Annotated in this window: 114 protein-coding genes and 1 tRNA gene (2 of these 115 cut by a window edge); 57 read left to right on the top strand and 58 right to left on the bottom strand. The window is 68.8% G+C overall.

The window, feature by feature from the left end; translation table 11 throughout:
- The 3 genes in view from BLQ77_RS08760 to cobU are tightly spaced (at most 2 nt apart) and all read right to left on the bottom strand, a layout consistent with a single transcriptional unit that may run on beyond the window.
- A protein-coding gene (locus tag BLQ77_RS08760; RefSeq protein ID WP_089957993.1) for an adenosylcobinamide-GDP ribazoletransferase crosses the window boundary here: on the bottom strand, window positions 1-74 show its beginning. Its footprint begins 697 nt before the window's first position; 74 of the gene's 771 nt are visible here — the first part of the coding sequence; the start codon lies at window positions 72-74; its stop codon lies off the left edge, out of view.
- Entirely contained in the window at window positions 71-1081 is a 1011-nt protein-coding gene (cobT, locus tag BLQ77_RS08765; protein ID WP_089957997.1) for a nicotinate-nucleotide--dimethylbenzimidazole phosphoribosyltransferase, read from the bottom strand. Before cobT ends, BLQ77_RS08760 begins: the two co-directional genes overlap by 4 nt.
- 2 nt (window positions 1082-1083) lie before the next feature.
- A complete protein-coding gene (gene cobU / locus BLQ77_RS08770) occupies window positions 1084-1590 on the bottom strand; it encodes a bifunctional adenosylcobinamide kinase/adenosylcobinamide-phosphate guanylyltransferase (protein ID WP_089958000.1) in 507 nt (168 codons plus the stop codon).
- Window positions 1591-1633: 43 nt separating this feature from the next.
- Here cobU and BLQ77_RS08775 point away from each other — a divergent pair, with 43 nt between their 5' ends.
- Window positions 1634-2221 (top strand): histidine phosphatase family protein, encoded by a 588-nt coding sequence (locus tag BLQ77_RS08775; protein ID WP_089958002.1) that lies wholly within the window; start codon window positions 1634-1636, stop codon window positions 2219-2221.
- On the top strand, window positions 2218-3153 hold the full coding sequence (gene cbiB, locus BLQ77_RS08780) for an adenosylcobinamide-phosphate synthase CbiB (RefSeq protein ID WP_165617062.1): 936 nt from the start codon (window positions 2218-2220) through the stop codon (window positions 3151-3153). The genes BLQ77_RS08775 and cbiB overlap by 4 nt, the downstream gene beginning before the upstream one ends.
- Window positions 3154-3162: 9 nt before the next feature.
- Here the strand turns inward: cbiB and BLQ77_RS08785 are convergent, their stop codons facing one another.
- Window positions 3163-3879: a response regulator gene (locus BLQ77_RS08785; protein ID WP_089958008.1), complete on the bottom strand. Its 717-nt coding sequence runs from the start codon at window positions 3877-3879 to the stop codon at window positions 3163-3165.
- Window positions 3880-4011: 132 nt separating this feature from the next.
- Here BLQ77_RS08785 and mce point away from each other — a divergent pair, with 132 nt between their 5' ends.
- Both mce and BLQ77_RS08795 read left to right on the top strand, forming a co-directional pair.
- The gene (gene mce / locus BLQ77_RS08790) at window positions 4012-4416 is read left to right on the top strand and encodes a methylmalonyl-CoA epimerase (RefSeq protein ID WP_008886919.1); all 405 of its coding nucleotides are present in this window, start codon (window positions 4012-4014) and stop codon (window positions 4414-4416) included.
- 9 nt (window positions 4417-4425) lie between these two features.
- Window positions 4426-4713: a DUF1467 family protein gene (locus BLQ77_RS08795; protein WP_008887111.1), complete on the top strand. Its 288-nt coding sequence runs from the start codon at window positions 4426-4428 to the stop codon at window positions 4711-4713.
- A gap of 32 nt (window positions 4714-4745) precedes the next feature.
- On the opposite strand, the gene BLQ77_RS08800 is transcribed toward BLQ77_RS08795, so the two are convergent.
- Both BLQ77_RS08800 and BLQ77_RS08805 read right to left on the bottom strand, forming a co-directional pair.
- On the bottom strand, window positions 4746-5447 hold the full coding sequence (locus BLQ77_RS08800) for an EI24 domain-containing protein (RefSeq protein WP_089958011.1): 702 nt from the start codon (window positions 5445-5447) through the stop codon (window positions 4746-4748).
- Window positions 5444-6022, bottom strand: coding sequence for a nitroreductase family protein (locus BLQ77_RS08805; RefSeq protein ID WP_089958440.1), 579 nt, complete (start codon window positions 6020-6022; stop codon window positions 5444-5446). Before BLQ77_RS08805 ends, BLQ77_RS08800 begins: the two co-directional genes overlap by 4 nt.
- Before the next feature lie 125 nt (window positions 6023-6147).
- On the opposite strand from BLQ77_RS08805, the gene BLQ77_RS08810 reads away from it, so the two are divergent.
- Window positions 6148-6405, top strand: a complete 258-nt coding sequence (locus BLQ77_RS08810) for a DUF167 domain-containing protein (RefSeq protein WP_089958015.1) — start codon at window positions 6148-6150, stop codon at window positions 6403-6405.
- 18 nt (window positions 6406-6423) lie between these two features.
- Here BLQ77_RS08810 and BLQ77_RS08815 read toward each other — a convergent pair whose 3' ends face one another.
- Window positions 6424-6657, bottom strand: a complete 234-nt coding sequence (locus BLQ77_RS08815; protein WP_008886483.1) for a DUF8831 family protein — start codon at window positions 6655-6657, stop codon at window positions 6424-6426.
- A gap of 150 nt (window positions 6658-6807) precedes the next feature.
- On the opposite strand from BLQ77_RS08815, the gene BLQ77_RS08820 reads away from it, so the two are divergent.
- From BLQ77_RS08820 to BLQ77_RS08840, 5 genes are all read left to right on the top strand, one after another.
- Entirely contained in the window at window positions 6808-7518 is a 711-nt protein-coding gene (locus BLQ77_RS08820; protein ID WP_008887282.1) for a M48 family metallopeptidase, read from the top strand.
- 96 nt (window positions 7519-7614) lie between these two features.
- Window positions 7615-7872, top strand: a complete 258-nt coding sequence (locus tag BLQ77_RS08825) for a DUF6455 family protein (RefSeq protein WP_089958017.1) — start codon at window positions 7615-7617, stop codon at window positions 7870-7872.
- A 24-nt stretch (window positions 7873-7896) separates the two neighbouring features.
- Window positions 7897-8181 carry a DUF6455 family protein gene (locus tag BLQ77_RS08830; RefSeq protein ID WP_242661665.1) on the top strand — a complete coding sequence of 95 codons (285 nt, stop codon included), beginning with the start codon at window positions 7897-7899 and terminating at the stop codon, window positions 8179-8181.
- A 5-nt stretch (window positions 8182-8186) separates the two neighbouring features.
- The gene (locus tag BLQ77_RS08835) at window positions 8187-8450 is read left to right on the top strand and encodes a DUF6455 family protein (protein WP_089958021.1); all 264 of its coding nucleotides are present in this window, start codon (window positions 8187-8189) and stop codon (window positions 8448-8450) included.
- Between the two features lie 368 nt (window positions 8451-8818).
- Window positions 8819-9187: a phosphotransferase gene (locus BLQ77_RS08840; RefSeq protein ID WP_089958024.1), complete on the top strand. Its 369-nt coding sequence runs from the start codon at window positions 8819-8821 to the stop codon at window positions 9185-9187.
- On the opposite strand, the gene BLQ77_RS08845 is transcribed toward BLQ77_RS08840, so the two are convergent.
- Window positions 9153-10136, bottom strand: coding sequence for a complex I NDUFA9 subunit family protein (locus tag BLQ77_RS08845; protein WP_089958027.1), 984 nt, complete (start codon window positions 10134-10136; stop codon window positions 9153-9155). The two genes, BLQ77_RS08840 and BLQ77_RS08845, sit on opposite strands and share 35 nt — an antisense overlap.
- A 151-nt stretch (window positions 10137-10287) precedes the next feature.
- Between BLQ77_RS08845 and BLQ77_RS08850 the strand changes: the two genes are divergently transcribed.
- Window positions 10288-10374, top strand: a tRNA-Leu gene (locus tag BLQ77_RS08850).
- Between the two features lie 201 nt (window positions 10375-10575).
- On the opposite strand, the gene BLQ77_RS08855 is transcribed toward BLQ77_RS08850, so the two are convergent.
- The 9 genes from BLQ77_RS08855 to glpD form a co-directional block, all read right to left on the bottom strand.
- The gene (locus BLQ77_RS08855; protein ID WP_131822002.1) at window positions 10576-12861 is read right to left on the bottom strand and encodes an Ig-like domain-containing protein; all 2286 of its coding nucleotides are present in this window, start codon (window positions 12859-12861) and stop codon (window positions 10576-10578) included.
- 429 nt (window positions 12862-13290) lie between these two features.
- Entirely contained in the window at window positions 13291-14577 is a 1287-nt protein-coding gene (locus tag BLQ77_RS08860) for an NAD(P)/FAD-dependent oxidoreductase (RefSeq protein WP_089958033.1), read from the bottom strand.
- Window positions 14578-15067: 490 nt separating this feature from the next.
- Window positions 15068-16768 (bottom strand): ABC transporter substrate-binding protein, encoded by a 1701-nt coding sequence (locus tag BLQ77_RS08865; protein WP_207545828.1) that lies wholly within the window; start codon window positions 16766-16768, stop codon window positions 15068-15070.
- A 67-nt stretch (window positions 16769-16835) separates the two neighbouring features.
- Window positions 16836-17108 carry a DUF2160 domain-containing protein gene (locus BLQ77_RS08870; protein WP_089958036.1) on the bottom strand — a complete coding sequence of 91 codons (273 nt, stop codon included), beginning with the start codon at window positions 17106-17108 and terminating at the stop codon, window positions 16836-16838.
- Window positions 17109-17120: 12 nt separating this feature from the next.
- Window positions 17121-17975, bottom strand: coding sequence for a carbohydrate ABC transporter permease (locus BLQ77_RS08875; RefSeq protein WP_008887270.1), 855 nt, complete (start codon window positions 17973-17975; stop codon window positions 17121-17123).
- Window position 17976: 1 nt separating this feature from the next.
- Complete coding sequence (locus tag BLQ77_RS08880; protein WP_089958039.1) at window positions 17977-18846, bottom strand: carbohydrate ABC transporter permease; 870 nt, start codon at window positions 18844-18846, stop codon at window positions 17977-17979.
- Window positions 18847-18889: 43 nt separating this feature from the next.
- On the bottom strand, window positions 18890-19966 hold the full coding sequence (locus BLQ77_RS08885) for an ABC transporter ATP-binding protein (protein ID WP_089958042.1): 1077 nt from the start codon (window positions 19964-19966) through the stop codon (window positions 18890-18892).
- A gap of 13 nt (window positions 19967-19979) precedes the next feature.
- Complete coding sequence (locus tag BLQ77_RS08890) at window positions 19980-21068, bottom strand: ABC transporter ATP-binding protein (protein WP_089958044.1); 1089 nt, start codon at window positions 21066-21068, stop codon at window positions 19980-19982.
- Window positions 21069-21103: 35 nt separating this feature from the next.
- On the bottom strand, window positions 21104-22699 hold the full coding sequence (glpD, locus tag BLQ77_RS08895) for a glycerol-3-phosphate dehydrogenase (RefSeq protein WP_089958047.1): 1596 nt from the start codon (window positions 22697-22699) through the stop codon (window positions 21104-21106).
- Window positions 22700-22935: 236 nt separating this feature from the next.
- Here glpD and BLQ77_RS08900 point away from each other — a divergent pair, with 236 nt between their 5' ends.
- Window positions 22936-23718: a DeoR/GlpR family DNA-binding transcription regulator gene (locus BLQ77_RS08900; RefSeq protein WP_089958049.1), complete on the top strand. Its 783-nt coding sequence runs from the start codon at window positions 22936-22938 to the stop codon at window positions 23716-23718.
- A gap of 10 nt (window positions 23719-23728) precedes the next feature.
- Here BLQ77_RS08900 and BLQ77_RS08905 read toward each other — a convergent pair whose 3' ends face one another.
- From BLQ77_RS08905 to BLQ77_RS08930, 6 genes are all read right to left on the bottom strand, one after another.
- Window positions 23729-25516, bottom strand: coding sequence for an SLC13 family permease (locus BLQ77_RS08905; protein ID WP_089958052.1), 1788 nt, complete (start codon window positions 25514-25516; stop codon window positions 23729-23731).
- Between the two features lie 201 nt (window positions 25517-25717).
- Window positions 25718-26386: a class I SAM-dependent methyltransferase gene (locus BLQ77_RS08910; protein ID WP_089958055.1), complete on the bottom strand. Its 669-nt coding sequence runs from the start codon at window positions 26384-26386 to the stop codon at window positions 25718-25720.
- A gap of 143 nt (window positions 26387-26529) precedes the next feature.
- Window positions 26530-27348: a metal ABC transporter permease gene (locus BLQ77_RS08915; protein ID WP_089958057.1), complete on the bottom strand. Its 819-nt coding sequence runs from the start codon at window positions 27346-27348 to the stop codon at window positions 26530-26532.
- Window positions 27348-28205 (bottom strand): metal ABC transporter permease, encoded by an 858-nt coding sequence (locus tag BLQ77_RS08920; protein ID WP_089958060.1) that lies wholly within the window; start codon window positions 28203-28205, stop codon window positions 27348-27350. Before BLQ77_RS08920 ends, BLQ77_RS08915 begins: the two co-directional genes overlap by 1 nt.
- On the bottom strand, window positions 28202-29023 hold the full coding sequence (locus BLQ77_RS08925; protein WP_089958062.1) for a manganese/iron ABC transporter ATP-binding protein: 822 nt from the start codon (window positions 29021-29023) through the stop codon (window positions 28202-28204). The genes BLQ77_RS08920 and BLQ77_RS08925 overlap by 4 nt, the downstream gene beginning before the upstream one ends.
- Entirely contained in the window at window positions 29020-29913 is an 894-nt protein-coding gene (locus BLQ77_RS08930) for a metal ABC transporter substrate-binding protein (RefSeq protein WP_089958065.1), read from the bottom strand. The genes BLQ77_RS08925 and BLQ77_RS08930 overlap by 4 nt, the downstream gene beginning before the upstream one ends.
- Window positions 29914-30035: 122 nt before the next feature.
- Here BLQ77_RS08930 and BLQ77_RS08935 point away from each other — a divergent pair, with 122 nt between their 5' ends.
- Window positions 30036-30467: a Fur family transcriptional regulator gene (locus BLQ77_RS08935; protein WP_050782375.1), complete on the top strand. Its 432-nt coding sequence runs from the start codon at window positions 30036-30038 to the stop codon at window positions 30465-30467.
- 26 nt (window positions 30468-30493) lie between these two features.
- Here the strand turns inward: BLQ77_RS08935 and BLQ77_RS08940 are convergent, their stop codons facing one another.
- The 3 genes from BLQ77_RS08940 to BLQ77_RS28720 all read right to left on the bottom strand — a co-directional run bounded on the left by BLQ77_RS08940 (window position 30494) and on the right by BLQ77_RS28720 (window position 32271).
- Complete coding sequence (locus BLQ77_RS08940) at window positions 30494-30934, bottom strand: hypothetical protein (RefSeq protein ID WP_131822003.1); 441 nt, start codon at window positions 30932-30934, stop codon at window positions 30494-30496.
- A gap of 96 nt (window positions 30935-31030) precedes the next feature.
- Window positions 31031-31834, bottom strand: a complete 804-nt coding sequence (locus BLQ77_RS08945) for an MFS transporter (RefSeq protein ID WP_207545829.1) — start codon at window positions 31832-31834, stop codon at window positions 31031-31033.
- A 266-nt stretch (window positions 31835-32100) separates the two neighbouring features.
- Window positions 32101-32271: a hypothetical protein gene (locus BLQ77_RS28720; protein WP_008886806.1), complete on the bottom strand. Its 171-nt coding sequence runs from the start codon at window positions 32269-32271 to the stop codon at window positions 32101-32103.
- Between the two features lie 453 nt (window positions 32272-32724).
- Here BLQ77_RS28720 and BLQ77_RS08950 point away from each other — a divergent pair, with 453 nt between their 5' ends.
- The 3 genes from BLQ77_RS08950 (at window position 32725) to BLQ77_RS08955 (ending at window position 34165) form a co-directional block, all read left to right on the top strand.
- Window positions 32725-33312 carry a TetR/AcrR family transcriptional regulator gene (locus BLQ77_RS08950; protein ID WP_089958070.1) on the top strand — a complete coding sequence of 196 codons (588 nt, stop codon included), beginning with the start codon at window positions 32725-32727 and terminating at the stop codon, window positions 33310-33312.
- A gap of 91 nt (window positions 33313-33403) precedes the next feature.
- Window positions 33404-33565: a hypothetical protein gene (locus tag BLQ77_RS29295; protein ID WP_242661667.1), complete on the top strand. Its 162-nt coding sequence runs from the start codon at window positions 33404-33406 to the stop codon at window positions 33563-33565.
- A 12-nt stretch (window positions 33566-33577) separates the two neighbouring features.
- Complete coding sequence (locus BLQ77_RS08955) at window positions 33578-34165, top strand: siderophore-interacting protein (protein WP_242661668.1); 588 nt, start codon at window positions 33578-33580, stop codon at window positions 34163-34165.
- 367 nt (window positions 34166-34532) lie between these two features.
- Here BLQ77_RS08955 and BLQ77_RS08960 read toward each other — a convergent pair whose 3' ends face one another.
- The 5 genes from BLQ77_RS08960 to BLQ77_RS08980 form a co-directional block, all read right to left on the bottom strand.
- Window positions 34533-35441, bottom strand: coding sequence for a PrpF domain-containing protein (locus tag BLQ77_RS08960; RefSeq protein ID WP_089958073.1), 909 nt, complete (start codon window positions 35439-35441; stop codon window positions 34533-34535).
- 23 nt (window positions 35442-35464) lie between these two features.
- On the bottom strand, window positions 35465-35887 hold the full coding sequence (locus tag BLQ77_RS08965) for a PIG-L deacetylase family protein (protein ID WP_242661669.1): 423 nt from the start codon (window positions 35885-35887) through the stop codon (window positions 35465-35467).
- Window positions 35888-36078: 191 nt separating this feature from the next.
- The gene (locus BLQ77_RS08970; RefSeq protein WP_089958075.1) at window positions 36079-37125 is read right to left on the bottom strand and encodes an ABC transporter substrate-binding protein; all 1047 of its coding nucleotides are present in this window, start codon (window positions 37123-37125) and stop codon (window positions 36079-36081) included.
- Window positions 37122-38525 (bottom strand): sensor histidine kinase, encoded by a 1404-nt coding sequence (locus BLQ77_RS08975; RefSeq protein WP_089958078.1) that lies wholly within the window; start codon window positions 38523-38525, stop codon window positions 37122-37124. The genes BLQ77_RS08970 and BLQ77_RS08975 overlap by 4 nt, the downstream gene beginning before the upstream one ends.
- Entirely contained in the window at window positions 38518-39189 is a 672-nt protein-coding gene (locus BLQ77_RS08980; protein ID WP_089958080.1) for a response regulator transcription factor, read from the bottom strand. Before BLQ77_RS08980 ends, BLQ77_RS08975 begins: the two co-directional genes overlap by 8 nt.
- Before the next feature lie 184 nt (window positions 39190-39373).
- Here BLQ77_RS08980 and BLQ77_RS08985 point away from each other — a divergent pair, with 184 nt between their 5' ends.
- The 8 genes from BLQ77_RS08985 (at window position 39374) to BLQ77_RS09015 (ending at window position 50234) form a co-directional block, all read left to right on the top strand.
- The gene (locus BLQ77_RS08985) at window positions 39374-40363 is read left to right on the top strand and encodes a Bug family tripartite tricarboxylate transporter substrate binding protein (RefSeq protein WP_008886814.1); all 990 of its coding nucleotides are present in this window, start codon (window positions 39374-39376) and stop codon (window positions 40361-40363) included.
- A gap of 93 nt (window positions 40364-40456) precedes the next feature.
- A complete protein-coding gene (locus tag BLQ77_RS08990; protein ID WP_008886436.1) occupies window positions 40457-40888 on the top strand; it encodes a tripartite tricarboxylate transporter TctB family protein in 432 nt (143 codons plus the stop codon).
- A 10-nt stretch (window positions 40889-40898) separates the two neighbouring features.
- Window positions 40899-42437, top strand: a complete 1539-nt coding sequence (locus tag BLQ77_RS08995) for a tripartite tricarboxylate transporter permease (protein WP_008886479.1) — start codon at window positions 40899-40901, stop codon at window positions 42435-42437.
- Between the two features lie 517 nt (window positions 42438-42954).
- Window positions 42955-44562 carry an OpgD/OpgG family glucan biosynthesis protein gene (locus tag BLQ77_RS09000; protein WP_089958082.1) on the top strand — a complete coding sequence of 536 codons (1608 nt, stop codon included), beginning with the start codon at window positions 42955-42957 and terminating at the stop codon, window positions 44560-44562.
- Window positions 44562-44753 (top strand): hypothetical protein, encoded by a 192-nt coding sequence (locus BLQ77_RS28420; protein ID WP_165617063.1) that lies wholly within the window; start codon window positions 44562-44564, stop codon window positions 44751-44753. The genes BLQ77_RS09000 and BLQ77_RS28420 overlap by 1 nt, the downstream gene beginning before the upstream one ends.
- Window positions 44754-44769: 16 nt before the next feature.
- A complete protein-coding gene (gene mdoH / locus BLQ77_RS09005) occupies window positions 44770-46563 on the top strand; it encodes a glucans biosynthesis glucosyltransferase MdoH (RefSeq protein WP_089958085.1) in 1794 nt (597 codons plus the stop codon).
- Complete coding sequence (locus tag BLQ77_RS09010) at window positions 46550-47803, top strand: OpgC family protein (protein ID WP_089958088.1); 1254 nt, start codon at window positions 46550-46552, stop codon at window positions 47801-47803. Before mdoH ends, BLQ77_RS09010 begins: the two co-directional genes overlap by 14 nt.
- A gap of 127 nt (window positions 47804-47930) precedes the next feature.
- Window positions 47931-50234 (top strand): molybdopterin-dependent oxidoreductase, encoded by a 2304-nt coding sequence (locus BLQ77_RS09015; protein ID WP_089958092.1) that lies wholly within the window; start codon window positions 47931-47933, stop codon window positions 50232-50234.
- Between the two features lie 189 nt (window positions 50235-50423).
- Here BLQ77_RS09015 and hutU read toward each other — a convergent pair whose 3' ends face one another.
- The 4 genes from hutU to hutI are packed head-to-tail and all read right to left on the bottom strand — an operon-like array spanning window position 50424 to window position 55630.
- Window positions 50424-52106: a urocanate hydratase gene (gene hutU / locus BLQ77_RS09020; RefSeq protein WP_089958095.1), complete on the bottom strand. Its 1683-nt coding sequence runs from the start codon at window positions 52104-52106 to the stop codon at window positions 50424-50426.
- A gap of 28 nt (window positions 52107-52134) precedes the next feature.
- Window positions 52135-52929 carry an N-formylglutamate deformylase gene (gene hutG / locus BLQ77_RS09025; RefSeq protein ID WP_089958098.1) on the bottom strand — a complete coding sequence of 265 codons (795 nt, stop codon included), beginning with the start codon at window positions 52927-52929 and terminating at the stop codon, window positions 52135-52137.
- Entirely contained in the window at window positions 52926-54449 is a 1524-nt protein-coding gene (gene hutH, locus BLQ77_RS09030; protein ID WP_089958101.1) for a histidine ammonia-lyase, read from the bottom strand. The genes hutG and hutH overlap by 4 nt, the downstream gene beginning before the upstream one ends.
- Window positions 54446-55630: an imidazolonepropionase gene (gene hutI, locus BLQ77_RS09035; RefSeq protein ID WP_089958103.1), complete on the bottom strand. Its 1185-nt coding sequence runs from the start codon at window positions 55628-55630 to the stop codon at window positions 54446-54448. The genes hutH and hutI overlap by 4 nt, the downstream gene beginning before the upstream one ends.
- A gap of 99 nt (window positions 55631-55729) precedes the next feature.
- Between hutI and BLQ77_RS09040 the strand changes: the two genes are divergently transcribed.
- The 21 genes from BLQ77_RS09040 (at window position 55730) to hypE (ending at window position 76883) form a co-directional block, all read left to right on the top strand.
- Window positions 55730-57067, top strand: coding sequence for a formimidoylglutamate deiminase (locus BLQ77_RS09040; protein ID WP_089958106.1), 1338 nt, complete (start codon window positions 55730-55732; stop codon window positions 57065-57067).
- A 156-nt stretch (window positions 57068-57223) separates the two neighbouring features.
- Window positions 57224-58558, top strand: coding sequence for a sensor histidine kinase (locus BLQ77_RS09045; protein ID WP_089958108.1), 1335 nt, complete (start codon window positions 57224-57226; stop codon window positions 58556-58558).
- On the top strand, window positions 58559-59548 hold the full coding sequence (locus tag BLQ77_RS09050) for an NADH-quinone oxidoreductase subunit B family protein (protein WP_089958110.1): 990 nt from the start codon (window positions 58559-58561) through the stop codon (window positions 59546-59548).
- Complete coding sequence (locus BLQ77_RS09055) at window positions 59545-60975, top strand: nickel-dependent hydrogenase large subunit (protein WP_089958112.1); 1431 nt, start codon at window positions 59545-59547, stop codon at window positions 60973-60975. Before BLQ77_RS09050 ends, BLQ77_RS09055 begins: the two co-directional genes overlap by 4 nt.
- Before the next feature lie 178 nt (window positions 60976-61153).
- Window positions 61154-63394 carry a carbamoyltransferase HypF gene (hypF, locus tag BLQ77_RS09060; RefSeq protein WP_089958115.1) on the top strand — a complete coding sequence of 747 codons (2241 nt, stop codon included), beginning with the start codon at window positions 61154-61156 and terminating at the stop codon, window positions 63392-63394.
- 205 nt (window positions 63395-63599) lie between these two features.
- Entirely contained in the window at window positions 63600-64688 is a 1089-nt protein-coding gene (locus BLQ77_RS09065; protein ID WP_089958118.1) for a hydrogenase small subunit, read from the top strand.
- Between the two features lie 3 nt (window positions 64689-64691).
- Window positions 64692-66485: a nickel-dependent hydrogenase large subunit gene (locus tag BLQ77_RS09070; protein WP_089958120.1), complete on the top strand. Its 1794-nt coding sequence runs from the start codon at window positions 64692-64694 to the stop codon at window positions 66483-66485.
- Window positions 66486-66499: 14 nt separating this feature from the next.
- Window positions 66500-66682: a hypothetical protein gene (locus BLQ77_RS09075; RefSeq protein WP_008886831.1), complete on the top strand. Its 183-nt coding sequence runs from the start codon at window positions 66500-66502 to the stop codon at window positions 66680-66682.
- Window positions 66683-66686: 4 nt separating this feature from the next.
- Window positions 66687-67463: a Ni/Fe-hydrogenase, b-type cytochrome subunit gene (gene cybH / locus BLQ77_RS09080; protein ID WP_089958123.1), complete on the top strand. Its 777-nt coding sequence runs from the start codon at window positions 66687-66689 to the stop codon at window positions 67461-67463.
- 279 nt (window positions 67464-67742) lie between these two features.
- A complete protein-coding gene (locus tag BLQ77_RS09085; protein ID WP_008887285.1) occupies window positions 67743-68351 on the top strand; it encodes a hydrogenase maturation protease HybD family protein in 609 nt (202 codons plus the stop codon).
- The gene (locus BLQ77_RS09090) at window positions 68351-68671 is read left to right on the top strand and encodes a HypC/HybG/HupF family hydrogenase formation chaperone (protein ID WP_008886932.1); all 321 of its coding nucleotides are present in this window, start codon (window positions 68351-68353) and stop codon (window positions 68669-68671) included. Before BLQ77_RS09085 ends, BLQ77_RS09090 begins: the two co-directional genes overlap by 1 nt.
- A 10-nt stretch (window positions 68672-68681) precedes the next feature.
- Window positions 68682-69068, top strand: a complete 387-nt coding sequence (locus tag BLQ77_RS09095; protein WP_089958125.1) for a thioredoxin domain-containing protein — start codon at window positions 68682-68684, stop codon at window positions 69066-69068.
- 11 nt (window positions 69069-69079) lie between these two features.
- Window positions 69080-69904 (top strand): hydrogenase expression/formation protein, encoded by an 825-nt coding sequence (locus BLQ77_RS09100; protein WP_089958128.1) that lies wholly within the window; start codon window positions 69080-69082, stop codon window positions 69902-69904.
- The gene (hybE, locus tag BLQ77_RS09105) at window positions 69901-70710 is read left to right on the top strand and encodes a [NiFe]-hydrogenase assembly chaperone HybE (RefSeq protein WP_089958131.1); all 810 of its coding nucleotides are present in this window, start codon (window positions 69901-69903) and stop codon (window positions 70708-70710) included. Before BLQ77_RS09100 ends, hybE begins: the two co-directional genes overlap by 4 nt.
- The gene (locus BLQ77_RS09110; RefSeq protein WP_089958133.1) at window positions 70710-71600 is read left to right on the top strand and encodes a hydrogenase expression/formation protein HupK; all 891 of its coding nucleotides are present in this window, start codon (window positions 70710-70712) and stop codon (window positions 71598-71600) included. The genes hybE and BLQ77_RS09110 overlap by 1 nt, the downstream gene beginning before the upstream one ends.
- The gene (hypA, locus tag BLQ77_RS09115) at window positions 71593-71934 is read left to right on the top strand and encodes a hydrogenase maturation nickel metallochaperone HypA (RefSeq protein WP_089958136.1); all 342 of its coding nucleotides are present in this window, start codon (window positions 71593-71595) and stop codon (window positions 71932-71934) included. Before BLQ77_RS09110 ends, hypA begins: the two co-directional genes overlap by 8 nt.
- On the top strand, window positions 71934-72899 hold the full coding sequence (gene hypB, locus BLQ77_RS09120) for a hydrogenase nickel incorporation protein HypB (protein WP_089958138.1): 966 nt from the start codon (window positions 71934-71936) through the stop codon (window positions 72897-72899). The genes hypA and hypB overlap by 1 nt, the downstream gene beginning before the upstream one ends.
- On the top strand, window positions 72899-74386 hold the full coding sequence (locus BLQ77_RS09125) for a sigma-54-dependent transcriptional regulator (RefSeq protein WP_089958141.1): 1488 nt from the start codon (window positions 72899-72901) through the stop codon (window positions 74384-74386). Before hypB ends, BLQ77_RS09125 begins: the two co-directional genes overlap by 1 nt.
- Before the next feature lie 3 nt (window positions 74387-74389).
- Window positions 74390-74695 (top strand): HypC/HybG/HupF family hydrogenase formation chaperone, encoded by a 306-nt coding sequence (locus BLQ77_RS09130; protein ID WP_089958144.1) that lies wholly within the window; start codon window positions 74390-74392, stop codon window positions 74693-74695.
- Window positions 74692-75843, top strand: coding sequence for a hydrogenase formation protein HypD (gene hypD / locus BLQ77_RS09135; protein WP_089958146.1), 1152 nt, complete (start codon window positions 74692-74694; stop codon window positions 75841-75843). Before BLQ77_RS09130 ends, hypD begins: the two co-directional genes overlap by 4 nt.
- The gene (gene hypE, locus BLQ77_RS09140; RefSeq protein WP_089958150.1) at window positions 75840-76883 is read left to right on the top strand and encodes a hydrogenase expression/formation protein HypE; all 1044 of its coding nucleotides are present in this window, start codon (window positions 75840-75842) and stop codon (window positions 76881-76883) included. Before hypD ends, hypE begins: the two co-directional genes overlap by 4 nt.
- Before the next feature lie 92 nt (window positions 76884-76975).
- On the opposite strand, the gene BLQ77_RS09145 is transcribed toward hypE, so the two are convergent.
- Genes BLQ77_RS09145 through BLQ77_RS09160 form a run of 4 tightly spaced genes read right to left on the bottom strand, consistent with a single transcriptional unit; the run spans window position 76976 to window position 80515 of the window.
- On the bottom strand, window positions 76976-77731 hold the full coding sequence (locus tag BLQ77_RS09145) for an iron ABC transporter ATP-binding protein (RefSeq protein ID WP_089958152.1): 756 nt from the start codon (window positions 77729-77731) through the stop codon (window positions 76976-76978).
- Window positions 77728-78672, bottom strand: a complete 945-nt coding sequence (locus tag BLQ77_RS09150) for an iron chelate uptake ABC transporter family permease subunit (protein WP_089958155.1) — start codon at window positions 78670-78672, stop codon at window positions 77728-77730. The genes BLQ77_RS09145 and BLQ77_RS09150 overlap by 4 nt, the downstream gene beginning before the upstream one ends.
- Entirely contained in the window at window positions 78665-79600 is a 936-nt protein-coding gene (locus BLQ77_RS09155) for an iron chelate uptake ABC transporter family permease subunit (protein WP_089958445.1), read from the bottom strand. Before BLQ77_RS09155 ends, BLQ77_RS09150 begins: the two co-directional genes overlap by 8 nt.
- A 9-nt stretch (window positions 79601-79609) precedes the next feature.
- Window positions 79610-80515, bottom strand: coding sequence for a siderophore ABC transporter substrate-binding protein (locus BLQ77_RS09160; RefSeq protein WP_089958157.1), 906 nt, complete (start codon window positions 80513-80515; stop codon window positions 79610-79612).
- Window positions 80516-80652: 137 nt separating this feature from the next.
- Here BLQ77_RS09160 and BLQ77_RS09165 point away from each other — a divergent pair, with 137 nt between their 5' ends.
- Window positions 80653-80943 (top strand): DUF2218 domain-containing protein, encoded by a 291-nt coding sequence (locus BLQ77_RS09165; RefSeq protein ID WP_165617064.1) that lies wholly within the window; start codon window positions 80653-80655, stop codon window positions 80941-80943.
- A 93-nt stretch (window positions 80944-81036) separates the two neighbouring features.
- On the opposite strand, the gene BLQ77_RS29635 is transcribed toward BLQ77_RS09165, so the two are convergent.
- Window positions 81037-81162 (bottom strand): hypothetical protein, encoded by a 126-nt coding sequence (locus tag BLQ77_RS29635; protein WP_278184693.1) that lies wholly within the window; start codon window positions 81160-81162, stop codon window positions 81037-81039.
- 56 nt (window positions 81163-81218) lie between these two features.
- Window positions 81219-82661, bottom strand: coding sequence for a cobyric acid synthase (locus BLQ77_RS09170; protein ID WP_089958160.1), 1443 nt, complete (start codon window positions 82659-82661; stop codon window positions 81219-81221).
- A gap of 222 nt (window positions 82662-82883) precedes the next feature.
- Here BLQ77_RS09170 and BLQ77_RS09175 point away from each other — a divergent pair, with 222 nt between their 5' ends.
- Together BLQ77_RS09175 and ggt are read left to right on the top strand one after the other, a co-directional pair.
- Window positions 82884-83624, top strand: coding sequence for an IclR family transcriptional regulator (locus BLQ77_RS09175; protein ID WP_165617065.1), 741 nt, complete (start codon window positions 82884-82886; stop codon window positions 83622-83624).
- A gap of 14 nt (window positions 83625-83638) precedes the next feature.
- A complete protein-coding gene (ggt, locus tag BLQ77_RS09180) occupies window positions 83639-85258 on the top strand; it encodes a gamma-glutamyltransferase (protein WP_089958166.1) in 1620 nt (539 codons plus the stop codon).
- Here the strand turns inward: ggt and BLQ77_RS09185 are convergent.
- A complete protein-coding gene (locus BLQ77_RS09185) occupies window positions 85255-85872 on the bottom strand; it encodes a cupin domain-containing protein (protein ID WP_089958168.1) in 618 nt (205 codons plus the stop codon). The genes ggt and BLQ77_RS09185 overlap by 4 nt on opposite strands.
- Before the next feature lie 121 nt (window positions 85873-85993).
- Here BLQ77_RS09185 and BLQ77_RS09190 point away from each other — a divergent pair, with 121 nt between their 5' ends.
- From BLQ77_RS09190 to BLQ77_RS09230, 9 genes are all read left to right on the top strand, one after another.
- Window positions 85994-88015 (top strand): hydantoinase/oxoprolinase family protein, encoded by a 2022-nt coding sequence (locus tag BLQ77_RS09190; RefSeq protein ID WP_089958171.1) that lies wholly within the window; start codon window positions 85994-85996, stop codon window positions 88013-88015.
- The gene (locus BLQ77_RS09195; protein WP_008887277.1) at window positions 88012-89685 is read left to right on the top strand and encodes a hydantoinase B/oxoprolinase family protein; all 1674 of its coding nucleotides are present in this window, start codon (window positions 88012-88014) and stop codon (window positions 89683-89685) included. The genes BLQ77_RS09190 and BLQ77_RS09195 overlap by 4 nt, the downstream gene beginning before the upstream one ends.
- On the top strand, window positions 89682-90965 hold the full coding sequence (locus BLQ77_RS09200; protein ID WP_089958174.1) for an NAD(P)/FAD-dependent oxidoreductase: 1284 nt from the start codon (window positions 89682-89684) through the stop codon (window positions 90963-90965). The genes BLQ77_RS09195 and BLQ77_RS09200 overlap by 4 nt, the downstream gene beginning before the upstream one ends.
- A gap of 136 nt (window positions 90966-91101) precedes the next feature.
- The gene (locus tag BLQ77_RS09205) at window positions 91102-92220 is read left to right on the top strand and encodes a C4-dicarboxylate TRAP transporter substrate-binding protein (protein WP_089958177.1); all 1119 of its coding nucleotides are present in this window, start codon (window positions 91102-91104) and stop codon (window positions 92218-92220) included.
- A 22-nt stretch (window positions 92221-92242) separates the two neighbouring features.
- Window positions 92243-92773 carry a TRAP transporter small permease gene (locus tag BLQ77_RS09210; protein WP_008886501.1) on the top strand — a complete coding sequence of 177 codons (531 nt, stop codon included), beginning with the start codon at window positions 92243-92245 and terminating at the stop codon, window positions 92771-92773.
- Window positions 92774-92789: 16 nt separating this feature from the next.
- Entirely contained in the window at window positions 92790-94097 is a 1308-nt protein-coding gene (locus BLQ77_RS09215; RefSeq protein WP_089958180.1) for a TRAP transporter large permease, read from the top strand.
- Between the two features lie 370 nt (window positions 94098-94467).
- Window positions 94468-95622, top strand: a complete 1155-nt coding sequence (locus BLQ77_RS09220; protein ID WP_089958182.1) for a phosphoserine transaminase — start codon at window positions 94468-94470, stop codon at window positions 95620-95622.
- A gap of 121 nt (window positions 95623-95743) precedes the next feature.
- On the top strand, window positions 95744-97339 hold the full coding sequence (gene serA, locus BLQ77_RS09225) for a phosphoglycerate dehydrogenase (protein ID WP_089958185.1): 1596 nt from the start codon (window positions 95744-95746) through the stop codon (window positions 97337-97339).
- A gap of 183 nt (window positions 97340-97522) precedes the next feature.
- Window positions 97523-98242: a metallophosphoesterase family protein gene (locus tag BLQ77_RS09230; RefSeq protein WP_089958187.1), complete on the top strand. Its 720-nt coding sequence runs from the start codon at window positions 97523-97525 to the stop codon at window positions 98240-98242.
- On the opposite strand, the gene BLQ77_RS09235 is transcribed toward BLQ77_RS09230, so the two are convergent.
- From BLQ77_RS09235 to BLQ77_RS09310, 16 genes are all read right to left on the bottom strand, one after another.
- Complete coding sequence (locus BLQ77_RS09235; RefSeq protein WP_089958190.1) at window positions 98189-99961, bottom strand: SulP family inorganic anion transporter; 1773 nt, start codon at window positions 99959-99961, stop codon at window positions 98189-98191. The genes BLQ77_RS09230 and BLQ77_RS09235 overlap by 54 nt on opposite strands.
- 233 nt (window positions 99962-100194) lie before the next feature.
- Window positions 100195-101868: a bifunctional protein tyrosine phosphatase family protein/NAD(P)/FAD-dependent oxidoreductase gene (locus BLQ77_RS09240; RefSeq protein WP_089958192.1), complete on the bottom strand. Its 1674-nt coding sequence runs from the start codon at window positions 101866-101868 to the stop codon at window positions 100195-100197.
- A 387-nt stretch (window positions 101869-102255) separates the two neighbouring features.
- The gene (rpmE, locus tag BLQ77_RS09245; RefSeq protein WP_008886707.1) at window positions 102256-102477 is read right to left on the bottom strand and encodes a 50S ribosomal protein L31; all 222 of its coding nucleotides are present in this window, start codon (window positions 102475-102477) and stop codon (window positions 102256-102258) included.
- Window positions 102478-102488: 11 nt separating this feature from the next.
- Window positions 102489-102872 carry a 50S ribosomal protein L19 gene (rplS, locus tag BLQ77_RS09250; protein WP_008886612.1) on the bottom strand — a complete coding sequence of 128 codons (384 nt, stop codon included), beginning with the start codon at window positions 102870-102872 and terminating at the stop codon, window positions 102489-102491.
- Window positions 102873-103150: 278 nt separating this feature from the next.
- Complete coding sequence (locus BLQ77_RS09255; protein WP_089958195.1) at window positions 103151-103609, bottom strand: GNAT family N-acetyltransferase; 459 nt, start codon at window positions 103607-103609, stop codon at window positions 103151-103153.
- Window positions 103606-104409: a tRNA (guanosine(37)-N1)-methyltransferase TrmD gene (gene trmD, locus BLQ77_RS09260; RefSeq protein ID WP_008886891.1), complete on the bottom strand. Its 804-nt coding sequence runs from the start codon at window positions 104407-104409 to the stop codon at window positions 103606-103608. Before trmD ends, BLQ77_RS09255 begins: the two co-directional genes overlap by 4 nt.
- Window positions 104410-104441: 32 nt before the next feature.
- Window positions 104442-104882 carry a hypothetical protein gene (locus BLQ77_RS09265; RefSeq protein ID WP_089958198.1) on the bottom strand — a complete coding sequence of 147 codons (441 nt, stop codon included), beginning with the start codon at window positions 104880-104882 and terminating at the stop codon, window positions 104442-104444.
- A 186-nt stretch (window positions 104883-105068) separates the two neighbouring features.
- Window positions 105069-105872, bottom strand: a complete 804-nt coding sequence (locus BLQ77_RS09270) for a hypothetical protein (RefSeq protein ID WP_089958200.1) — start codon at window positions 105870-105872, stop codon at window positions 105069-105071.
- Window positions 105869-106375: a ribosome maturation factor RimM gene (gene rimM / locus BLQ77_RS09275; RefSeq protein ID WP_008886603.1), complete on the bottom strand. Its 507-nt coding sequence runs from the start codon at window positions 106373-106375 to the stop codon at window positions 105869-105871. The genes BLQ77_RS09270 and rimM overlap by 4 nt, the downstream gene beginning before the upstream one ends.
- Before the next feature lie 86 nt (window positions 106376-106461).
- Complete coding sequence (locus tag BLQ77_RS09280; RefSeq protein ID WP_089958201.1) at window positions 106462-107304, bottom strand: MipA/OmpV family protein; 843 nt, start codon at window positions 107302-107304, stop codon at window positions 106462-106464.
- A 144-nt stretch (window positions 107305-107448) separates the two neighbouring features.
- The gene (rpsP, locus tag BLQ77_RS09285; protein WP_008887281.1) at window positions 107449-107811 is read right to left on the bottom strand and encodes a 30S ribosomal protein S16; all 363 of its coding nucleotides are present in this window, start codon (window positions 107809-107811) and stop codon (window positions 107449-107451) included.
- Window positions 107812-107876: 65 nt separating this feature from the next.
- Complete coding sequence (locus BLQ77_RS09290) at window positions 107877-108182, bottom strand: chorismate mutase (RefSeq protein ID WP_008887147.1); 306 nt, start codon at window positions 108180-108182, stop codon at window positions 107877-107879.
- On the bottom strand, window positions 108175-108780 hold the full coding sequence (locus BLQ77_RS09295; protein WP_089958204.1) for a GNAT family N-acetyltransferase: 606 nt from the start codon (window positions 108778-108780) through the stop codon (window positions 108175-108177). The genes BLQ77_RS09290 and BLQ77_RS09295 overlap by 8 nt, the downstream gene beginning before the upstream one ends.
- Window positions 108780-109349, bottom strand: coding sequence for a GNAT family N-acetyltransferase (locus BLQ77_RS09300; protein WP_089958206.1), 570 nt, complete (start codon window positions 109347-109349; stop codon window positions 108780-108782). The genes BLQ77_RS09295 and BLQ77_RS09300 overlap by 1 nt, the downstream gene beginning before the upstream one ends.
- Complete coding sequence (locus tag BLQ77_RS09305; protein WP_089958209.1) at window positions 109346-109864, bottom strand: GNAT family N-acetyltransferase; 519 nt, start codon at window positions 109862-109864, stop codon at window positions 109346-109348. The genes BLQ77_RS09300 and BLQ77_RS09305 overlap by 4 nt, the downstream gene beginning before the upstream one ends.
- A protein-coding gene (locus BLQ77_RS09310) for a GNAT family N-acetyltransferase (RefSeq protein ID WP_008886948.1) crosses the window boundary here: on the bottom strand, window positions 109861-110155 show its 3' portion. Its footprint extends 236 nt past the window's final position; only the last 295 of its 531 coding nucleotides appear in the window; the start codon falls outside the window, past its right edge; it ends in the stop codon at window positions 109861-109863. Before BLQ77_RS09310 ends, BLQ77_RS09305 begins: the two co-directional genes overlap by 4 nt.

The following is a 110155-nucleotide window of genomic DNA, read 5'->3' on the forward strand; positions in this document are numbered from 1 at the left end:
CGGGTCAGCATCATCAGCGCCAGTCGTGTCTCGCGGATGCGTTCGCCGAGGCGTACGCTCAGGCTGTCGCTCACGCTCCCGCGACCCCGGCCTCGGCGAAGGTGGCCATGCCGTTGTGGCAGGCCAGCGCTCCGCGCAGGACGCCAAGCGCCAGCGCCGCGCCCGAGCCCTCGCCAAGCGCCATGCCGAGATCGAGGATCGGGCGCTTGCCCATGGCCGAGGTCATGCCGCGATGCCCGGGCTCTGCGCTGGCGTGACCGATCAGGCAGTGGTCCAGCAGCTCGGGCCGGGCCGCGTGCAGGGGGGCGACCGCGGCGGTGCAAATGAAGCCGTCGAGCAGCACCGGGATCCGCGCCAGCCGCGCCGCCAGCACCGCGCCGCAGATCGCCGCCTGTTCGCGCCCGCCGAGCGCCGCCAGCAGGCCGATGCCGCTGACGCCGGAATGCTGCGCTACTGCGCGCGAGACCACCTCGGCCTTGTGCGCGATGGCCGCCGTGTCCGAGCCGGTGCCGCGCCCGACCCAGTCGCGGGCCGCGCCGCCGAACACTGCATGCGCCAGCGCCGCCGCCACCGTCGAGTTGCCGATGCCCATCTCGCCGAGGATCAGCACATCCGCCTGCGGGTCTACCGCGTCGGCACCACGTTGCAGGGCGTCGAGCGTCTCGGCCTCGTCCATGGCGGGGGCGGCGGTGAAGTCGCGGGTCGGGCGGTCGAGCTCGAGCGCCACCACCGAGAGCGCGGCGCCGTTCAGCTTGCAGAGCTGGTTGATGGCCGCACCGCCGCGTTCGAAATTCGCCACCATCTGGGCGGTGACCTCCTGCGGGAAGGGGTTCACCCCCTGCGCACAGACGCCGTGGTTGCCCGCGAAGACCAGAGCCTGCGCGCGCTCGATCACCGGGCGCGCCTGACCGCGCCAGCCGGCGAGGAACTCGGCCAGCTCCTCGAGCCGCCCGAGCGAGCCCGGCGGTTTGGTGAGCTCGAGCTGTCGGGCGCGCGCCGCCTCGGCCGCCTCGGTGTCGAAGGCGGGGAGGGGCAGGGTCTCGACATCGCGCAGCGCGGCAAGGAGGGGGCGGTCGGTCATGGTCACTTCACTTTCATCGGGTGGCCCGCGACGCAGAACCAGAGCTCGTCGCAGGCGGCGGCGATCTGCTGGTTCACCAGCCCGGCCGCGTCGCGGAAGTCGCGGGCGAGCTTGTTCTCCGGGACGATCCCGGCGCCAACCTCGTTGGTGACAAAGACGACCGGCGCCCGCAGTTCCGGCAGCAGCGCCGTGAGGCGCCGGGTCTCGGCCTCCCAGTCGCGGCCCGAAAGCATCAGGTTGGTGAGCCAGAGCGTCAGGCAGTCGACCAGGCGGGGGGCGGTGCCGTCGCTGTCGCGCAGGGCGCCCGCGAGGTCCAGCGGCGCGCCGATGGTGTGCCATTCGGGGCCCCGGCGGGCCTGGTGACGGGCGATGCGGTCGGCCATCTCGTCGTCGTGGGCCTCGGCTGTGGCGATGTAGATCGCCGGCTGACCCAGCGCGAGCGTCATGCGCTCGGCCTCGCGGCTCTTGCCCGAACGGACGCCGCCGGTGATGAGGATCGACTTTCCCATGGAGCCGTGACAAAGCAGGTTCCGCGCGATTTGGAAAGCCTCGATGACGCCGCCTGACAGCAACGAGATGCTCTTGATCCGGCACGCCCCGGCCGACCACGGCGGGCGGCTTTGCGGGCGTACCGACGTGCCCGCCATCCTGCCGTCCGAGGCCGGTCTGGCGCCCCTGCGCGGCTGGCTGTCCGGCTGCACCCGGGTGGTCACGAGCCCCGCTCTGCGCTGCGTGCAGACCGCCGGGGCGCTGCTCCCCGATCATGCGCGTCCCACCGACAACCGCCTGTGGGAACAGGATTTCGGCGCCCATGACGGGCTGCCCTTCAGCGATCTGCCCGACCTCGGCCCGCTTCCGCGCGCGGCGCTCGCCGCACACAGCGCGCCGGAGGGCGAGAGCTTTGCCGACGTGGCAGAGCGCCTGCGGCCCCTGTTCGACGAGCTGACGGCCGCCGCGTCTGACGGGCCGCTCGCGGTGGTGGCCCACGCCGGGATCGTGCGCGCGGCGCTGGGGCTGGTGGCGGGAGACGTCGCCACGGGGCTGCTCTTCGAGGTGGCGCCGCTCTCGGTCACGCGGCTGCGTTGTCACCCGGGCGGGATCTCGGTCGTGGCGGTGAACTGGGCGGGGCCGGGCGCATGAGTTTCGCCGCGATGATGGCGCTCGCCTTCGCGATCGACGCGCTGGTCGGCTGGCCCGATGCACTGTTCCGGCGCATCGGGCATCCGGTGGTCTGGATCGGCAGGCTGATCACGGCGCTCGACCTGCGGCTCAACGGCGGCAGCGTCGCGCAACAGCGTGCCGCCGGGGCGCTGACCGTGGCGGTGGTGCTGACCGCGGCACTGGTCCCGGCGCTGCTGGTGCAGGTGCTGCTGCCGGACGGGGCCCTTGGTATCGTGATCGGCGGCATCCTTGCCTGGCCCTTCCTCGCGGTGCGCTCGATGCATGACCATGTCGCCGCGGTGGCGCGTCCGCTCGCCGCCGGAGATCTCGCCGGGGCGCGGCAGGCGGTGTCGATGATCGTCGGGCGCGATCCGCAGCGGCTGGATGCCTCGGGCGTGGCGCGGGCGGCGCTCGAGAGCCTCGCCGAGAACAGCTCCGACGGCATCGTGGCGCCGCTGTTCTGGGGCGTGATCGGAGGCCTGCCGGGTATCGTCGCCTACAAGGCGGTGAACACGATGGATTCCATGATCGGCCACCGCAACACCCGCTACGAGGATTTCGGCAAGGTGGCGGCGCGGCTCGACGATCTGGTGAATCTGATACCGGCGCGGCTGACGGGGCTGTTCTTCGCGCTGGCCTCGGGGCGCCCGGCGACGGCGCTGCGGGTGATGGCGGCGGATGCGGCGCAGCACCGCTCGCCCAATGCCGGCTGGCCCGAGGCGGCGCTGGCGGGCGCGCTGCCGGTGCGGCTTTCGGGGCCGAGGGTCTATGGCAATACCATCGCCGACGAGCCTTGGGTCAACGCGGCAGGGCCCGACGCGGATGCGCCGTCCCTGAGCCGGGGGCTCGGGCTCTATCGCCGGACCATGGTGCTTTGCGGGCTGCTGCTGGTGGTGCTTGCGCTGCTGTGAGCAGTGCGCTCAGATCGCCACGCGGTCGGCGAGGCGGTCCTGCACCAGCCCCGCGACGCGGACGATGTCGGCCTTGGTCGGCCGCCCGTCGGCGCGGGCCTCGGCCAGCCCCTGGGCCGCGGCCTCGAGGACGTGGTCGCCGGCGCTGTACGCCACACCGCGCAGGAACTGCGTCACGTAGTCGAGCATCCGCTCGTCGCCACCGTCGCCCAGCACGTCGGCAGCATGCGCCATGTCGTCGCGGTAGGCCAGCGGATCGGGGCGGATCGGCTCGTCCACGACCATCCGCAGGCCGCGCGGCTGACGCTCGGGCGGGAGGTTCGAGATGATCTCGCTCTGGAAGGTGGTGACGCTGGCGATGGGCTTGGGCAGGAAGCCATCGGCGCCCGCGGCCAGCGCCACATCCTCGGCAAAGCTGTCGCCGCTGGTCCCGAGAATGACCGCGACCCGGGGCAGGGCCGAGGCCAGCTCCGAGATCAGCTCGGCGCCGGAGCCGTCGGGCAGCCCAAGATCCACGATCACGACGGTCGGCCGATACACCATGAGGTGCCGCCGCGCCGATTGCAGGCAGTCCGCGCGGCGAATGCGCGCGCCGCTGCGCAGGCACAGCAACCGCATGGCGTCGCAGGCGTAACGGCTGTCCTCGACCGCCAGCACCGTCATGCCGAGAAGCGGCCGGGTCGCGGTGGGGCGCGGAAGCGGGGTGTATCCATCCGAGTCGGTCATCACGTTCTCCTTTGGGCTTTGACCGATTCATTACCTGTCGTCCCTAACGGGCGGTTAACGCTCGCACCATCTTGCGAAAATGACGTGGCAGGGGCCATAAGCAGGGGGAGAGCTTACGCAAGGGAGGAACCCATGATCGGTCGTCTGAACCACGTTGCCATCGCCGTGCCGGATCTCGAGGCCGCCGCCGCGCAATACCGCGACACGCTGGGCGCCAAGGTCGGTGCGCCGCAGGACGAGCCGGACCATGGCGTCACCGTGATCTTCATCGAACTGCCCAACACCAAGATCGAGCTGCTCTACCCGCTGGGCGAGAACTCCCCGATCCAGGGCTTCCTCGACAAGAACCCCTCGGGCGGCATCCACCACGTCTGCTACGAGGTCGACGACATCCTCGCCGCGCGCGACCGGCTCAAGGACGCGGGCGCCCGGGTGCTGGGCACGGGCGAACCCAAGATCGGCGCCCATGGCAAGCCCGTGCTATTCCTGCATCCCAAGGATTTCCAGGGCACGCTGGTCGAGCTCGAGCAGGTCTGAGGCGGCGACATGGCGATCACATCCGCGCTCGTGCTCTATGCGGTGATCTGGTTCATGACCTTCCTGGTCGTGATCCCGTTCCGGCTGGAAACCCAGGGGGACCGGGGGGAGGTCGTCGAGGGCACCCATTCCAGCAGCCCCGAGGTGCACAACCTCCGTCGTAAGGCCCTCATCACCACCGGCATCGCGCTGGTGGTGTGGGCGATCATCGCGGGCGTCATCCTCTCGGGGTGGGTCACCGTGCGCGACATCGACGGCTGGATGTTCAACCGGATGGGCCCGTCGTCTCTCGACTGACGGGCCCTTCGCTCTGCGGCCTGACCGTTTGGTCAGGCGGTGACGGAGCGTGACTGAAGCCTGTGGAACAGGTGGGTGAAGGTGGCGGCACCGAGGATCGGCACCAGCAGGTTCACCAGAGGGATGGTCAGCGGCACAACCATCAGCACGCCGGCGATCCAGATCGTGACGAAATGGCGCTTGCGCAGCCGCGTGGCGCCATCGCGCCCGACCCGCCGGATCGCCGCCAGCGTGAAGTATTCCCGCCCGAGCAGGTAGCCGTTCAGCCCCCAGAAGATGAACGGCGCGAGCGGCGCGAAGAGCAGGTAGAGCACCAGCGCCACTATGTTGGCGAGGATGAGCACCCCGAGAAATCCGATCGAATCCCGGATGTTCTCCATCAGCGACAGCTCGTTTGCCGGGCCGAGCGCCGGGTAGTGCCGGTCCTCCACCGCCTGCGCCACGTCGTCGAGGAAGATGCCGGTGATGGCCGAGGCCACGGGCACCATCAGGAACACCGAGAGCAGCAGCATGAGCGGGATGGCGCCCCAGCTGATCGCGTCGTCGACCCAGGTCACCGAGCCGATCCACGGCAGCGAGACGCTGTCCCCGAGGAACCAGCCCACCACCTGCACGAAGACCACGTAGACCGCGATGAAGATCGCGACCGTGATGCCTAGCCCCTTGAGCAGCACCCGCTGGAAGCGCGGGTCGCCGAGCTGGCCGATGGCGGCGAGGAACGCGGCCGGAATCACTGCGACACCCACTCGGTGATGGCGTCGAGATCCGGGCGCGGGCGGTCGGGCGGGGCCGAGGTCTCGGTCCCGAGGTGCAGGAAGCCCGCGATGCGCTCGTGCGGAGCGAGGCCGAGCTCGTCCTCGACGAAGGGGCGGTCCTCGGCGATCCAGCCGGTCAGCCAGTTGGCGCCCCAGCCGCTCGCCAGTGCCGCGTTCAGGAGGCCGAGGCAGACGGCGCCGGCGGAATAGGTCTGCTCGATCGCGGGGATCTTCGGGCTTTCCTTGGGCGATTCGATCACCGCGACGCAGAGATGGCTGTCGGCGAACTGCTTCTGCCCCTTGGCGGCCACGTCCGGGTCGAGCCCCAGCGCCTCGCCCCGGGCCAGCGCGGCGGCGGCGAGCCGCTCCAGCGCCAGGCCCTCGAGCACGACGAAGCGCCACGGCTCGAGCTTGCCGTGGTCCGGGCTGCGCGCGGCGGCGGTCAGGATCGGCATCAGCGCCGCGCGGTCGGGGGCGGGACCGGTGAGGGTCTTGGCCGGGCGCGAGCGGCGGCTCAGCAGGAATTCCATCGCCGCGGGGTTCGGTGTGGGCATGCAGGTCTCCATCGTTCGTCGAGGTCATATGTCAGGCTTTGGGGCGGGGGATTCAACCGCCCGCGTTGCCGCCCGGGGCAGTGGCTGCTAAGCCCGCCCGGAACGACGCGATACGGAGACCGATCATGGCGAAGGCGACCCTTGCCCATCTCGCGGTGCCCGGAGCGACGCTGGCGCTGCGGGTGACGCCCCGCGCCTCGCGCAACGAGATCCGCGAGGAGGGCGATCAGCTCAGGGTGCTGGTGACCACGGTGCCCGAGGACGGCAAGGCCAATGCCGCCGTCGCCAAGCTGCTGGCCAAGGCACTTGGCGTACCGAAATCGCGGCTGACCCTGATCCAGGGCGCGACGTCGCGCGACAAGGTCTTCCGGATCGATCCCTGACCCTGTTCGCGCGCGAACTCAGTCCTCGTCGCGGACGTAGACGCCTTCGGGCAGCGAGATCGCGGCGGCGAGATCGCGCATCTGGGTCATGGACAGGGTGATCTTCTGGACGCTGTCGGTGCGCGGGTCGTATTGCTCGACCGTGACGCAATCCTCGAACCCCGAGACGATCACGTCTTCCTGCAGATAGGTGCTGCCCTCGTCGACGAGGGTGACGACCGTGGCGTCGAATTCGTGCTCGATGCTGAACATGAGGCCAGCCTAGCGCAGCTGTTTTGCCGTGCCCATACCGAAAAGACCCACCCTCGCGCGCAGTGATCGCGTGACTCTGGCGCGGGAGGGTTCGCCCGCCTATGCTGAAGGCGAACGCCCGCTTCCCGGCACCGGAGAACCCCAGCCCCCATGCGTCGATTTCTCTATCTCGCCCTTGTCCTGCTTGCCGCCTGCGAGGCCGTGCCCACCGTCACTCCGCCGGGTGGACAGGCGTCCGGCTCGCCCGAGGCGCGCGAGGCCGAGCGCGCGACGCGGCAGTTTGTCGAGGTCGCGAGCACGCTCGAGCCGGTGGTGGAATCCGAGTGTCGGCGCCTGACCTCCGGGCTGAACTGTGATTTCCTGATCGTCGTGGACGACCGCATGGGCGACGAGCCCAACGCCTTCCAGACGCTCGACCGCAACGGCCGTCCGATCCTTGCCTTCAACATCCCGCTGATCGCCTCGGTCGAGAACGCCGACGAACTGGCCTTTGTCATGGGCCACGAATCGTCGCACCACATCCTCGGCCACCTCGCGCGGGTCGAGGAGGACGCCGCCGTGGGTGCGCTGATCTTCTCGGGGATCGCCTCCATGTCCGGTGCCACCGCCGCAGACGTGCGCTCGGCAGAAGAGTTCGGGGCCAGCGTGGGCGCAAGGACCTTCTCCAAGGAATACGAGCTCGAGGCCGACCAGCTTGGCACCATCCTCACCATGATGGCGGGCTACGACCCGGTGCGCGGGGCCGAGTTCTTCATGCGCATCCCCGACCCGGGCGACCGCTTCCTGGGGACGCACCCGCCGAACTCTGCCCGAATCGCCATCGTCCGCCGCACCGCCGCGGCCTACGCCGCGACGAACTGAGCGCTCCCGGTCACGTTGACCTGCATCAAGGGCAGCGGTCAGCCGTCCTGCTAGGCTTTGTCTCATGAGAGACAGCTACCCTTGGGGGATGTTCAGATGCCTGGCGCAACCGACTTCAAACGGCACGCGATGCTTGTCGACCACATGGCCACCACACTGGGCCTCGATCTCGAGGAACAGATGATGCGGGGGCGGCTGTCCCTGTCGCAGCTCGAGGACGCGGTGCTGAGCTGCACCGGCTGCACCCAGCCCTGTGCCTGCGAACAATGGCTCGGCGCGCAGGCCGAGACCGCTCCCGACGCGCCGGACTACTGCCGGAACGCCGCGCTCTTCGAAAACCTGCGCGATACCTGACGCATGGCAGAGGAGGACGACAAGATGTTCGATACCCGGCCCCATCAGCCGCTCGGTGACCCGCAAGAGCATTACTGGCTCGTGCAGCGCATGGCCCAGGCGAACGGAACCGATCTCGTGCTGGCCACCGATGCCGGCATTCTGACACAGGAAGACTGGGCCGGGATGGTCCAGCGCTGCCGCGGCTGCAAATGGACCGACGGCTGCCAGCGCTGGCTCGACCGGCCCGAGGACGCCCTGCGCGACACGCCGGAAGATTGCGTGAACCGCGCGCATTTCGCAGCCCTGCAGGAGCTGCTCGGGGAGTAAAGACGATGACGCAGACGCTTGGAGATCCCGCAAGGCATTTCTGGATGACGCGCAGCGTCGCTCGCGTCATGGGGCTGAACCTGTCGGAGGAGATGCACATGGGCCGGCTCGATCCGGCCCAGTATGCCCAGATGGTTACCTGTTGCCGGGGCTGCGCCCTGGTCGAGGCCTGCGAGGGCTGGCTCGGCAGCCAGACCGGCATCGCCAGCCTGCCGCCTCCCGGCTGCCGCAACGCCGCGCTTCTGTCGCAGCTGAAGCGCCCGCATTGAACGCGTGCTGAGGGCGGGCCTGCCCGACCCGGCACGCTGGGGCCGCTCCGGGCCGCTCGTTCCCTGCGGGGTGGGCGCCCGGCATGCGGTCTGGCGCTGCGACGATCTCGTCATCAAGAGCACCAACCGCGCCGAGCCGGCCCTGCGCTGGCTCGCGCCCGTTCATGCCCGCGCCCGCGCGGCAGGGCTAATCGTGCCCGAGCCGGTCCCCGCGATTTCGGGGCTGCTGGTTTCGGGCGGCTGGACGGCCGAGCGGTTCCTGCCGGGGCCGGGTGCTTCGGCGGGTGATCTGCAGGAGCTGGCGCCCCGGATCGTGGCGTTTCACCGACTGTCGCGAGGGGGTGCCACCGCGGCCCGGCGTGCCGGGGATGGTGGCGCTGCTGCGCGAGGGCAGGGGCGGGGACGTCAATCTATGGGCGATGCCGCGTCGACTGGCGCAGGCGATCCTTGCCGCGTTTCTCGCGGTGGCGTCAGAGCCCGCAGGCCTCGTGCATGGGGACCTGAACCCCGGCAACGTCATCCTGACCTCGAACGGGCCGGCGCTGGTGGACTGGGACGAATCGCGAGCCGACCACCTGTTTCTCGACCTCTCCCCGCTGGGAGCCCGCCAGAGCGTCCGGCAGCGCCGCGCGGCGCTTGCCTACGAGGTCGCCTGCTGCTGGAGAGTCGAGCCGGAGAGGGCGCGCCGCCTGGCGCGCCGGCTCATTCCATCCGCAGGTTCCGGGCGGATTCCTTGATGGCGTCGTATTGCCCGGAAGGACGGAAGCGCCACAGGTAGTCGGGCAGCACCGCCTCCATCGAGGTGGGCGCGATGCCGAGCTCCTCGAAGCCCCTGGCACCGTCCGAGACCACGTTGTCGCGGCGCAGCGACTTCACCTGATCGCGGGTGATCTGCGCCTTGAAGAGCCCGCCGGTCAGGGTCTGCAGAAGCTCGAAGCTCCACCCCATGATCGAGGCGAGGCGGAAGGGGATGTTGGCCACGAACCGCCGTCGACGGATCACCGACAGCATCTGGCCGATCAGGTCGCGGAAGCTTTCCGCATCCGGGCCGCCAAGCTCGTAGACGCCGGGAGCGGCCTCGCCGGTGACGCCCATCACCGCCGCGTGGGCGACGTCGTCGACATAGACCGGCTGGAACTTCGTGTCGGCGCCGACCAGCGGCAGCACTGGACCCATGCGGGACATCGAGGCGAAGCGGTTGAAGAACTGGTCGTCCGGCCCGAAGATCACCGAGGGACGCAGGATCACGGCGTCGGGCATGTGCTTGAGCACCGCTTCCTCGCCAAGCGCCTTGGTGCGGGCATAGCCGCTGGCGCTGTCCGCGTCGGCGCCGATGGCCGAGATCTGCACCATGCGCGCCACGCCCTGTTCGGCAGCGATCCGGGCAATGCGCTCGGCCCCGTCGTGCTGCACCGCGTCGAAGCTGTTCTTGCCCTTGGCGTCGAAGGTGCCCACGCAGTTCACCACCGCGTCTGCGCCTTGCATGACGGCGCGCACCGAGTCGTCGTCGCGGATGTTGCAGAGCACCGGCTCCACCTGGCCGACAACGCCGTAGGGCTTCACGAAGATCGCTTCGTTGGGGCGGCGCACCGCGACACGGACGCGCCAGCCAAGCTTGGCCATGCGACGCGCGACGTAGCGCCCAACAAAGCCGGATCCGCCGTAGATGGTGACGAGTTTGCTCATGGCCGTGCTCCTGCTGCGAGGTTCCGAGGTCTTGAATACCGGCCTGACGGGGTCGCGGCAAGGTGCCGTGGGGGCGGATGGAAAACAAACCGAAAAAAGGTCGTTGACACCATCTCGCGGGCCGCGTAAACGCCTGCCTCACACCACCTGTGCCCAGGTGGCGGAATTGGTAGACGCGCTGGTTTCAGGTACCAGTGGCTTAACGGCCGTGGAGGTTCGAGTCCTCTCCTGGGCACCACTACTCCCAAGCAAAACAATAGTTTCGCTGTGATCCTTCGGGATCGAGGGGAGTGGTGTGTTTTTCGTACACGAATGGTTCTGCTGGACTGGCACGCGGCGGGATTGCCCCGCCACGGCCCTGCCGACATGCGCCGGTTTTCGATGCGGGGACCGGGGCCGAGACACCGTCTGCGCGGCGGCCCGACCCCGGCCCTGAACCTCAGCCGATCGCGAAATCGAGCGAGTCGCTGCTGAGGTCGAGTGCGAATTCGTTCGAGAACACGTCGAACTGCACGAGGTCCGCCTGCGCTCCGGTCGAATAGACCGGGCCGAAGGAGCCTTCCGCCACCGCGCCCAGCACGCCGGCGCGGTAGAAGCCCTCGAGCAGGGCGAGGCTGTAGCCCACGTTGATGTTGAGATCGGTGTCGTTCGAGAAGGTCTCGCCCTCGGCCTCGAAGACCAGCTCGTATTCGACCATGCCGTCGCCGTTGTCGTCGTACTGGCTGGCATTGCCGTACTGGGTCGCGCCGGCAAGGTTGAACTCGAAGGTGTCGCCGTTCTCGAACACGATGTCCGCGACGATGTCGCCGGCATCGAGCACGAAGTCCTGCAGGAAGTTCAGCCCGGCGAAGAGATCGAGGTCCAGAAGCTCGATCCCGGCCTCGACGCCCGTCTCCCAGAAGTCGCTGAAGAAGTCGATCCCGAGGTCGAACGGATTCACCCCGCCGAAGAACAGGTCGGCGATGGCCTGATCCGCGTCGAGGTTGAGCTGCAGCACGTTGTTCGAGGCGCCGTCACCCTCGAAGATCCCGCCCCCGGAAGAGGTGCCGGTGACGTCGAGCTCGGGCCATGCCAGCGTGGCCGAGAGCGCGTCGTCGCTGTCTCCGATCTCGAACGGCGGCGAGGTCTCGCTGTCGTAGTCGATCAGCGACTGGCTGCCGTTCTCGTTGATGCTTGGGCTGAAGGCGCTGAACCCGGCGATCTCGAGCGAGGTGCCGACGGCGATCTCGAGGATCAGGTCCAGCATGTAGCTCAGCGACGGCCCGTCGGTCATGAAGCCGCCGCCTGCCAGCGCCACCGTCGGGTCGAGCTGCAGCACGTCGGTGGTGAGGTTGTAGAAGGCCTCGACCGAGACGTCGTAGGGCACGGTGACATCGATCGAGCCGCCCTCGAGCAGCAGCTCCTGCTCGAGCCCGACGCGGATGTCGTAGAACCAGCTGCCGCCAAGCACGTCGCCGCCCCAGTTGCCGCTGTCGGCCACGTCGAGCCCGAGGAACGGGATGTCCGGGTCGAAGACGAAGGCTGCCCCCGAATCCCAGATGCTCTGGTCGGTCGCGGTGAAGTCGATCACGCCCGCGGTCAGGTCATAGGCGGAGGCGATGTTGATCGTCGCCTGCCCGGTCTCGGTGTCGCCGTTGGACAGCTCCTGCGAGGTGGCGGTGAAGGTCAGGTCGAAGTCGAAATCCGCGTCCGGCAGGGTGAGCAGGTAGGACCGCGAGACGTAGTCCGTGGTGGTCACCGTGCCGAGCGTGTTGAGGGTAACCCCGAACGGCACCGCACTGCTGACGAGGCTGGCGATGAACTCCGAGTTGTCGTCGTCGGTCTCGGTCGCGATGACCTGCAGATGCACCTCGTGCACGTTGGACGTGGCCGAGGCGATGATCGAGACCTCGGGAACGTCCGCGACCGCCTCGACCCAGACGTTCACGGTGGCGTAGTCGGTGCCGCCGTTGCCGTCCGAGATGCAGTAGGTGAAGCTGTCGGCCCCGGCGTAGTCGGTGTCGGGCGTATAGAGCAGCGCGTCGCCCGGCAGCAGGTCGGGGTCGTCGCCGTCGACGATCTGCACGGTGCCGTGCATGGCGCCGAAGGCGTCGGTGATGGTCAGCGTGTCGCCATCCGCGTCGGTGTCATTGTCGAGCACCGAGAACAGCACGCCCACCGCCGTGTCGGAGGGGTCGTCGAGCCCCGAGGCGCCGTCCTCGAAGATGCTGTAGGAATCTTCCACCGCATCCGGCGCCGCGGGCGCCAGCGTGACCATCTTGGCCGACCCGCCGCGTCCGCCGGCCGGCGCGCCGATGCTGGTCACCCGCACGCCGAACTCGACCTGCGCGATGTCGTCCAGCGTAAGGTCCCCGGCCTCGTTGGACAGGGTGAAACTCGTCAGCTGGACGTCGCCCTTGTTTTTGCCGATCCCCGGCCCGCCGAACTCGACGCCGGCATCGTAGGGATCCGCCGCGCCGTGCATGTTGGCGCCATGCCCTAGGTCGATGACATCCCCGGTCTGGTAGTCCGTCACGTCGACGCCGAACGCCGACGAGTTCATCAGTTTCGAATCGTCGTTGAGATTGAAGAACAGGCCGCGGATATCGCCGACCTCCCCTTCATCTCCCGGCAGCACCTCAAGGGTGAACTCGATGGTGCCGTCGACCTCGACCGCAGTGACCTGGATATCCGGTCCGCCATCCACCCCTGGAATGACGAACGTGATGCTCCTTACGCAATCCATGACCCATTCTCCTCCCGTTACTACAGTGACAGCCCGTTTCCGGGCTTCTTTTCCGTGGGGTGCCGGGGCCGACCGCGATGCGCCCGTTGTCCGGTGCGGCCGGCGCGCGCCGGTGACCGGGAACACGACTCGTTTTGGTGGGCGTTAGAGAGGCCGTACTCGGAACAACCAATGGTAGAGCTTACGCCCGGTCAAAATAATCATCAATGCGAATTTCGCTATATTTGGTTAACGCGCGAGAAGGGGATGGCGAGGCACGGTTGGTGCCTGCGGCACGCCGTAGGGGCGCTTGCGGGTGAGAAGCTCTCTACGGAGCCTCCCCGACGCGGGCCTTACCCCGACCGCCCGCGCCCCACAGGCGCGCAGAGACGCAAATCGCACCGCAGGGGGCCTGCGGTGCGTCTGGTGTTCAACAGGCTCAGGAGGGGCTCACTCCGCGACGCTGCTGCGCGGTACCGCGATCCCCTGCTTGCCCTGCGTGATGAGGCGGGCGCTCTTCTGGCCCGAGGCGTGGGACCAGAGCCAGCTCAGCGCCACCGCCATGCGGTTGCGGGTGCCAATGAGGAAGTAGATGTGGGCGATGCCCCAGACCCACCACGCAAGCGCGCCCTTGAGCCGGATGGGGCCGAAGTCGGCCACCGCGGCCTTGCGCCCGATGGTGGCGAGGCTGCCCTGGTGGCGGTAGACGAAGCGGCCCGGATCGCGCCGGAGCCCGAATCGGGCCTTCAGCTTGCGGGCCACGAACTCGCCCTGCTGCTTGGCGGCGGGCGCGATGCCCGGCACCGGCTTGCCGTCGGCGTTGGTTGCCGCGGCGGTGTCGCCGATCACGAAGATCTCGGGGTGGCCTTCGAGCGTCAGGTCCTCGGTCACCGGAACCCGCCCGGCACGGTCGCCCGCGACGCCCAGCCACTGCGCCGCGCGCGAGGCCTTGACCCCGGCGGCCCAGATCGCGGTGCGCGCGGGGATGTGCTCGGTGCCCAGCGTGATGCCCTCGGGGTCGCAGTGGGTCACCGGCGTGCCGGTGCGGACCTCGACACCGAGCCGCTTCAGCGCGCCCGCCGCGTAGTCCGACAGCGATTCGGGGAAGGCGGGCAGGACGCGCGGCCCGGCCTCGACCAGCAGCACGCGGGCCTGACGGGTGTCGATGTTGCGGAACTCGCGCACGAGCGAGGTCTGCGCGAGCTCCGCGATGATGCCCACCAGCTCGACCCCGGTCGGGCCGGCGCCGACCACGGCGAAGGTCAGCAGCGCCTCGCGCTCCCTGGGATCGTCGGACCGTTCGGCCGCCTCGAAGGCCGAAAGCACTCGGCGCCGGATCGCCGTTGCGTCCTCGAGCGTCTTGAGCCCGGGCGCGGCGGTCTCCCAGTCGTCGTTGCCGAAGTAGCTGTGGCGCGCGCCGGTGGCGAGCACCAGCGTGTCGTACTCGACCGAGCCGCCGTCGGAGAAATGGACGCGCCGGTTGTCCTGGTCCACGGCCTCGACCTCGGCCATCAGTGTGCGCACGTCCTCGCGGTCGCGGAGCAGGCCGCGGATCGGCCAGGCGATCTCGGAGGTGGGCAGGATGGTGGTCGCCACCTGGTAGAGCAGGGGCTGGAAGAGGTGGTGGTTGCGCTGATCGACGAGGGTGATCTCGACGTCCTTCGCTTTCAGGGACCGGACGCAGGCGATGCCGCCAAATCCGCCCCCGACAACCACGACGCGATGCTTCTGTTCCATGGGTATCGTACTTTCGGGTCGTTCCAGACGCTCCTCCCGATGCGTCCGGACCTATTGGGTTTCCCCTTGGGGTGCCAGCCCGGAGATCGTCGCGACCCGCGTGGAAAGCGGTTTTACACCAAGATGTTAACTCACGGCAACGTGTGCCGTTGCATACCGTGCGCCGATGCCCGGCAAGCAGGCATCTCGAGGCGTCAAGAGACCGCGGTCGAGGCAATTTGTCGCCGAATCGGGTTCGTTGGAGCGCGTGGAGATGGGCAGGACGCGGGGGGCAAGGAGGCGCGCGCGCTGGACGTTCGCCGGGTGAGGCGCCTCTGGGAGGCGCGGGCTCAGACGCGCCGATGACCTGCCGGGCGGGGGCTCGTGCTGGCAAACGGCACCGGGGTCACACGTAAGGAACGGAAACAGAAACGGCGCCCGCCGGTGGCGCGCGCCGCAAGGGTCGTTCAGGCCGGGGCAGGCACAGGCGGCCGCCCCGAACCGCCGGAGCTTACTGCCAGGAGGCCACGAGCTCGTCGTAGGAGACGGTCTTCGGCTCCTCGCGCTCGTTCTCGATGGCGGGCTTCGGGGAGCCTTCCATCGACAGCCATTCCTCGGCGTCCTTTTCCTCGTTCATGACCGGGCCCAGGTCGCCCTGGATGCCGGCACGCTCGAGACGCTCCATCACGCGCTCCATGTCCGAGCAGAGGCTGTCGAGCGCGTCCTGCGCCGACTTGGCGCCGGACATGGCATCACCGATGTTCTGCCACCACAGCTGCGCCAGCTTCGGATAGTCCGGAACGTTGGTGCCGGTGGGCGACCAGCGCACGCGGTCGGGCGAGCGGTAGAATTCCACCAGGCCGCCGAGCTTGGCGGCGCGCTCGCTGAAGCTGTCGTGCTGGATCGTGCTCTCGCGGATGAAGGTGAGGCCGACGTGGCTCTTCTTCACGTCCACGGTCTTGGAGGTGACGAACTGCGCGTAGAGCCACGCCGCCTTGGCGCGGTCCTCGGGGGTGGACTTCATCAGCGTCCACGAGCCCACGTCCTGGTAGCCGACCTTCATGCCGTCTTCCCAGTAGACGCCGTGCGGCGAGGGGGCGAGGCGCCACTTGGGCGTGCCGTCCTCGTTCATCACCTCGGCGCTGTCCACGAGCGGGGCCACGAAGGTGGTGTACATGAACATCTGCTGCGCGATGTTGCCCTGTCCGGGGACCGGACCGGCCTCGGAGAAGGTCATGCCCATGGCCGAGGGCGGCGAGTACTTGTTCAGCCACTCGATGGCCTTCTCGACCGCGTAGACGGCCGCCGGGCTGTTGGCCGCGCCGCCGCGCGCCATGCAGGCGCCCACGGGCTGCGACTTCTCGTTCACCCGGATTCCCCATTCGTCGACCGGGAGGCCGTTCGGCTCGCCCTTGTCGCCCATGCCGGCCATCGACATCCACGCGTCGGTGTAGCGCCAGCCGAGCGAGGGGTCCTTCTTGCCGTAGTCCATCGAGCCGTAGACCTCGACGCCGTCGATGTCGCGGCCGGTGAAGAACTCGGCGATGTCCTCGTAGGCCGACCAGTTGACCGGAACGCCGAGATCGTAGCCGTACTTCTCCTTGAACTCGGCCATGATGTCGGGATCGGTGAACCAGTCGTAGCGGAACCAGTAGAGGTTGGCGAACTGCTGGTCGGGCAGCTGGTAGAGCTTGCCGTCGGGCGCGGTGGTGAACTGGGTGCCGATGAAGTCCTCGAGGTCCAGCGTCGGGCTGGTGACGTCGGCGCCTTCCTGATCCATCCAGTCGGTCAGGTTGCGCACCTGCTGGTAGCGCCAGTGGGTGCCGATGAGGTCGGAGTCGTTCACGTAGGCGTCGTAGATGTTCTCGCCCGACTGCATCTGGGTCTGCAGCTTCTCGACCACGTCGCCCTCGCCGATGAGGTCGTGGGTGATCTTGATGCCGGTGATCTTCTCGAAGGCCGGGGCAAGCACCTGGCTTTCGTATTCATGCGTGGTGATGGTCTCGGAGACGACCTTGATCTCCATGCCGGCGAAGGGCTGGGCCGCATCGATGTACCACTGCATCTCGGCTTCCTGCTCCTCGCGGGTCAGCGTCGACTGGTCGCCGATCTCGGCGTCGAGGAACGCTTTCGCGGCGTCCATGTCCGCCCAGGCCGGGCCTGTCAGCAGGCCGAGCGCGAGCGCCATGGATGTCGTTGTCTTCAGGTTCATGGTTTCCTCCCTTATCTGAACCGTTCGTGTGTGTTCCGGGGGCGGGCCTCCTCCGGCCCGCGCGCCCTCAGACCCAGCGGAAGACCGCGCCTGCGTAGATCAGGCAGACGATCAAGGCCGCGGGTTGTGCCTGGCCGACGAGGCCGAGCCAGGCGAGATTGATGAAGGCCGAGCCCAGCAGCGTGATGAAGAGCCGGTCGCCCCGGGTGGTCTCGATCCTGAGCACGCCCATGCGCGGCGTCTCGGGGAAGCGGATCGCCAGCACCGTGAAGACGACGAGCAGCGCCGCGATGGTCGCGAAGAAGGCCGCGGTGGGCCAGGTCCATGCCATCCAGTCCATGAGCGTCTCCTCTCAGACCCGCCCGAGGGCGAAGCCCTTGGCGATGTAGTTGCGGACGAAGTAGATCACGAGCGCGCCGGGCACGATGGTGAGCACCCCCGCGGCGGCGAGCACGCCCCAGTCGACGCCGGCCGCGCCGACCGTGCGGGTCATGGTGGCGGCGATGGGTTTGGCGTTGACAGTGGTGAGCGTGCGCGAGAGCAGCAGCTCGACCCAGCTGAACATGAAGCAGAAGAACGCCGCGACGCCGATGCCCGACGAGATCAGCGGCATGAAGATCTTCACGAAAAAGCCGCCGAAGCTGTAGCCGTCGATATAGGCGGTCTCGTCGATCTCCTTGGGCACGCCGCGCATGAAACCCTCGAGGATCCACACCGCCAGCGGCACGTTGAACAGGCAATGTGCCAGCGCCACCGCGATATGGGTGTCGAAGAGCCCGACCGAGGAATAGAGCTGGAAGAAGGGCAGGGCGAAGACCGCGGGCGGGGCCATGCGGTTGGTCAGCAGCCAGAAGAACAGGTGCTTGTCGCCCATGAAGTGGTAGCGCGAGAAGGCGTAGGCCGCGGGCAGCGCCACGCTGAGCGAGATCACCGTGTTCATCACCACGTAGATCAGCGTGTTGACGTAGCCCATGTACCACGCCGGATCGGTGAGGATCGTGACGTAGTTGGCAAAGGTCAGGTCGCGCGGCCAGAGGGTGAAGGAGCCGAGGATCTCGTTGTTGGTCTTCAGGCTCATGTTCACCAGCCAGTAGATCGGCAGGAGCAGGAAGATCAGGTAGATCGCCATCACCACCGCGCGCGAGTTCACCTTCGGAAAACTGCGGGCGCGGGTCGGGGCGGGGCTGGAAACGGTGGCGTCGGTCATCTCACATCCCCTTTTTGTCGAGATTGGTCATGATGGTGTAGAACACCCAGGAGATCAGCAGGATCACGAGGAAGTACATGATCGAGAAGGCGGCGGCAGGGCCGAGGTCGAACTGTCCCAGCGCCATCTTCACGAGGTCGATCGAGAGCAGCGTGGTGGCGTTGCCGGGGCCGCCCCCGGTGACCACGAAGGGCTCGGTGTAGATCATGAAGCTGTCCATGAAGCGCAGCAGGATGGCGATCATCAGCACGCCCGCCATCTTTGGCAGCTCGATGTAGCGGAACACCTTCCAGCGGCTGGCCTGATCGATCTTGGCGGCCTGGTAATAGGCGTCGGGGATCGACTTGAGACCGGCATAGGCCAGCAGCGCCACCAGCGAGGTCCAGTGCCAGACGTCCATCACCACGATGGTGATCCACGCCGCGACCGTGTTCTGGGTGTAGTTGTAGTCGATCCCGAGCGCCTCGAGCGTGTGGCCCAAGAGGCCGATGTCGACGCGGCCGAAGACCTGCCAGATGGTGCCGACCACGTTCCACGGGATCAGCAGGGGCAGCGACATGAGGACAAGGCAGAACGACGCCCAGAGCCCGGACTTGGGCATGTTGAGCGCCACGAAGATGCCCAGCGGCACCTCGATGGCAAGGATGATGCCCGAGAACATCAGCTGCCGCTGCAGCGCGTTCCACATGCGGTCGTCGTGCAGCATCTCCTCGAACCATTCGAGCCCGGCCCAGAAGAACTGGTTGTTCCCGAAGGTGTCCTGCACCGAGTAGTTGACCACGGTCATCAGAGGGATCACCGCCGAGAAGGCCACGAGGACCAGCACCGGCAGGACGAGGAACCACGCCTTGTGATTGACGGTCTTGTTCATCGGGCGGCCTCCTCGAGTTGCGCCGTGCGGAGGGGAAACGTGTTCATGCCGCGTCTCCCTTCACCCGCCAGTCGTTGCGGTAGACGTTCACGTGTGCCGCGTCGAAGCTCACGCGGTTCATGTCGGCGCTGATGCGGTCGTCCTCGCCCGCGATGATGTTGATGCCGTGGCCGAAGAACTCGGCCCGGATGATCTTGTGGCGGCCTGCGTCCTCGACCCTGCGCACCTTGATGGGCAGGCCGTCGGACTGGCTCAGCCGGGCGAACTCGGGCCGGACGCCGATCTCGACCTTGCCGTCGAGCGCGCCGTAGCCGTGACCAAGCGCCATCTGCGCGCCGTTGACGTAGGCGCTGCGGCCCTCGACCTTGGCGGGGATCACGTTCATCCCCGGCGAGCCGATGAAGTAGCCCACGAAGGTGTGTTCGGGCCGCTCGAAAAGCTCTTCGGGCGTACCGATCTGCACCACGCGACCGTCGTACATCACCACCACCTTGTCGGCGAAGGTCAGCGCCTCGGTCTGGTCGTGGGTCACGTAGATCATGGTGTGACCGAAATCGTGGTGCAGCTTCTTGAGCTGGGTCCTGAGCTCCCACTTCATGTGCGGGTCGATCACCGTCAGCGGCTCGTCGAAGAGCAGCGCGTTCACGTCCTTGCGCACCATGCCGCGCCCGAGGCTGATCTTCTGCTTGGCATCGGCGGTGAGGCCGCGCGCCTTCTTGCGCAGCATGTCCTCCATGCCGATCATCCGGGCGATCTCCTGCACCCGGCTCGCGACATAGGCCTCGTCCCGGCCGCGGTTGCGCAGCGGGAAGGCGAGATTTTCCTGTACGGTCATCGTGTCGTAGACCACCGGGAACTGGAACACCTGCGCGATGTTGCGCTCGGCGGTGGGCGCGTGGGTGACGTCCTTGCCGTCGAAGAGGATGCGCCCCTGCGACGGCTGCAGCAGCCCCGAGATAATGTTGAGCAGGGTGGATTTCCCGCAGCCGGACGAGCCCAGCAGCGCGTAGGCGCCGCCGTCGTCCCAGTCGTGGGTCATCTCCTTGAGCGCGTAGTCATCCTCCGACGCCGGGTTGGCGAGGTAGGAATGCGCGAGGTTGTCGAGCGTGATCTTGGCCATGTCCCGGTTCCCCTCAGGCAGCCAGCGCGTAGGCGGCGGGGGCGACAAGGTCGCCTGCCTCGCTGAAGATGTAGACGTGTCGCGGGTCGAGCCAGAGGTCGAGCGGCGCCCCCAGCGTCAGCTCGTGCACGCCATGCACCAGCCCCACCCAGCGCGCGCCGTGGTGATCGAGGTGGATGAAGGTCTCGGACCCGGTCAGCTCGGTCACCAGCAGCTCAGCGGTGAAGCGCATGGCATCGGGCGCGTGCTGGCGGATCTCGAGGTGGTTGGGGCGGAACCCGGCAGTGTAGCGCCCGTCCGCAAGCTCGGCGAGCTTGCCGGTGGCGCGCGCGTTCTGGCCGTCGCCGAACATCAGCCGGTCGCCGGTCTTGGAGATCTGCAGGAAGTTCATCGGCGGATCGCTGAACACCCGCGCCGTGGTGGCGTCGCGCGGCTGGCGGTAGACCTGCGGCGTCGGGCCGAACTGCGTGACCCGGCCCTCCCAGAGCGTCGCGGTGTTGCCGCCCAGAAGCAGCGCCTCCTCGGGTTCGGTGGTGGCGTAGACGAAGATCGAGCCCGAGGCCTCGAAGATCTTGGGGATCTCGATCCGCAGCTCCTCGCGCAGCTTGTAGTCGAGGTTGGCGAGCGGCTCGTCGAGCAGCACCAGCCCCGCGTTCTTGACCAGCGCCCGGGCCAGCGCGCAGCGCTGCTGCTGGCCGCCCGACAGCTCGAGCGGCTTGCGCTTGAGCATCGGCGTCAGCTTCATCAGCTCGGCGCTCTCGCGCACGCGGCGGTCGATCTCGGCCTTGTCAGCGCCCAGAAGCTTCATCGGCGAGGCGATGTTGTCGTAGACGGTCATCGACGGGTAGTTGATGAACTGCTGGTAGACCATGGCCACCTTGCGGTCCTGGACCCGCATGCCGGTGACGTCCTGCCCATCCCAGATGATCTTGCCGGTGCTGGGCGCGTCGAGCCCGGCCATCAGCCGCATCAGCGAGGTCTTCCCCGCCAGCGTCGGCCCCAGCAGCACGTTCATCGTGCCCTTCTCAAGCGTGAGATCCGTCGGGGCGATATGCACCTGCCCCTCGACGGTCTTCGACACGCCCTGCAATTCCAGCGACATAAGGTCCTCCTCCGTGCGCCGTATGTCTCGCCGCGCTATTCCGCGGCGGCAGCGCCTTCCCGGCGGGATGTCATCCAGCCATCGAGCGCCGCGATCTCCTCCTCGCTCAGGCGCAGCCCGAGCTTGGTGCGTCTCCACACCACGTCCTCTGCCGTGCGCGCGTATTCGCGGCGCATCAGCCAAATCATTTCCGCCTCGGTCAGCGTCGCGCCGAAGTCCCGTCCCAGATCCGCCGCGGTCGTCGCAGACCCGAGGAAGCGTCGCGCCTCGGTGCCGTAGGTCCGCACCAGCCGCAGCGCCCAGTCGGGGCCGAGGAACGGGTAGTCCCTCTCCAGCCCCTCGATCAGCGCCTGCACGCCATCCACCGGGAAATCGCCCCCCGCCAGCGGTGCGCCCGCCGTCCACGGGCCCTTGCCGACCGTCAGATGCTCGCCGATCTTCTCGAGCGCGCTTTCCGCCAGCCGTCGGTAGGTGGTGATCTTGCCGCCGAAGATGTTGAGCACCGGAGCGCCGCCCGAGTCATCGACCTTGAGTGTATAGTCCCGCGTCGCCGCCGTCGCGCTTGACGCGCCGTCATCGTAGAGCGGGCGCACGCCGGAATAGCTCCAGACCACGTCGTTGGCCGAGATCGCCTGCCTGAAGTAGCGGTTGGCGAAGGCGATCAGGTAGTCCCGCTCCTCGGGGCTGCATTCCGGGCGCCGCGAGGGGTCGGTGTGTTCGGAATCCGTGGTGCCGATCAGGGTGAAGTCCCGCTCGTAGGGGATCGCGAAGATGATCCGCCCGTCGGTGCCCTGGAAGAAATAGCACTTGTCGTGATCGTAGAGCCTGCGGGTGACGATGTGCGAGCCGCGCACCAGCCGCACGCCTTCGCGTGAGGGCAGGTCGATCTTGTCGTGGATTATGTCGCCGACCCACGGCCCGCCCGCGTTCACCAGCATCCGGGCGTGGTGGGTGCGGCGGTCGCCGGTGACGGTGTCCACGGTCTCGATCTGCCAGATGTCGCCGTCGCGGCGGGCGTGCGTGACCTTGGTCCGGGTGAGGATGGTCGCGCCGTGCGCCTCGGCGTCGCGGGCGTTGAGCACCACGAGCCGCGAATCCTGCACCCAGCAGTCGGAATACTCGTAGGCGGTCTCGAACCGGTCCTGCAGCGGCGCGCCCTCGGGCGTGCCGCGCAGCGACACCGTGGTGGTTCCGGGCAGGATCTTCCGTCCGCCGAGGTGGTCGTACATGAAGAGCCCCAGCCGTATCAGCCAGGCGGGGCGGCGACCCTTCATCCAGGGCATGACCGTGGTCAGCAGCTTCGACGTGGGCGTCTCGCTCTCGAACCGCATGGACGGGTGATAGGGCAGCACGAAACGCATCGGCCAGCTGATGTGGGGCATCGCCCGCAGCAGAACCTCGCGCTCGATCAGCGCCTCGCGGACGAGCCGGAACTCGAAATACTCGAGGTAGCGCAGCCCGCCGTGGAACAGTTTGGTGGAGGCCGAGGAGGTGGCGGAGGCGAGATCGTCCATCTCGGCCAGCGTGACCGAGAGGCCACGGCCGGCGGCGTCGCGTGCGATGCCGCAGCCATTGATGCCGCCTCCGATCACGAACAGATCGACACGCTTTATGTCGCGGCTTTCGCTCACGCTTCACTCCCCCTGATCGTGAGCAAAGGGTAATCATGAACCGAGCAATCGCGCAAGCGATTTGTTTTCGTTTGTGTTCGTCTTTTGAATTTCAGACATTTAGCCGGCAAGCCCTTGCGATAATGCCAAAATGTCATCTGCTATTTTGCAGATGCAGCACCGATTTCGCTGGATTTCGAATGTGAATGGCGGTTTCCTAAGGGACATGCGGAAAAAGCGAAAGAAACCGAAAAGACATGTCCCAGTCCTTCCGCCATCCTGAAATCCTCGAGATCGCCCGTCGCGACGGCAAGGTGACCGTCGAGGGGCTCGCGCAGCATTTCGGGGTGACGCTGCAGACCATCCGGCGCGACCTGACCGAGCTTGCCGACGCCGGCCGGCTCGAGCGGGTGCACGGCGGTGCGGTGCTGCCCTCGGGCACCATCAACATCGGCTATGAAGAGCGGCGCCATCTCAACAACGTCGGCAAGGCGTCGATCGCGCGGGAATGCGCGGCGCGGATCCCGGACGGCATCTCGCTGTTTCTCAACATCGGCACCAGCACCGAGGCCGTGGCGCAGGAGCTTCTGCACCACAAGGACCTGATGGTGGTGACCAACAACATGAACGTGGCCAACATCCTCGTGGCCAATCCCGATTGCGAGGTGCTGGTCACCGGCGGCACCCTGCGGCGCACCGATGGCGGGCTGATCGGCACGCTGGCCACCGACAGCATCCGGCAGTTCAAGTTCGACCTCGCGGTGATCGGGTGCTCGGCGCTGGATGCCGAGGGCGACATCCTCGACTTCGACATCCAGGAGGTGGGCGTGAGCCGGGCGATCCTGCGCCACTCGCGCAAGACCTACCTCGTCGCCGACCACTCCAAGTTCAAGCGCAGCGCCCCGGCGCGCATCGCCTCGCTGGCCGAGGTCGATCTCTTCGTGACCGACGAGCCGCTGTCGTCCGCGCTGGCCCGCTCCTGCGAGAGCTGGAACACCGGCGTCGTGGTGGCACGGGCAGAGCGGGCCGAGGCGGGCTGAGCGGCGCGCCTCACGGCGTCAGCGGCCAGATCACTGGCGCCAGCAGCACGGTGACCACGCCCGCGATGACGTTCATCGGCAGGCCGAGCCGCAGGAAGTCGGTGAAGCGGTAACCGCCGGCGTTGTAGACCATCGTGTTGGTCTGGTAGCCGATCGGCGTGGCAAAGCTGGCGCTGGCCCCGAACATGACCACGACCACGAAGGCGCGCGGGTCGAGCCCCAGCGTTGAGGCCACTCCTACGGCGATCGGCGTCATGATGACCGCCACGGCGTTGTTGGTGACGATCTCGGTCAGCACCGAGGTCACCGCGTAGATCAGTGCCAGTGCCACCAGCGGGCTCGCCATCGAGAGCGGCCCCGAAAGCACCTCGACGATCAGCGTCATGGCGCCGCTGCGGTCCATGGCAGTGCCCAGCACCAGCATGCTGACGATGAGCAGCAGGAGGCGCCCGTCGATGGCGCCGATACCCTCGTCCGGCTCGACGCAGCCGGTGAGCAGCGCCACGGCGGCACCCACGATGGCCAGCGGCAGGATCGGCGCGAGGTCCAGCGCCGCGCCCAGCACCACAACCGCCATGATCGCCAGCGCGATGGGCGCCTTGCTGCGCCGGAAGGCGCGGGCCTCCATCGGCGCAAGCAGGATCAGGTGCTCGTCGCGGGCGAGCCGGACGATGTCCTCGGCCGGACCGTCGAGCAACACGGTGTCGCCGGGGCGCAGGTGCAGCTCCTTGTCGGCGAGGTCGACCGAACTGCCCTGCCGGTGCACCGCGATGGGGTAGACGCCGTGGCTGCGGCGCCAGCCGAGCTCGGCGAAGTTGCGGCTGCGGTCGCGGACCAGCGCCTCGACCACCACGTGCCGGCGCGCGCCCGCGGGCTCGGTGCCGGCGATGGTGAGCCCCGCCGCCCCGCCGGATCCCGCCGCGCGGAAGCCGATCACCTCGGTGTCGGGCGCGTGCAGCACCACCCGGTCACCGGCCTGCAGCACCTGTCCCGGCAGCGCGCGGCGCAGCGAGACGTTGTCGCGGATCAGGTCGACCAGCCGCGTGGCGCTGCGCCGGAACTCGGGCACCTCGGTCACAGGGCGGCCGATCAGCGGCGAGCCCTCGGGCACGAAGAGCTCGACCTGCCACGACCGCCGCGCGCCCAGCGAGGGCGTGTCGCCGAGCGCGTGGCGCTCGGGCAGCAGCACCGGCGCCGCCAGCGCCACGAAGGTGCCGCCGACCAGCGCCAGCACCAAGCCCAGCGGTGCGATCTCGAGCAGCGAGAACGGCACCAGCCCGAGGTCGCGCGACACGCCGTCGACCAGCAGGTTGGTGGAGGTGCCGATCAGCGAGCAGGTCCCGCCCATGATGACGACGAAGCTCAGCGGCATCAGGAAGCGCGAGGCGCTGGTACCGAGCTTGCGGGCAAGGCCGAAGACCACCGGAATGAGGATCATCACCACCGGCGTGTTGTTCATGAAGGCCGAGGCCGCGGCGGCGAGCAGGAAGAACAGCCCGATGGTGGCGGCGGGGCTGCGGTCGAGCCGCCCGCCCAGCCAGTCCGCCACCGCGTCGAGCACCCCGGTCCGGACCAGCGCGGCGCTGAGCACGAACATCGCGCCGATGGTGGCGGGGGCGGGGTTGCTGAGCGCGTCCAGCACGTCCTCGACCGAGACCAGCCCGACCAGCAGCGCAACGGCGACGCCGCCGAGCGCCGTGACCTCGGAGGAGAAGCGTTCGAGCAGAAAAAGCGCGAAGACGGCCGCGATCAGCAGGAGGGCCGCGTAGGGCGAGAATGAGCCGAGCTCGAGAAGCATCTCATGACCTGGGAAAAGCCGTTCTGGTCGACGCCGACGGCGAGGCGTGGGAGGCAGCTCGCGATTCGGTTCCCGCGCCTCCTTCGGTTCCGGACGACTCTGCCAGTAAGTGCGGGCGACGGGAATGGGTCTCGTATGAGGCGTGCGATGGTGCGGCGCGGGACAGGCCGCGCTGCCGCGGATTTCGGCAGAGATCAGCCGTCAGGCCCGCAGCGGCTCGGCCCAGAACAGCACCTGCCCGCGCGGCAGCATCACGTCCTTGCGCGTCACCTGCCAGCCGCTGACCTGCGCCATGTGCACCACGTCCTCGGCCAGCACGTGGTAGGGCGGGCGCAGGTCGTGGGTCACCACGCCGTCGGGCTGGCGCACCGGCGACAGCGCCGTGACCGCGTCGGGGGCAAGGAAGACCGTGAACAGGAATCGCTCGAGCCGCTCGAAACGGCGCAGGCTGGCGAGGGCGCGGCGCAGGTAGGCCATGGGCAGGTGCGGGAAGACCGCAAAGGCGATGGCATGGGTGATCGTGTCGGGCACGCCGGGAAACTCGAAGCGGGCGTCGGCGATCAGCCGCGCCGGGTCCAGCCGCGACGGGTCGGCAAGCTCGGCGCGATGCCCGGCGAGCAGGATCTCGCGCGAGGCGTCGGTGGCCCAGTAGTGGCCCGGCTCGAGATACGGCACCGCCTTGCAGCCGAGGCGCAGCGCACCGGCGCCGATGTCGAGCAGGTGGTGGTGCGGCAGCAGCCCGACCTCCTGCAGGATCGCCATCTGGATTCGCCCGGTCTCGTCCCAGCGGCCGCCGACGATCGCACGGTGCCGCCCCGCGCCGATGGCAGAGTCGTAGAAGCCGGCCTTTTCGTAGGGGTTGCTGGACAAGACCGGATTTTCCCGAGGAGAGCTGCACCTTCCCTTGCTCTGCTGCGTCCCCGCGAGTCAAGACGGCTTGTCCCGGGCGCCCCGTCAGCCCCTGCGTCCCGGGCGATCCCGCAGTCCGCAAGCGCGGGCCTGCGGTGTGCGCCTCAGGCGGTGCGGCTGCGCAGGCTCTGGCGCAGGAGGGCCGCAAGGAACATGAGCGTCATCGCCAGCACGATGGTCGGCGCCGGGGCGCTGTCGAGCCAGAAGCTCGCGTAGGTGCCGGCAAGCCCTGCCAGCAGCGCTGCTGCGACCGAGACCGCGAGCATCGTGGCGAAGCGCCGGGTCAGCAGGAAGGCGATGGCACCGGGCGCGATCAGGTAGGCCACCGACAGGATGATCCCCACCGAGGACAGCATCGCCACGATCGTGGCCGAGAGCAGCGCGAGCAGCCCGTAGTGCAGCCAGCCGGTGCGCAGCCCGATCATCCGCGCCTGCACCGGGTCGAAGGCATGGGCGAGGAAATCCCGCCCCTTGGCCAGCAGCACCAGCGTCGCGGCACCCGAGATCAGCACCGTGGTCCAGAGGTCGCCCGCGCCCACGCCCAGCATGTTGCCAAAGAGGATGTGGTCGAGGTGCACCGCGCTCTCGATCCGGGTGTAGAGCACGATCCCGAGCCCGAACATGCCCGAGAACACCACGCCCATCACCGTGTCCTGCTTGACCCGCGAATGGTCGCGGATGAAGCCCGTCGCGATGGCGCAGAAGAGCCCTGCCACGAAGGCGCCAAGGATCAGCGGCAGCCCGACCATGTAGGCCAGCACCACCCCCGGCAGCACCGCGTGGCTGGTGGCGTCTCCCATCAGCGACCAGCCCCTCAGCACCAGCAGGCACGACAGCATCGCCGCCGCGGGGGCGATCAGCATGGTCACGAGAAAGGCGTTCTGCATGAACGGGAATTGCAGCGGCAGCAGCAGGGTCTCCATCAGCGGGCCTCCGTCAGGGCCTGCCGCGCCCGGCGCCGCGCCGCGAGCGTGCCGTGCTTGGGCGCGAAGACGAAGGCGAGCAGGAAGACAAGGGTCTGCAGGCAGACGATGACGCCGCCGGTGGCACCGTCGAGGAAGTAGCTGATGTAGGCTCCGAGCGCCGAGGTGACGGCCCCGATCAGGACCGAAACCGCGATCAGGCGCGGGAAGCGGTCGGTCAGCAGGTAGGCGGTGGCCCCCGGCGTCACCACCAGCGCGATCACCAGGAAGGCGCCCACGGTCTGCATCGCGGCGACGGTGCAGGCGGCCAGCAGGGTGAAGAACAGCAGCCGCAGTGCGCCGGGGTTGAGGCCGATGGTGCGGGCATGGGCCTCGTCGAAGAACACCGCCAGCAGGTCGCGCCATTTGGCCAGCAGCACCACCAGCGACACGCCTCCGATGAGGGCGAGCTGCAGCGTGTCCTCGGGTGTGATGGCAAGGATGTTGCCCATGGTGATGGTCTGCACCGACACCGCCACCGGATCGAGCGAGACCATGAACAGGCCGAGCCCGAAGAACGACGTGAAGATGAGGCCGATCACCGCGTCCTCCTTGAGCCCCGTGCGCTGGCGCAGGAACAGCATGGCCAGCGCCGCGAGGCCGCCCGACAGGAAGGCGCCGAAGGCGAAGGGCAGCCCCAGCATCCAGGCGCCGGCGACGCCGGGCACGATGGCATGGCTCAGCGCGTCGCCGATCAGCGACCACCCCTTGAGCATGAGATAGGCCGAAAGGAAGGCGCAGACCGCGCCGACCAGGGCCGAAACCCAGATGGCGTTGGTCATGTAGCCGTAGGAGAAGGGCTCGGCGAGGGTGCTCATCGCAGCGCCCCGCAGCCCGCGGCTTCGGCGAGCGGGCGGTCGCGCTCTTGCGGCTCGGCCAGGGGAGGGGTCGCCGCCAGCTGCGGCAGCACGTGGCGCAGGGTGCCGCCGAAGGTGCGGCGCAGGTTCTCGGGGGTGAAGACGGTCTCGGTGGGGCCATGGTCGAGCACGGTGCCGTTCACCAGCACCACGCGGTCGCAGAACTCGGGCACCGAGCCGAGGTTGTGTGTCGCCACGAGCATGACCCGGCCCTCGGCCCGCAGCTCGCGGAGCAGCGAGACGATCTGCTCCTCGGTCCGGACGTCGACCCCGGTGAAGGGCTCGTCCAGCAGGATGACCCGCGCGTCCTGCGCCAGCGCGCGGGCAAGGAAGACCCGCTTTTTCTGGCCACCCGACAGCTCGCCGATCTGGCGGTGACGCAGCCCGGACATGCCGACCCGGTCGAGCGCCGCGTCGACGGCTTCGCGGTCGTCGGGGCGGGCGCGGCGGAGAAAGCCCATGTGGCCGTAGCGGCCCATCATCACCACGTCCTCGACCAGCACCGGGAAGGTCCAGTCGACCTCCTCGGCCTGCGGGACATAGGCCACCGCCTGCGCCTTCATCGCAGCGCGCACCGGCTGGCCGAGGATTTCGACCGAGCCCATGGCCAGCGGCACGAAACCCATCAGCGCCTTGAAGAGTGTCGACTTGCCGGCCCCGTTCACGCCCACCAGCGCCGCGATCGACCCGCACGGGACCGCGAAGGACGCATCGCGCAGCGCCGTGTGGCCGTTGCGGTAGGTGACCGTGAGGGCGGTGGCGCGGATGCCGTCGCTCATTGCCCCAGCCCTCCGACGATGGTCTCCGAGGTCACCCGCAGCAGGTCGAGGTAGGTCGGCACCGGGCCGTCGGGCTCGCTCAGGCTGTCGACGTAGAGCACGCCGCCATAGGCCGCGCCGGTCTCGCGTGCGATCTGCCGGGCGGGCTTGTCCGAAACGGTGGATTCCGAGAAAACCACCGGGATCTCGTGCGCGCGCACCGTGTCGATCACGGTGCGGACCTGCTGCGGCGTGCCCTGCGCGTCGGCGTTGATCGGCCAGAGATAGACCTCGCGCAGGCCGAAATCGCGGGCGAGGTAGGAGAACGCGCCCTCCGAGGTCACGAGCCAGCGGCGCTCGTCGGGAAGCGCATGGGCGGCGTCGCGCAGCGGGCCGATCACCGCCGCGATCTCGGCCTTGTAGCTCTCGGCGTTGGCGGCATAGGTCGCGGCGTTGGCGGGGTCGGCCCCGGCCATCGCGTCGCGGATGTTGTCGACGTAGAGCAGCGCCGAGTCGAGCGCCATCCAGCCGTGCGGGTTGGGCTTGCCGGCGTAGTCGCCGCCCGAGATCGCCATCGGCTCGATGCCGTCCGAGACCACCGCCGCCGGGATGTCGCCAAGATTGGCGAGGAACTGCTCGAACCAGCGCTCGAGCCCCAGCCCGTTCCACAGGATCAGCGTCGCGTCCTGCGCCCCGACGAGGTCGCGCGGGGTGGGCTGGTAGCCGTGGATCTCGGCGCCGGGCTTGGTGATCGAGACCACCTCGGCGGCGTCCCCGGCCACGTTGCGCGCCATGTCGGCGATGACGGTGAAGGTCGTCGCGACCTTGAGCTTGGCGCCCTGCGCGAGGGCGGGTCTGCCCGCCAGTGCGGCGGCGCCGATGAGGCCAAGCGCGGCTCGTCTGGTCAGCATGTGGTACGGTCTCCTGTTGCTTGTCGACATGCAAATGCGACTGAGTTGCATTTGTCAACTCACTTGCAAGTCATTTGCAACAAGACCTTGAAAAGCGCCGGGCGGGCGGGCAAAACCGATGCATGAACGAGCGGATGAAGAGCATCGAGGAAATGACGCAGGCGCTGCGCGACGCGGGAATCCGCGTGACGCGCCAGCGGGCAGCCTTGCTGAGCGTGCTGGCGGAAGCGGGCGATCACCCCGACGCGCCCGAGCTGCACCGCCGGGCCGAGGCCGCGGTGCCGGGGATCTCGCTCTCGACGGTCTATCGCACGCTCTCGACGCTCGAGAGCCAGGGCGTCATCCAGCGCCACCAGTTCGAAGGGGCCTCTGCGCGCTTCGAATCCGCCGAGACCGACCACCACGACCACATGATCGACGTGGACACGGGCGAGGTGATCGAGTTCGCCTCGGACCGGATCGAGCGGCTGCAGGCCGAGATCGCGGCCGAGCTCGGCTACGAGATCGTCCACCACCGGATGGAGCTCTACGTCCGGAAGACATCCGACAGCTGACCGGCGTCACGACCCGCGTTCGAGGGTCAGTCGCTCTCGAAGTCCAGCAGGCGTCCGTCCAGCGTAAACTCGGCCTCGAAGTCGCGGCCGTCGCCGTCCTTGCCCTCGAGCTCGATGCCGCGGGTGTCGAACTCGACCTTCTCGAAGGTGCCGTCCGACGGGTAGTTCGGATTCGTACGCACCGCCTCGGGCACGAGGGCCGCGATCTCGGTGGCGGGGAAGGGCTCGTTCTGTGCGCTTTCGATTTCTTCCAGCGGGCTGCCCCGCCGGTGGAAATCCAGCTCGATCCGGGCGCCGCCGGGCAGGGTCGCGGTAATGTCCGGGCCCCAGTTGTCGGGATGGATCACGACCTCGCGCAGGTTGAGGGCTCCGATCACGCGGGTCATCTCGCTGGTCAGGCCGGTCTGTGCCTGGGCGCCCATTGATCCGAGCAGAAGAATGGCTCCGGCGATCAGGGTTCGGGTCATCATTGCCTCCTGATGAGTGCCCGGACGCGAAAGGACCGGGGGCATTTCTCTAGGGCCGGGGACCGGGCGGCGGCTGGGCTCCCATCGGCGGCGGGTTCAGGCAGGTTCCTCGACGGACGTGCCCGTGCTGCTTTCGCTGAATGTGGTGCCACGCAATGACATGGCAAGCAGGAAGGCAAAACCCATGACTGCGCCGCCGATGCCGAAGCTGACGGCGATGGACTGCCGGAAGGCCTCGGCGATCCCCGGTTGCAGCTCCGGCGAGAGCGTGCCGATGACCGCCATGCCGCCGTCGGTGACCGGTTGCACGTCGATCTCCGAGGCGAGCCGGTCGAGCCGCGCGCCCGGCAGGCCGGACATCACCCCGCCCGGGACCGCGACGCCGAGCGAGCGGAAGACAGACTTGCTCGAGGTGGCGATGCCGGGCCAGGGGCGCGGCACCGCGTTCTGCACGATGGCGGTGGTGTTGGGCATGGCGACGCCCATGCCGAGACCAAGCACCGCCAGCGCGCGAAGCAACCACGGGATCCCGGCCTGGTTCACCGCCAAGAGCGCGAGCAGGCTCAGCCCCGTCGCCCCGAGCGCGATGCCCCCGGCCATGAACAGCTTGGGCCGTCCGGTGTCCGAGGACAGCCGCCCGCCGAAGATCGAGCTGAGCAGCATGAACCCCGCCTGCGCCGGGTTCGGCTCGCCGCCGATCAGCGGGCCGGCGACGCTCAATAAGGCGAAGGCGCCGGTGAAGAAGCCCTGGTAGCGCATGGGCTCTGGGGGCGTCACCACGTCGGCGATGACGGTCTGCGACAGTGTCATCGGCCCGCCGCCGCCGATCCCCTGCAGGAAGCGGAAGGCGATGAGCTGGCCCATGGACTGCGCGACGCCGCAAAGCGCCGAGGCGGCCACGAAGAGTAAGGATGCAGATCATCAGGAAGGTCCGTCGCCCGAACATGTCGCTGAGCTTGCCCCCAGATCGGCGTCGCGATCGTAGAGCTCAGCATGAAGGCGGTGACCACCCAGGAGAGATGCGCCAGCGCGCCAGGATCGCGCGCCATGCGGGGCAGGGCGGTGCTCACGATGCTCTGGTCGAGCGCGCGAGGATCATGGCGAGGATGAGCCCCGAGAAGATCACTCGGAGCTCGCGTTTCGTGAGAGGCTGTGCCCGGGCCGCGTCAGAGCTGCTGATGAGCTCCGGACCGGGGCAGCGGGCCTGCGGCATCCACCGCGGGCTGCGCCGTGCCGGTGTCCTTCTCGGGAGCTTCCGGCGTGAAAATGGCGATGGCGCCGCCGGCGCCGGTGGCAAAGGCGGCATGAAAACGATGGAGCGTTTTTTCATTCGGCATGGGACTACCCTTTGTCTGAAATCTCTGGACGCGCCAACGCCAATGGCCTTGTCAGCCGCCCGGATGGGCGGGCAGACACGTCGCGGCTCCGATCCCCCGTAGGGGGGCAAGGCGGTCCGGTATTGCAAGGAACGCCGCGTCCGCACCCGTGATGGGGTCGCGAAACGTGGCGGATAACCCGGTCGGCAGATCGCGACCGGTAGCGGACCTATAGTGCCCCGGGCCGGAAAAGTCGACAGGACGCGCTGTCACGGCTTCGGGAGGCCTCGCGCCGCCATGGCCCGTATCCTTCGATGTCCCGTGTGTGGTCGTCATCTTCCCGACGGATCTCTGCTTCAAACAGGCACGGTGGTCGCGGCCCGGTCCTGTCGGATTTGAATACCGGTTGGTATTTTACGGTACGGATACCCTGCGGTATCTGAAAATCACGAGGGCAGGCACGGGATTCCGACCATGGCCGAGAGGCTCACGCGCAAGGAACGCAATGCGATGACGCGGCAGAGCCTGCTCGGGGCCGCGGGGCTTCTCTTCGCGCGCGACGGCTATGCCTCGACCTCGGTCGGGGCCATCGCTGCGCAGGCGGGCTTCACCAAGGGCGCCTTCTACGCCAACTTCCCGAGCAAGGCTGCGATCTGTCTCGAGGTGTTCGAGACCACGGGCCGGGCGTCGCTCGACCGCCTGATCGAGGGCATCGAGGCGGCCCCGGACCGCACCGCGATCGAGGCACTGCTCGTGGACTGGGCGGGCAGCCGCCGCAACGGCGGTCTCTGGCCTCTGACCCTGCTCGAATTCGCCCGGCTCGCCGAGCGCGAGGGCGCCTCGGTCGAGGATATGCGCGTCGTGCTCCGGCGCCACTGGGCGCTGCTCGGCATGGTGGTGCTGCGCCGCATCCCCGCCGACACCGACGCCGATACGCTCGGGGCACTGCTGCACGAGATCGCCTACGCGCCCGCCATGACCTTCGTCGGCCAGCCCGACGCCGCCGACCTGATGCGGCTCTTTCTCGAGGGCTTCGCCCGCGATGGCGAGAGCCGCCGGTAGGGTCCCGTTTTCGACGTTTTCGACCAGACCCCGTGCCACACCCAACCCCCCCGGTCAGGCAGATGGCACCTCGCAAAGGACGACCTTACTGATGACCGACACCCCTTCCGCCACGCCGACCCCTCGCGTGACCCGGCTGCGCCACGAGCTGAAGCGCCGCAGCCTCACTATCACCCGCACCGAACGCCTGACCCCGAGGATGATCCGCCTGACGCTCGCGGGCGCCGATCTCGCGGGCTTCGTCAGCGCCTAGCCCGACGACCATGTGAAGCTCTTCGTCCCCGGTGGCGAGGACATGGCCATGCGCGACTACACCCCGCGCCGCTACAAGGACGGCCATCTGCTGATCGACGTCTTCGACCACGAGGGCGGTCCCGCCGCCGACTGGGCCCGAAATGCCCGCGCCGGTGACAGCGCCATGGTCGGCGGCCCGCGCGGCTCGGCGGTGATCGAAGGCGAGATCGACCACTGGCTGCTCATCGGCGACGAGACGGCGCTGCCCGCCATCGGCCGCCGCGTCGAGGAGCTGCCCGCCGGCGTCTCGGTGACCACCATCGTCACCGTGCAGGGGACCGAGGAAGAGCAGCAGTTCGACACCGACGCCGACTGGACCGGCCATTGGGTGCACCGCCCCGAAGGCGCCGCCGCCGATGCCGCGCCCTTCCTTGAGGCGCTGGCCGGGGTGACGCTGCCGCCCCGCAGCTACACCTGGGTCGCCGCCGAGGCCGGGGTGGCGCGCGCCATCCGGCAGGAGCTCATGGCCAGCGGCGTCCAGCCCGGCTGGCTGAAGGCTGCGGCTCGGGAGGGGCCGCCTACCGGCACTCTTCGAGTGGCGCGCAGAAGGAGCGGCTGACCCGGTCCCGAGAGGAGGATGAAGGGCAGATCAGCCAACCTCCACCGGTGAGTGGTGCGGGGACAAGAGGGGCAATTGGCATCGTAGAGAGGTCCGCGGGTGGGTCCGCCGGCTCGCACCTGTGGTTACGCGGGGCAGGCAAACCCGACCCGTCCCTGACAGTTGAGCGGGGACAGGACGATCGGCACCGATTTTCGGACTGAGGGAGGCCCACCCTGCCTGGACCCGAAAGTCGGGCGGTGGGCACTCAACGGGCACCGGATAGCGGGGCCAGACCACACGCACCTGACCCATCGCGGAGGGCATCGAGATGCGCCGCCCCACGTCTTGCAATGGCGCGAGAGGCGCAGCCTGCCGCCCAACGACTTCAGGCCCGCGGAAACACCCGTCCCTCGAAGAGCTTGCGCGCCGTGCGCAGGGTGCCCGCGCCGGTGACCCGCCCGGCCGCGTCGCGACGGATCAGCACCTCCGCCGCGGCGCCCGGGTGCTCGACTGCAAAGCGCTCGCCCTCGGGCAACACCGCAAGCGCCACCGCCGGCCCCTCTCCGAGGGTGCAGGCGGTGGCCACGCTCACCGCTGCGAAGACGCCTATGGTGGCGCGGCACCGGTGGGGGATGAAGCTTCGGGTGGCGATGGCGCCGCCCGTGCGCGGCGCCGGGACCAGCGTCATCTTCGGCACCGATTGCGCGCCCGCATCGCCGAGCGCCATCAGCGGGCCTGCCATCAGGCGGATCGACTCGAGCCGCGCCTTCAGCGCTTCGTGCGCGTCCAGCGCCTTGCGGGTCTCGTCGCCGCGCAGCCCCATCGCGCGCGCGTCGAGGATCACGCAGGGCATGCCGTTGTCGATCAGCGTGCAAGCAACGCCGCCGATCATGTCCACGTGCCGCCCGCTTGGCAGCAGCGCACCGCACATCGAGCCCGCCAGCCCCTCGAAGACCAACGGCACCGGGGCCGCGCCGCCGGGCACGCCGCCGAGCCGGGCCCCGCCCTCGGCGCTCACGCGCCGTGCAAGTGCCTGCGGCGAGGCGGTGCGGTAGCCGATGTGCCCGACTCCGGTGGTCCCGGCACGAGTCAGCTTCGGAGTGGCGAATTCGTAGGCGTCCCGGGCCCGCAGGCAGGCGCTGGTCGCGTCCTCGCCCGGTGGCTTCAGCCCGTAGACCCGGGTGAAGGAATCGAGGCTCTCGCCGTGGCGGTCGGTCGGCATCTCGACATGCCCGGGACGGGCGATGTCGAAGCAGGGCTCGCGCGCGTCGGTCGGGTTGGTCATGTCGGTCATAAGGTTCTCTCCCTCGGCCGCGCTCAGAGCGCGTCCACGGTACGCGGGAACGCGCTCTCGAACCCTTCGGCGTACTGGCAGTCGTGCCCGCCGGACTGGCCGCCCGAGTTGCGCTTGAAGTGGTTGGTCCGTTGCTGCGCGACGCGGGTGTAATAGTCCCGGAGGTGGTGCTGCCCGTCCATGCATTCGATGGCGGCGCGCTTGCGGTTCCAGACCGGCGTGATGTCGAGGAAGGTGTCCGGCTTCCAACCCGTCTGCTCGGTCTGGTGCGGCTCGAAGAGATAGAGCTGCGGCGCCCCCAGGACCTCTTCGCCGGGATTGTGGCCCCCGGCCTGGGCGATCATCCGGCATTCCAGCACCACCTGCGTCGTGTTCATGTGGTCGGTGTTGCAGGGATCGTACCGCGAATGCGAGAGCATGAAGGCGGGCTGGACCTTGCGGATCACCTAGACGATGCGGGCCTTGTTCTTGGCCGTGAACTCGAGCCTGTCGTCCCCCATGTCGAGGCAGACGAGCTCGTGCACGCTGAGCGCCTCACCAGCCCTCTCGACCCGGCGCTGCGCGAGGTCTCGCCCCGGTTGCCGCTCACCGCCTCGGCGGCGCAGCTATCGGCGCTGAGCGTTCCCGAGGGGGAGCCTCAGGGCAGGGCGATGGCGGCGAAGGCAGTGCGCCAGAGGGTGCGGAACTGCGCCGACTTGCTGCGGTCGAGCGCCACCAGCAGCGGCGGGGCCAGCGCGATGGCGCGCCGGGCGCTGGGCAGAAGCGCGGTCTCCTCGGGGTCCTGAGCGTAGATCAGCCCGGCGCGGCGCAGGATCGTCTGCCCCTGCGTCGAGAGCAGGAAATCGAGCAGACGACCCGCGGCCTGCGGCTGCCGCGCCTGCCGGGGGATCATGTAGCCGCGGGTCAGGAACAGGGTGTAATCCTCGGGCAGGATCACGCCCACGTCCGCCGGGGCGGCATTGGCCACGTAGGAGCCCAGCACGTTGTAGGCGAGCAGGAAGCGCCCTTCGGAGACCGCGCCGATGATCTCGGCCGAGCAGCAGGTGGCCACCGCCTGGGTTCGCGCGAAGCCCTCGAGCATGGCGCCGAAGGTCGTGGCCTCGAGGCTGTCGTTGTAGGCGAAGAGATAGCCCAGCCCCGAGGATTCGATGTCGTAGGTGGCGATCCGTCCGGCCAGCGACAACGGCGTGTTGCGCATCAGGTCGAGCAGCGCGAAGCGGGTGCGCGGCACGTTCTCCTCGGCCAGCAGGGCGCTGTTGTAGATGATGACCGCGGGCTCCTCGGTGACGCCCCAGAGCTGGTTGCGCCAGCGCCGGGCCGAGGGGAGGTTCAGCGTCGCCTCGGACTGGTAGTCGCGGGCACAGGCGCCGTTCACCAGCGCCACCATCTGGTGCACCGCCGACGAGAACACCGCGTCGGCGCTGGGCTCCTCGCCGGCGCAGGCGGCGAGGCTGTCGGCATAGAGCGCGTTCGAGCCCCATTGCTCGTACTCGATGGAAAGCTGCGGGTTCTGCTCGACGAAGGCCTCGAGCGCGGGGCGGATGATCGCCACGTCGGTGGTCGAGCGCAGTTCGAGCACGGTGTTGCCGTTGCCGATCCGGGCGCGGTCCTCCTGCGCCGAGACGGGCGGGGCGAGGGTGAAGCCTGTTGCGACGGTCAGAAGGAGGGCAAGGAGGCGTATCATGTCTCGGGCTCCGCGGCAGGCAGGACAAGGGATATGCGGAAGCCGTCCGCGCTGCGGCGGGCCTCGATGCGGCCGTCGAAGGCCTCGGCCACGGCGGTGACGATGGAGAGCCCGATGCCGGCGCTATCCTCGCGCGAGGCGGTGCTGCGCCGGAACCGCTCGCCGAGCCTTCCGTCGAGTTCGGGCGGCAGGCCGGGGCCGGCATCCTCGACCCAGAGCCGGGCCATGCCGCCGTCGCGATCGGCCCCGATGCGGACGGGGGGCGCGCCGTGTTTCAGCGCGTTCGACAGCAGGTTGCGCCCCGCCTCGGTCAGCGAGAAGGCATCGGCCAGCACCTCGACCGCGTCCTCGCCGATGACGAGACCCACCTCGACACCGGGGGCGATGGCCTCGTGGTCGCGGCTGTCGACGATGTCGAGCGCCACCTCGCGCAGGTCGAGCCGCTGACGCGGGGCGCTGTCGTTGCGGTGGATCACCAGCGCGCGCGAGAGCATCTGGTCGAGCAGCGTGCCCAGCGAGCGGGTGCGGCGGACCAGCCGGTCGAGCGCCGCATCGCGGCAGGTGTCGTCCTCGGCATCGAGCGCGGTCTCGGCCTGCACGCGGATCGCGGCAACGGGCGTGCGCAACTGGTGGGCGCTGTCCGAAATCAGGTTGCGCATGGCGTCGAACTGCCGGTCGAGCCGCGCCATGAACCGGTTCATCGCCTCGAGGATCACCGCCACCTCGCGCGGGACGTTCTCGGTCGGCATCGGCGTCAGGTCGTAGGGGTCGCGCGTGGCGAGGTCGTCGGCGATGGCCTCGAGCGGGCGCATGGCCGAGCGGATGGTCAGCACCGAGGCCACCAGCAGCGCGATCCCGGCGAGACCCATCGGCAGCACCGCCTCGAGCATGAGCTGCGTCGTCATCGCGTCGCGGGCCCGCAGCGTCTGGCCGACGGTGACCCGCACCTCGCCCGAGAAATCGCGCTCGGCGAAACGGCGGGTGATCTCGACGAAGCGGGCCTCCTCGCCCTGCATGGTCGCATCGAAGAAGCGCGGGCCGGTGATGCGCGGGCGTTCGGTGGGGGCCTTGGGGGCGTCGTCGAAACCGGTGATCAGGGTTTCGTCCGGGCCGCGCACCGCGTAGGAGACCCGGTCGTCGGGCGCCTGGGCCAGCAGCTGGAAGGCCGAGACCGGCAGGTCCACCATGGCCTCGCCGTTCTGGATGCGGATGGATTCGGCGATGTCGCTGGCGGCGCCGAGCAGCAGCCGGTCGTAGGATTCGCGTGCCGCCTGCCGTCCGCTGAACCACGAGGTGGCGGCCGCGAGCACCCCGCCCACCAGCAACAGGACGATCACCGCGCGCAGCACGCGGGTCAGCAGGCTGCGCCCCTGCGGGTGGATGGCGATGCGCTCAGCCATCCCGGGTGATCCGGTAGCCTACGCCGCGCTGGGTCAGGATGACCACGTCGCTGCCCGCGAGCTTCTTGCGCAGACGGGCGATGTAGAGCTCGATGGCGTTCAGGCCGACGTCGGCGTCGTTGAAGGCGAAGAGCCCGTCGTAGAGCCGCTCCTTGCTGAGCGGCTGGTCGGCGTGGCGCAGTAGCAGCCCGAGCAGCGCCGCCTCGCGCCGGGTCAGGTCGAGCCGGTTGCCATCCAGCGTTGCCTGCATCTGCGCGGGCGAGTAGCGCAGCTGCCCCAGCGCCAGCTCGTCGCCTTTCTGTTCGGCGTCGCGGCGCACCAGCGCCCGCAGCCGCGCCTCGAGCTCGCGCTGGTCGAAGGGCTTCACGAGGTAGTCGTCGGCGCCGAGATCCAGCGCCGCCACCCGGTCGTCGATGGTGAAAAGCGCGGTCAGCATCAGCACCGGCGTGCGGTCGCCGCGGGCGCGGATCTCGCGCAGGAGGTCGCGGCCCGAGCCGTCGGGCAGGTTGATGTCGAGCACCAGCGCGTCGTAGCCCTGCACCGCGAGATGGTCCCGCGCGGCGGCGAGACTCCCCGCGAGATCGCAGGCGATGCCCGATTTCGAGAACCGTGCGATCACCCCCGCGGCGAGGTCGGCCGCATCCTCGATCATCAGCACGCGCATGGCTTCTGCCCTCCCGAAGCCTTCCTGTCATGCGAATTTTCGCGCTGACAGGTTGGTGACAGCTTCTTGCTCTACAAGTTCTGCTTACCCCGCACAGAGGGGGCTGCAAAGGCAGTCATGGGTGCGGGACCGGACAGGCGCGTCGGATCGTGCCGGGACGGTGTGAGTGAATGAGGAGGAACAGATGACTTTCAAGGCAACCCGCATCGCGCTCGCCGCGGCGCTGATCGGCGCATCCGCCATGGGCGCATCGGCGCAGGAGTTCACCCCCGAGGCGCCCGAGTGCATCGCGCCCGCGAACCCCGGCGGCGGCTGGGACTTCACCTGCCGCCAGGTCGGCAAGTCGCTGCAGGACCAGGGCCTGCTGTCGAAGACCATGCAGGTGGTCAACCTTGCCGGCGGCGGCGGCGGCGTGGCCTATGCCGAGGTGGTGAACAAGCGCAACGACAGCGACGACCTGATCGTCGCGGCCTCGTCGGCCACCGCGACCCGTCTCGCGCAGGGCGCCTACCCGGGCAACACCATGGACCAGGTGCGCTGGCTCGCCTCGGTCGGTGCCGACTACGGCGTGATCGCCGTGGCCGCCGACAGCAAGATCTCGACGCTCCCCGATCTGCTCGACATGATCAAGAACGACCCCACCTCGGTGTCGGTCGCGGGCGGGTCCGCCGTGGGCGGCTGGGATCACCTCAAGGTGCTGATAGCGGCCAACGCCTATGGCGTCGAGGACGTGCGCAAGGTCAAGTACATCGCCTTCGACGGCGGCGGCGAGGCGGTGACCCAGCTTCTGGCGGGCTCCGTGCAGGCCTTCACCGGCGACCTGTCCGAGGCCAAGGGCTTCGTCGACAGCGGCGACATCAAGGTGATCGCGGTGCTGTCGCCCGAGCGGCTCGACGGCGAGTTCGCCGATTTCCCGACCGCCAAGGAGCAGGGCGTCGACGCCATCGGCGCCAACTGGCGCGGCTTCTACGGCCCGGGCAACATGTCGGACGAGGCCTACGACGGCTGGGTGAAGAAGATCAGCGATCTCTACGCATCGGACGAGTGGAAAGAGGTGATGGCCACCAACGGTCTCGCCCCGCTCGACCTGCAGGGCGCCGAGTTCGAGCAGTTCGTCTCGGACAGCATCACCCAGATCCAGACCATCTCGCGCGAGATCGGCATCATCAAGTAAGCTCTGCGGGGCTTACCATCGGGCGCCGCCGCTCTCCCCTCTCAGGCGGCGCCCAACTTCCCCTTCCACAGAATGTCCGGAAAGGAGCGCGTCATGAGTGACCGCATTTTCGGCGTCTTCGGTCTGCTTCTCGCGATCGGCTACACGTTTGCCGCCCTCGCGATCGAGGAGAGCTTCCTGTCGGATGCTGTCGGGCCCAAGGCGTTTCCCATCATCATTGCGGTGATCCTCGGGCTCTCGAGCCTCGCGATCGTCCTCCGCCCGGACCCCGAGCCGCATTGGCCGCCGCTGGCCCGTCTCGCAGAGATCGCCGCCGCGATCGTGGTGATGATCCTCTACGCCCAGCTGCTGCCGGTGGTGGGCTTCGTCATCGCGACCGCGGTCGCCTCGGGCTACCTTGCCTGGCGGCTCGGCTCGTCGCTGATCGCGACCGTGCTGACCGGCGTCGGCACCTCGATCGGCATCTACGTCATCTTCCACCTGATCTTCGGCCTGGCGCTGGCGCGCGGTCCGTTCGGGTTCTGAAGGGGCAGACATGGATACTTTCGCATCTCTCGGCGACGGCTTCGCCATCGCGCTCACCTGGCAGAACCTCGGGCTCGCGCTCCTGGGCTGCTTCCTGGGCACCATCATGGGCGCGCTGCCCGGCCTCGGGCCGTCGAACGGCGTCGCCATCCTGATCCCGCTCGCATTCACCATGGGGCTCGGGGCCACGCCCTCGCTGATCCTGCTGACTTCGGTTTACTACGGCGCGATGTACGGCGGGCGGATCTCGTCGATCCTGCTCAATATCCCCGGTGATGAGCCGGCGATGATGACCTGCCTCGACGGCCACCCGATGGCCCGCAAGGGGCTCGCGGGCGAGGCGCTGTCGCTGTCGGGCATCGCGAGCTTCGTCGGCGCCTTCTTCGCCACCTGGGGCCTGATCCTGCTCGCTCCGCAGCTGGTGAAGATCGCGCTGCTGTTCGGCCCGGCGGAGTATTTCGCGCTCTTCGCGCTGGCGTTCATGACGCTGGGCGGCGTGTCCTCGACCAACCAGGCGAAATCGGCCTTCGCCGCGGCGCTGGGCCTCGGCCTCGCGATGATCGGCGTCGACACCCAGACCGGCGTGCCGCGCTTTACCTTCGGCGAGGTGCACCTCTATGACGGGCTCGACTTCCTCGTGGCCATCGTCGGTCTCTTCGCCCTCTCCGAGGTCTTCATCTTCCTCGAAGAGCGTCACGGTTCGGCAGACGCCGAGGGCCGCCAGCTCAAGGTCGGGCGCCTGACGCCGCCGATGAGCATGCTCAAGCAGACCACGCCCACCATGCTGCGCAGCTCGGCGCTGGGCTTCCTCGCGGGCGTGCTGCCCGGGGCAGGGGCGTCGCTGGGCTCGTTCATCTCCTACTCGGTAGAGAAGCGCCTCGTGGACCGCGAGGGCACCTTCGGCAAGGGCGATCCGCGCGGCGTCGCGGCCCCCGAGGCGGGGAACAATGCCGCCGCCGGTGGCGCGCTGGTGCCGATGCTGGCGCTGGGCGTGCCGGGCTCGGGCACCACCGCCGTGCTGCTCGCCGTGCTGCTGTCGCTCAACATCACCCCCGGCCCGCTGCTCTTCACCCAGAACCCCGACGTGGTCTGGGGCCTGATCGCGGCGCTCTTCATCGCCAACTTCATGCTGCTGGCGCTGAACATCCCGATGGTGGGGCTCTTCACCAAGGTGCTGATGGTGCCGCCGCGGGTGCTCATGCCGATCGTAGCCATGGTTTCCTTCGTGGGCATCTACGGCATCTCGGGCTCGAGCTTCGACCTGATGGTGATGATCGGCTTCGGGATCCTGGGCTGGGTGCTGCGCAAGTTCGACGTGCCGCTGGTGCCGATCATCCTCGGCACGCTGCTCGGCAACTCGATGGAGAACAACCTGCGCCGGGCCATCACCATCGACAACGGCGACTGGTTCACCCTGATCGACAGCCCGCTTTCGATCGTGCTCTGGGCCATCGCCATCATCGGGTTCATCCTGCCGCTGATCGTCGGCCGGAAGGTCAAGGCCCGCATGCACGAACGCGGTGACGAGGAGGGCTCGCTCACCGACTGAGATAACAACAACAAACCACCACTCATGGCCTGCCGCCCGCGATTTCCATCGTGGGCGGCCTTTTCTTTTCAGGAGACTGCGACCGCAAGCGGAATCCCTCTTCCGCAGCGCAGCATTTGGCCGTAAATCCCCATCCGCGCACACTCTGCTGAAGGCAGAATCACCCTAGTGGACAACCCGACTTTTCGGCGTTCCGGTCGTGAAGCCCGACCGTCGCCCGCCTCGGCCCGGCGAGATCGGACCGGCGTTACAGACGTGCTTCGCCCCCTCGCCAGCACCACCGCCCGTGCCACGCGCGATTTTTCGCCCAACTCATGCCAAGTCGCGGAACCCCAAACGGTGCAACCATTTCTGCGCTTGCGAAGTTGACAGTGCGGGCGCGAAGGTATTTCGGGCTTCGTGCTATAGGCGAAAGAGTGCCAATGGCGAACCTGCCGGATGGTTTTCCGGACCTATGTGTTTCTTAATACGGATCAGACACTTGGACGCGAAGATGACTCCCCACGACAGACCCGATATGCGACGACGACAGCAGTCCCGCAGCCTGAGCTGCCGCGGGCTCTCGCGGCGTGCCGCTCTTGGCACGCTCGCTGGTGCGCTTTCCTCGACCCTCATCCCCGGTTATGCGCTCGCGCAGGACGCCCCGCAGACGCAGGACGCCCAGCCGGGCGAGCCCTTCTCCTTTGACGTTCTTACCGAGTGGATGCGCGCGGTGAGCCAGACGGACCCGAGCACGCCGAGCGCTATTGAGGGCTTCCTGACCGAGCTCGACTACGACGATTACCAGCGCATCCGGTTCAATCCCGAACACGCACGCTGGGCCACCGATGGCTCGCGCTTCCGCCTCCATGCCTTCCACCTCGGCTGGCTGTTCAAGCAACCCGTGGTGCTGAACGAGGTCGTCGATGGCCGTGCGATCCCGATGGTCTTCTCGACCCGCGATTTCGACTATTCCAACCTCGAGCGCGACATCCCCGCAGATGTCGATATGCCGGGCGTCGCGGGCTTCCGCCTGCTGAACCAGCTCAACAGGGCCGACACCTACGACGAGCTCGTGGCCTTTCTGGGTGCCAGCTATTTCCGCGCGCTCGGTCGTGACAACTTCTACGGGCTCAGCGCGCGCGGGCTGGCGGTGAATACCGGCCTGCCCGAGGGCGAGGAGTTCCCGCGCTTCAGCCAGTTCTGGATCGAGCGCCCGGCTGAGGGCGCGGACGCGATCACGCTCTACGCCGCGCTGGAAAGCCAGTCGGTCACCGGGGCGTACCGCTTCGTCATCACCCCCGGCAGCGACACCATCATGGAAGTCACCGCGCGGCTCTTCATGCGCAACGACGTGGCGCAGCTTGGCATCTCGCCGCTGACCTCGATGTTCCTCTACGACGGCTCGGACCCGGGCGAGTTCTACGACTACCGCCCCGCCGTGCATGACAGCTCGGCGCTGGTGCTGAACGTCAACGGAACGACCTTCTACCGCGTGCTGAAGAACCCGCCGCGGCTTGCGAGTTCGTATCTCGGCGCCGAGCGCCCGCTGTCCTTCGGCCTCGTCCAGCGCGAGCGCGAGTTCGACCAGTACCTCGACGCGCAGGCCCATTACGAGCGCCGCCCGTCGCTGATGGTCGAGCCGCTCGGGGACTGGGGCAAGGGCTCGGTGCGCCTGCTCGAGATCCCGTCAGACCTCGAGGCGAACGATAATATCGTCGCCTACTGGGTCCCGGATGCGGCCGCGACGGCCGGAAGTGAGCTGGAATTCGCCTATCGCCTGCACTGGGGCATGAATCCCAAGGGCGCCCGCGCCGAAGAGCTGGGGCAGATCTTGCGCACCCGCTCGGGTGAGGGGGGCGTATCTGGTGTCGAAAAGGACACCGATCATCGAAAATTCGTCATCGATTTCGAGGGCGGGTTGTTGGGGAACCTTTCTGCTGACGCAGAGGTTGTTCCGGAGATCACGGTACAGAACGGGTCGGTTGAAGAGATGGCTATCTCGCGCATCAGCGGAACCGACACGTGGAGGCTTGTGATCGATATCCAGGGCGAACCGCAGGCCCTGGTGGAAATCAAGGCCGTGCTCACCGGGTACGGTCGGACACTGACTGAGACATGGTTGTATCAATGGGTCAAGCAATGATGGAAACTTCCGAATTCGCCCGTCCCTCAACGGATGGCCCCGTCGTAAGTAACACTGCCGCCGAAGCTGGTGCCGGGTGGGAACCGCCTTCGGCGCCGCTGGACATGCCGCGGCAGGTTCTCGAGAACGAGCGCACCACGTTCGACTGGCTTTCGGTGGCGCGCCTCTTCCGGGCGCGCACCCGCGCCTGACACCGACCGCTCCGCGATGATCCGGCAGATTCCAGCCCCTTCGCCCAGGACCCGCGCCATCCGCGCGGGTGCGGTCCTTCTCGCCCTCTCGCTGGCGAGCGTCGCCGCCGCGCTGGTCGCGGAGGCCGGAGCCACCAACGGCTTCGACCTCTGGGACGGGCTGCGCACCGTGCTGATCTTCGTGACCACAGGCTGGCTGGCCTGGGGCGCGATGCTCGCATTGTCGGGGCTGCCACAGCCGTCGCGGGCGCGGAAACAGGTGCCGCAACTGGTCCTGCCCGAGCCCAGGACAGTGGTGCTGGTGCCGATCTGCAACGAGGACGCCGTGGCGACCTTCACCCGGATCGAGGCCATGCATCACTCGGCCAACGAGGCCGGGCTGTCGCTGGACATCGCGGTGCTCTCCGACACGCAGGACGCGGCCAACGCCGAGCGCGAGAAGGCGGCCTTTGCCGACCTGATCGCGGCCACGGGCGGGGCCGGCCGGATCTTCTACCGCCGCCGCACCGACAACCGGGGCCGCAAGGCGGGCAACATCGAGGAGTTCATCCGCAACTCCGGCGGTGCCTATGAATTCGCGGTGATCCTTGACGCCGACAGCCTGATGGAAGGCGAGACGTTGCGCGAGATGATCGCCAAGATGCAGGCCGACCCACAGCTCGGCCTGCTGCAGACGCTGCCGCGCATCGTGTCGGCGCATTCGCTCTTCGGGCGCGCCATGCAGTTCGCGGCCTCGTTCCACGGGCCGATCTTCACCCGCGGGCTCGAGCGGATGCAGGGCAACACCGGTCCGTTCTGGGGCCACAACGCCATCGTCCGGGTGCGCGCCTTCGCCGAGAGCTGCGCGCTGCCGGAGCTCTCGGGCAAGCCGCCCTTCGGCGGGCACATCCTCAGCCACGACTATGTCGAGGCCGCGCTGCTGGCGCGGGCCGGCTGGAAGGTGCAGGTCGATCACTCCATCGACGGCTCCTTCGAGGAGGGCCCCGAAAACGTGCTTTCCTACGCCAAGCGCGACCGGCGCTGGTGCCAGGGCAACCTGCAGCACATCCGGCTGCTCTGGGCGCCCGGCCTCGCCGGCTGGAGCCGCTTCGTCTTCCTGCAGGGCATCCTCGCCTATGTGGTGTCGCTGCTCTGGGCCAGCTTCCTGCTGGTGTCGATCGCCGCGACCGTGCTGGCGCCGCCGCCGGACTACTTCCCCGAGCCCTACAACCTCTTCCCGGTGTTCCCGAGCGACCGCACCAAGGAGATCACCGCCCTTGCCATCGGCATCGTCGGGCTGCTGATCCTGCCCAAGCTCGGGATCCTCTTCGACGCAATCCGCAGCGGTCGGGTGCACAAGTTCGGCACTCCGGGCAAGGTGTTCTCGTCGCTGCTGCTCGAGATCCTGCTGAGCTCGCTGCTGGCGCCGGTGATGATGATGTTCCAGGTCCGCGCCGTGCTGCAGGTGTTCCTCGGCCGCGACGGCGGCTGGCCCGCCAATGCGCGCGGTGAAGGCCTGATCCACGTGTGGGAGGCCTTTCGGGCCAGCGCCTGGATCGTCGCGGTCGGCGCCGTGGGTCTTGCCGCGGCCTACTACCTCTCCGCCGGGCTGGTGCCGTGGCTGCTGCCGGTCGGCGTGCCGATGATCGCCGCCCCGCTGCTCATCGCGTGGTCGTCGCGGCCGCTCACGCACACGCTGTTCCGTGTCCCCGACGAGGATCATCCGTCGCCCGTGGTCGCGCGCTACCGTGCGCTGATGGCCGCGAAACTGAAGCCCACGACCCAAGGCGGCACCTCGCCGACCCAGGTGACCGCAGATGCCGCAGCATGACACCACCGCGGTGGCGGAGACCGTGGCCCAGAGCCCGGCTCCCCTCCGCGAACGCGACCCCCGCATCGATGCCTTCCGTGGCGCCGCGCTGGTGACGATCTTCGTCGACCACGTGCCCGGCAACCCCTACGAGCTCTTCACGCTGCGCAACTGGGGCTTCTCGGATGCGGCGGAGGCGTTCTTCATCATGTCCGGCATCGCCGCGGGTCTCGCCTATTCCGGCGCCTTCCGCACCAAGCCCTTCCTCGAGGCGGCGGCGCCGATATGGAAGCGGTCGTGGACGCTCTATGTCGTGCACATCTTCCTGACGCTGGTGGGCGTGGCGCTCTTCGCCGGCGGGGCGGCCTATTTCGGGCTGCCCGAGCTGCTCAGGATGAACAACATCGGGCCGATCTTCGACAAGACCATGGCGTCGCTCGTCGGGGTGCCACTGCTCACCCACCAGATTGGCTACGTGAACATCCTTCCGGTCTACTCGGTGATGCTGCTGGCCGCACCCTTCGCGATCCGCATGGCGATGTGGCGGCCGTGGCTGCTGATGGGCTGCTCGGTGCTGGTCTGGTACGCGGCCGGGCTCTGGCGCCTGAACTTCCCCAACTTCCCCAACCCGGGCGGCTGGTTCTTCAACCCGTTCTCGTGGCAGCTTATCTTCGTGATCGGCCTGCTCTCGGGCGTCTACATGCGGCGCGGCGACCGGTTCATTCCGCGGCAGCCGTGGCTGTTCGCGCTGGCGGCGGGCTTCCTCGTGCTGGTGCTGGCATGGCGCTACCTTCCGGGGTTGGGCGAGGTGCTGAACCACCAGATGTCGCTGCTCGGCAAGGCCGGTGCGCCGTTCCACGTGGTGTCCCACGACAAGACCTTCGTGGCGGTGCCGCGGATGCTCCACGCGCTGGCGCTGGCCTACGTGCTCTCGGCGATCCCCGCCATCCGCAGACTCTGCGGCCACGAGATCGCCTCGCCGCTGCGCCTGCTGGGCCGGCACGGGCTGCTGGTCTTCGCAACCGGCACGCTGGTGTCGCTCGCGATGCAGGTGCTGCTGGTCGCCGCGCCCAACCCCGCCATCGTCGCGTGGCTGGTGCTGCCGGTCGGGCTGGTGGTGATGCTGGGCGCCGCCATGATCGCCGAGCGCCGCCGCGACCGGGCCGCCGAGGCTGCGAAGGCCGCGAAGGCCGCCGAGCTGGTGGCTCGCATCGCGCCCCGTCCCGGCACCCTGCGCGCCCCGGGCAAACCGGCGCTCTGAACCCCCCTTCACCGGCGGCCCGATCGCGGGCCGCCGACCCCCTGCCTCCGTGTGTTGATACAATGCCGGCCTTGTGGCTGGGCCTGCCGGTGGTACGTTCGTCCGCGTTCCGCCGCAGGAGAAGACCATGCCCAAAGATGCCCCGCCCGCCACCCGCTACACCTCTGCCCACTGGGGCGTTCGCGAGGTCCGGGAGGACGCGGGCGGAGTGATCCTGCACGCCCTCGCCGACGATCCCTGTCCGAACGCCATCGGGCTCGACCAGCTGACGCCCGAGGTGCAGTCCGCCCGCGTCCGCCGCCCCGCCGTGCGCGAGAGCTGGCTCCGCCATGGCCCTGGCGCCGACCCCGAGAAACGCGGGCAGGAGCGGTTCGTCGAGGTCGAATGGGACCAGGCGCTCGACCTGGTCGCGGCCGAGATCGACCGGGTCCGGCAGGCCCATGGCAACGGCGCCATCTTCGGCGGCTCCTACGGCTGGTCGAGCGCCGGGCGCTTCCACCACGCGCAGAGTCAGGTTCACCGCTTCCTCAATGCCGCCGGCGGCTACGTCGCCCACCGCAACAGCTACAGCCTCGGCGCGGCGACGGTGATCCTGCCGCACGTGCTGATGAACATGCACCGGCTGATGGAGTGCCACACCGACTGGCAGACCCTCGCCGAGGACTGCGAGCTCTTCGTCACCTTCGGCGGCGTGCCGGACAAGAACGCCCAGATCTCGGCGGGCGGCGTGCGGCGACACCACCTGCCGCGGGCGCTTGGCGTCATGCGCGAGAGCGGCACCGAGTTTGTCAACATCGGCCCGGTGGCAGACAATCTCGCCCCCGAGACCGAGGCGACGTGGATCCCCGTCCGCCCCAACACCGACACCGCCTTCATGCTGGCGCTGGCCTACGTTCTGGCCGACGAGGAGTTGCTGGACCGGGCGTTCCTCGCCAGCCATTGCGTCGGCTTCCCGCAGTTCGAGGCCTACCTGCGGGGCGAAAGCGACGCGTGCCCGAAGACGCCGGACTGGGCGGCCGAAATCACCGGCGCCCCTGCCGAGACGATCCGCGATCTCGCCCGCCGCATGGCGTCGCATCGCACCACGGTGAACATGTCGTGGTCGCTGCAGCGCGCCGACCATGGCGAGCAGCCCTGCTGGATGCTGGTGACGCTGGCGGCGATGCTCGGTCAGATTGGCCTGCCCGGCGGCGGGCTCGGCATCGGCTACGGCGCCGAGAACCTGCTCGGCAGCCGGGGCCGGCGCCTGCCCGGGCCGACGCTGTCGCAGGGCATCAACGAGGTCTCGGATTTCATCCCCGTCGCCCGCATCGCTGACATGCTGCTGACCCCCGGCGGCCAGTACACCTATGACGGCACGACCCGGACCTATGCCGACATCCGGCTGGTCTACTGGGCAGGCGGCAACCCGTTCCACCACCACCAGGACCTGACCCGCCTGCGCCGCGCATGGGCCAAGCCCGAGACCATCGTGGTCAACGAGCAGTACTGGACCGCCACGGCCCGACACGCCGACATCGTGCTGCCAGCGACCACTGCGCTCGAGCGCGAGGACATCGGCTACGGCACGCTCGAGGAGCACATCGTGTGGATGAGCCGGGCCTCCGAGCCGCTGGCCGAGGCGCGGGACGACTACGCCATCTTCTCGGCGCTGTCCGAGCGGCTCGGCGTGGCGCAACGCTTTACCGAGGGGCTCGATGCCGAGGGCTGGCTGCGCCGGCTCTACGACGAGAGCCGCCAGCGCATGGGCGGCGAGGGCGTGGACCTGCCCGAGTTCGACGCCTTCCGTGACCAGGGGCTGATCGAGCTGCCGCCGGGCAACGGTACGGTGATGCTCGAGGACTTCCGCAGAGATCCCGAGGCGCATCCGCTCGAGACGCCCTCGGGCCGGATCGAGATCTTCTCGGACACCATCGCCGCCATGGGGCTGCCCGATTGCGGCGGCCATCCGATGTGGTTCGCCCCCCGCGAATGGCTGGGCGCCCCCGAGGCGCAGCGCTGGCCGCTGCACATGCTCTCGGACCAGCCCAAGGGCAAGCTGCACAGTCAGCTCGACCACGGCGCCACCAGTATGGCGACGAAGCTCGACGGGCGCGAGCCGCTCTGGATGAACCCCGCCGACGCCGAGGCGCGTGGGCTTGCCGAGGGCGACGTGGTGATGGTGCACAACGACCGGGGCCGCTGCCTTGCCGCCGCCATGCCGGATGCGCGGATCATGGCGGGCACGGTGCGGATGGCGACCGGCAGCTGGTACCACGAGGTCGACGGGCTCGAGATCGCGGGGAACCCGAACGCGCTGACCGCCGACCGGGGTGCCTCGGGCCTGTCGCAGGGCGCGGTGGCGCAGAGCTGCCTCGTCGAGGTGGTGCGGTTCGAAGAGACCGCGCCCACCCCCGCGCCGTGGTCGCAGCCGGCCTTCACCAGCGCCTGACCTCCGGAACTCCGGGTTGCGCAGGCCTTTGGCTGGGCCTGACGTTCGGCACCCCGGATCGCGCTGGCCCTCACCAGCGTCTGAAGTTCGGCACCATAGAGTGCGGTGTCTTGGCCGGCGCCTGACCCTCGGCCTCTCCAGATCGCGCCGCCCATCACCGGGCGGCGCCTTTTCTTGAAAGGCGAAGGCTCAGCCGAGGATGCGCGGCAGCCGCAGCCCGTGCGCGCGGGCGCAGTCGATGGCCTCGGGGTAGCCCGCATCCGCGTGGCGCCAGACGCCCGAGGCCGGGTCGTTCCACAGCACCCGCTCGAGACGCTTCGCGGCCTCCGGCGTGCCATCGGCGCAGATCACCACGCCTGCATGCTGCGAAAAGCCCATGCCGACACCGCCGCCGTGGTGCAGCGACACCCATGTCGCACCCGACGCCGTGTTCACCAGCGCGTTCAGCAGCGGCCAGTCGGACACGGCGTCCGAGCCGTCGCGCATCGCTTCGGTCTCGCGGTTGGGCGAGGCCACCGAGCCCGAATCGAGGTGGTCGCGGCCGATCACCACCGGTGCCTTCAGCTCGCCGCTCGCCACCATCTCGTTGAACTTCAGGCCCGCGCGGTGACGATCCCCAAGCCCGATCCAGCAGATCCGCGCCGGCAGACCCTGGAAGGCGATGCGCTCGCGCGCCATGTCGAGCCAGCGGTGCAGGTGGTCGTTCTCGGGGAACAGCTCCTTCATCGCCTGGTCGGTCTTGTAGATATCCTCGGGATCGCCCGAGAGCGCCGCCCAGCGGAACGGACCCACACCCTTGCAGAACAGCGGGCGGATATAGGCGGGCACGAAGCCCGGAAAGGCGAAGGCGGTCTCGAGCCCTTCCTCCTTGGCCATCTGGCGGATGTTGTTGCCGTAGTCGAGCACCGGAACGCCTGCCTCCCAGAAGCCGACCATCGCGGCCACGTGGTCCTTCATCGAGGCCCGTGCCGCGCGGTTCACCTCCTCCGGCGCGCTATCCTGCTTCTCGCGCCACTCGGCCACGGACCAGCCCTTGGGCAGGTAGCCGTGGAACGGGTCGTGTGCCGAGGTCTGGTCGGTCACGATGTCCGGGCGCGGGCCGCCGTCCCGCATGCGCTTCAGAAGCTCGGGGAAGATCTCGGCGGCATTGCCGATGAGCGCCACGGACTTGGCCTCGCCCGCCTTGGTCCAGCGGTCGATCATCGCCAGCGCCTCGTCGAGGTCATGGGTTTTCTCGTCGCAATAGCGGGTGCGGATGCGGAAATCGGCGCGGGTCTCGTCGCATTCGACGGCGAGACAGCAGGCGCCCGCCATGACCGCGGCGAGCGGCTGCGCGCCGCCCATGCCGCCGAGACCGCCGGTCAGGATCCACTTGCCGGTAAGATCGCCGTCATAGTGCTGGCGGCCCGCTTCGGCGAAGGTCTCGTAGGTGCCCTGAACGATGCCCTGCGCGCCGATGTAGATCCAGGACCCTGCGGTCATCTGGCCGTACATCATCAGGCCCTTGCGATCGAGCTCGTTGAAATGTTCCCACGTGGCCCAGTTGGGCACGAGGTTCGAGTTGGCGATCAGCACGCGCGGCGCATCGGCGTGCGTGCGCACGATGGCGATGGGCTTGCCGGACTGAACGACCAGGGTCTCGTCCGCCTCGAGATCCTTGAGGCTCTCGACGATGCAGTCGAAATCCTCCCACGTGCGGGCGGCGCGGCCGATGCCGCCGTAGACCACCAGCTCGTGCGGGTTCTCGGCCACGTCCGGGTGCAGGTTGTTCATCAGCATCCGCAGCGGTGCCTCGGTGAGCCAGCTCTTGGCGTTCAGCTCGGGGCCGGTCGGCGGGAAGATGTCGCGAAGGTTGTGACGTGGGTTGTTCATGGCGATGTCCTTTCGGGCGGGCGTCGGCTCAGGCAAGGGTCGGGGCGACGTCGATCAGGTCTTGCAGGATGGGTTTGAGAAGCGCGCGCAGGGCGTCGGCCTTGTCCGGGTCGAGTGTGAAGGGCGGTTCCTCGGAGCCGAGATGACTCGCCTGCGCGAGCTCCATCTGGATGGCGTGCAGCCCCTCGGCGGGGCGGCCGTAGTGCCGGGTCGTCCAGCCGCCGCGGAACCGGCCGTTGAGCACGTGGCTCCGCCCCGAGACGGCGCAGCGGTCGAGCACCGCAAGCTCGACGGCGGCGGCACAGGTGCTGCCCATGTCGGTGCCGATGTTGAGATCGGGGAGCGTGCCGTCGAAGAGCCACGGGATCACCGAACGGATCGAGTGGCAGTCGTAGAGGATCGCCACGCCGTGGATCGCCTTCACCCGCTGCAGCTCGGCCTTGAGAGCGGCGTGGTAGGGCGCGTGCCACGCGGCGAGTCGGTCGGCGATATCGGCCTCGGTCGGGCCGTGGCCGTCCCTCCAGATGGGGGCGTTGTCGAAGGTGGTCACGGGGACCAGCCCGGTGGTGGTCTGGCCGGGGTAAAGCGAGGCCCCGGTCGGGTCGCGGTTGGCGTCGATCACGTAGCGGTGGGCGTTGGCCTGCACCGCAGTCACCCCGGGCACGAGGTCGCGGTAGAGAGCATTGATATGCCAGTCGGTGTCGCGCAACAGCCGCCCCTCGTCGTTGAGCCGGGCGCGGATGTCCTCGGGCACGTGGGTCCCGGTGTGCGGGAAGGCGAGCACAAGCGGGCTGTCGCCCCGCGTGACGGTGACGGGGGTCATCGGGAGATCTCCGGCAGGGTGAGCGTGGCGGTCAGCGCGCCCTCGGCCACCAGCGCGCCGGCGGCTTCCATGTCGGGGGCGAGGTATCGGTCGGGGCCGAGCTCGGGCACGCGGGCGCGCAGCGTGGCGATGACGCCCTGCAACGCGGGCGAGGACGCGAGCGGCCCGCGCAGCGCGATCCCCTGCGCGCCGGTCATCGCCTCGACCCCGATGATCCAGAACAGGTTCTGCGTCATCGGCAGCAGACGACGGGCACCGTGGCAGGCCATGCTCACATGGTCCTCCTGATTGGCGGAGGTCGGGGTCGAATCCACCGAGGCCGGGTGCGAGAGCTGCTTGTTCTCGCTCATCAGCGCCGCGGTGGTGACCTCGGCGATCATCAGCCCCGAGTTCAGTCCGGGCTTCGGCGTCAGGAACCCCGGCAGGCCGTAATTGAGCGCCGGGTCCACCAGCAGCGCGATGCGGCGCTGGGCGATGGCGCCGATCTCGGCCACCGCCAGCGCGATCTGGTCGGCGGCAAAGGCCACCGGCTCGGCGTGGAAGTTGCCGCCCGAAACGATGCGCCCGTCCGACAGCACCAGCGGGTTGTCGGTGGCGGCGTTGGCCTCGATCTCGAGCGTCACGGCTGCCTGCCGCAGCAGGTCGAGGCAGGCGCCGCCCACCTGCGGGTGGCAGCGAATGCAATAGGGGTCCTGCACGCGCTCGTCGCCATCGCGGTGGCTGTCGCGGATCTGGCTGCCCTCGAGCAGTCCACGCAGGCTGGCGGCGACGTCGATCTGGCCACGATGGCCGCGCAGGGTGTGGATCTCGTCGGCGAAGGGCGCGGTCGAGCCCATGGCGGCGTCGGTCGACAGCGCGCCGGTGACGATGCTTGCCTGCAATGCCCGCTCGGCCCGGAACAGCCCCGCAATCGCCAGCGCGGTCGAGACCTGCGTGCCGTTGATCAGCGCCAGTCCCTCCTTGGCGACCAGCGCGATGGGCGCGAGCCCGACGCGGGCCAGCGCCTCGGCCCCGGGCAGGCGGTCGGTGCCCACCCATGCCTCGCCCTCGCCGATCATCACGGCGGCCATGTGGGCCAGCGGTGCGAGGTCGCCCGAGGCGCCGACCGAGCCCTTCTCGGGGATCACCGGCATCACGCCCCTGTCCAGCATCGCCTCCAGCAGCGCCACCAGCTGGGGCCGCACGCCCGAGGCACCCCGGCCCAGCGACATGAGCTTCAGCGTCATGATCAGCCGCACGATTTCGGGCGCCAGCGGATCGCCGACGCCGCAGCAATGCGACAGGATCAGGTTGCGCTGCAGCGTTGCCACGTCACCCGGCGCGATGCGGATCGAGGCGAGCTTTCCGAAGCCGGTGTTGATGCCGTAGACTGCCTCGCTGCCCGCGGCGACCTCGGCCACGCGGGCGCAGGCCGCCTCGATGCCGGGCATGGCCTGCGGATCGAGCCGCGCTGGCGCACCCTCCCAGTAGACCTGTGCGAGAACGGGCAGCGTGACGCTGCCGGGGGTGAGGGTGATCATGCGATCTCTCCCTTGAAGACACGCCATTTCAGCGGGTTGAAACCAATGCGGTTGACGAGCAGCGCGACGCTCTCAGCCTCCCACAGCGCGAAATCCGCCGAGAGGCCCGGCGCGATGCGCCCGGTCTCGGCGCCCAGCCCGAGGGCCGCAGCGGCTATGCCGGTGACGCCGTCGAGGCATTCCGGCACCGTCAGGCGGAACAGCGTCGCGCCCATGTTCATGATGAGCAGCAGCGAGGTCACGGGCGAGGTGCCGGGGTTGCAGTCGGTGGCGAGCGCCATCCGGACGCCGTGCTCGCGGAAGGCCCCGACGGGCGGCAGCCGCGTCTCGCGCAGGGTGTAGAAGGCACCGGGCAGCAGCACCGCGACGGTGCCCGCCGCGGCCATCGCCACGGCGTCCTCGGCAACGGCGTATTCCACGTGATCCGCCGACAGCGCCCCGTGCCGCGCGGCCATCTGCACGCCGCCCGACCGGGTGAGCTGCTCGGCGTGAAGCTTGACCGGAAGCCCGAGCCTGGCGGCATGGGCAAAGAGCGGTTCGAGCTCGTCGGGCGAAAAGGCGATGCCCTCGCAGAAGGCGTCGACCGCATCCACCAGCCCTTCGGCGTGGGCCATGTCGAGCCCGGCGATGGCCACCTCGCGGATGTAGTCGGCGGCACGTCCGGCATAGGCGGGGGGCAGGGCGTGGGCGGCGAGCCAGCTCGTCACCACGCGCACCGGGCGGATCCCGGCCAGCCGGCGCGCGGCGCGGAGCATGTTGAGCTCGGCCTCGATCTCGAGCCCGTAGCCCGACTTGATCTCGACCGTGCCGACGCCCTCGGCCAGCAGGTGGTCGAGCCGAGGCAGGGCGCTCGCGACCAGTTCGTCGACGGAGAGCGCCCGGGTGGCCGCCATGGTCGAGGCGATGCCGCCGCCCTCGCGCGCGATCTGCTCGTAGCTTGCGCCCTCGAGCCTCAGCTCGAACTCGCGCGCGCGATTGCCGCCGTAGACCAGATGCGTGTGGCAGTCGATCAGCGCGGGCGTCATCAGCGCGCCGCCGCAATCCACCAGCTCTGCGCCCGCGCGGTCGAGCGTCGCGCCAACGGCGACGATCCGGTCGCCCTCGGTCAGCACCTCCAGCGCCCCGGGCGTCACGCCCGCCGCGCCGGTCACCACCCGCGCATTGATCCAGAGTTTTCGCATCACGTTCTCTTTCCTCATCCGTAAAACAAGTATATACATATTTTACGAAAACGGCGGAAGCCCCATTCTTGCCGCCAATCTCGCGACCCCGGAGGGACCATGAAATTTGCAGCGAAGCGGGCACTCCTGCCCGGGGGATGGGCCGAGGACGTACTCGTCACCGTCGGGGCCGGGCGAATCGTCGCGCTGGGCAGGGGACAGGACGCAGAGGCGGATCAGGTCGACCTGCTGCTCCCCGGCGCCTCGAACCTGCACAGCCACGCCTTCCAGCGCGGCTTCGCCGGCCTGACCGAGGCGCGCGGCCCGGGGCGCGACAGCTTCTGGACCTGGCGCGAGATGATGTACCGCTTCGCCCTGCAGCTCGATCCCGACGGTGCCGAGGCCATGGCCGCAATGGCCCAGGTCGAGATGCTCGAGGCCGGCTACACCCGCGTGGGCGAGTTTCACTACCTCCACCATGACTGCGACGGCCGCGCCTATGCCGACCCCGCCGAGATGTCGGCGCGGATCTTCGCGGCGGCAGAGGACACCGGCATCGCGCTCACCCATCTTCCGGTGTTCTACGCCCATGGCGGCTTCGGCCCCGCGCCCGCGAGTGACGGGCAGCGCCGCTTCCTGCACGACCGCGACGCCTTTCTCGGACTGGTCGAGCGCTGCGATGCCATGGCCCGCGCGGGCGACGTGGTGGGCTACGCGCCGCACTCGCTGCGGGCGGCGGATGCGGCGGATCTCCGGGCGCTGGCAGAGGCACTGCCCGGGCGCAAGGTCCACATCCACGTGGCCGAGCAGGTGAAGGAGGTCGAGGACTGCCTCGCCTTCTGCAACCGCCACCCCGTCGAGCGGCTCTACGAGACCGCCGAGGTGACCGCCGACTGGTGCCTGATCCACGCCACCCACCTGACCCCGGGCGAGGTGGCGCTGATCGCGCGCTCCGGCGCGGTGGTGGGGCTCTGCCCGGTGACCGAGGCCAATCTCGGCGACGGCGTCTTTCCGGCCCCCGACCTCCTCGCGCGCGGCGGGCGCTACGGCGTCGGCACCGACAGCAACGTGCGGATCTCGCTCGCCGAAGAGCTGCGGCTGCTGGAATACGGTCAGCGTCTGACCGCCCGCGCGCGCAACGTGCTGGCAACCGAGGAAGGCTCGACCGGCACGCAGCTTTTCCGTCAGGCGCTGGCGGGCGGCGCGCAGGCGCTGGGCGCGCCCGCGCCGGAGATCGCCGAGGGCGCCCTCGCCGATCTCGTGGCGCTGCGCGATCCGCTGGAGCTGGGCACCGGCGGGGCCGAGACGCTCGACCGCTGGATCTTTGGTCCCGAGGTCGCGGTCAGCGACGTCTGGGTGCGCGGCCGGCACCTCGTGCAGGACGGGCGGCACGTCGCCCGCGAGGCCGTCGCCGCGCGCTTCTCCAAGGCGGTCCGCAAGGTGCTGGCGGGGGCCTGAGCCCGGCTCGGCAGGGCGCAAAGTGCCTCGCCACTGCCGCCTGGCGGTGATCTGTCCTAGGCGATTTGGATCTCGGGTCCGACGCGGTCATCCTGCGGCACGCGGCGCACGCGCGGGCGATTGCCAGCGCAGTGCTCGGGGGACTACAGTCCGGTCATGGAGATCTCCGCACCCGCGACCCCCGGCGACGAGCAGGGCATGACCGACGAGGCATGGCAATCCGTCCTGCGGGCGGTCGACCAGACCTATTCCGAGCTTGTCGCGCATCAGGAGCAGCTGGAAAGCCAGAACGCCGAGCTGAGCGCCGCCAACCGGCTGATCGAATCCGTGCTGGCCTCGGTCAGCGACATCCTCATCGTGATCGACCGCGACGGCACCGTGGCCGAGGCGAGCGCCTCGCTGCTGGCGCTGGTCGACGGCGGGGCCGAGGCGGTGATCGGGCAGCACGCGGCGCAGATTTTCGACGCCGCGGGGGCGGGCCAGCTGACCGAGGCGCTGTCCCGGCTCAAGCTGCACCCGGCCGAGACCCGTTTCGAGGCCGCGATCCCCACCACCACCGGCGCGCAGCCCTTCGACATCGTGCTCTCGGCGCGCATCGACGCCCGCGAGCGCTTCGGCGGCGCGGTGCTCAGCGGCCGGCCGCTGGGCGAGCTGCGCCGCGCCTATGCCGAGCTCGAGCTCAGCCACGAGCAGCTCAAGCAGGCCCAGAGCCAGATCGTCCGCAACGAGAAGCTGGCATCGCTGGGCCGGCTGCTTGCGGGGGTGGCGCATGAGCTCAACAACCCGATCAGCTTCGTCTACGCCTCCGTGCATGCACTCGAGAAATACGTCGGCCAGTTCGAGACCTATTTCCAGCAGGTGCAGGCCGGGGCCGCGCGCGAGGAGCTCATGCAGCTGCGCACCGAGCTCAGGCTCGAGCGCGCGCTCTCGAACCTCGGCACCGCGATCCACGGCGCCCGCGAAGGCGCCGAGCGGGTGCGCGACATCGTGGCCGACCTGCGGCGGCTGTCGTCCGAGGGCAGCGGCGAGCGCGTCGATTTCGACCTCGCCGAGACCGCCCGCGTCGGGGCCCGCTGGGTCGAGCGCGGCTCGAAACCCGGCGTGGTCGTGGGTTTCTCGGGCGCGCCGAGCCTGCTGGTCCGGGGCGTGCCGGGCCACGTGCAGCAGATCGTCATGAACCTCGTGCAGAACGCCATCGACGCGGTCGACGGCCAGAAGGCGCCGCAGGTGACCATCGCGCTTGCGCGCCACGACGGCATGGCCCGGCTGACGGTCTCGGACAACGGCCCCGGCATCCCCGAGGCGCAGCGGGCGGCGGTGTTCGATCCGTTCTTCACAACGAAACCCGTGGGCAAGGGCACCGGGCTCGGGCTTTCCATCAGCGCCAAGATCGCCGATGAGCACGGCGGCCAGCTCGCGCTGTTGCCCGACGGACCTGGCGCCACATTTGTACTGGACCTGCCCCTTGCCGAACGTCCCGGAGACAGCTGAATGAAGATCCTCTGGTTGCAATCGGCCGGCTGCGGCGGCTGCACGATGTCGCTGCTCTGTGCCGAGAATCCCAACGTGCTCGACACGCTGGGGGACGCGGGCATCGAGTTCCTCTGGCACCCCTCGCTGTCGGTCGAGACCGGAGACGAGGTGACGGACCTTCTCTCTGCCGTGGAGCGGGGCGAGATCGCGCTCGACGTGCTCTGCCTCGAGGGCTCGGTGGTCACCGGGCCGCGCGGCACCGGGCGCTTCCACATGCTGGCGGGCACGGGCCGGCCCATGCTCGACTGGGTGCGGGCGCTGGCGCCCCGGGCCGGTGACGTGGTGGCGGTGGGCACCTGTGCGGCCTATGGCGGAATGACGGCGGCGGGTGGCAACCCCTCGGGCGCGGTGGGGCTGCAATACGACGGGCGTTCGAAGGGCGCGGCGCTGGACGAGGGCTTCACCAGCCGCTCGGGCCTGCCGGTCATCAACATCGCGGGCTGCCCGACGCACCCCTCGTGGGTGACCGAGACGCTGCTCATGCTGGCGGGCGGGGCGCTCGGGGCGGCGGATCTCGACGGCTTCGGGCGGCCGCGTTTCTACGCCGACCACCTCGTGCACCACGGCTGCACCAAGAACGAATACTATGAGTACAAGGCCAGCGCCCGGACGCTGTGCGAGATCGGCTGCATGATGGAACACCTCGGCTGCGTCGGCACGCAGGCGGTGGGCGATTGCAATATCCGGCCGTGGAACGGCGAAGGGTCCTGCACGCGCGGCAACTACCCCTGCATCGCCTGTACCGCCCCCGAGTTCGAAGAGCCGGGCCACGTCTTCACCGAGACGCCTACCATTGCCGGGATCCCGGTGGGGCTGCCCTCGGACATGCCCAAGGCGTGGTTCATGGCGCTGGCCTCGCTCTCCAAGGCGGCGACGCCCAAGCGCATCGACACCAATGCCCACTCGGACCGCATCCGGGTGGCGCCGAGTCCCAAGGGGCGGAAATGAGCGAGCGGCAACTTCTGGTCGGCCCTTTCAACCGCGTCGAGGGGGATCTCGAGATCCGGCTCGACGTCCGTGACGGGCGGGTGACGGCGGCCTATGCCAACTCGCCGCTGTTCCGGGGCTTCGAGATGATGATGCTTGGCAAGGACCCGCGCGACGCGCTGACCGTGACGCCGCGGATCTGCGGCATCTGCTCGATCAGCCAGTCGAAGGCGGCGGCGCTCGCGCTGGGGCAGGTGTCTGGCGCGTCGATGCCGCCGCAGGGCGCGCTGGCGGCGGCGATCCTGCACGGGGTCGAGAACCTTTGCGACCACCTCAGCCATTTCGGGCTGTTCTTCATGCCCGACTTTGCCCGCCCCGTGTATGCCGGGCGGGCGTGGCACGACCGTGCCGTGGCCCGCTACACCGCGCAGGAGGGCTCGGCCGTGCGCCCTCTGATCGAGGCGCGGGCGCGGCTCTTCCACATCGTGGGGCTTCTGGGCGGCAAGTGGCCGCATACGCTGGCGATCCAGCCCGGCGGGGTGACCCGCGCGCCGGATGCCCGCGACCGCATCCGCATCCAGACCACCCTGCGCGCCGCGCGGCGGGTGCTGGAGTCTGAGCTCTTCGGCGGCGCGCTGGAGGCGTTTTCCGCGCTGTCCTCCATCGAGGCGCTGGAGGGCTGGGCGGGGGGCGACGTGGCGCTGTTCTCCGAGATCTCCGCCGATCTTTCCCTGGGTGCGCTGGGTGTGGGGCCGCAGCGCTATCTCTCCTGTGGCGCCTATCCGCTGGCCGAGGGACGCGTGACGAAAGCGGGCGTGTGGGAGGACGGTCGCGTCGCTCCCTTCGATCCCGCCGCAATCGTCGAAGACGTCAGCCACGCCTGGATGCTGGGCGAGGGGGCACACCCTTCGCAAGGCGTGACCGTGCCGGACGAGGACATGGCCGCGCCTGCCTATTCCTGGTGCAAGGCGCCGCGGCTCGGCGGCCGGCCGGTCGAGGTCGGCGCGCTGGCGCGGCAGGTGGTGGACGGCCACCCGCTGGCGCTGGCGCTGGCCGCCGAGGGCGGGGTGCGGGCGCGCATCGCCGGGCGCCTGCTCGAGATCGCGCGGCTGGTGATCTGGCTCGAGGCATGGGCGGCGGCGCTCGACCCCTCGGCGCGGTTCATGGACACCGGGCCTGCGCCGCGGGATGGGGCGGGCGTCGGGCTGGTCGAGGCGGCCCGCGGCACGCTGGGGCACTGGATCTCCTGTGCGGGCGGCCGGGTGGGCGGCTACCAGATCGTGGCGCCCACGACCTGGAACTTCTCGCCCCGCGACGGGGGCGGCGTGCCGGGGCCGGTGGAAGCGGCGCTGATCGGTGCGCCTGTCGGGGAGGACGAGCGGACGCCGGTGGCGGTGCAGCACGTGGTGCGGAGCTTCGATCCCTGCATGGTCTGCACGGTGCACTGATGGTTCCCGGGGCAGGGCGGCCATTCGGTTCTGCGCTGGAGGTCTGGTCGCGCGCGGGTCCTGGTGTGGTGCGGTCATTCGGCCGTCGGGCGTGTGGCGATGCGGGAGGGGGCGCTGCCCCCGTCCGCTGGCGCGGACTCCCCCGGGATACTTGGAGCCATTGGAAGGGGGGAGCGTCGTGACCGGCCGACGCATCCGGGTGCGCGGGCAGGTGCAGGGCGTGGGCTTCCGGCCCTTCGTCTGGGCGCTGGCGCGGCGGTTCGGGGTGTCGGGCGAGGTCTCGAACGACGCCGAGGGCGTGCTGGTGCTGGCGGCGGGGGGCGACCTCGACGGGTTCGAGGCGGCGCTGTCCGCCGAGTCTCCGGTGCTGGCGCGGGTCGATGCGGTCGAGGGCGTCCCGGCGGAGGTCGTGGCCGAGGGGTTCCGCATCGTGGCCTCGGGCGGGCCGGGGGCCGAGACGCGGGTGACGCCGGACGCGGCGTCCTGCAGCGACTGCGTGGCCGAGATCTTCGGGTCCGGGCGGCGCGCGGGCTATGCCTTCACCAACTGCACCAATTGCGGGCCCCGCTACACGATCCTCACCGGGCTGCCCTATGACCGGGCGCAGACCACCATGGCGGGGTTCGTTCTGTGCGATGCGTGCCGTCGCGACTACGAGGACCCCGCCGACCGGCGTTTCCACGCCCAGCCGGTGGCCTGTCCGGCCTGCGGACCGCGGCTGTGGTTCGAGCAGGACGGAGGCGAGGTGGCGGGCGACTCGGTGGCGCTTGCGGCGGAGGTGCTGGCGCGGGGTGAGGTGCTGGCGGTCAAGGGGCTCGGCGGGTTCCACCTCGCCTGCGATGCCACCGATGCAGAGGCGGTGGCGGCGCTGCGGGCGCGCAAGCGGCGGCCCGCCAAGCCTTTCGCGCTGATGGCGCCGCTGGTGCAGGTGGTGCGCCACGCGGAGGTCTCGGAGGCGGAGCGAGTGCTGCTGCAGGACCCCGCCGCGCCCATCGTGCTGCTGGAGACGGCGGGTGAGGCGCTGCCGGAGGGGCTCGCGCCGGGGCAGGGGCGGCTGGGCTGGATGCTGCCCTACACGCCGCTGCACCATCTGCTTTGTGCCGCGCTGGGGCGGCCGCTGGTGATGACGAGCGGCAACGTTTCGGGCGAGCCGCAGGTGATCGGCAATACCGAGGCGAGGGACAAGCTGGCGGCCATCGCGGACGGGTTTCTCATGCACGACCGCGACATCGCGCGCAGGCTCGACGACAGCGTCGAGCGGGTGACGCCGCAGGGGCCGATGGTGCTGCGCCGGGCACGGGGCCGGGTGCCGGGAACGCTGCCGCTGCCCGAGGACTTTCCCGACCGGCAGGTGGTGGCCTACGGCGGACAGATGAAGGCGGCGATCTGTCTCGTGAAGAACGGGCAGGCGCTGCTCGGGCATCACCTGGGCGAGCTCGACGAGGCGCTGACATGGGAGGCCTTCCTGCAGGCGGATCGCGACTATGCCGCGCTCTTCGATCACCGCCCCGAGCTGGTAGCCTGCGACCTGCACGAGGGGTTCCGCTCCACGCAACACGCGCGCTCGAAGGGGCTGCCGGTCACCGAGGTGCAGCACCATCACGCCCATCTGGCGGCCTGCCTTGGCGAGGCCCTCTGGCCGCGTGACGGCGGGCCGGTGGCGGGGATCGTGCTCGACGGGCTGGGTCTCGGGCCGGATGGCACGATCTGGGGGGGCGAGGTGCTGCTGGGCGATTACGCGTCGTTCGAGCGCCGGGCATGGCTGACGCCCGCGCCGCTGATCGGCGGCGACCGGGCGCAGGCGGAACCGTGGCGCAACGCGCTGGTGCGGCTCGATGCGGCGGGGCTGGGGGCGCTGGCGGACGGGCTGTTTCCCGACGCGCCCCGCGACATGGCGCGGCAGGCGGCGCGGGCGGGGGTCAATGCGCCGATGTCCTCCTCTGCCGGGCGGCTTTTCGATGCGGTGGCGGCGATGCTGGGGCTCTGCCCGATGAGGCAGAGCTACGAGGGCGAGGCGGCGATGCGGCTCGAGGCGCTGGCCGTGGCCGAGCCGGGGCACCCGGGCTACGACTTCGGCGTGGTGCAGGGGGCGAAGGGGCTGCAGCTCGACCCGGCGGAGATGGTCGCGGCGCTTGCGGCGGACCTCGCGGCTGGGCTGTCCCCGGGCCGCATCGCGTGGCGCTTCCACGCAGGGCTTGCCCGGGCCTTCGCCGGGGTTGCGCGCGGGCTGGTCGAGCAGGGCGAGGCGCGGGCGGTGGCGCTCACGGGGGGCTGTTTCCAGAACGCCCTGCTGCTCGATCTGACGGTCGCGGCGCTGGGCGATGTGCCGGTGCTCCTGCACCGCAGGACGCCCGCCAATGACGGCGGGCTGGCGCTCGGCCAGGCGCTGGTGGCGCTGGCGCAGATGGAAAGCCGCTGACCGGAGCAGTGGAAGCACCGGCAGCGGCGTGACCGTTCCGCTGCGGTCGGGCGGCGATCAACCCTCTGAGCCAAAGCGGTTTTCAGAAATTCCTGCGACATGGGCAAATCCCTTCCGCACGCGGTGGCATACCGGGATGCTGGCACGATCCCACGGCACCGCGACGCCGTGGCACGTGACTCGTCAACTGGAGGAGGGAGCCAGCTTGAGCCAGATCGAAACCTTTTACGAGGTCATGCGGAGCCAGGGCATCACCCGGCGCAGTTTCATGAAATACTGCTCGCTGACCGCCGCCGCGCTGGGCCTCGGCCCCGCCTTCGTGCCCAAGATCGCCCACGCGATGGAGACCAAGCCGCGCACCCCGGTGATCTGGGTGCACGGGCTCGAATGCACTTGCTGTTCGGAGAGCTTCATCCGCAGCGCGCACCCGCTCGCCAAGGACGTGGTGCTGTCGATGATCAGCCTCGATTACGACGACACGCTGATGGCCGCCGCGGGCCACGCCGCCGAGGCGGCGCTGCAGGACACCATCGACAAGTACAAGGGCAACTACATCCTCGCGGTCGAGGGCAACCCGCCGCTCAACGAGGACGGCATGTACTGCATCGTCGGCGGCAAGCCCTTCGTCGACCAGCTCCGCCACGCGGCAGAGCATGCCAAGGCCATCATCAGCTGGGGCGCCTGCGCGTCCTACGGCTGCGTGCAGGCGGCAAAGCCGAACCCGACCCGGGCAACGCCGGTGCACAAGGTCATCACCGACAAGCCGATCATCAAGGTGCCGGGCTGCCCGCCCATCGCCGAGGTCATGACCGGCGTCATCACCTACATGCTGACCTTCGACCGCATGCCCGAGCTCGACCGGCAGGGCCGCCCGGCGATGTTCTACAGCCAGCGCATCCATGACAAGTGCTACCGCCGTCCGCATTTCGACGCCGGCCAGTTCGTCGAGCACTGGGACGATGAGAACGCGCGCAAGGGCTACTGCCTCTACAAGATGGGCTGCAAGGGCCCGACCACCTACAACGCCTGCTCGACGGTGCGCTGGAACGAGGGCGTCTCCTTCCCGATCCAGTCCGGCCACGGCTGCATCGGCTGTTCCGAGGACGGCTTCTGGGACCAGGGCAGCTTCTACAACCGCGTCACCGACCTGACCCAGTTCGGGGTCGAGGCCAATGCCGACAAGATCGGCATGGCGGCGGCGGGTGTCGTGGGCGGCGGCATCGCGTTGCACGCGGCGGTCTCGGCGCTCAAATCGGCACAGAAGAAGACCCAGTCTTCGAAAGAGGAGGTGTAACCGATGGTTATCCAGACCCCCAACGGCTACACGCTCGACAACGGCGGCCAGCGCGTCGTCATCGACCCGGTGACCCGGATCGAGGGCCACATGCGCTGCGAGGTGAACGTCAACGACGAGAACATTATCACCAACGCGGTCTCGACCGGGACCATGTGGCGGGGACTCGAGGTCATCCTCAAGGGCCGCGATCCGCGCGACGCCTGGGCCTTCACCGAGCGCATCTGCGGTGTCTGCACCGGCACCCACGCGCTGACCAGCGTTCGCGCCGTCGAGGACGCTCTGGGGATCCAGATCCCCGACAACGCCAACTCGATTCGCAACATGATGCAGCTGGCGCTGCAGATGCACGACCACATCGTGCACTTCTACCACCTGCACGCGCTCGACTGGGTGAACCCGATCAACGCGCTCAAGGCCGACCCCAAGGCGACGTCCGAGCTGCAGCAGGCGGTGTCGCCCAGCCATCCGCTGTCCTCGCCCGGCTACTTCCGGGACGTGCAGAACCGGCTGAAGAAATTCGTGGAATCGGGCCAACTCGGGCTCTTCAAGAACGGCTACTGGGACAACCCGGCCTACCTTCTGCCGCCCGAGGCGGACCTGATGGCCACGACCCACTACCTAGAGGCGCTCGATCTCCAGAAAGAGATCGTCAAGATCCACACGATCTTCGGGGGCAAGAACCCGCACCCGAACTGGCTGGTGGGCGGCGTGCCGTGTCCGATCAACATCGACGGCGTGGGCTCGGTTGGCGCGATCAACATGGAGAGGCTGAACATGGTTCAGTCGATCATCCAGCAGACGCAGGATTTCAACCGCAACGTCTATATTCCCGACGTGAAGGCGATCGGCGGGTTCTACAAGAACTGGCTCTACGGCGGCGGGCTGTCGTCGCAGGCGTGCCTCGCCTATGGCGACATCCCCGAGCATGCGAACGACTTCTCGCCCGAGCAACTTCACCTCCCGCGCGGCGCGATCATCAACGGCGATCTCACGCAGGTGCATGACGTGGATCCGCGAGACCCCGAGCAGGTGCAGGAGTTCGTCGACCACTCGTGGTACACCTACGGCGAGCCCGGCAAGGGCCTGCACCCGTGGGATGGCGTGACCGAGCCCAAGTACGAGCTCGGGCCCAACGCCAAGGGCACCCGCACCGACATCAAGGAGCTCGACGAGGCCGCGAAATACTCGTGGATCAAGGCCCCCCGCTGGCGTGGTCACGCCATGGAGGTCGGCCCGCTGGCGCGCTACGTGGTGGGCTATGCCAAGGGCCACGAGGACATCAAGGGCCAGGTCGACGGGCTGCTCCGCGACATGGGGCTGCCGCTCGAGGCGGTGTTCTCGACGCTGGGCCGCACCGCGGCGCGGGCGCTGGAATCGGAGTATTGCGGCCGCTTGACCCAGCACTTTTTCGACAAGCTGATCAACAACATCCGCAACGGCGACCAGTCCACCGCCAACATCGAGAAGTGGGACCCGTCCACATGGCCGAAGGAGGCCAGGGGCGTGGGCATGACCGAGGCGCCGCGCGGCGCGCTGGGGCACTGGATCAAGATCGAGGACGGGCGCATCGACAACTACCAGTGCGTCGTCCCCACCACCTGGAACGGCTCGCCGCGGGACACCGCCGGCAACATCGGCGCCTTCGAGGCCTCGCTCATGAACACCAGGGTCGAGCGCCCCGAGGAACCGGTCGAGGTGCTGCGCACGCTGCACAGCTTCGACCCCTGCCTGGCCTGCTCGACCCACGTCATGTCGCCCGATGGCGACGAGCTGGCAAACGTCAAGGTCCGCTGAGGAGGAGAGGACACATGAAAAAGGCAATCGCACTCTGGCTCGCCTCTGCATCGGCAGCCTTCGCCCACGCCGGTCACGACGCCGCCCTGCCGCCCGACGGCGTGGCGCACTGGCTGCTCTCGCCCCTGCACGGGCTGGGTGTCGCCGCGCTGGCAGGGATCCTGTGGATGGTGATCCGCGCCCGCCGCAAGGAGTAGGACGATGGAGCAGAGAACCATCCACTCCCACAACCGGGAGGCCGAGCCGCTCTCGACCTCCCGCCTGACCGGAGACGCCACCGCGGCGGATATCGAATCCGTCCGTCGCCGCACTTCGGTCTTCGTCTACGAATGGCCGGTGCGGCTCTGGCACTGGGTGAACGCGGCGCTGATCATGACGCTGATCGTCACCGGCTGGTTCATCGCCTCGCCGCTGCCGACGATGAACTTCGCCGAGGCCACGCACCAGTTCGTCATGGGCTACAACCGCTTCATCCACTTCGCCTGCGGCCAGCTTCTGACCGTGGCCTTCGCCGGACGGGTCTACTGGGCGCTGGTGGGCAACCACCACTCCAGGCAGCTCTTCTATGTGCCGGTCTGGCGCAAGGCGTGGTGGAAGGAAGTCGTGCACGAGCTGCGCTGGTACGCCTTCCTCGAGGACGTGCCGAAGAAATACGTGGGTCACAACCCGCTGGCGCAGGTGGCGATGTTCTTCTTCATGACCATCGGCATCACCTTCATGCTGCTGACCGGCTGGGCGCTCTATGCCGAGGGCGCGGGGCAGGGCTCGCTGCCGGACCTGGTGATGGGCTGGCTCATCGGGCTGGTGGGCAACACCCAGATCCTGCACGGGCTGCACCACCTGGGCATGTGGTTCATCATCATCTTCATGATGATCCACATCTACGCCGCGATCCGCGAGGACATCATGTCCCGCCAGTCGATGGTGTCGACGATGATCTCCGGCCACCGCACCTTCAAGGACGACCTGCCGGACTGATCCCTCGCGATTTCCGGTCATGTCGAAACGGGCGCTCTCGGGGCGCCCGTTTTCACGTGGAAGACTGGTTTGCGATTTTCCGAATTTGTGGAAGGATGGTTTTCGGTATTGGTGCTGCGTCAATGGTGCAAATGCGCTGAATGTTAAGCGAATACAGGTGGTTGTCCTTTTCCGGCCAAAACCTGATGAATCGATGAACCATTGGCGCCCGAAGCGTAAGGTCGGTTTCCACGAAGGGCGGAAAGAGGGGTTCCGCCGGTACGCAGTAGGGGAGGCGGCATGACCCGCAACGCGCTTATCCTGGGCATCGGCAACGTGCTCTGGGCGGACGAAGGTTTCGGTGTCCGCTGTGTCGAGCATCTGGCCGACCGCTGGTCCTTCGGCCCGGACGTCACGGTTCTCGACGGTGGCACGCAGGGGCTCTACCTGCTGCCCTTCCTCGAGGAGGCCGACGTCATGGTGGTCTTCGACGCGGTCGACTACGGGCTCGCCCCCGGCACCATGAAGGTAGTCGAGGGCGACGAGGTACCGCGCTTCATGGGCGCCAAGAAGATGTCCCTGCACCAGACCGGCTTCCAGGACGTGATCGCGACCGCGCAGCTCATGGGCTACTGCCCCGACGAGCTCATGCTGGTGGGCTGCCAGCCCGAGGAACTCGAGGATTACGGCGGCGGGCTGCGTGACGTGGTCGCCGCCCGCATTCCCGAGGCAGTCGGTATCGGGCTCGGCTGGCTTGAGACACGCGGCTTCGCGGCCACCGAGGGCCGGACGGAGTCCGACACCCTCGCCGACGCCTCGATCCGCCACCGCGCCTACGAGACGGGCCGCCCCTCCGAGGACGAGGCCTGCCGCACCGGCGACGCCCGTTTCTTCCCGGCCGCCGAATAATGTGCGTCGGCATCCCCATGCGGATCCTCTCGGTCGACGGCATCGCCGCGCGCGCCACCGGAGACGAGGGCGAGGCGCTGATCGACCTGTCGCTGGTCGGCGACGTGGCGCCGGGGACATGGGTCCTGACCCATCTCGGCCACGCCCGCGAGGTCATCTCCGAGGCCGAGGCGCAGCTCATCGCGCAGGCGCTGCGCGGCCTGCGCAGCATCATGCAAGGGGCGGGGGCGGGCGACGCCTTTGCCGATCTCGACAACCGCGAGCCCTCGCTGCCGCCGCATCTCGAAGCGGCGCGGCAGCAGGGCAAGGCGACCGCCTGAGGAGACACCCATGAGCCACCCCCTGATCGCCAGATTGGAGACCGAGTTCGGCTGGCCGCGCCTTGCCACCATGGACGAGGTCAAAGCCTTCACCACCTCCCCCGGCGCGCATTGCCTCTTCGTGCCGGGTGACCCCGCCCGCAATCTCGAAAGCGCCGACGTGGCGGTGATCCTGCCCGAGCTGCACATGACCTTCCAGCGGGCCTTCGACTGCGCCGTCGTGGACGATGCCATCGAGGCCCAGCTGCGGGAGGCCACCGGCGTGCTCAAGACGCCCTCGCTGATCTTCTTCCGCGACGGCCAGCTGCTCGGCGGCATTCCCAAGGTGCGGGACTGGGACGACTACATGGCCCGCATCCCGCAGATCCTCAACGCCATCCCGGCCCCGGCCGCCTGACGGAGACAGACATGGTCAGCAATTTCCACATGCCCCCCGTCGGTTACGGCCCCGGCTCGCAGCCCGAGGACGAGACGCTCGAATACATGCCGATGCCGCAGGACATGCGCACCTTCTCCGCGCATTTCCCCGAGGTCGAGGATGCCGAGGGGCTCGCCCCCGCGATGACCCTCATGGCGCGCGTCGCCGACGCCGCCGACCGGGTGGCCGGGGGCGGCAAGCCCGAGCGCTTCGACCTGACGCCGCTCGACACCGCCAACCGCCGCCTGATCGCCGAGACCATGGGCGAGGGCGAGGTCGCCATGAAGATCCGCGGCCTTCCCGCGATCCGCGCGCAGGAATCGGTCTTTGCCGGGATCTGGGTGCTGAACGGCGCGGGGCTCGACGCCATCGAGGTGGCAAGCGCGCCGTCTGATGCCCGCAGCCGCGCCTTCGAGCCGCACCGCCGCGCCACCGGCGACAAGCCGGGCATGGGCGTGGTCAATGCCCCCGCGCTGCTGGTCGAGCTTCAGGACAAGAGCGCCACCTACGCCGCGACGCGCGAGCTGCACGTGGTGAACCTCACGCTGCTGCCGCACACCGAGGGCGATCTGGCGTGGCTCGACGCGCGGCTGGGCGAGGGCTCGACCGACATCCTGTCGCGCGGCTACGGCAATTGCCGGGTCACCGCGACGGCGCTGCCCCACGTCTGGCGCGTGCAGTTCTTCAACTCGATGGACACACTGATCCTCGACACCTTCGAGGTTACCGACATGCCCGAGGTCGCGCTCGCCGCTGCCGAGGACCTGAGCGACAGCGCCGGGCGGCTGCGCGAAGTGCTGGAGGCGATCCGATGAGCTTCGAGGGCAGCTATCTCGGCGCCAACGATCGGATCTCGGAACAGGCGATCATGGAGTGCAAGATCTGCTGGACGCCCTACGAGCCGGCAGAGGGCGACGACACGCGACAGGTCGAGCCCGGCACGCCGTTCTCGGCGCTGCCCGAGGACTGGTCCTGCCCCAACTGCTCGGCGCCGAAAGAGCAGTTCATGGTGCTCGAGGACCCCGGCGCGCCGGACATCCTCGAGGCCGCGCGCATCCGCGCGGCGACCGACCGGCTCGCGGCCGACTTCCGCGAGGTCTACAACGCCAAGATGCGCGACGTGCCGATCGTCAACAAGGCGCTGCAGGTCGAGGCGGTGGCGTTCCGCAAGCACGGTGACTTCCTGCTCGGCGTGCTGGTCAGCCAGTGGTTCATGAACCTCGTGCTGCTGCCCGACGCGGGGCAGGACTGGTCGAACCTGCGCGCGGGCGAGAAGGAGGTGATCTCCTTCCCCTCGGGCGATTACGAGTTCATCCACAACACGCGCGAACTGACCGGCGGCTACAAGGCCTGCTCGCTGTTCTCGCCGATGCACGAGTTCACCCGCCAGAAGGATGCCACCGACGTGGCCCGCGCGGTGATGGTGGCGCTGTTCCAGGAAGAGCACCGGGCCGAGACCGACCGCTCGGCCGAGATCCGCGCCGCGCGCGAGGATGAACTGGCGGCGGTCGACGCTGCCGCCGAGGCCGAAGAGGCTCCGGTCGATCCCGCACCCAGCCGCCGTGCCGTGCTGACCGGCGGCCTGTCGCAGGACGCGACAGAGGTGAGGGACGCGGGCTGATGCTCGACACGCGCCCCCGAACCCGGCTCATTGCCCAGCCCGCCACGCCCCAACCGGTGGCGCATCTCCTGCTGGGCAAGCCGGTCGCAGAGGCGGAGGGGCTGTTGCAGCGGCTCTTCAACCTTTGCCGAGGGGCGCAGGCGGCGGCGGTGTCAGCCGCGCTGGGGAGCCGGGGGGCCGATCCCGCCGCCGCCATCTGCGAGGACAGTCTTCGCGACCATCTCCTGAAGTTCTTCGTCACCTGGCCCGGCCTGCTGGACCTGCCGCCGCAGCCGCTGCCGGTCGGGTGGCGCGCGGGCGGCGACGCGCTGCTGGGGCAGCTCTTCGGGCCCGAAGCCGTGGCGCCGCAGACGCCGGATGCCTTCGCGACGTTCCTCGGCGGGGGCGGCCCGCTCGCCGCGCCGCTGGCCCGGATCGCCGCGCTCTTCGCGCCGGGCGAGGCGGTGTCGGGCGCGCTGCCGGGCGTCAGCTTCGACACGATCTGGGAGCGGGGCGCGCAGGAGAACTCCGTTGCCGCCCGTCACGCCGCCCACCCGGTGATGCGCCACATCGAGGCCAGCCACGGGCGCGGGCCGCTGTGGCGCGCCACCGCGCGGTTCTACGACATCGCGGCGGTGGCACGGGGCATCCTGCCCGCCATCGAGGCCCGGGATGCGCGGGCGCTTGTTCCGGCGGCGCGCGGGGCCTATGCCATTCATATCGTGGCCGAAGACGGTCGCGTTACCGCGTTCGACCGGGTTACGCCCACCGATGCGCTGCTGGCCGAGCGAGGCATCCTCGCCCGGTCACTCGCCACACTGCCGGCGGAGAAGAGGGGGCTGGGCACGCTGCTGCTCGACATTCTCGACCCGTGTTCGCCGGTGTCCCTGACGGAGGTCCGGGATGCATGAGATGTCGCTCTGCGAAGGCATTCGCCGGGTCGTGGACCGGGCGGCCTCGGATCCCGGTATCGCACGGGTGACCCGGGTGCGGCTCGAGATCGGGCGCTTCGCGGGCGTCGAGAAGCCGGCGCTGGAATTCGCCTGGGAGGTGGTGATGCGCGGCTCCAAGGCCGAGGGCGCGGCGCTGGAAATGATCGACCTGCCGGGGCGGGCGCTCTGCTATGACTGCATGGAGACGGTGGAGATCGAGCACAGGCTCGACCCCTGCCCGAACTGCGGCGGCGGCAAGCTGATGCCCGACGGGGGCGACGAGATGAGAATCAAGGATATGGAGGTTATCTGATGTGCACGGTTTGCGGATGCGGGACGGGGTCCGTCGAAGGTCAGTCCCATGATCACCACCATGGCCACGGCCACGAGCACGGGCCTGGCGGGCACCATCATCATGGGCACGATCACCATCACCACGGCGCGGGTCACACCCACCGTCACGAAGAAGGTGATGCCCATCATCACCATGGCGACGGTCACGCCCACGACCACCCTCACGGGCACCACCACGGCGCCCACGGCGACATCCATTTCGGCCAGGGCGCGGCTGGCGTCGCGGTCGGCAACATGAGCCAGGAGCGGCTGATCGAGATCGAGACCGGGATCCTGTCGGAAAACGACCGCTACGCCGCCGCCAACCGCGCACGGCTTGCGGGGCAGGGCGTCTTCGCGGTCAACCTCGTGTCCTCGCCCGGCTCGGGCAAGACCACGCTTCTCTGCGCCACCATCCGTGCGATGACTGCCGACGGCGCGGGCGACGTGGCGGTGATCGAGGGCGACCAGCAGACCAGCAACGACGCCGACCGCATCCGCGAGACCGGGGCGCCTGCGGTGCAGGTGAACACCGGCAAGGGCTGCCACCTCGACGGCCACATGGTGGGCCACGCGCTTGACCACCTGCACCTGCACGATGGCGCCACGCTCTTTATCGAGAACGTCGGCAACCTTGTCTGCCCTGCCGCCTTCGACCTCGGCGAGGATGCCAAGGTGGCGATCCTCTCGGTCACCGAGGGCGAGGACAAGCCGCTGAAATACCCCGACATGTTCACCGCCGCGCGCATCGCGCTGCTGAACAAGATCGACCTCGCGCCGCATTGCGATGTGGATCTCGACCTCTACGAGGCGAACCTGCGCCGGGTGAACCCGACCATCGAGATCATCCGCGTCTCGGCCCGCACCGGCGAGGGGCTCGACCAGTGGATCGGCTGGCTGCGCAGCGAGGCCGCAGCCAAGCGTCTCGCTCAGGCCGCTGAATAATGGCCGCGCCCAGCCTTCCCACGGTGCTCGTCGTCGATGACGAACCGTTCTCGGTCGCCTCCATGCGGATGGCGCTCGAGGACGATTTCCACGTGCTCGAGGCCACCGACGCCGAAGAGGCGTGGCGGCTGATGGAAGAGAACTGGGTGCAGGTCGTGGTCTCGGACCAGAGGATGCCGGGGCGGACGGGGGTCGAGCTGCTCTCGGACGTGCGCGACCGCTGGCCCGAGACGGTGCGCATTATTGTCACCGGCTACACCGAGAGCTCGGACATGATCGACGCCATCAACAAGGCGGGGATCTACCAGTTCATCACCAAGCCGTGGCATCCTGACCAGTTCCTGATGGCGGTGCGCAACGCCGCGCGGCTTTTCGAGCTGAGCCGCGAGCATGAGCGCATGTCGCTCGAGATGCGCTACCTCGGGAACACCGCCGCGCAGAAGCTTCAGGCGCGCCGCCAGCAGGCACAGGAGGCCTCGGGCTTCGACAAGGTGCTGCGGGGCGTGGATTCCCCCCTCAACCCGACGATCTCGCTCGCCCGGCAATACGCCAGCTTCGAGGTGCCGGTGCTGATCTCGGGCGAGGCCGGGACCGGCAAGACCGACCTCGCGCGGGCCATGCATTTCGGATCGTTGCGTGGCGACCGTCCGTTCTACAAGCTCAACTGCGCGGGCATGTCCGACGACGTGCTGGCGGCCGAGCTCTTCGGCGCCAAGCGCGGCGCGGTGCCGGGGGCGGTGCAGGCCAAGGCGGGGATGCTGCAGCGCGCCGACCGCGGCACGCTGTTCCTCAACGGTGTCGATGCGCTCAGCCCCGCGATGCAGCTCCAGCTGCTGCACCTCGTGAGCGAAGGCGGCTTCCAGCCCATCGGCGGGCACGAGACCCTGACCTCGGGCGCGCGGCTGATCTTCGGCGCCCACCGCGACCTGCGGCCGCTCTGCGCGCGGGGCCAGTTCCGCAGCGACCTGTTCTACGAGATGGCGGTGACCGAGCTTGCGATGCCGCCGCTCAGGGCGCGGGTGCCGGACATCGCGATGCTGGCCGAACGCATGCTGCACGAGGTGGCCGAGACCCATGGCAAGCCGGTGCGGGGCCTGTCGCGCCCGGCGCTGGAATTCCTCGAGAGCTACGACTGGCCGGGCAACCTGCCCGAGCTGCGCAACGAGGTGACGCGGATGCTGATCCTCGCGCAGGACATGACGCTGGGGCCCGAGCTGATCTCGCGCCACATCCTGCAGGCGGGCAACCACGGCGATCTCGCCGCCGGCGAGAAACCGGTGAGCGGCACCGATCTCTGCACGCTGGAAGGCACGCTCAAGGACCGGGTCGAGCTGATGGAGATGCGCATCCTCGGCGAGACGCTGACCCGGCTGAAATGGAACAAGTCGAAGGCGGCGGCAGAGCTCGGGCTCTCTCGCGTCGGGCTGCGCGCCAAACTGGACCGCTACGGCATCGAGCCGCACGCGACCGTTACGGAGGAGGACTGAGCCATGTGTCTGGGAATTCCCGGCCAGATCGTCGAGATCACCGACGAGGCCCGCCTGATGGCGATGGCCGACGTCTCGGGCGTGCAGCGCGAGGTCTCTCTGGCGCCGGTCTCCGACCGCCCGCTCGCCGATCTGGTGGGCGAATGGGTGCTGATCCACGTTGGGTTCGCCATGGCGGTGATCGACGAACACGAGGCCGCCGAGACGCTCGAGGCGCTGCGGGGGCTTGGCGAGGCGCAGGAGGCGCTCGAGGCGATGGAGCAGGGCGCGCGCGCCTTTGACGAGCCGGTGCGGGAGAATGCGCAGTGAGATACGTCGAAGAGTTCCGCGACCCCAAGGCCGCCAAGGGCGTGCTGGCGGCCATCGCCCGCGTCGCGTGCGAGATCGGCGCAACGCGCGAAGAGCCCGTCCGCATCATGGAGATCTGCGGCGGGCACACCCACGCCATCTTCCGCTACGGGCTCGACAAGCTCGTGCACGAGGGCATCGAGTTCATCCACGGCCCCGGCTGCCCGGTCTGCGTGCTGCCCATGAGCCGCGTCGACGAATGCGTCGAGATCGCCGAGCGTCCGGGCGTGATCTTCACCACCTTCGGCGACGCCATGCGCGTGCCCGGCTCGCGCAAGTCGCTGATGCAGGCCAAGGCCGACGGCTGCGACATTCGCATGGTCTATTCGCCGCTCGACGCGCTGGAACTGGCGCGGCGCAATCCCGACCGCGAGGTGGTGTTCTTCGGACTGGGTTTCGAGACCACGACGCCCTCGACCGCGCTGACGATCCAGCAGGCGGCGCGCGAGCGCATCGGCAATTTCACCGTCTTCTGCAACCACATCACCGTGCCGCCGCCCATCAAGGCGCTGCTCGACGATCCGCACATGAAGCTCGACGGTTTCGTCGGGCCGGGTCATGTGTCCATGGTGATCGGCATTCACCCCTATGATTTCATCGCCCGCGACTACGGCAAGCCCATCGTCGTGGCGGGGTTCGAGCCGCTCGACCTGCTGCAATCAGTGCTGATGGTGCTGGAACAGATCCGCGACGGGCGCGCCGAGGTCGAGAACCAATATGCCCGCGTGGTGCCCGAGCACGGCAACCCGGTCTCGCTTGCGGCCATAGCCGAGGTCTACGAGGAACGCCCGTCGTTCGAATGGCGCGGGCTGGGCGAGATCGACGCCTCGGGGCTGCGTATCCGCGAGGCCTACCGCGCCTACGACGCCGAGGCGAAGTTCGGCATCGGCTACGCCGTGGTCCGCGCCAAGGTCGATGAGCCCGAGGGCTGCGCCTGCGGGGCAGTGATGACCGGCCGGATCAAGCCCACCGCCTGCCCGCAGTTCGGGCGCGGCTGCACGCCAGACATGCCGCTGGGCGCGCTGATGGTCTCCTCCGAGGGCGCCTGCGCCGCCTACTGGACCTACGGCGGCGCGCGCGTCGCCTCGGAGACGGAGCCGGCGGAATGAACATGCCCTCCAAACCCTCCCGCCTGCGCGGGGAGCGCGTGACACTGGCCCATGGCGGCGGCGGTCGCGCCATGCGCGACCTGATCGAAGAGGTCTTCACCGGGGTCTTCCGGCCCGAGAGCGGCGAGGATCAGGCGCGGCTGAGCTCGGATGCGCTGCAGGTGCCGGGTGCGCGGCTGGCCTTCACCACGGACAGCTACGTGGTGACGCCGGTGGAATTTCCCGGCGGCGACATCGGCAAGCTCGCGGTCTGCGGCACGGTCAACGATCTTGCCGTCGGCGGGGCGCAGCCTTTGTGGCTCTCGGCCTCCTTCATCATCGAGGAAGGCTGCGAGATCGCGCTGCTGCACCGGATCGTGGCCAGCATGGCGCGCGAGGCCGAGGCGGCGGGCGTGAAGATCGTCACCGGCGACACCAAGGTGGTCGAGAAGGGCTCCTGCGACACGGTGTTCATCACCACCTCGGGCGTGGGCGTGATCCCTCCGGGGCGCGATCTGGGCGCGGTACACATCCGGCCCGGGGACGTGGCGATCGTGAACGGCGTGCTGGGCGACCATGGCGCCACGATCCTGGCCGCGCGCGGCGATCTGGCGCTGTCGGCGCCGCTGCAGTCCGATTGCCAGGCGCTGGGCCACCTGATGGCAGCGGTCGCCGGGGCCTGCCCCAACCTGCGGGCCGCGCGGGACGCGACGCGCGGCGGTCTGGCCTCGGCGCTGAACGAGATGGCCGAGGCGGCGAACGTGTCGGTGGAGCTCGACGAGGCCTCGCTGCCCCTTCGCCCGGAGGTGAAGGGCATGTGCGAGATCCTCGGTCTCGACCCGCTCTATCTGGCGAACGAGGGCGCGCTTGTGCTCTTCGTGCCCGAGGCAGAGGCCGACGCGGCGCTGGCCACCATGCGCGCGCTGCCATCGGGGCGCGCGGCGGTCATCGTCGGGCGCGCGACGGAGAGGGGCAGCGTCCCGGTGCGTATGACCTCCGCCTTCGGCGGTACGCGCATCGTCGACATGCTGGTCGGAGAGCAACTGCCGCGGATCTGCTGAGGAGGGGAAGACCGGCGCCCGGCGCTCGCGGGGCGCGGCGGGCCCGAGACCTGCACCCATTCAGCGGAGGCCGCTGAAGCACCAAGTCCAGTTCAGCGCGCCACGACGACCGGACGGCCCTTGTGATGAAGCAGTTCGAAGGGGGTGTCGAAGACGTCGCGCAGGGTCGCCTCGGTGAGCACCGACGCGCTTGCATCCTGCGCCACGATGCGGCCGTCCTTCATCGCCACGATGTGGTCGGCCCAGCCCGCCGCGGCGTTGATGTCGTGCAGCACGATCACGATGCTGCGCGAGCCATCGCGGGAGAGCGCGTGCAGCCGGGCCATAAGGTCCCTCGCGTGGCGCGGGTCGAGCGCGTTGAGCGGCTCGTCAAGCAGCATCCACGGCGTGTCCTGCGCGTAGGTCATCGCGATGAAGGCGCGCTGGCGCTGGCCGCCCGAGAGCGTGTCGATGGTCCGCCCGGCGAGATCGGTCAGTGCGAAGGCGGTGAGGGCGCGGTCGACCATGGCCTCGTCCTCGGGACAGGGGCGGCCTTGGTGATGCGGCCAGCGGCCGAAGCTCACCAGTTCGCGCACCTTGAGGCGGCTGACCAGCGCGGGGGACTGCTGCAGCAGCGCCACCAGCCGCGCGCGCTGCCGGTGCGGCACGGCGAAGGGGTCGTGGCCGTCGATCCTCACGCTGCCCGAGGCCGGTTTCTCGAGCCCCGAGATGCAGTGCAGCAGCGTCGACTTGCCGGCGCCGTTCGGGCCGATCAGCGCGGTGATGCCGCCGCGCTCGAGCGTGGTCGAGATGTCGTGCAGGATCGGCGTGGACCCGGCGGAATAGCTGAGCGAGGAGACCTCGATCATCTGCGCCTCCGTTTGAGGACGAGGACAAGGAAGAGCAGCCCGCCGAAGAGCTCGACGATGACCGCAAGCGCCGACTGGCTGCCGAGCAGGCGTTCGAAGACGAACTGCCCCGCGACGAGGATCAGCGCGCCAATGATCGCGGAGGCCGGGATCAGGACGGCGTGGCGATGGGTGCCGGTGACCTGCCGGGCGAGGCTCGCGGTCAGCAGGCCGAGGAAGGTGATCGGCCCCACCAGCGCGGTCGAGACCGAGACCATCGCCGCCATCAGCAGGAGCGAGACCATCACCACGCGGTCGTGGTTCAGCCCCAGCCCGCGGGCGGTCTCGCGTCCGAGCCCGGCCACGTCGAGCGCCGGCGCCATGCGCAGCGCCGCGGCCAGCGCCGCCAGCAGCACCACCGCCGCGACCGCGAGCTGCTGCGGATCGACCCGGCCGAAGCTCGCGAACATCGCCTGCTGCACCACCGCGTAGTCGGAGGGGTCCATCATCCTCTGCACCATCTCTGCAAGGCCGCGCAGCAGCACGCCGAGGATGATGCCGGTGAGGATCATGCGGGTCACGTCGCGGGCATCGCGCCGCAGGAGCAGGCCGAAGAGCAGCGCCGAGGCGGCGGCCAGAGCCACCAGCTCGACGCCGAAGCGGACCGAGGCGGGGATCATCGCCACGCCGACGCCGCCAAGCGCCGCCACCAGAAGCGTCTGGAGCAGCACGAAGAGCGCGTCGAAGCCCACGAGGCCCGGGGTCAGCAGCCGGTTGCCCGCGACGGTCTGGAAGAGGATCGTCGCGGCGCCGGTGGCGGCGCCCACGCAGACCAGCGCACCGAGCTTGGCGGCGCGCAGCCCGAGGATGAAGCCCATCGGCGCGCGCAGCTGCCACGCCAGGAACGCTCCGCAGAGCGCCAGCAGGGCGAGGCCCAGCCAGAGGAGGCGACGCTCAGCCATGCCGACGGCCCGGCGCGGCGTGCAGCAGCCAGAGGAAGACGCCGGCGCCGAAGACCGCAACCACGGTGGCGGCGGGGATCTCGAACGGGTAGCGCAGCAGCCGGCCGATGACATCGGCGGCCAGTAGCAGCACGCCGCCCCCGACCGCGATCAGCGGCAGGTTGGCGCGCAGGTTGTCGCCGCGCCAGCGGGCCACGAGGTTCGGCGCGACCAGCCCGACGAAGGGGAAGCTGCCGACGGTCACCAGCACCAGCGCGGTGATCACCGAGACCACGACGAGCCCGAGCGCGCGGGTCTGCGCGTAGTCGAGACCGAGGCTGCGGGCCTGAGCATCGCCCAGCCCGAGGATGGTGATGCGGTCAGCGATGAAATAGAGCAGCGCGGCAAGGGCGGCGATGCCCCAGAGCCACTCGTAACGACCCATCATGACGCCCGAGAACTCGCCCAGCCGCCACGCTCCGAGATATTGCATGAGATCGGCGGACCACGCCATCCAGACGCCGATGGCGCCGAGGATGCCGCCGTAGACCATGCCGACAATCGGCAGCAGCATCGGGTCCTCACGCGGGAGCCGTGTCGCGAGCGCGAGATAGCCCGCCATGCCGACCAGCGCTGCGGCGGCAGCGATCAGCATCTTGCCCGAAACGGCCATGCCCGGCGCCAGCAGCGTCACCGCCAGCAACCCCAGCATCGAGGCCTCGGGGGCACCGGTGAGCGAGGGCTCGACCAGCCGGTTCTGCACGACCTGCTGCACCACGACCCCGGCCAGCGCCAGCCCCGCGCCCGCCAGCAGCGCGGCGGCGGTGCGGGGAATGCGGCTGACCATCAGGAGCCAGCCGGCGTCATCCCCGAAACTGGCGGCGCCGAGCGAGAGGCTCAGCGCGATCAGCCCGGCAAGGGCGGCAATGGTGAGGGGCCAGGGGCGCAGCAAGGGCTGTCAGCTTTCCGAGGTGCCGAAGGCCGATATGATCTCGTCGAGCGTGTGCATCATCGAGCTTGCACCGCCACCCGAGATATACATGGGCGCGGCGTCGAGATAGAGGATATGGCCCTGCTGCGCGGCCTTGCTGCGGGCCACCAGCGGGTTGTCGAGCGTCGCCTGTGCGGACTGGCTGTCGGCGTTGATCGCCGCGCCGCGGTCGATCACCAGAAGCCAGTCGGGGTCGGTCTCGGCGATGAACTCGAACGAGATCGCCTGGCCGTGGGTGTCGTCCTCGAGCCCCGGGTGCGCCTCGGGCAGGTCGAGCGCGCCGTGCAGCCAGCCGAAGCGGCTGTTCGCACCATAGGCCGAGATCTTGCCGCCGTTGGTCAGGACGATGAGGCCGGTGCCCTTGCCGGCCACGGCCTCCTTGGCCTCGGCGAGCTTGGCGTCGAGGTCTCCGGTCAGCGCCTCGGCCTCGGCCTGCTTGCCGAAGAGCTCGCCGAAGGCTTTGATGCGGGCGCGGGTCTGCTCGACCATGCCTTCGCCCCAGATCGTCATGTCGATGGTGGGGGCGATCTGGCTCAGCGCGTCGACCTGCGCCGAAGAGCGGCCGCCGGCGATGATCAGGTCGGGCTGCATCACCGCGAGCGCCTCGAAGTCGGGCTCGAACATGGTGCCCACGGTCTCGGCCGAGGCGACCACGTCGTCGATGCCGCTCAGGTACAGGGGCTGCGGGATGCCGGCGATGGGCTGGCCGAGCGCGTGCAGCGTGTCGATCGAGGGGGCATCGAAGACGACGACGGTCTCGGGCGCGGTCTCGAGCTCGGCGCTGCCGGTCGCGGTGTCGATGGAGACGGTCTCGGCGGCGGCGGAAACGGCGGTGGCGCAGGCAACAAACCCTGCGAGCAGCAGAGGACGCATTCAGGTGCTCCCGGTCAGAGATGGGTGCGTGGCGTGGCGTGCGGCCGGCTCCGCTAGGATGGCGATTTGATACCGGATTGTTCTCCGGAGCCGCAATGCGTAATCTGACGTAAATGATCAACTTTTGGAGTGCCGCCATGCCAATACGCGAAACCGGGACGTTCGAGACGCCAAATGCATCGAAATACCTCCAGCAGCTCTGCAAGCATTTCGCCCACAAGGTGCCGGTGGACTACGACGCGGCCCGGGGCGAGGCCTCCCTGCCGCCGGGTCCTGCGGTGATGACCGCGACCGGGGAGGCGCTGCGCATCGAGATCAGCGCCGAGAGCGACGAGGGCATGGCGAAGGCCCGCTTCATCATCGACGACCACCTCAAGCGCTTCGCCCATCGCGAGGCCTTCGAGGGCATGGCCTGGACTGCCGCCTGATCCTGTCTTGGCAGGTGTCTTGGCAGGGGCGAACCCAAAGCGGAGCGGGCCTCGCGGTCCGCTTCCGTCGTTTTGCCAGTGCGGAAGCGGCGGTCAGAAGCGCATCTTCGCGGTCACGAGGAAGGTCCGGCCCGGCTCGGTCAGCGGCACCAGGGAGCCGGTGAGATCGAGCCCGTCCGAGCTGCGGCTCGCGCAGGTCCGGTCGAAGACGTTGCGCACGTCGAGCCGCAGTTCGAGGGGTTCTAAGCTGCGCGGCGCGTAATTCTCCCGTCCGGTCAGCGTGCCAGCGCTAGCAGTCCGGGCACGTCGAGATGCGCCTCCATGTGGTCGGCGAGCGCGTCCAGAACCGTCTCGACCGTGGCACCGTAACGCCCCGAGGCGCTGACGCCGAACCCCGCGAGCCAGGCGGCGCGGAAGGCGTCGTCGCGGAACATGCCGTGCAGGTAGCTGCCGGTGACCCGGCCGTCGGCGCTGGTGGCGCCCTCAGGGCGGCCGTTTACATGGGCGAAGGGGCGGGCGAGGTCGGGGCCGTCGCTGCGGCCGATGTGGATCTCGTAGCCGTCGAAGGGCAGGCCGGTCGCCGCGTGGGTGGCGCGGGTCTCGGTCAGGCGCTTGTCGCCGGTCATCACCGTGTCGATCTGCAAGAGTCCCAGGCCCGCGTCCTGTCCCGGGGCGCCTTCGATGCCGTCGGGGTCGGCGATGCTCTGTCCCAGCATCTGGTAGCCGCCGCAGATCCCCAGCACGTGCCCGCCGCGGTGCAGGTGGGCGGCGAGGTCCACGTCCCAGCCCTGCGCCCGCAGGAAGGCAAGGTCGCCCCGCGTCGACTTGCTGCCGGGCAGGATCACCACGTCGGCATCGCCGGGAATGGCGCGGCCCGGCCCCAGCATGGTGAGCCGCACGCCGTCTTCCTGCGTCAGCGGGTCGAGGTCGTCGAAATTGGCAACGCGCGAGAGCGCGAGGCAGACCACGTGCAACCCGTTCGTCCGGCGGGGGGCGTGCAGGTCGAGCGCATCCTCCGCGGGCAGCTTCCACGCATCGGGGAACCACGGCAGCACGCCGAAGCCGCGCCAGCCGGTGCGCGCCTCGATCAGCCGGTAGCCGTCGCCGAAGAGCCGCGGGTCGCCACGGAAGCGGTTGATGAGGAACCCCGCGATCATCGCGTTGTCCTCGTCCGAGAGCACCGCCTGCGTGCCCACCACCTGCGCGATGACGCCGCCCCGGTCGATGTCGCCGGCCAGCACCACGGGCACCCCGGCGGCAGTGGCAAAGCCCATGTTGGCAATGTCGTTGGCCCGCAGGTTGACTTCGGCCGGGCTGCCCGCGCCTTCGACGATCACGAGGTCATGCGCCGTGCGCAGCCGCTCGAAGCTCTCGAGCACCGCGCCGCGCAGCTTCGGCTTCAGTTCGGCGTAGCGGCCTGCCTCGGCACGCGCGATGCGCCGTCCCTGCACGACCACCTGCGCGCCGGTGTCGGTCTCGGGCTTCAGCAGCACCGGGTTCATGTCGGTGTGCAGCGGCAGTCCGCAGGCCAGCGCCTGCAGCGCCTGCGCCCGCCCGATCTCGCCCCCGTCCGAGGTGACCGCGGCGTTGTTGGACATGTTCTGAGGCTTGAAGGGTGCCACCGACAGGCCGCGCCGCCGCGCCGCCCGGCAGAGCCCGGCGACCAGCATCGACTTGCCCACGTTCGATCCGGTGCCCTGTATCATCAGCGCCGGCATCAGGCGTGCCCTGCCGCGTCTCGTGGTGATCCCATGTCCCTGCTTCCTTCCGCTTCGGCACTTGGTAGCCGCGCCCACCGCCCGGTGCAATCGGGCGGTGCTGCCCGGTTTCCCGGCAGCGCCCCGGGGTCCGTTCCAAAGCCGGGATCAGGATGCTTGACAGGTGGCGGACAAGTCGGTCACGCTCGAATAACGGATTTATTGACCGATAATCGGACACACATGGCGCGCGATACCAGTCTCTCGGCCGGCAAGGCCATTGTCGTTTTCAAGGCGATCTGCGATTTCGCGCGGCCCTGCTCGATCGCCGACATCGCCGCGGCCGTGGGCTACCCGCGCACCGTGACGGTGCGGATGATCGCCACGCTCGAAGATCACGGCTTCATCGAGCGCGGCCGCCACACCGGGCTCTACGCGGTGAGCCCGGCGCTGCTGCACCACGTGCAGAAGGCGCTGGCCCACAACCCGGTGCTCAGCCGGGTCGAGCTCATCATGCGCGACATCGTCAACCAGACCGAGGACACCGCGCTCTACATGATCCGCAGCGGCGACAAGGCGCTGGTGATGCAGCGGGTCGAGGGCTCGGCGCCGGTGCGCATCTTCGCCTCCGAGGTGGGGATGGAGCTGCCGCTGCATTGCGGCGGCGCACCTCTGGCGCTGCTGGCCTATGCCCCCGAGGCCGAGGTCGAGTCCTATCTCGCGACGCCTCTGGTCAAGCGGACCGAGCACACGATGACCGACCCGGCGGCGCTGCGCTCGCGGCTGGCCTCGGTGCGGGCGGCGGGCTTCTCGGTCGGGGACGAGGATCTCTTCGACTACGTGGTCGCGGTCGGCGCGCCGATCTTCGACGGGGACGGCACGCTCGCGGGCGCGGTGAGCGTCGGCAACATCATCCAGAGATACACGCCCGAGCGGGTTCAGGAGGTCGGACGGATCCTCATGGACACGATCGCAAAATACTGACGGGGACGGGACGGATGGGGAAGACAGCAACAAAGGCCATGGCCGTCGCCCCGCAGCCGGAAGCGGCGGAATGCGGGGTCGAGGTGCTGCGCGCCGGCGGCAACGCGGTCGACGCGGCCATCGCCATGGCCTTTGTTCAGGGCGTCGTCGACCCGCTGATGTGCGGCATCGCGGGCTTCGGCAGCATGGCGGCCTGGAACGCCTCGGACGGGGCGCATGAATACATCGACTTCCATGCCCCGGCGCCCGCCGCCGCGACCCCCGACATGTGGGAGCACCTGATCGAGGGCGAGGCCCGCGACGGCTTCGGCTTCACGCTCAAGGGGCGGGTCAACGACATCGGCTACCGCTCGATCTGCGTGCCGGCCTCGCTGCGCGCCTATGCCACCGCGCACGAGCGCCACGGGCGACTGCCCTGGGCCGACCTGCTGAGCCACGCGATCCGCTGGGCGGGGGAGGGCTGGGTGGTGCGGCCGCATGTGCACGGTTGGTGGTCGCAACCCTCGGACATGGGGCGGGTCGCGAATTACGAGCGCATCGCCCACTCTGACGCGGGGCGGGCGCTTTACTGCCGCGAGGACGGCAGCCCCAAGCAGGTGGGCGACCGCGTGGTGAACCCCGACCTGGCCCGGACCCTGCGCACCATCGCGCGCGAGGGTGCCGACAGCTTCTATACCGGCAGCATCGCCGAGGTGATCGCCGCCGACATGGCGGCGAATGACGCGCTGCTCTCGGCCTCGGACCTTGCCGCCTTCCGGGCGAAGATCCAGACGCCCATCGAGACCGACTACCGCGGCTACCGCGTCACCACCAACCGCCCGCCGGGCGGCGGGCTGATGCTGGCGGAGATGCTCAACATCCTCGAGAATTTCGACCTCGCCGCGCTGGGCCACAACAGCGCCGAGTACCTGCGCGTGGTCTGCGAGGCGATGAAACAGGCGACCATCGACAAGGACGCCCACATCGGCGACCCGGCTTTCGTCACCGTCCCGATGGAGAGGTTGCTGTCCAAGGGCTATGCAGCCGAGGTCGCAGACCGCATCCGGCGCGGCGACAAGGCCGACGTGCCGCGGTTTTCGCCCGACGGGCCGAGCAAGGACACCACGCAGCTCTGCGTCACGGATCACGACGGCAATTGCGTGAGCATGACCCATTCGCTGGGGATGCCCTCGGGCGTGGTCACGCCGGGGCTCGGCTTCATGTACAACGGCTGCATGGGGGTCTTCGACCCGCGCCCCGGCCACGCGGGCTCGATCGCGCCGGGCAAGGCGCGGTTCAGCTCGGTCTGCCCGTCGATCGTCTTCAGGGACGACAGGCCGGTGCTGGTGATCGGCGCGCCGGGCGCCACGCAGATCGCCATGGGCGTGCTGCAGGCGATGCTCAACGTGCTCGACTTCGGCGCCTCCATGTCAGACGCGGTGAGCTGGCCGCGGTTCTCGGCGACCTCGAACCTCATCGACGTGACGAACCGCATCCCGTGGTCGGTCACCCGCACGCTGGAGGAACAGGGCTACGGCGTCGTGCGCAGCCCGCAGAGCTACGGCATCGCCTGGGTGCACGGCATCCGGATGACGGGAGCCGCTCCCGAGGGCGGCGCGGATCCGGCCACCGACGGGATGGCGCTGTCATGCTAGGGCTTGCGCGACTGGGTATTGATCCAGAGCACCTCGGCCTGCTGGGTGCCGACGCATTCGAACCGGTGCGGGCGAGTCGAGGGGAAGCCGAAGCTGTCGCCCTCGGTCAGCAGGTAGACGCGGCCCTCGACCTCGAGCCGCACCGCGCCGCTCAGGACGTAGCCCGCGTCGAGCCCCTCGTGGCCGTAGGCCTCGGGGCCGGAACTGCTTTCAGGCGTCATGCGCACCATCATCAGCTGCAGCCCGTCGAGCGCCTTGGGCGTGAGAAGGTGCTTGCGGATGCCCTGCGCGCTGACGTCCATCTCGTGGCCGGTGTCGCGACGGATGACGATGCCGTCAACCTCGTCCGCCGCCGGGTCCGCGAAGAAGTAAGACAGCGGCACGTCGAAGCTCGTCGCGAGCTTGTTCAGCGTGCGCACCGAGGGCGAGGAGAGGTCGCGCTCGATCTGGCTGAGCGAGCCCACCGACAGGCTGGCCCGCGCCGACAGCTCCTTGAGCGAAAGTCCGTGGCTCTTGCGCAGCGCCCGCAGGCGCAGGCCAAGGGTCGAGTCGTTTCGTCCGTGATCTTTCATGCCGCCCTGTCCACTGGCCCTGCCGATCTTGTCCCAGAACATCAAATCTCATGCAAGTTTACGCGAAAATTGAAATTCTCAAGCGTAAAAATGAAAAATAGCTTGCATGGTCATTATAAAAATGAATTTCTGAACAAAGAAATTCATAAGTGAGGAAGATCGGATGCGCGTCGGGGTGGAAGTCGGAGGAACCTTCACGGATCTCGTGGCCGTTGACGGTGGAGAGATCCAGCTGCGCAAGGTGCCGTCCACGCCGTCGAGCCCGGACATAGGGGTGCTGAACGCGCTCGATCAGGCGGGGGTGGCTCTGTCGGGGGTGGGCGATCTTGTGCATGGCTCGACCGTCGCCACCAATGCCCTGCTCGAGCGAAAGGGCGCCAAGGTGGCCTTCGTCGTCACGCAGGGCTTCCGCGACATCCTCTTCCTGCAGCGCCACGACCGCCGCAACATCTACGACCTGCGCTACAAGCGGCCGCGCCCGGTGGTCGACCGCGCCGATTGCTTCGAGGTGGCCGAGCGGGTCGATGCCTCGGGCGCCATCGTGTCGAAGCTCGACGTCAGTGCCGAGGTCGCCCGCCTCGTACCGCTGCTGCGCGCCGGGGGCTACAAGTCGGTGGCCGTCTGCCTGCTGTCCTCCTACGCCAACGCCGCCCACGAAGAGGCGCTGCGCGCGGCGCTCAACGCGGCGCTGCCCGAGATGCTGGTGACCGCCTCGGCGGATGTCACCCGCGAGTTCCGCGAGTTCGAGCGCGCCTCGACCGCGACGCTGGCCGCCTACGTGCAGCCGGTGATCGACAGCTATCTGTCGCGGCTCGAGACCGAGCTCGGCACCCGTGGCTTCGCGGCGCGCTTCTCGATCATGCAGTCGAACGGCGGGCGCATCCCCGCGACGGCCATGCGCCGCAACGCCATCTCGGCGCTGTTCTCCGGGCCCGCCGCGGGCGTCGTCGGTGCCATCCGGCAGGCCGAGCGCGCGGGGACGGGCAACGTCATCACCTTCGACATGGGCGGTACCTCGACCGACGTCTGCCTCGTGACCGACGGCAAGCCCGGCATCTCGCCCGATACCGAGCTCGACGGGCTGCCGGTGCGAACCCCGGTCATCGACATCGCGACGGTGGGCGCGGGCGGCGGCTCGCTGGTGTGGATCGACGACGGCGGTATGCTTCGCGTGGGTCCGCGCAGCGCCGGCGCCGAGCCGGGACCGGCCTGCTACGGCAAGGGCGGCACGCTGCCCACCATCACCGACGCCCATGTCATTCGCGGCACCATTCGCCCCGAGGCCTTCCTCGGCGGCACCATGGAGATCGACCGCGCCGCCGCCGAGCGCGCCTTCGAGCCCATCGCGCAGGCGCTGGGCCTGACCGTGGCCGAGGCTGCCACCGCCGCGCTGCGCCTCTCGACCGCCAACATCGTGCGCGCCATCCAGCTCGTCTCGACCGAGAAGGGCAACGACCCGCGCGACTACGCGCTGGTGCCCTATGGCGGGGCCGGGCCGCTGCTGGCCGCCGAGATCGCCGAGGAAATGCAGCTCTCGCGCGTGGTGGTGCCGCCGAACCCCGGGGTGCTCTCAGCCTACGGGCTCATCGCCTCGGACTTCTCCAAGATCACCGCCATCACCCGCCGCTTCGTGGTGGATGCCGATGCGCCGGAAAAGGTCCGTGCCGCCCATACCGAGATGGAGGCCGCCGCTCGCGCCGATTTCGAGAGCTACGGGCTCAAGAACGGGCTCAGCTTCGAGTTTGTCGCCGACATGCGCTTCGTGGGCCAGGCCTTCGAGGTGCCGGTGGAGCTGTCGCCGCAGACGCTGTGCCACCTCGATGCGCAGAAGCTCGAGGACCTGTTCCAGGCAGCGCACCACCGGATCTTCCTTCACGGCGGGTCCAAGGGCCAGAAGATCGAGGTCGTGGGCTTCCGCATGACGGTGACCCGCGCCATCGAGGAGCTGCCCGCCTTCCGCGAGCGCGCCAGCGAGGGCACGACGCCGAAGACCAGCCCCGTGGTGCTGCCCGACGGTACCCCCGGTACCGCCGCCGTGCACGCCGCGTCGAGCCTGAAGACCGGCGAACCGGTCACCGGCCCCGCGCTGATCGAGGGCTATTCCTCGACCACCTACATTCCGCCCGCATGGGCCGTCGCCCGTGACGGCGAAGACAACCTGATCCTGACGAGGGCCGCGCAATGACCGTTTCCGCCATCGACTACGCCGTTCTCAGCCAGGCGATCCTCGCCGCCGCACGCGAGATGGGGGCAAAGCTCATCCGTTCGGCCTATTCCACCATCCTGCGCGAGGCCCGCGACGGCTCGGCCGCGATCCTCGACCGCGACGGCAACACCGTGGCGCAGGCCGAGCTTATCCCGATGCAGCTCGGCACCATCGGCTCGGTGTTCCAGGCCTGCGCTCGTGAATACGATCTCGACGAGGTGGGTCCCGACGATTTCTTCGTCATCAACGACAGCTATTCCGGCGGCCAGCACCTGCAGGACGTGTTCTTCTTCCACCCGATTTTCGCCGGCGACCGGCGCGTCGGGTTTGCCGCCTCTGTGGCGCACCACCTCGACATCGGCGGCGGCTCTCCGGGTCTGTCGGTGCACGCCCGCGACGTGCACTCCGAGGGCATCATCATCCCGCCCACCAAGTTCTCGATGTCGCGCGACTGGAACGGCGGCATGCTGGAACGCATCCTGCGCGCCAACGTCCGTGCGCCGCTGCAGACCATGGGCGACTTCAACGCCCAGATCGCCGCCAACCGAGTTGGCGCGCAGCGCATCGGCGAGATGTGCGAGCGCTACGGCGCCGAAACCGTCGAAGAGGTCATGGCCGAGTTCCAGAGCTACACCGAGCGCCGCGTCCGTGCCGCCATCGCCGAGGCGCCCGACGGTGTCTACTTCGGCGAGGCGGTGATCGACGACGATGGCGTCGGCACCACGCCGGTCAAGGTGACGTCGAAAGTCACCATCGAGGGCGACCGGCTGACGGTCGACTACACCGGCACCGACCCGCAGGTCTCGACCAACCTCAACGCGCCGCTGGCGGCGGCGATCTCGGCCACGATGTCCTGTGTGAAATCGGCGCTGACCTCGCCCGACATCCCGTTCAACGCGGGGCTCACCCGGTCCATCGACGTGATCGTGCCCGAGGGCAGCATCCTCAACCCGCGCTATCCCGCGCCGGTCCGGGCGCGGATGGAGAGCTGCTACCGCGCCTTCAACGCGACCATGATCGCGCTGTCGCAGGCGGTGCCCGAGAAGGTCATCGCCAACGGCTTCGACTGCACCACGGTGGCCTGCCTCAGCTGGCTCAACGACGGCGCCTATTCGGTCTATCTCGAGATCTTCGGCGGCGGCTACGGTGCCTCGGTGGCCGAGGACGGCTGCGACGCCATCGACGGGCCGATGTCCAACTGCGCCAATACGCCGGTCGAGGCCATCGACCAGGATTACGAGTTCTTCCGGGTCGAGGAATACGCGCTCACCCCCGACAGTTTCGGCCACGGTACGATGCGCGGCGGCACCGGCTTCGTGAAGACCTTCCGCATCCTGCGGGACGGGGCGACGGTGGCGCTGTACGCCGACCGCTTCACCACCGCACCGCAGCCGCTCTTTGGCGGCGAGGCGGGGACCATGGGCGCCTGCGAGATCCATCGCGGCGACGAGGTGATCCGGCTGACCTCCAAGGACATGGCCGACCTCAAGGCGGGCGATCTCGTGGTCTTCCGGCTGGGCGGCGGCGCGGGCTACGGCCCGGCGGCGGACCGCCCCGCGGCGCTGGTCGCGGACGACCTGCGCAACGGGCTCATCACCGAAGACACGGCGCGCGTGGCCTATCCCGCACAGATGGAGGCGCTTGCATGACACGATCTGCGGATCTCTGGGACAAGTCGCTCTGGTACGCGACGGCGGAGGAGCCCGACCCGGGATCGGATGCGCCCGCCGATGCGAAGGTGCTGGTGGTGGGCGGGGGCTTCACCGGCCTCTCGACCGCGCTGCACCTCGCCGAGCGCGGTGTTCCGGTGACGCTGATCGAGGCCGAGAAGATCGGTTACGGCGCCTCGGGGCGCAACGGCGGGCAGGTGATCCCGGGGCTGAAGCTCGACCCCGCCGAGATGCGCGCCCGCTGGGGTGCCGAGGTGGGGGGGCGGCTGGTGGCCTTCGCGGGCGGCGTGGCCGACACGGTCTTCGAGCTCATCGACCGCTACGCCATCGCCTGCGGTGCCTCGCGCAATGGCTGGATCCAGGGCGCGCATTCGTCGATCGCGCTGAAGGCGGTGCACGGCCGTGCCCGCGAGTGGGAGGCCGAGGGCGCCCCGGTCGAGATCTACGACGCGCAGGCCATGGCCGATGCCACCGGCGCCGTGGGCTACACCGGCGGCTGGCGCGACATGCGCGCGGGCCAGCTCAACCCGCTGGCCTACGCGCGGGGCCTCGCCCGTGCCGCGCGTGAGCGGGGCGCCACCGTGGTGACCGGCAGGCGCGTCAGGGCCATCACCCGCGACGGCGCTGGCTGGGCACTCGACCTCGGGGGCGAGACGGTGCGCGGCGAGACGGTGGTGCTCGCCACCAACGCCTATGATGCGACGCTGATGCCGAGGCTGGCGCGCTCGATCCTGCCGGTGCAGTCCACCGTCATCGCCACCGCGCCGCTGACCGGCAACGTGGCGAAATCCATCCTGCCGCAGGGGGCCTGCGCCTCCGAGGTCCGCAAGCTCGCCTTCTACTACCGCATGACCCCGGACGGCCGTTTCGCCATCGGCGGGCGCGGCGCGACCGGGCCCGAGCACAGCCAGGGCCTGCAGGACGCGCTCGAGGGCGGTATGCGCCGCCTGTTCCCGCAGCTGGGCGACGTGCAGGTCGAGAAGGCCTGGTCGGGGCACCTCGCGCTGACCATGGACCACCTGCCGCACCTGCACGAGCCCGAGCCCGGGCTCTGGGCGGTAGCGGCCTACAACGGGCGCGGCGTCGCCATGGCCACCGGCATGGGCGCCGCGATGGCCGGACGCATCGCCGAGGGCACGCCGCTGCCGCTGCCCGAGACCAGGATCCGCCCCATCGCCTGGCACGCCCTGCGCGGACCGGTGATGGACGTGGGGGTCCGCTACTACTGGATGAAGGACAAGCTGGGCTTCGCCTCCTGAGGCGCGGCCGACGGACCCGCGAGCCGGGCCGCAGGACATTTCGCCTCCCCCCCAATCGGAGGCTGACACGGCATCGCCCCGCAAGGGCGGGCCGCAATCGACGCCGGCAAAGACCGGCACCAACAGGGAGACGACCATGACGAAGACCAAAGCACTGCTGCTCGCCTCGGCGCTCGGCGTCGCGACTCCGGTCGCGGCGGAAGACATCACCGCCTCCATCTGGTTCCCGGAAACCCACCCGATGACCAGCGAGGGCTACATGGCGCTCAAGGACACCATCGAGGACGCCTCGGGCGGCGAGCTGTCCATGACGCTCTACACCGGCACGTCGCTGCTGCCGCCGGTGGCGCACCTCTCGGGCCTGACCGACGGCATCGTCCAGATGACCTACCATGCGGGCACCTACACGCCCTCGGATCTGCCCGAGGACAACACCGTCGCGGCGCTGGCCATCGCGCTGCCTGACAGCATGACCGCGGCCATGGCGATGGCCGATTTCTACATCAACGACGAGGTCATGCAGGGGATGTTCGACCGTCTCGGCATCACCTTCCTCGGCTCCTACGCCTCGCCGCAATACACCATGATGTGCTCGTCCGAGATCACCACGCTCGACCAGATCAAGGGCAAGAAGCTGCGGATGCCCTCGCCGGTGCACGCCGCATGGGCCGAGAGCGTCGGCGCGGTGCCGGTGACCGTGCCGTCGTCCGAGATGTTCTCGGGGCTCGAGAAGGGCCAGCTCGACTGCGCCATCAACGCCGCCAACGATCTCAAGTCGCGCTCGCTCTGGGACGTGGCGAAATACACCACGCTGCTCGACTTCGGCCCTTATTTCGCGGGCTGGATGTACGGCATGGACCGGAGCGCCTGGCAGGGCCTGTCCGAGAGCAGCCGCCAGATCCTCGTGGATGCGATCCCCGGCAACGTCGTGCAGATGACCCACGCCTACATCGGCACCGTCGACGAGGCGCTGGCCGAGGCCCCCGACCACGGCGTGACCATCGAGGAGCCGTCGGAAGAGCTGGCCGCCAGCCTGCGCGAGTTCATCGACACGCAGGTCGACGGGCTGGCCGTCGAGACCGGCGAGAAGCTCGGCGCGGTCGATCCCGAGGGGCTCATCACCCGCTTCAAAGAAACCTATGCCAAGTGGGAAGGCCTGATGGCCGACATTCCCGCGGACGATCTCGACGCGATGACCGAGCTCTTCAAGACCGAGGTCTACGACAAGCTGGACGTGACGAGCTACGGGCTCTGATCGGGTAACCAAGGAGGCGACGATGCTGGCAGGGATCGACAAAGGGCTGTTGTGGCTCGCACGGGGGCTCATCCTGATCGCGGCCGCGGGGCTGGCGCTGATGATGATCCAGACCGTGGCCGACGTCGTCGCCGACAATTTCTGGAACCATCCGATACCGGGGAACCTCGAGGTGATCTCGGTCTATCACATGGTGCTGGTCGTGTTCCTGCCGCTCGCCTTCGTCGAGTGGCAGCACGAGAACATTCAGGTGGACCTGCTCTGGCGCATCATGCCGGACTGGCTGCAGCGCGCGGTCCTCGTGCTGGGCTACGTGGTGAGCGCCGCCTTCTTCGCCATCCTCGCCTGGCGCACCTGGTTCGATGCCATGAACGCCCTGGCCAAGAACGAGATGATGATGGGTAACGTCTACGTGCTGATCTGGCCCGCGAAATTCGTGCTGCCCATCGGGTTCGCCGGGATCTGCCTCGTCACCCTGCGCCACGCCGTGCACGCGGCGATCGATCCGGAGTTCTCGGCCGAGCCGGCGGACCCCACCGAAGGCCATATCTGAGACGGGAGCCGGAAGTTTGGAAAACGTCACCATCGGGTTCATCGGCATTGGCGCCGGAATCGTGCTGCTGCTCCTGCGGGTGCAGATCGGCGTCGCGCTCGGGCTGGTGAGCTTCATCGGCATCGCCGTGCTGCTCAACATGCGCGCGGCCTGGGGGATCATCACCGCGATCCCGTTCAACTTCGTCGGCGACTGGAATCTCACCGCCATCCCGATGTTCCTGCTGATGGGGTTCGTCGCCTCCGAGGCAGGGCTGTCGTCGGGGCTGTTCCGCACCATGCGGATGTTGCTGAGCTGGCTGCCCGGCGGGCTCGCCGTGGCCAGCGTGGGGGCAAGCGCGGTGCTGGCGGCGGCCTCGGGCTCGTCGGTGGCGACCTCCTCGGCCTTCGCCCGCATCGCCACGCCCGAGATGCTGCGCTACCGCTACGACCCGGGCCTTGCCACGGGCGTCATCGCGGCGGCGGGCACGCTGGGCTCGCTCATTCCGCCGTCGATCCTGATGGTGCTCTACGGCTACCTCGCCGAGGTCTCGGTGGCAAAGCTCTTCGCCGCGGGGGTGATGCCGGGGATTTTCACGGCGCTGGCCTTCACGGTGATGATCGTGCTCCGGGTGATCCGCAAACCCTCGCTGGCGCCGAAGGTCGAGACCGGTTTCACCCGCGAGGAGGTGCTCGAGGCGGTCAAGGACACCTGGGCGCTGCCGGTGATCATCGTGGGCGTGCTGGCGGGGATCTTCCTCGCGATCTTCACGCCGACCGAGGCAGGGGCCGTGGGTGCGGCGCTGGCTATCGTGGTCGCCGCGCTCAAGCGCAGCCTGACGTGGAAGGTTCTGCTGGCAGGCTTCCGCCAGACGCTGATCAGCACCGCGAGCATCTTCATGGTGGTGATCGGCACCTCGCTTCTGGGCCGGTTCATGGCGCTTTCGGGTGTGCCGGGCTTTGTGGCCGATGCCTTCATCGCATGGGGCAGCTCGCCGCTGATGGTGATCCTCGCGGTTTCGCTGCTCTACCTGCTGCTCGGATGCTTCCTCGACAGCATCGGCATCCTGCTGCTGACCATGCCGATCATCCTGCCGATGGCGAACGAGGCGGGGCTCGACCTGATCTGGTTCGGCATCATCCTCGTGAAGCTGCTCGAGATCGGCCTGCTGACCCCGCCGGTGGGGCTCAACGTCTACATCATCAAGGGCGCGCTCGGGGACCGGGTGTCCCTGACGACGATCTTCCGGGGCGTGGGCTGGTTCGTGGTGGTCGATCTGCTGGTGCTGCTGTCGCTGATCTTCATCCCGGGAATCACCCTCTGGCTGCCGGGGATGATGGAGTAACGGACAGCTCCCGGGCTCTGTCCGGGAGGGGCTGCGCAATCTGCAGGAGATTTCCAGGGCCCTTTCGGCAGGCGCCGAGGGGGCCTGATGCGCGAATTTCGCGGCGCCGTGCCGCAGCGTGCGCGGGGGTATTCGCGCCCTTCCGGGCTGTCGCGCAACCGATTGACCCCTTTGCGATTTTTGCCTTTTCGTTGGCGCTTTTCCATGCCGCAAGGAACAGCCGCCGCGACGCCGCGGCAGAGGCCCCGCGTGCCATGTTCGGGCGCCCCTTCCAACAGAACGCTTGCCATGTCCGAAAACCGGGCGTATTCCCGGCGGCGGGACACCCTTCCCCAACGAAGGGCATCTATCTGTAAGGTTAGGCTACATAATGGCTGATAAGCACCCCACCGCTCGCCCGGCGAATCCGCGTTTTTCGTCCGGCCCCTGCGCCAAGATCCCCCAATTCACCGTGGATATGCTCGCCGACGCCGCTCTCGGCCGGTCGCACCGCGCCAAGGTCGGCAAGGAAAAGCTCCTTGCTGCCATCGAGGGCACCCGCGAGATCCTCGGCATCCCCGCTGACTACCGCATCGGCATCGTTCCGGCCTCCGACACCGGCGCCGTCGAGATGGCCATGTGGTCGCTGCTCGGCGCCCGCAAGGCCACCATGGTCGCCTGGGAAAGCTTCGGCTCCGGCTGGGTTACCGACGTGGTCAAACAGCTCAAGATCGACGCCGAAGTGAAGACCGCCGAGTACGGCGAGATCGTCGACTTCGCCGAGGTCGATTTCGACACCGACGTCGTCTTCACCTGGAACGGCACCACCTCGGGCGTCCGCGTCCCGAACGGCGACAAGATCCCCGCCGACCGTGACGGCCTGACCATCTGCGACGCCACCTCGGCCGCCTTCGCGCAGGACCTGCCCTGGGACAAGCTCGACGTCACCACCTTCTCCTGGCAGAAGGTGATGGGCGGCGAAGCGGCCCACGGCATGCTGGTGCTGAGCCCCCGCGCCGTTGAGCGGCTCGAAAGCTATACCCCCGCATGGCCGATGCCGAAGATCTTCCGCATGACCAAGGGCGGCAAGCTGATCGAGGGCATCTTCAAGGGCGAGACCATCAACACGCCGTCGATGCTGGCCGTCGAGGATTACCTCGTGGCGCTCGAGTGGGCCCGCAAAATTGGCGGCCTGCCGGAGCTGATGAAGCGCGCCGACACCAACGCCAAGGTGCTGTGGGACTTCTGCGACCGCAACGACTGGATCGCGAACCTTGCGGTGGATCCGGCGACGCGCTCGAACACCAGCGTGTGCCTGAAGTTCACCGACGAGCGCATCAAGGACGGTGCCGCCTTCGCCAAGGCCGTGGCCAAGAAGCTCGAGGATTACAACGCCGCCTATGACGTCGGTGCCTACCGGGACGCCCCGGCCGGCCTGCGCATCTGGTGCGGCGCGACGATCGAGAGCTCGGACGTCGAGGCGCTGACCCTCTGGCTCAAGTGGGCCTTCGAGGAAGTGCTCGAAGAGCAGACCGCCGCCGCGTGATCTTCCGGGTGGGCGACACGCCCACCCGACAACCCGGACCTGCCAACACACCCAGATTGACACTGCGGAACGGGCGCATCGGCCCACCGCTTTCTCTCATCGTATCCAAAGGACAAGACCCATGGCCCCCAAGGTTCTCGTTTCCGACAAGCTCTCCGAAACTGCCGTCCAGATCTTCCGTGATCGCGGTATCGACGTCGACTACCTGCCGGATGTCGGCAAGGACAAGGAAAAGCTCGCCGAGATCATCGGCCAGTACGACGGCCTCGCGATCCGCTCCGCGACCAAGGTGACGCCGTCGCTGCTCGAGCATGCCACCAACCTCAAGGTCGTCGGCCGCGCCGGCATCGGCACCGACAACGTCGACAAGGAAGCCAGCTCCAAGAAAGGCGTGATCGTCATGAACACGCCCTTCGGCAACATGATCACCACCGCCGAGCACGCCATCGCGATGATGTTCGCCGTTGCCCGCCAGATCCCCGAAGCCGATGCCTCGACCCAGGCCGGCAAGTGGGAGAAGTCCAAGTTCATGGGCGTTGAGCTGACCCACAAGACGCTTGGCGTGATCGGTGCCGGCAACATCGGCGGCATCGTCTGCGACCGCGCCCGCGGCCTGAAGATGAAGGTCATCGCCTTCGATCCCTTCCTGTCGGAAGAGAAGGCCGAGAAGATGCAGATCGAGAAGGTCGAGCTCGAGGACCTGCTCAAGCGCGCCGACTTCATCACCCTGCACGTGCCGCTGACGGACGGCACCCGCAACATCCTGTCGGCCGAGAACCTCGCCAAGACCAAGAAGGGCGTGCGCATCATCAACTGTGCCCGTGGCGGTCTGGTGGACGAGGCCGCACTGGCCGAACTGCTGAAGTCCGGCCATGTCGCCGGTGCCGCCTTCGACGTGTTCTCGGAAGAGCCCGCCAAGGAGAACCCGCTCTTCGGCCTGCCCAACGTGGTCTGCACCCCGCACCTCGGCGCCTCGACCACCGAAGCGCAGGAGAACGTGGCGCTTCAGGTCGCCGAGCAGATGTCCGACTACCTGCTGACCGGTGCCGTGTCGAACGCGCTCAACATGCCGTCGGTGACCGCGGAGGAAGCCAAGGTCATGGGCCCGTGGATCAAGGTTGCCGGCCACCTCGGCAACTTCATCGGCCAGATGACCGAAGAGCCGATCAAGGCGATCAACATCCTCTATGACGGCGAAGCCTCGACCATGAACCTCGAGGCGCTGAACTGCTCGCTGATCGCCGGCATCATGAAGCCCATCTCCCCCGAGGTGAACATGGTCTCGGCCCCGGTGATCGCGCGGGAGCGCGGCATCCAGATCTCGACCACCCGCCAGGAACAGTCGGGTGCCTTCGAGGGCTACATCAAGGTCACCGTGGTCACCACCAAGCGCGAGCGGTCCATCGCCGGCACCGTGTTCTCGGACGGCAAACCGCGCTTCATCCAGATCAAGGGCATCAACATCGACGCCGAGGTGGGCGAGCACATGCTCTACACCACCAACGAGGACGTGCCCGGCATCATCGGCAAGCTCGGCACCCTGCTGGGCGACCACAAGGTCAACCTCGCGAACTTCACCCTCGGCCGGTCGGCGCAGGGCGCTGAGGCCATCGCCATCTCCTACCTCGACGAGGCGCTGGACGACAGTGTGGTGAAGGCGCTCAAGGACACCGGGCTCTTCCGTCAGGTGAAGCCGCTGGAATTCGACCAGGCCTGAGGCCGGTCCGTTGCACCGAACGCAAAGGGCGCCCGCTGAGGGCGCCCTTTTTCATTCCGCAGTTCCAGTCCGCGCGGCGTGGTCCGCGCATCCCCGACATGCGGCGCTAACATTTTCGGTCTGGCAGGCTTGTTCTGCGCTGCAGCATGGCCAAGTGTAGGGGCGTCAGAAAGGACGATTCCAATGCAGCCGATTTTCGCCGTCGGAGACATCCACGGCCAGCTTGAAGAGCTTCACAAGGTCCTCGACCACATCGCCAGCGACGCCGAGGCCGATGCTCCCGTGGTCTTCACCGGCGATTTCGTCGACCGGGGCGCCAACAGCGCCGCCGTCATCGACACGCTGATGCAGGGGCAGACCGAGGGCAAGCCGTGGACCTGCCTGATGGGCAACCACGACCGCTACCTGCTGCGCTACCTCGAGAACCCGGCCTATCAGGACCCCGAGACCTCGCGGCCGCTCTATTACACCGACCCGCCCATCGGCGGCGACAAGACGCTGGCCTCCTACGGCGTGGATACCGACCCGCGCCGCTGGCCCGAGGACATCCACAAGGACGCGCTGGCGGCGGTGCCGCAGGCCCACCGCGACTGGATCTCCGGGCTGCCGCGGATCCACGAGACCGACGAGCACATCTTCGTCCATGCCGGGCTGCGGCCGGGCGTGCCGCTGGAAGAGCAGGCCGAGGACGATCTGGTCTGGATCCGCGAGCCCTTCCTCAGCGACACCCGCGATTACGGCCGGCTGGTGGTGCACGGCCACACGGCGCTGCAGATGCCCGAACTCTACGACAACCGCCTGAACCTCGACGGAGGAGCGGGCTACGGGCGCCCGCTCCATGCGGTGCTGCTACTGGGCCGCGACCCGCTTCTCGTCGGCGCCTTCGGGCGCAGCAGTCTTTAGGGCGCACCACGCGTCGTACTGGGACAGGAACACCCGCCCGGTCAGGTCATGCAGGAAATGCGACCGCTTCAGGCGGTCCATCACCGGCCCCTTCACCTCGGTCAGGTGGAGGGTGATCTTCTGCTCGCCAAGGCGGCGGTTCAGCTCCTCGAGAGTCTCCAGTGCGCTCATGTCGACCTCGTTCACGGCGGGGAACATCAGCACCACGTGGCTGAGGTTGTCGCATTCCGAGACGCGGGCCAGCACGTAATCCTCGAGAAAGCGGGCGTTGACGAAGTAGAGGCTCTCGTCCACGCGCAGGGTCAGCACGCCGGGCAGGGTCTCGACGTCGTGCCGCTTCACGTTGCGGAAATGCTGGGTGCCCGGTACCAGCCCGACCTCGGCCACGTGCGGCTTGGAGGTCTTGTAGAGGTGCAGGAAGATCGACAGCAGCACGCCCGCCGAGACACCCATCTCGACCCCCACCAGAAGCGTCAGCACGATGGTCGCGGTGACGGCGATGAAGTCGACCATGGAGTAGGTCCACGTCTTCTTCAGGATCGAGAAATCCACGAGGCTGAGCACCGCCACGATGATGGTCGCGGCGAGCGTCGCCTTGGGCAGGAAGAAGAGCAGGGGGGTCAGCACCAGCGTCGCGATGCCGATGCCCACGGCGGTATAGGCGCCGGCGGCGGGGGTGGCGGCGCCGGCGTCAAAGTTCACCACCGAGCGCGAGAAGCCTCCGGTGACCGGGAAGCCGCCCGAGATCGCCGAGGCGATGTTCGACGTGCCAAGACCGATGAGCTCCTGGTCCGGGTCGATGCGCTGGCGGCGCTTGGCGGCGAGGGTCTGCGCCACCGAGACCGACTCGACGAAGCCGATGATCGAGATCAGCACCGCAGGCAGCAGCAGGGTCGACCACATCGACAGGTCAAAGGACGGCGCCGAGAGCGGCGGCAGGCCCATGGGGATGTCGCCCACCAGCTTCACGCCGCGCGCGTCCAGCCCGAAGCCCCAGGCGATGAGCGTGGTCGCCACGACGGCGGCGACGGGGCCGGCCTTGGCGAAGATGTCGGCGAGCCGCGGACCCACGCCCGCCCGGACCAGCAGCGGCTTCAGCCCCTTGCGGACCCAGAACAGGAAGGCGGTCGCGCCGACGCCGATGACCAGCGTGATCGGGTTGGTCTGGCCGATGTGCTCGGCAAGCGAAAGCACGAGCTCGAGCAGCGTGTGCCCCTCGGCGCTGATCCCGAAGATATGCTTGAGCTGCGAGGCCGCGATCAGCACGCCCGAGGCGGTGATGAAGCCCGCGATCACCGGGTGGCTGAGGAAGTTTGCAAGGAATCCCAGCTTCAGCACCCCGAGTAGCGTCAGGAAAACGCCCGAGATGAAGGCCAGCGTGACGGCGGCCAGCGCGATCTCGGCCGGGCTGGTGAGCCCGAGCTGCCCGATCGCCGCCGCGGTCATCAGCGAGACCACCGCGACCGGCCCGACGGCAAGCGCCCGCGAGGTGCCGAAGATCGCGTAGGCCACCAGCGGCAGGATCGAGGCGTAGAGCCCCATCTCGGCCGGCAGACCCGCAAGCAGCGCGTAGGCCAGAGATTGCGGGATCAGCATGATGGTGACGATCACCGCCGCCACGAGGTCCGAGGTCGCGGTGTCCCGGTCGTAGCTGCGTGCCCATGCCAGGATCGGCAGGTAGCGGGTGAGAAGATCGCGTGAGCGGCGGGGGTTCGTCATGGGGTCCGTCCTGGGTCCGTCATGGGGTGCGGCGGTCGGCGCGGGAGAAGGGCCCGAAGAGTCGGCGCGACCGCCTTGGCGCTAGATATATTCAAAATACGGAATTAGTGAAGGGGTGTCGTGGAGATTTGTTCGCACGAATTTCGCCGCGAGGGAACATCCGTCCGGAAATGGCGGCAAACGGCGGACAGGGTTCCTCGACCCCGCCCGCCACTGTGCCAGCGTGTCAGCGCTCAGCTGGCCGAGACCTTCTCGGGTTTCGCCATCCATTCCTTGCCGCGCAGCATCGCCTTCCAATAGACCGGCGGCAGGATCTGCTCCTTCAGCAGCCACGCCGCGCGGGTGGGCTTGGTGCCGTCGATCAGCCATTTCGGGAAGCTCGGGAGCAGCGCGCCGCCATAGCCGAACTCGGCGAGGACGATCTTGCCGCGCTCCACCGTCAGCGGGCAGGAGCCGTAGCCGTTGTAGACCGCGTGGGGTGAAAGCCCGTCGATGTCCGCCGCCACGTTCTCGGCCACGATGGGTGCCTGCATCCGCGCCGCGGCGGCGGTTTTGGCGTTGGGCGCATTCATCACGTCGCCAAGGCTCCAGACGTTGTCGTAGGTCTTGTGACGCAGGGTGCTCTGATCGACGTCGACCCAGCCTGCGGCATCGGCCAGCGGCGAGACCCGGATGAAGTCGGGCGCGGTCTGCGGCGGGCAGACGTGCATCATGTCGAATTCGACCTCTACCGTCGCGGGCGCGGTGTCGGGCTTGTTGACCGCGAAGGTGGCCGTCTTCGCGGCCCCGTCCACGGCGATCAGGTTGTGGAAGAAGTTGAGCGTCGCGTCGTATCGCGACACGTAGTTCATCAGCGCGGGCACGTAGTCCTTCACCCCGAAGAGCACACCGCCCGCGTTCATGAACTGGATGTCGATGCGGGGCAGAATGCCGGTGCGGAACCAGTGGTCGCCCGAGAGATACATCGCCTTCTGTGGCGCGCCGGCGCATTTGATCGGCATCGGCGGCTGAGTGAACAGCGCGCGTCCGCCCTTGAGCCCCTTTACCAGCTCCCAGGTGTAGGGCGCCAGGTCGTAGCGGTAGTTCGAGGTGACGCCGTTCTTGCCCAGCGTCTCGACCAGCCCCTCGACCTTGCCCCAGTCGAGCTTCAGCCCGGGGCAGACGATCAGCCGGTCGTATTTCACGACGCGGCAACCGTCGAGGATGACGGCGTTCTTCTCGGGCTCGAAGGCGGCGACGGCGGCCTTGATCCAGTGCACGCCCTTGGGAATCAGGCTGCCCATGGTGCGCGCGGTAGTACTGGCCTCGAAAATGCCGCCACCCACCATGGTCCAGCCGGGCTGGTAGTAGTGGATGTCGGCGGGATCGAGCACCGCTATCTCAAGATCGGGCTTGCGGGCCTTGAGGCTGGCTGAGACGGCGATGCCCGCCGCGCCGCCGCCCACGACGACCACGTCGAAACCCGCGTCGCCGCTGTCGGTGGGTGTCTTGCCACCGTTCACGATGCGGCGCACGACGCCCGCCATGTCGTAGCCTGCGGCCTTGGTCGCGGCGAGGATCTGCGGCGGCGTCAGCACCTTGGCCTGGCTCAGGGACCAGAGCGTGGCAGACCGTGTACCGGTGCGGCAATACGCGAAGACGGGGCCGGGCAGCTCGCGCATGGCTGTGCCGAAGGCCTCGGCGTCGCCGTCCTGCACCTTGCCCGAGACCACCGGCAGGTAGCGCGCCACGAGCCCCGCCTCGCGGGCGGCGGCGTCGATCTCGTCAAAGGTCTGCTGATCGGCGCCCTCGCCGTCGGGGCGGTTGCAGATGATCGAGCGATACCCGGCGGCGGCGATCCCCGCCAGGTCGGCGGCAGTGATCTGCGGTGAAACCGTGATGTCGTCGTTGATCTTGCGAAATTCCACGGCGCGTCTCCTCAAACACGGGAATCTGGATGACGCCCTATATATTCCTTAATTCGAATTTGTCACGCATTGTTGCGCCGCATGGGTTAACAATCTTGCGATCCGGGGCGTCACGACGCAGCAAAACTGCCCTCATGCGCTCTCGCGGGGCGACGCCTTGCGAGAGCACGGGGCGTTGGAGGCTGATCGCGTATGTGTAGGAGCCGCGAGTGGGCACGGTCGATGCCGAGCTTCGCAGGGCGGGGCGTCGGGTCCCTCGGGGAAGTCGCGCGACACCGAGACCGGTTTCCATGGAGCCGATCGCTCAGCCCCCCCGGTCCCCCAGTCCCCCCAAACGAAAAACGCCGCCCCGGAGGGCGGCGTTCGGCAATTCCAAGGGGCGAGGGATCAGAAGCCCAGGCCTTCGTATTTCTTCTTGAACTTCGACACGCGGCCGCCGGTGTCCATGAGGCGCGAGTTGCCGCCGGTCCAGGCCGGGTGCACCGTCGGGTCGACGTCGAGCGACAGGGTGTCGCCTTCTTTGCCCCAGGTGGTGCGGGTCTGGTAGATGGTGCCGTCGGTCATCTTGACGTCGATGACGTGGTAGTCGGGGTGGATGCCCTTTTTCATGAAATGGCTCCTTATGCGTCGGCGCCGGCGAGCGGCTTGTAGTTGGTGTCTTCCGCGATGCGGGCCGACTTGCCGCGGCGCGAGCGGAGGTAATAGAGCTTGGCGCGACGGACACGGCCGCGGCGCACGACGGTGATCGACTCGATGTTGGTCGAGTAGAGCGGGAACACACGTTCCACGCCTTCACCGAAGGAAATCTTGCGGACGGTGAACGAGCCAGCGATGCCCGAGCCGTTCTTGCGGCTGATGCAGACGCCTTCGTAGTTCTGCACGCGGGAGCGGGTACCTTCGGTCACCTTGTAGCCGACGCGAATGGTGTCGCCGGGCTTGAAGTCGGGGATGTCTTTCCCCAGGGCGGCAACTTGTTCCGCCTCGAGCTGTGCGATCAGATCCATCTGATCTTCTCCTATCTGCTCACGGTTGGACCCGTGAAGTGTGTCTCGCGTCCCAGAGCTCCGCGTCTTCGGTCGGGTCCGCGCCGGATCTGGTCCGGGCGCCCGCGGGAGGCTATCGACGTCATTTTCCGTAACTTCCAGTCCGGCCCGTCTTGGCCCCGCCGAAGCAGCGGGTCAGGCAACACCGAACAGCCCCGTGCGACTCGCAAGAGCCGCCGGACGCGCTGCGTATATGCGCGAGAGCCGCGCGGATCAAGGAGAAACTGGGGGTTGGGCGCTCAGAGCCGGCGCTTAAAGCCGACGTGGCTCGCCGTGAAACCCAGCCGTTCGTAGAAGCGGTGGGCCTCGTTGCGCGAGGCGTCCGATGTCAGCTGGACCATGACGCATCCGCGCTCGCGGCATTGCTCCACCGCCCAGTCGATCAAGGTGCCGCCAAGGCCCGTGCCGCGGGCCGGGGCCGCCACGCGCACCGCCTCGATCTGGCCGCGGGTGGCACCCAGCCGGGACAGGCTGGCGAGGAAGGTGATCTGCAGCGTACCGATCACCGCGCCGTCGCGCTCGGCCGCCGCCAGCAGCTGGTTGGGGTCGGCGTCGATGCGGCGGAAGGCGTCGAGATAGGCCTCGGGCAGCGGCGGGCCGGGTTGTTCGCGGGTGGCACCGAGCGGATCGTCGGCCAGCATCGCGACGATGGCGGCGACGTCGGCCTCGGTGGCGCGGCGGATGGTGGTCTCGGTCATTTGCCCTGCTCCCGAGCCTTCTGATGTGCTTCCCAGAGATCGGGGCGGCGGACGCGGGTGATCTCTTCGGATTGCGCGCGGCGCCACTTCTCGATCTCGCCGTGGTGGCCCGAGAGCAGCACCGGCGGGATCTCGAGCCCCTGCCACGTGGCCGGGCGGGTGTATTGCGGATGCTCGAGAAGCCCGTGCGAAAAGCTCTCCTCCTCGACCGACTCGGCGTTGCCCAGCACGCCGGGCAGCAAACGCACCGTGGCATCGAGCAGGGCCTGCGCGGCGATCTCGCCGCCGGTCAGCACGTAGTCGCCCATCGACACCTCGGCGATGCCGTAGTGGTCGAGCACCCGCTGGTCGAGCCCCTCGAACCGGCCGCAGATCAGCGTGACGCCGGGCGTCTGCGCAAGCTGGCGGGCGACGGACTGGTCGAAGCGACGGCCGCGCGGCGAAAGGTAGAGGATCGGCGCGGCCGGGGCGATGTTGCGCCGCGCGGTTTCGAGCGCGGCGCCCATGACGTCGGGACGCAGCACCATGCCGGCGCCACCGCCTGCGGGCGTGTCGTCGACGTTGCGGTGCCGCCCTTCGCCGAAGTCGCGCAGGGGCACCGTGTCGAGCTGCCACTTGCCCTCCTGCAGCGCCTTGCCGGTCAGCGACAGGCCCAGCACGCCGGGGAAGGCATCCGGGAAGAGGGTGATGACCTGCGCGGTCCAGGCGCGTGCCAGCACGGGCGCCTCGGTCATCAGTTCGCGCGGGGTGGGGCTCAGGCGGACGGCCTTGCGGCCATGGGATTTCGGTGCGTCGCTCATGCTTCACCCTCTAGCCGCAAGGGCCGGGCGGCTCAAGCGGCGTGGTCGGCGGCGATCGCGGGACGGTACGCCGCAAGATGGTCGCGGATGTCGAGCACCACGGCGGGGTTGGCGAAGCGCTGCGCCAGCGCGCCGGCGCGGTCGGGCGGGGCAGTGACGAGCTGCAGCAACAGCCAGAGCTCGCGCAGTTCGTCCGGGCTCAGGTCAATGAGGCGCGGTCGTCCCCAGGACCGGCAGATGCGGGTGACCACGAGGCGAAGCGCGTCGTCCTGCAGCGCGTCCCCGAGCGCGGCCCGGATCTTGGCGGGGGAGGGCATGGCGGGCGCGTGCTGGCGCAGGGCGCGGGGGGCCATCAGCCGCGCCACCGGGCGCCTCGCGTGGCGCTGCGACCAGCCGGCGGCGCCGAGCGCGACCAGCCACGACAGGCCCAGCATCGCGAGGTGCTGGCCATGCAGCACCGAGATCGCGGCCATGCGGTCCGGCAGGAAAATAATGGTTAACGAAGGCGACAACAGGACGCCGGGCCAGAACACTCGTTGACAGGATGTGAGCACGCAGGCCCCCTTTCCGACACTATCCGGACAAAATTCCCGTCAAATTGTGGCAAAATCTGGGCGGCGCCCCGATCCGAGGGGCCAGCGTTTCCGGGGCCGAAACGGTCAGTGCAGCCCGGCCTGTCTGTTCGCGATGCGGCGAAGGTGCTTCTTCGCCTCGCTGAGGGGGCGGTCCTTGAGGGCGCTCCGATTCAGCGCGAGGAAGACCTCTTCCAGCCCGATGTCGGGCCGCACGTTGGCCGCGAGGGGAATCACCAGCGCCGCACGGGCCTCGGGGTCGAGCCCGGTGAGATCCAGCAGCGGCGCCAGCGGCCCCTCGGTGCGGGTGCGGCTGTCCTCGAGTGCCACCGATGTGACCGGGCAGGGCGCCACGGCTTCTGCCACCTCCTGCACCACGCGCCCGAGATCGGCGCCCTCGGCGAGCGTCTCGGAGTAGCGGTCGAGGTCGGCGGTCAGCCGGGTGCTGCGCAGGTTCTGCCACCAGGTCGAGCGCAGCCACGGCTCCGGCGCGCGGGTGGAGAAGTAGAAGCGCAGGTCCGTCCCGTCGCCGAAGCGCTCTCGCGCAGTCTCGGCGATGGTGGCCATGATGCGCGGTGCGGCGGCGTAGCGGCAGAGCCCATGGCGGCCCGGCAGGTGGCCGGACAGATCCTCGGAGCACAGCACGACGGGGCGGGGATCGTCGCGGTCGAGCCTGCGGAAGACCCGCGCTGCGCGGCGCCCGACAGCGGCGACCGACTGGTGCCCCGGCGCCACCGAGCAGGCGCGGGCGGCATCGGTCAGCGGTTTGAAATCCGGTTTCAGGAGCACCCTCAGATGCGGCGCGAGGCGCTCGGCATTCTCGGTGAGGGCGGTCTGGACGCTTGTCGTTCCGGTCTTGTGAAATCCTGCGTGGATGACGACGAGCGTCATTCCAGCAGGCCCTCCGGCGGATCGGCGACGATGCGGCCCGAGGCGAGATCGACGGTCGGCACCACGGCGCGGGTGAAGGGCAGCAGCACGGTCTTCGACCCGCCCGGCAGTTGCAGCTCGAGCAGGTCGGCGGCGCCGTGGTTCAGCACCGCCTTGACGCGGCCGAGCTCGACCCCGCCGGTGTCGTAGACCGCGAGGCCGATGAGGTCGGTGTGGTAGAACTCGTCGTCGGGCAGGGCGGGCAGCCGGTCACGCGGGACGTAGAGCCCGGTGCCGCGAAGCGCGTCGGCCTCTTCCTTGCTGCGCACGCCCGAGAGTCGCGCCGCGAAGCCGCCCTTGACCGCGCGGGTGATCTGCAGATCGAAACTGCGGGTGCCGTCCTCGTTGGTCAGCGGGGCGTAATCCGCAATGGCCTCGGGGTCGGCGGTGAAGCTCTTCAGCCGCACCTCGCCATGGACCCCAAAGGCGCCCGCAATCGTTCCGACGCAGATCGTGTCGCTCACCTTGTCCTGTCCTTCACCGAAATACCGGACGACTGGATAGCCCGTCCGGGCCGGGTTTGGCAATCGGCCGAGGTCGGAAGTTCACGTCAGAAATTCATGCGCATGACGCGAATGACGCCGAACCGGATGGTCCACTGGTCCTCGGCGCCGGAGTCGACGATGGGGCTGTCGAGCGCGTCGTTCATGAACTTGCGCCAGGTCACGCCGCCCTCGAGCCCCCAGTCGTCGTTGAGCTGGTAGCGCGCCACGAACTCGGCACCTCCGCCCAGCAGGCCGCCGTCGGGGTCGTAGGCCGGACGGTCGGCGGTCGCCTCCGAAGCGGAGACGCCGAAGTAGGTGTCGGCGAACTCGTCGCTGCCCCAGAAGAGCCGTGGGCCCATGCTCAGCCGCCACTCGCGGGTCGGGCGGGCGATCAGGTCAAGACCCGCCTCGGCGGTCCAGCCCTCGTGCCCGCCGAAGCCGCGGCGGAAGTCGCTGTAGACGTTGTAGTTTTCGCCGGTGTAGCCGAAGCCGAAGCCAAGCTCGTAGGCGGGGTCGATGTCATCCATGCCGCGCAGCGCGTCGTCATCGGACGAGTCACGGCGGCCGATGTAGTCGAAGGAGCCGTGGAAATCCCAGCCGCGGAAGTCGTTCCACGCGTCGCCGCTGCCGTAGTCGAGCCCCTCGGAGAGCGTGAAGCGGTGCAGGCGGAAGCCAAGGTCCGGCGTCACCTCGTAGTCGTCCGAGCCGAGATACTTCGGCTTCATCCCGGCGCCGCCACGCAGGCTGAAGACGAAGCCGCGCTGCCGCGAGTTCTGCGTCGAGAGCGTGTCGATGGAGAGCGGCTCGGCGGACACCGCCGTGTCGGTCGAGAGATCCTGCGCAAGGCCGAGCGTCGGGGCGCCGATCACGGCCAGCGCAAGGGCGACTGCGGTGCGGGTGGTCTTCATCGGGCAGCTCCTGTCTCGGGGTTGGTCTCGGCCAAGGGTCGAGTCTTACTGTAGCGGCTTTCTCATGGTTTCCTACGGTCGAGAAACAAAAAAGGGCGCGCCGGGACAATCCCGGCGCGCCCTGTTGCCGAACGGCAGCCGATCTTACTCGGCAGTCGCTTCCGAAGCGGCAGCGGCCTTGGAGGCCTTGGCTTCCGCGCGCTCTGCGGCAGCCTTGCCCGGAACGGCTTTCTTCGGGTTGTTGCGCTCTTTCTTCTCGACGACGCCGGCGGCTTCGAGGAAGCGCGACACGCGGTCGGTGGTCTGTGCGCCCTGGGCAACCCAGTGCTGGATGCGCTCGACGTCCATGTTCACGCGGCGCTCGTCATCCTTGGCGAGCAGCGGGTTGTAGGTGCCGACCTTCTCGATGAAGCGGCCGTCGCGCGGCATGCGCGAGTCGGCGACGACGATTGCGTAGTGGGGGCGTTTCTTGGAACCGCCGCGGGCGAGTCGGATCTTGAGGGCCATTGTGTGTCTCCTTTTTCGAATGGCTATGGCGGGGTCTCCGCCAGGCTTGACGGGGGTCCGGCCCGTCAGGATTGGTGTTGTTCGTGGTGCTTGATGACTTCCTGAATGACGAAATTCAGGAACTTCTTGGCGAAGGCGGGGTCGAGGTCCGCGTTCTCCGCCAGATCCTGGAGCCGCGCGATCTGCGTTTCTTCGCGCGCGGGGTCGGAAGGGGGAAGGTCGTGCTGCGCCTTGAGGACGCCCACGGCCTGTGTGTGCTTGAAGCGCTCGGCCAGCGTAAAGACGAGGATCGCGTCCAGCCGGTCGATGCTCTCGCGGTGTTCCTTGAGCAGCGCGGCGGCGCGCGCCACGGGGTCATGGGTCTCAGTCAATGGCCCAGCCTTTCGGTTTGAACAGAGGATCCTGGAAATTCGCGATTTCCATGTCGATGCCATGGGCAAGCTGCGTGCCGCGCAGCTCCGCCGGCGCGGGGTGGCGGTAGACCGCGTCGCTGCCGTCGATCGAGGCGGCGTCCGCGTCTTTCCTGGCGCCCAGACGCTCGGCCAGTCGGATCGAGTCGAGGTTCTTCGGGTCGATGTAGCTGACCGCCGTTTCCCAGCCCTGATCGTCGAAGAAATGCCGGCGCACCCGGTGGGTGGCTTCGAGCGCAAAGCCCTTGCCCGACTTCTCCGGCCAGATGATCCAGGCGATTTCGCGCTCGGGCCACTTGGCGGGGAACCAGCCACCGGCCATGCCGACGGTCTCGCCGCTGCCCTTTAGGTGGACCATCCACATGCCGAAGCCGCGGATCGCCCAGTGGCCGATCTCGGCGGCGTAGAGCATCCAGGTCTCGTAGGTATTGAGCGGCCCGCCCATGAAGCGCGAGCGGTACGACGCGAAGGTCGCCTTGAAATCGGGATAGTCCTGCGGCTCGGGGGCGCGCAGAACGAGGCGGTCGGTCTCGAGCACGGGAATCGCGGTGTGGCCCATCACGCGTCCCCCCGCTTGTGGCGGTAGACGAAGGTGCCGTCGCCGAGTGCCGTTTCCGCCGCGCGGTCGCGGGCGGCGCCGAGGCGCTCCATCAGGCGACAGCAGCGGCTGTTCTCGCCATCGATGTAGGACACGACGCTGTCCCACGCCAGCGTGCCGAGGGCGTAGTCTCGGGCGGCCTCGCAGGCTTCGAGCGCATAGCCCTGGCCCTCGGCTTCCTCGGTGAGGAAGACGCCGAGCTCGGCCTCGGGGTCGTCGTACTCGTAGCCCAGCAGCACGAAGCCCGCCGAGGGCGAGGTCTGCGCGTCGATGGTCCAGAGCCCGTGCCCGTGCAGCAGCCAGAGCGCGGTGTACTGGGTGAAGTCGCTCCACGCCTCGGTGCGGGAATACGGCCCGCCCATGTATTCGGCGCGGTCCGAGCACAGGATCTTGGCGTAGGCAGCGAAATCGTAGATCCGCGGCCCGCGCAGCTGCAGCCTGCGCGTGTCGATGCTGGGCACGTGCCCGCCAAGCCGGGCGGCCTGACGCGACCCGGGGCCCGGGCGATGCTGTTCGACGACCGCGATCATGCCGCCCCCCGCTGTTCGGGGTGCCGATAGACATGCAACGTCTGGCCGAAGATCTCTTCCTCGCCCTCGTGATGTGCGCCAAGCCGCAGCGCCAGCGCGCGCGACCGGTCGTTGAGCGGATCGACGAGGCTGATGAGGCGCGTCAGGCCAAAGAGGCGGGCGGCGGCGTCGCGCGCGGCCTCGGCGGCCTCGTGGGCGAGGCCCTTGCCCTCGTGGGGTGCGAAGATGCCGTAGCCGAGCTCGGGCTCGGGCCACTCGATGTGGTGCAGGATGCCGGCGTGGCCGATCAGCGCACCGCTGTCGCGCAGGGTGACGTGCCAGACGCCGTAGCCGCGCAGCTGCCAGTGACCGGCGCTGCGCAGCAAAAGGCGCCAGACTTCGCCGCGATCCAGAGGGCCGCCGACGAATTTCGAGCGCTCCTCGGCATAGAAACCGCAGAGCGGGTCGAGATCCTCGAGCCGCGGACCGCGCAGGATCAGCCGGTCGGTCTCGATCACAGGCACGTCGACGCTCATTCCAGAACCTCCTCGGGCCCGGGGTGGCGATAGAGCAGGTCCTCACCCATGTGGTAGTTCTGGTAGGTGCGCTCGTAGCTGGCACCCATGCGCTCGGCGAGCGCGATGGAGCGGGTGTTGCCGGGCACGATGTTCGAGGTCAGCGTCTTGAGCCCGAGGTCCTCGTAGGCGTAGCGGCGCACGCGCTCGGCGGCCTCGCGGGCGATGCCGCGGCCTTCGTAGCCCTCGAATACCACCCAGCCGATCTCGGGCTCGGGCCAGCCCTCGGGGTTCCAGATGCCGGAAATGCCG

The sequence above is a fragment of the Salipiger thiooxidans genome, assembly GCF_900102075.1.
Taxonomy (GTDB): domain Bacteria; phylum Pseudomonadota; class Alphaproteobacteria; order Rhodobacterales; family Rhodobacteraceae; genus Salipiger; species Salipiger thiooxidans.

Bases quoted from the DNA above. Each gene is read 5' to 3' on its own strand.
- cobT (WP_089957997.1), bottom strand. From the start codon at position 1,081: ATGACCGACCGCCCCCTCCTTGCCGCGCTGCGCGATGTCGAGACCCTG.
- cobU (WP_089958000.1), bottom strand. From the start codon at position 1,590: ATGGGAAAGTCGATCCTCATCACCGGCGGCGTCCGTTCGGGCAAGAGC.
- BLQ77_RS08775 (WP_089958002.1), top strand. From the start codon at position 1,634: ATGACGCCGCCTGACAGCAACGAGATGCTCTTGATCCGGCACGCCCCG.
- cbiB (WP_165617062.1), top strand. From the start codon at position 2,218: ATGAGTTTCGCCGCGATGATGGCGCTCGCCTTCGCGATCGACGCGCTG.
- BLQ77_RS08785 (WP_089958008.1), bottom strand. From the start codon at position 3,879: ATGACCGACTCGGATGGATACACCCCGCTTCCGCGCCCCACCGCGACC.
- mce (WP_008886919.1), top strand. From the start codon at position 4,012: ATGATCGGTCGTCTGAACCACGTTGCCATCGCCGTGCCGGATCTCGAG.
- BLQ77_RS08795 (WP_008887111.1), top strand. From the start codon at position 4,426: ATGGCGATCACATCCGCGCTCGTGCTCTATGCGGTGATCTGGTTCATG.
- BLQ77_RS08805 (WP_089958440.1), bottom strand. From the start codon at position 6,022: ATGCCCACACCGAACCCCGCGGCGATGGAATTCCTGCTGAGCCGCCGC.
- BLQ77_RS08810 (WP_089958015.1), top strand. From the start codon at position 6,148: ATGGCGAAGGCGACCCTTGCCCATCTCGCGGTGCCCGGAGCGACGCTG.
- BLQ77_RS08815 (WP_008886483.1), bottom strand. From the start codon at position 6,657: ATGTTCAGCATCGAGCACGAATTCGACGCCACGGTCGTCACCCTCGTC.
- BLQ77_RS08820 (WP_008887282.1), top strand. From the start codon at position 6,808: ATGCGTCGATTTCTCTATCTCGCCCTTGTCCTGCTTGCCGCCTGCGAG.
- BLQ77_RS08825 (WP_089958017.1), top strand. From the start codon at position 7,615: ATGCCTGGCGCAACCGACTTCAAACGGCACGCGATGCTTGTCGACCAC.
- BLQ77_RS08830 (WP_242661665.1), top strand. From the start codon at position 7,897: ATGTTCGATACCCGGCCCCATCAGCCGCTCGGTGACCCGCAAGAGCAT.
- BLQ77_RS08835 (WP_089958021.1), top strand. From the start codon at position 8,187: ATGACGCAGACGCTTGGAGATCCCGCAAGGCATTTCTGGATGACGCGC.
- BLQ77_RS08840 (WP_089958024.1), top strand. From the start codon at position 8,819: ATGGTGGCGCTGCTGCGCGAGGGCAGGGGCGGGGACGTCAATCTATGG.
- BLQ77_RS08845 (WP_089958027.1), bottom strand. From the start codon at position 10,136: ATGAGCAAACTCGTCACCATCTACGGCGGATCCGGCTTTGTTGGGCGC.
- BLQ77_RS08855 (WP_131822002.1), bottom strand. From the start codon at position 12,861: ATGGATTGCGTAAGGAGCATCACGTTCGTCATTCCAGGGGTGGATGGC.
- BLQ77_RS08860 (WP_089958033.1), bottom strand. From the start codon at position 14,577: ATGGAACAGAAGCATCGCGTCGTGGTTGTCGGGGGCGGATTTGGCGGC.
- BLQ77_RS08865 (WP_207545828.1), bottom strand. From the start codon at position 16,768: ATGAACCTGAAGACAACGACATCCATGGCGCTCGCGCTCGGCCTGCTG.
- BLQ77_RS08870 (WP_089958036.1), bottom strand. From the start codon at position 17,108: ATGGACTGGATGGCATGGACCTGGCCCACCGCGGCCTTCTTCGCGACC.
- BLQ77_RS08875 (WP_008887270.1), bottom strand. From the start codon at position 17,975: ATGACCGACGCCACCGTTTCCAGCCCCGCCCCGACCCGCGCCCGCAGT.
- BLQ77_RS08880 (WP_089958039.1), bottom strand. From the start codon at position 18,846: ATGAACAAGACCGTCAATCACAAGGCGTGGTTCCTCGTCCTGCCGGTG.
- BLQ77_RS08885 (WP_089958042.1), bottom strand. From the start codon at position 19,966: ATGGCCAAGATCACGCTCGACAACCTCGCGCATTCCTACCTCGCCAAC.
- BLQ77_RS08890 (WP_089958044.1), bottom strand. From the start codon at position 21,068: ATGTCGCTGGAATTGCAGGGCGTGTCGAAGACCGTCGAGGGGCAGGTG.
- BLQ77_RS08900 (WP_089958049.1), top strand. From the start codon at position 22,936: ATGTCCCAGTCCTTCCGCCATCCTGAAATCCTCGAGATCGCCCGTCGC.
- BLQ77_RS08905 (WP_089958052.1), bottom strand. From the start codon at position 25,516: ATGCTTCTCGAGCTCGGCTCATTCTCGCCCTACGCGGCCCTCCTGCTG.
- BLQ77_RS08915 (WP_089958057.1), bottom strand. From the start codon at position 27,348: ATGGAGACCCTGCTGCTGCCGCTGCAATTCCCGTTCATGCAGAACGCC.
- BLQ77_RS08920 (WP_089958060.1), bottom strand. From the start codon at position 28,205: ATGAGCACCCTCGCCGAGCCCTTCTCCTACGGCTACATGACCAACGCC.
- BLQ77_RS08925 (WP_089958062.1), bottom strand. From the start codon at position 29,023: ATGAGCGACGGCATCCGCGCCACCGCCCTCACGGTCACCTACCGCAAC.
- BLQ77_RS08930 (WP_089958065.1), bottom strand. From the start codon at position 29,913: ATGCTGACCAGACGAGCCGCGCTTGGCCTCATCGGCGCCGCCGCACTG.
- BLQ77_RS08935 (WP_050782375.1), top strand. From the start codon at position 30,036: ATGAACGAGCGGATGAAGAGCATCGAGGAAATGACGCAGGCGCTGCGC.
- BLQ77_RS08940 (WP_131822003.1), bottom strand. From the start codon at position 30,934: ATGACCCGAACCCTGATCGCCGGAGCCATTCTTCTGCTCGGATCAATG.
- BLQ77_RS28720 (WP_008886806.1), bottom strand. From the start codon at position 32,271: ATGCCGAATGAAAAAACGCTCCATCGTTTTCATGCCGCCTTTGCCACC.
- BLQ77_RS08950 (WP_089958070.1), top strand. From the start codon at position 32,725: ATGGCCGAGAGGCTCACGCGCAAGGAACGCAATGCGATGACGCGGCAG.
- BLQ77_RS29295 (WP_242661667.1), top strand. From the start codon at position 33,404: ATGACCGACACCCCTTCCGCCACGCCGACCCCTCGCGTGACCCGGCTG.
- BLQ77_RS08960 (WP_089958073.1), bottom strand. From the start codon at position 35,441: ATGACCGACATGACCAACCCGACCGACGCGCGCGAGCCCTGCTTCGAC.
- BLQ77_RS08970 (WP_089958075.1), bottom strand. From the start codon at position 37,125: ATGATACGCCTCCTTGCCCTCCTTCTGACCGTCGCAACAGGCTTCACC.
- BLQ77_RS08975 (WP_089958078.1), bottom strand. From the start codon at position 38,525: ATGGCTGAGCGCATCGCCATCCACCCGCAGGGGCGCAGCCTGCTGACC.
- BLQ77_RS08980 (WP_089958080.1), bottom strand. From the start codon at position 39,189: ATGCGCGTGCTGATGATCGAGGATGCGGCCGACCTCGCCGCGGGGGTG.
- BLQ77_RS08985 (WP_008886814.1), top strand. From the start codon at position 39,374: ATGACTTTCAAGGCAACCCGCATCGCGCTCGCCGCGGCGCTGATCGGC.
- BLQ77_RS08990 (WP_008886436.1), top strand. From the start codon at position 40,457: ATGAGTGACCGCATTTTCGGCGTCTTCGGTCTGCTTCTCGCGATCGGC.
- BLQ77_RS08995 (WP_008886479.1), top strand. From the start codon at position 40,899: ATGGATACTTTCGCATCTCTCGGCGACGGCTTCGCCATCGCGCTCACC.
- BLQ77_RS09000 (WP_089958082.1), top strand. From the start codon at position 42,955: ATGCGACGACGACAGCAGTCCCGCAGCCTGAGCTGCCGCGGGCTCTCG.
- BLQ77_RS28420 (WP_165617063.1), top strand. From the start codon at position 44,562: ATGGAAACTTCCGAATTCGCCCGTCCCTCAACGGATGGCCCCGTCGTA.
- mdoH (WP_089958085.1), top strand. From the start codon at position 44,770: ATGATCCGGCAGATTCCAGCCCCTTCGCCCAGGACCCGCGCCATCCGC.
- BLQ77_RS09010 (WP_089958088.1), top strand. From the start codon at position 46,550: ATGCCGCAGCATGACACCACCGCGGTGGCGGAGACCGTGGCCCAGAGC.
- BLQ77_RS09015 (WP_089958092.1), top strand. From the start codon at position 47,931: ATGCCCAAAGATGCCCCGCCCGCCACCCGCTACACCTCTGCCCACTGG.
- hutU (WP_089958095.1), bottom strand. From the start codon at position 52,106: ATGAACAACCCACGTCACAACCTTCGCGACATCTTCCCGCCGACCGGC.
- hutG (WP_089958098.1), bottom strand. From the start codon at position 52,929: ATGACCCCCGTCACCGTCACGCGGGGCGACAGCCCGCTTGTGCTCGCC.
- hutH (WP_089958101.1), bottom strand. From the start codon at position 54,449: ATGATCACCCTCACCCCCGGCAGCGTCACGCTGCCCGTTCTCGCACAG.
- hutI (WP_089958103.1), bottom strand. From the start codon at position 55,630: ATGCGAAAACTCTGGATCAATGCGCGGGTGGTGACCGGCGCGGCGGGC.
- BLQ77_RS09040 (WP_089958106.1), top strand. From the start codon at position 55,730: ATGAAATTTGCAGCGAAGCGGGCACTCCTGCCCGGGGGATGGGCCGAG.
- BLQ77_RS09045 (WP_089958108.1), top strand. From the start codon at position 57,224: ATGGAGATCTCCGCACCCGCGACCCCCGGCGACGAGCAGGGCATGACC.
- BLQ77_RS09050 (WP_089958110.1), top strand. From the start codon at position 58,559: ATGAAGATCCTCTGGTTGCAATCGGCCGGCTGCGGCGGCTGCACGATG.
- BLQ77_RS09055 (WP_089958112.1), top strand. From the start codon at position 59,545: ATGAGCGAGCGGCAACTTCTGGTCGGCCCTTTCAACCGCGTCGAGGGG.
- BLQ77_RS09070 (WP_089958120.1), top strand. From the start codon at position 64,692: ATGGTTATCCAGACCCCCAACGGCTACACGCTCGACAACGGCGGCCAG.
- BLQ77_RS09075 (WP_008886831.1), top strand. From the start codon at position 66,500: ATGAAAAAGGCAATCGCACTCTGGCTCGCCTCTGCATCGGCAGCCTTC.
- cybH (WP_089958123.1), top strand. From the start codon at position 66,687: ATGGAGCAGAGAACCATCCACTCCCACAACCGGGAGGCCGAGCCGCTC.
- BLQ77_RS09085 (WP_008887285.1), top strand. From the start codon at position 67,743: ATGACCCGCAACGCGCTTATCCTGGGCATCGGCAACGTGCTCTGGGCG.
- BLQ77_RS09090 (WP_008886932.1), top strand. From the start codon at position 68,351: ATGTGCGTCGGCATCCCCATGCGGATCCTCTCGGTCGACGGCATCGCC.
- BLQ77_RS09095 (WP_089958125.1), top strand. From the start codon at position 68,682: ATGAGCCACCCCCTGATCGCCAGATTGGAGACCGAGTTCGGCTGGCCG.
- BLQ77_RS09100 (WP_089958128.1), top strand. From the start codon at position 69,080: ATGGTCAGCAATTTCCACATGCCCCCCGTCGGTTACGGCCCCGGCTCG.
- hybE (WP_089958131.1), top strand. From the start codon at position 69,901: ATGAGCTTCGAGGGCAGCTATCTCGGCGCCAACGATCGGATCTCGGAA.
- BLQ77_RS09110 (WP_089958133.1), top strand. From the start codon at position 70,710: ATGCTCGACACGCGCCCCCGAACCCGGCTCATTGCCCAGCCCGCCACG.
- hypA (WP_089958136.1), top strand. From the start codon at position 71,593: ATGCATGAGATGTCGCTCTGCGAAGGCATTCGCCGGGTCGTGGACCGG.
- hypB (WP_089958138.1), top strand. From the start codon at position 71,934: ATGTGCACGGTTTGCGGATGCGGGACGGGGTCCGTCGAAGGTCAGTCC.
- BLQ77_RS09125 (WP_089958141.1), top strand. From the start codon at position 72,899: ATGGCCGCGCCCAGCCTTCCCACGGTGCTCGTCGTCGATGACGAACCG.
- BLQ77_RS09130 (WP_089958144.1), top strand. From the start codon at position 74,390: ATGTGTCTGGGAATTCCCGGCCAGATCGTCGAGATCACCGACGAGGCC.
- hypE (WP_089958150.1), top strand. From the start codon at position 75,840: ATGAACATGCCCTCCAAACCCTCCCGCCTGCGCGGGGAGCGCGTGACA.
- BLQ77_RS09145 (WP_089958152.1), bottom strand. From the start codon at position 77,731: ATGATCGAGGTCTCCTCGCTCAGCTATTCCGCCGGGTCCACGCCGATC.
- BLQ77_RS09150 (WP_089958155.1), bottom strand. From the start codon at position 78,672: ATGGCTGAGCGTCGCCTCCTCTGGCTGGGCCTCGCCCTGCTGGCGCTC.
- BLQ77_RS09160 (WP_089958157.1), bottom strand. From the start codon at position 80,515: ATGCGTCCTCTGCTGCTCGCAGGGTTTGTTGCCTGCGCCACCGCCGTT.
- BLQ77_RS09165 (WP_165617064.1), top strand. From the start codon at position 80,653: ATGCCAATACGCGAAACCGGGACGTTCGAGACGCCAAATGCATCGAAA.
- BLQ77_RS09170 (WP_089958160.1), bottom strand. From the start codon at position 82,661: ATGCCGGCGCTGATGATACAGGGCACCGGATCGAACGTGGGCAAGTCG.
- BLQ77_RS09175 (WP_165617065.1), top strand. From the start codon at position 82,884: ATGGCGCGCGATACCAGTCTCTCGGCCGGCAAGGCCATTGTCGTTTTC.
- ggt (WP_089958166.1), top strand. From the start codon at position 83,639: ATGGGGAAGACAGCAACAAAGGCCATGGCCGTCGCCCCGCAGCCGGAA.
- BLQ77_RS09185 (WP_089958168.1), bottom strand. From the start codon at position 85,872: ATGTTCTGGGACAAGATCGGCAGGGCCAGTGGACAGGGCGGCATGAAA.
- BLQ77_RS09190 (WP_089958171.1), top strand. From the start codon at position 85,994: ATGCGCGTCGGGGTGGAAGTCGGAGGAACCTTCACGGATCTCGTGGCC.
- BLQ77_RS09195 (WP_008887277.1), top strand. From the start codon at position 88,012: ATGACCGTTTCCGCCATCGACTACGCCGTTCTCAGCCAGGCGATCCTC.
- BLQ77_RS09200 (WP_089958174.1), top strand. From the start codon at position 89,682: ATGACACGATCTGCGGATCTCTGGGACAAGTCGCTCTGGTACGCGACG.
- BLQ77_RS09205 (WP_089958177.1), top strand. From the start codon at position 91,102: ATGACGAAGACCAAAGCACTGCTGCTCGCCTCGGCGCTCGGCGTCGCG.
- BLQ77_RS09210 (WP_008886501.1), top strand. From the start codon at position 92,243: ATGCTGGCAGGGATCGACAAAGGGCTGTTGTGGCTCGCACGGGGGCTC.
- BLQ77_RS09220 (WP_089958182.1), top strand. From the start codon at position 94,468: ATGGCTGATAAGCACCCCACCGCTCGCCCGGCGAATCCGCGTTTTTCG.
- serA (WP_089958185.1), top strand. From the start codon at position 95,744: ATGGCCCCCAAGGTTCTCGTTTCCGACAAGCTCTCCGAAACTGCCGTC.
- BLQ77_RS09230 (WP_089958187.1), top strand. From the start codon at position 97,523: ATGCAGCCGATTTTCGCCGTCGGAGACATCCACGGCCAGCTTGAAGAG.
- BLQ77_RS09235 (WP_089958190.1), bottom strand. From the start codon at position 99,961: ATGACGAACCCCCGCCGCTCACGCGATCTTCTCACCCGCTACCTGCCG.
- rpmE (WP_008886707.1), bottom strand. From the start codon at position 102,477: ATGAAAAAGGGCATCCACCCCGACTACCACGTCATCGACGTCAAGATG.
- rplS (WP_008886612.1), bottom strand. From the start codon at position 102,872: ATGGATCTGATCGCACAGCTCGAGGCGGAACAAGTTGCCGCCCTGGGG.
- BLQ77_RS09255 (WP_089958195.1), bottom strand. From the start codon at position 103,609: ATGACCGAGACCACCATCCGCCGCGCCACCGAGGCCGACGTCGCCGCC.
- trmD (WP_008886891.1), bottom strand. From the start codon at position 104,409: ATGAGCGACGCACCGAAATCCCATGGCCGCAAGGCCGTCCGCCTGAGC.
- BLQ77_RS09265 (WP_089958198.1), bottom strand. From the start codon at position 104,882: ATGGCCGCGATCTCGGTGCTGCATGGCCAGCACCTCGCGATGCTGGGC.
- BLQ77_RS09270 (WP_089958200.1), bottom strand. From the start codon at position 105,872: ATGACGCTCGTCGTCATCCACGCAGGATTTCACAAGACCGGAACGACA.
- BLQ77_RS09280 (WP_089958201.1), bottom strand. From the start codon at position 107,304: ATGAAGACCACCCGCACCGCAGTCGCCCTTGCGCTGGCCGTGATCGGC.
- rpsP (WP_008887281.1), bottom strand. From the start codon at position 107,811: ATGGCCCTCAAGATCCGACTCGCCCGCGGCGGTTCCAAGAAACGCCCC.
- BLQ77_RS09295 (WP_089958204.1), bottom strand. From the start codon at position 108,780: ATGGGCCACACCGCGATTCCCGTGCTCGAGACCGACCGCCTCGTTCTG.
- BLQ77_RS09300 (WP_089958206.1), bottom strand. From the start codon at position 109,349: ATGATCGCGGTCGTCGAACAGCATCGCCCGGGCCCCGGGTCGCGTCAG.
- BLQ77_RS09305 (WP_089958209.1), bottom strand. From the start codon at position 109,864: ATGAGCGTCGACGTGCCTGTGATCGAGACCGACCGGCTGATCCTGCGC.